Source organism: Pseudomonas sivasensis, from assembly GCF_013778505.1.
Lineage (GTDB): Bacteria > Pseudomonadota > Gammaproteobacteria > Pseudomonadales > Pseudomonadaceae > Aquipseudomonas > Aquipseudomonas sivasensis.
The window spans coordinates 1-93,869 of the sequence record NZ_JAAOWU010000021.1 but is presented as its reverse complement, the minus strand read 5'-3'; the positions used below and the strand labels follow the sequence as shown (position 1 = coordinate 93,869).

Annotated in this window: 86 protein-coding genes, 1 tRNA gene and 3 pseudogenes; 44 read left to right on the top strand and 46 right to left on the bottom strand. The window is 59.1% G+C overall.

From position 1 onward, the window contains the following. Positions 1 to 161 (top strand): annotated as a pseudogene (locus tag G9Q84_RS25580) (acetyl-CoA carboxylase biotin carboxylase subunit); the annotation flags it as partial. A 249-nt stretch (positions 162 to 410) separates the two neighbouring features. On the opposite strand, the gene G9Q84_RS25575 reads toward G9Q84_RS25580, so the two are convergent. The 5 genes from G9Q84_RS25575 to G9Q84_RS25555 form a co-directional block, all read right to left on the bottom strand. Further along, a tRNA-Gly gene (locus G9Q84_RS25575) sits at positions 411 to 486 on the bottom strand. A gap of 60 nt (positions 487 to 546) precedes the next feature. After that, positions 547 to 1,107: a CDP-diacylglycerol--glycerol-3-phosphate 3-phosphatidyltransferase gene (pgsA, locus tag G9Q84_RS25570; RefSeq protein ID WP_032886611.1), complete on the bottom strand. Its 561-nt coding sequence runs from the start codon at positions 1,105 to 1,107 to the stop codon at positions 547 to 549. Between the two features lie 32 nt (positions 1,108 to 1,139). Continuing rightward, positions 1,140 to 2,963 (bottom strand): excinuclease ABC subunit UvrC, encoded by a 1,824-nt coding sequence (gene uvrC / locus G9Q84_RS25565; RefSeq protein WP_095186526.1) that lies wholly within the window; start codon positions 2,961 to 2,963, stop codon positions 1,140 to 1,142. Position 2,964: 1 nt separating this feature from the next. Beyond that, entirely contained in the window at positions 2,965 to 3,606 is a 642-nt protein-coding gene (gacA, locus tag G9Q84_RS25560; protein WP_032886613.1) for a response regulator transcription factor GacA, read from the bottom strand. 151 nt (positions 3,607 to 3,757) lie between these two features. Further along, a complete protein-coding gene (locus G9Q84_RS25555) occupies positions 3,758 to 4,123 on the bottom strand; it encodes a helix-turn-helix domain-containing protein (RefSeq protein WP_032886614.1) in 366 nt (121 codons plus the stop codon). An 82-nt stretch (positions 4,124 to 4,205) separates the two neighbouring features. Here G9Q84_RS25555 and G9Q84_RS25550 point away from each other — a divergent pair, with 82 nt between their 5' ends. Beyond that, positions 4,206 to 4,445 (top strand): DNA-binding protein, encoded by a 240-nt coding sequence (locus G9Q84_RS25550; protein ID WP_032886615.1) that lies wholly within the window; start codon positions 4,206 to 4,208, stop codon positions 4,443 to 4,445. A 35-nt stretch (positions 4,446 to 4,480) separates the two neighbouring features. Here G9Q84_RS25550 and G9Q84_RS25545 read toward each other — a convergent pair whose 3' ends face one another. Beyond that, entirely contained in the window at positions 4,481 to 4,906 is a 426-nt protein-coding gene (locus G9Q84_RS25545) for a GNAT family N-acetyltransferase (RefSeq protein WP_122681482.1), read from the bottom strand. Beyond that, the gene (locus tag G9Q84_RS25540) at positions 4,907 to 5,656 is read right to left on the bottom strand and encodes a carbon-nitrogen hydrolase family protein (RefSeq protein ID WP_032886618.1); all 750 of its coding nucleotides are present in this window, start codon (positions 5,654 to 5,656) and stop codon (positions 4,907 to 4,909) included. Between the two features lie 146 nt (positions 5,657 to 5,802). Between G9Q84_RS25540 and G9Q84_RS29565 the strand changes: the two genes are divergently transcribed. From G9Q84_RS29565 to dkgB, 3 genes are all read left to right on the top strand, one after another. Next, positions 5,803 to 5,937, top strand: a complete 135-nt coding sequence (locus G9Q84_RS29565) for a hypothetical protein (protein WP_256585361.1) — start codon at positions 5,803 to 5,805, stop codon at positions 5,935 to 5,937. Between the two features lie 341 nt (positions 5,938 to 6,278). After that, positions 6,279 to 7,343, top strand: coding sequence for a 3-deoxy-7-phosphoheptulonate synthase (locus G9Q84_RS25535; RefSeq protein WP_181644286.1), 1,065 nt, complete (start codon positions 6,279 to 6,281; stop codon positions 7,341 to 7,343). 172 nt (positions 7,344 to 7,515) lie between these two features. Beyond that, positions 7,516 to 8,334 (top strand): 2,5-didehydrogluconate reductase DkgB, encoded by an 819-nt coding sequence (dkgB, locus tag G9Q84_RS25530; protein WP_181644285.1) that lies wholly within the window; start codon positions 7,516 to 7,518, stop codon positions 8,332 to 8,334. Here dkgB and G9Q84_RS25525 read toward each other — a convergent pair. The 7 genes from G9Q84_RS25525 to G9Q84_RS25495 all read right to left on the bottom strand — a co-directional run bounded on the left by G9Q84_RS25525 (position 8,331) and on the right by G9Q84_RS25495 (position 18,252). After that, positions 8,331 to 8,753: an ANTAR domain-containing protein gene (locus G9Q84_RS25525; RefSeq protein WP_032886621.1), complete on the bottom strand. Its 423-nt coding sequence runs from the start codon at positions 8,751 to 8,753 to the stop codon at positions 8,331 to 8,333. The genes dkgB and G9Q84_RS25525 overlap by 4 nt on opposite strands. 134 nt (positions 8,754 to 8,887) lie before the next feature. Then, a complete protein-coding gene (locus G9Q84_RS25520) occupies positions 8,888 to 12,505 on the bottom strand; it encodes a transporter substrate-binding domain-containing protein (protein ID WP_181644284.1) in 3,618 nt (1,205 codons plus the stop codon). A gap of 1 nt (position 12,506) precedes the next feature. Further along, complete coding sequence (locus G9Q84_RS25515) at positions 12,507 to 13,136, bottom strand: response regulator transcription factor (RefSeq protein ID WP_032886624.1); 630 nt, start codon at positions 13,134 to 13,136, stop codon at positions 12,507 to 12,509. 281 nt (positions 13,137 to 13,417) lie between these two features. Further along, on the bottom strand, positions 13,418 to 14,134 hold the full coding sequence (locus G9Q84_RS25510) for an MgtC/SapB family protein (protein ID WP_032886625.1): 717 nt from the start codon (positions 14,132 to 14,134) through the stop codon (positions 13,418 to 13,420). A gap of 16 nt (positions 14,135 to 14,150) precedes the next feature. Continuing rightward, positions 14,151 to 16,856, bottom strand: coding sequence for a magnesium-translocating P-type ATPase (gene mgtA, locus G9Q84_RS25505; RefSeq protein ID WP_095186521.1), 2,706 nt, complete (start codon positions 16,854 to 16,856; stop codon positions 14,151 to 14,153). A 442-nt stretch (positions 16,857 to 17,298) separates the two neighbouring features. Then, positions 17,299 to 17,892 (bottom strand): GNAT family N-acetyltransferase, encoded by a 594-nt coding sequence (locus G9Q84_RS25500; RefSeq protein ID WP_181644283.1) that lies wholly within the window; start codon positions 17,890 to 17,892, stop codon positions 17,299 to 17,301. A 15-nt stretch (positions 17,893 to 17,907) separates the two neighbouring features. After that, entirely contained in the window at positions 17,908 to 18,252 is a 345-nt protein-coding gene (locus tag G9Q84_RS25495; protein ID WP_181644282.1) for an FKBP-type peptidyl-prolyl cis-trans isomerase, read from the bottom strand. 644 nt (positions 18,253 to 18,896) lie between these two features. Between G9Q84_RS25495 and G9Q84_RS25490 the strand changes: the two genes are divergently transcribed. Then, on the top strand, positions 18,897 to 19,784 hold the full coding sequence (locus G9Q84_RS25490) for a nitrilase family protein (protein ID WP_099603168.1): 888 nt from the start codon (positions 18,897 to 18,899) through the stop codon (positions 19,782 to 19,784). A 14-nt stretch (positions 19,785 to 19,798) separates the two neighbouring features. After that, positions 19,799 to 20,968 (top strand): hypothetical protein, encoded by a 1,170-nt coding sequence (locus G9Q84_RS25485; RefSeq protein WP_181644281.1) that lies wholly within the window; start codon positions 19,799 to 19,801, stop codon positions 20,966 to 20,968. A gap of 364 nt (positions 20,969 to 21,332) precedes the next feature. On the opposite strand, the gene G9Q84_RS25480 is transcribed toward G9Q84_RS25485, so the two are convergent. Further along, positions 21,333 to 22,301: a hypothetical protein gene (locus G9Q84_RS25480; RefSeq protein ID WP_032886629.1), complete on the bottom strand. Its 969-nt coding sequence runs from the start codon at positions 22,299 to 22,301 to the stop codon at positions 21,333 to 21,335. A gap of 195 nt (positions 22,302 to 22,496) precedes the next feature. On the opposite strand from G9Q84_RS25480, the gene G9Q84_RS25475 reads away from it, so the two are divergent. Both G9Q84_RS25475 and G9Q84_RS25470 read left to right on the top strand, forming a co-directional pair. Beyond that, the gene (locus G9Q84_RS25475; protein ID WP_095186527.1) at positions 22,497 to 23,993 is read left to right on the top strand and encodes a PAS domain S-box protein; all 1,497 of its coding nucleotides are present in this window, start codon (positions 22,497 to 22,499) and stop codon (positions 23,991 to 23,993) included. A 103-nt stretch (positions 23,994 to 24,096) separates the two neighbouring features. Continuing rightward, on the top strand, positions 24,097 to 24,369 hold the full coding sequence (locus tag G9Q84_RS25470) for a DUF1652 domain-containing protein (RefSeq protein WP_032886630.1): 273 nt from the start codon (positions 24,097 to 24,099) through the stop codon (positions 24,367 to 24,369). Here G9Q84_RS25470 and G9Q84_RS25465 read toward each other — a convergent pair. Both G9Q84_RS25465 and G9Q84_RS25460 read right to left on the bottom strand, forming a co-directional pair. Continuing rightward, entirely contained in the window at positions 24,332 to 25,525 is a 1,194-nt protein-coding gene (locus tag G9Q84_RS25465; RefSeq protein WP_181644280.1) for an MFS transporter, read from the bottom strand. The genes G9Q84_RS25470 and G9Q84_RS25465 overlap by 38 nt on opposite strands. A 76-nt stretch (positions 25,526 to 25,601) precedes the next feature. Then, the gene (locus tag G9Q84_RS25460; RefSeq protein WP_032886633.1) at positions 25,602 to 25,910 is read right to left on the bottom strand and encodes an RcnB family protein; all 309 of its coding nucleotides are present in this window, start codon (positions 25,908 to 25,910) and stop codon (positions 25,602 to 25,604) included. 166 nt (positions 25,911 to 26,076) lie between these two features. Here G9Q84_RS25460 and G9Q84_RS25455 point away from each other — a divergent pair, with 166 nt between their 5' ends. The 3 genes from G9Q84_RS25455 to G9Q84_RS25445 are packed head-to-tail and all read left to right on the top strand — an operon-like array spanning position 26,077 to position 29,112. Then, positions 26,077 to 26,634: a helix-turn-helix domain-containing protein gene (locus tag G9Q84_RS25455; protein WP_032886635.1), complete on the top strand. Its 558-nt coding sequence runs from the start codon at positions 26,077 to 26,079 to the stop codon at positions 26,632 to 26,634. A gap of 11 nt (positions 26,635 to 26,645) precedes the next feature. After that, positions 26,646 to 27,992, top strand: coding sequence for a glutamine synthetase family protein (locus G9Q84_RS25450; RefSeq protein WP_122753696.1), 1,347 nt, complete (start codon positions 26,646 to 26,648; stop codon positions 27,990 to 27,992). Between the two features lie 22 nt (positions 27,993 to 28,014). Further along, positions 28,015 to 29,112: a DNA alkylation repair protein gene (locus G9Q84_RS25445; RefSeq protein ID WP_122756075.1), complete on the top strand. Its 1,098-nt coding sequence runs from the start codon at positions 28,015 to 28,017 to the stop codon at positions 29,110 to 29,112. Between the two features lie 136 nt (positions 29,113 to 29,248). Here G9Q84_RS25445 and G9Q84_RS25440 read toward each other — a convergent pair whose 3' ends face one another. Continuing rightward, positions 29,249 to 30,142 carry a LysR family transcriptional regulator gene (locus G9Q84_RS25440; protein ID WP_032886642.1) on the bottom strand — a complete coding sequence of 298 codons (894 nt, stop codon included), beginning with the start codon at positions 30,140 to 30,142 and terminating at the stop codon, positions 29,249 to 29,251. Between the two features lie 129 nt (positions 30,143 to 30,271). Here G9Q84_RS25440 and G9Q84_RS25435 point away from each other — a divergent pair, with 129 nt between their 5' ends. From G9Q84_RS25435 to G9Q84_RS25410, 6 genes are all read left to right on the top strand, one after another. After that, the gene (locus G9Q84_RS25435) at positions 30,272 to 31,918 is read left to right on the top strand and encodes a GMC family oxidoreductase (RefSeq protein WP_099603175.1); all 1,647 of its coding nucleotides are present in this window, start codon (positions 30,272 to 30,274) and stop codon (positions 31,916 to 31,918) included. Between the two features lie 65 nt (positions 31,919 to 31,983). Next, the gene (locus tag G9Q84_RS25430) at positions 31,984 to 33,606 is read left to right on the top strand and encodes an MFS transporter (RefSeq protein ID WP_032886646.1); all 1,623 of its coding nucleotides are present in this window, start codon (positions 31,984 to 31,986) and stop codon (positions 33,604 to 33,606) included. Between the two features lie 227 nt (positions 33,607 to 33,833). Then, positions 33,834 to 35,783, top strand: coding sequence for a DNA topoisomerase III (locus G9Q84_RS25425; protein WP_181644279.1), 1,950 nt, complete (start codon positions 33,834 to 33,836; stop codon positions 35,781 to 35,783). A gap of 130 nt (positions 35,784 to 35,913) precedes the next feature. Further along, positions 35,914 to 36,354, top strand: coding sequence for a CBS domain-containing protein (locus G9Q84_RS25420; RefSeq protein ID WP_181644278.1), 441 nt, complete (start codon positions 35,914 to 35,916; stop codon positions 36,352 to 36,354). A 9-nt stretch (positions 36,355 to 36,363) separates the two neighbouring features. Continuing rightward, positions 36,364 to 37,209, top strand: a complete 846-nt coding sequence (locus tag G9Q84_RS25415) for an NAD-dependent protein deacetylase (protein WP_095186512.1) — start codon at positions 36,364 to 36,366, stop codon at positions 37,207 to 37,209. Positions 37,210 to 37,722: 513 nt separating this feature from the next. Then, positions 37,723 to 38,052, top strand: coding sequence for a hypothetical protein (locus G9Q84_RS25410; RefSeq protein WP_032886651.1), 330 nt, complete (start codon positions 37,723 to 37,725; stop codon positions 38,050 to 38,052). A 61-nt stretch (positions 38,053 to 38,113) separates the two neighbouring features. Here G9Q84_RS25410 and G9Q84_RS25405 read toward each other — a convergent pair whose 3' ends face one another. Then, a complete protein-coding gene (locus G9Q84_RS25405) occupies positions 38,114 to 39,019 on the bottom strand; it encodes a LysR family transcriptional regulator (RefSeq protein ID WP_099603180.1) in 906 nt (301 codons plus the stop codon). Between the two features lie 132 nt (positions 39,020 to 39,151). On the opposite strand from G9Q84_RS25405, the gene G9Q84_RS25400 reads away from it, so the two are divergent. From G9Q84_RS25400 to G9Q84_RS25390, 3 genes are read left to right on the top strand one after another with little or no spacing between them, the layout of a single operon-like run. Continuing rightward, positions 39,152 to 39,850, top strand: coding sequence for a CoA transferase subunit A (locus G9Q84_RS25400; protein WP_181644277.1), 699 nt, complete (start codon positions 39,152 to 39,154; stop codon positions 39,848 to 39,850). Between the two features lie 36 nt (positions 39,851 to 39,886). After that, positions 39,887 to 40,546, top strand: coding sequence for a CoA transferase subunit B (locus tag G9Q84_RS25395; protein WP_032886654.1), 660 nt, complete (start codon positions 39,887 to 39,889; stop codon positions 40,544 to 40,546). An 11-nt stretch (positions 40,547 to 40,557) separates the two neighbouring features. Continuing rightward, the gene (locus tag G9Q84_RS25390; protein ID WP_095186510.1) at positions 40,558 to 41,739 is read left to right on the top strand and encodes an acetyl-CoA C-acetyltransferase; all 1,182 of its coding nucleotides are present in this window, start codon (positions 40,558 to 40,560) and stop codon (positions 41,737 to 41,739) included. A 40-nt stretch (positions 41,740 to 41,779) separates the two neighbouring features. Here the strand turns inward: G9Q84_RS25390 and G9Q84_RS25385 are convergent, their stop codons facing one another. Further along, positions 41,780 to 42,202, bottom strand: a complete 423-nt coding sequence (locus tag G9Q84_RS25385) for a PaaI family thioesterase (protein WP_032886656.1) — start codon at positions 42,200 to 42,202, stop codon at positions 41,780 to 41,782. A 155-nt stretch (positions 42,203 to 42,357) separates the two neighbouring features. Here G9Q84_RS25385 and G9Q84_RS25380 point away from each other — a divergent pair, with 155 nt between their 5' ends. After that, positions 42,358 to 43,197, top strand: coding sequence for a DUF4349 domain-containing protein (locus G9Q84_RS25380; protein WP_181644276.1), 840 nt, complete (start codon positions 42,358 to 42,360; stop codon positions 43,195 to 43,197). Here G9Q84_RS25380 and G9Q84_RS25375 read toward each other — a convergent pair whose 3' ends face one another. Next, positions 43,198 to 44,283, bottom strand: coding sequence for a DUF1615 domain-containing protein (locus G9Q84_RS25375; protein ID WP_095186508.1), 1,086 nt, complete (start codon positions 44,281 to 44,283; stop codon positions 43,198 to 43,200). It lies immediately after the preceding gene. Positions 44,284 to 44,528: 245 nt separating this feature from the next. On the opposite strand from G9Q84_RS25375, the gene G9Q84_RS25370 reads away from it, so the two are divergent. The 5 genes from G9Q84_RS25370 (at position 44,529) to G9Q84_RS25350 (ending at position 51,100) form a co-directional block, all read left to right on the top strand. Next, positions 44,529 to 49,355, top strand: coding sequence for an RHS repeat-associated core domain-containing protein (locus G9Q84_RS25370; protein WP_242461482.1), 4,827 nt, complete (start codon positions 44,529 to 44,531; stop codon positions 49,353 to 49,355). Positions 49,356 to 49,380: 25 nt separating this feature from the next. Continuing rightward, positions 49,381 to 49,779 (top strand): hypothetical protein, encoded by a 399-nt coding sequence (locus G9Q84_RS25365; protein WP_311736088.1) that lies wholly within the window; start codon positions 49,381 to 49,383, stop codon positions 49,777 to 49,779. A 289-nt stretch (positions 49,780 to 50,068) separates the two neighbouring features. Next, complete coding sequence (locus G9Q84_RS25360) at positions 50,069 to 50,488, top strand: hypothetical protein (protein WP_181644275.1); 420 nt, start codon at positions 50,069 to 50,071, stop codon at positions 50,486 to 50,488. Positions 50,489 to 50,504: 16 nt separating this feature from the next. Then, on the top strand, positions 50,505 to 50,795 hold the full coding sequence (locus tag G9Q84_RS29925) for an RNase A-like domain-containing protein (RefSeq protein ID WP_181644288.1): 291 nt from the start codon (positions 50,505 to 50,507) through the stop codon (positions 50,793 to 50,795). Beyond that, positions 50,792 to 51,100 (top strand): contact-dependent growth inhibition system immunity protein, encoded by a 309-nt coding sequence (locus tag G9Q84_RS25350; protein ID WP_181644274.1) that lies wholly within the window; start codon positions 50,792 to 50,794, stop codon positions 51,098 to 51,100. Before G9Q84_RS29925 ends, G9Q84_RS25350 begins: the two co-directional genes overlap by 4 nt. A 218-nt stretch (positions 51,101 to 51,318) precedes the next feature. Here G9Q84_RS25350 and hemB read toward each other — a convergent pair whose 3' ends face one another. The 3 genes from hemB to G9Q84_RS25335 form a co-directional block, all read right to left on the bottom strand. Then, positions 51,319 to 52,293, bottom strand: a complete 975-nt coding sequence (gene hemB, locus G9Q84_RS25345; RefSeq protein ID WP_095186450.1) for a porphobilinogen synthase — start codon at positions 52,291 to 52,293, stop codon at positions 51,319 to 51,321. A gap of 116 nt (positions 52,294 to 52,409) precedes the next feature. Beyond that, positions 52,410 to 53,252, bottom strand: coding sequence for a PhzF family phenazine biosynthesis protein (locus G9Q84_RS25340; protein ID WP_179179266.1), 843 nt, complete (start codon positions 53,250 to 53,252; stop codon positions 52,410 to 52,412). Between the two features lie 3 nt (positions 53,253 to 53,255). After that, positions 53,256 to 53,954 (bottom strand): glutathione S-transferase N-terminal domain-containing protein, encoded by a 699-nt coding sequence (locus tag G9Q84_RS25335; RefSeq protein ID WP_032886667.1) that lies wholly within the window; start codon positions 53,952 to 53,954, stop codon positions 53,256 to 53,258. Positions 53,955 to 54,210: 256 nt separating this feature from the next. On the opposite strand from G9Q84_RS25335, the gene G9Q84_RS25330 reads away from it, so the two are divergent. Together G9Q84_RS25330 and G9Q84_RS25325 are read left to right on the top strand one after the other, a co-directional pair. After that, positions 54,211 to 54,912 (top strand): hypothetical protein, encoded by a 702-nt coding sequence (locus tag G9Q84_RS25330; protein ID WP_032886668.1) that lies wholly within the window; start codon positions 54,211 to 54,213, stop codon positions 54,910 to 54,912. A 44-nt stretch (positions 54,913 to 54,956) separates the two neighbouring features. After that, positions 54,957 to 56,012: a permease gene (locus G9Q84_RS25325; protein WP_032886670.1), complete on the top strand. Its 1,056-nt coding sequence runs from the start codon at positions 54,957 to 54,959 to the stop codon at positions 56,010 to 56,012. On the opposite strand, the gene mnmH is transcribed toward G9Q84_RS25325, so the two are convergent. From mnmH to G9Q84_RS25305, 4 genes are all read right to left on the bottom strand, one after another. Continuing rightward, complete coding sequence (mnmH, locus tag G9Q84_RS25320; protein ID WP_095186452.1) at positions 56,002 to 57,135, bottom strand: tRNA 2-selenouridine(34) synthase MnmH; 1,134 nt, start codon at positions 57,133 to 57,135, stop codon at positions 56,002 to 56,004. The genes G9Q84_RS25325 and mnmH overlap by 11 nt on opposite strands. Further along, positions 57,135 to 58,169 (bottom strand): selenide, water dikinase SelD, encoded by a 1,035-nt coding sequence (gene selD, locus G9Q84_RS25315; RefSeq protein ID WP_181644273.1) that lies wholly within the window; start codon positions 58,167 to 58,169, stop codon positions 57,135 to 57,137. Before selD ends, mnmH begins: the two co-directional genes overlap by 1 nt. Before the next feature lie 94 nt (positions 58,170 to 58,263). Then, the gene (locus tag G9Q84_RS25310) at positions 58,264 to 59,013 is read right to left on the bottom strand and encodes a TerC family protein (RefSeq protein ID WP_032886672.1); all 750 of its coding nucleotides are present in this window, start codon (positions 59,011 to 59,013) and stop codon (positions 58,264 to 58,266) included. Between the two features lie 28 nt (positions 59,014 to 59,041). Further along, positions 59,042 to 59,293: a hypothetical protein gene (locus G9Q84_RS25305; RefSeq protein ID WP_032886673.1), complete on the bottom strand. Its 252-nt coding sequence runs from the start codon at positions 59,291 to 59,293 to the stop codon at positions 59,042 to 59,044. A gap of 134 nt (positions 59,294 to 59,427) precedes the next feature. Between G9Q84_RS25305 and nhaR the strand changes: the two genes are divergently transcribed. Then, positions 59,428 to 60,330 carry a transcriptional activator NhaR gene (gene nhaR, locus G9Q84_RS25300; protein ID WP_032886675.1) on the top strand — a complete coding sequence of 301 codons (903 nt, stop codon included), beginning with the start codon at positions 59,428 to 59,430 and terminating at the stop codon, positions 60,328 to 60,330. Between the two features lie 4 nt (positions 60,331 to 60,334). On the opposite strand, the gene G9Q84_RS25295 is transcribed toward nhaR, so the two are convergent. Continuing rightward, a complete protein-coding gene (locus G9Q84_RS25295; RefSeq protein ID WP_181644272.1) occupies positions 60,335 to 61,492 on the bottom strand; it encodes an MFS transporter in 1,158 nt (385 codons plus the stop codon). 241 nt (positions 61,493 to 61,733) lie between these two features. Between G9Q84_RS25295 and sstT the strand changes: the two genes are divergently transcribed. Then, a complete protein-coding gene (sstT, locus tag G9Q84_RS25290; RefSeq protein ID WP_032886678.1) occupies positions 61,734 to 62,954 on the top strand; it encodes a serine/threonine transporter SstT in 1,221 nt (406 codons plus the stop codon). 63 nt (positions 62,955 to 63,017) lie between these two features. Here sstT and G9Q84_RS25285 read toward each other — a convergent pair whose 3' ends face one another. Next, a complete protein-coding gene (locus G9Q84_RS25285) occupies positions 63,018 to 63,527 on the bottom strand; it encodes a DUF1993 domain-containing protein (RefSeq protein ID WP_181644271.1) in 510 nt (169 codons plus the stop codon). A 117-nt stretch (positions 63,528 to 63,644) separates the two neighbouring features. Between G9Q84_RS25285 and G9Q84_RS25280 the strand changes: the two genes are divergently transcribed. Next, complete coding sequence (locus G9Q84_RS25280) at positions 63,645 to 64,292, top strand: YceH family protein (protein WP_181644270.1); 648 nt, start codon at positions 63,645 to 63,647, stop codon at positions 64,290 to 64,292. 448 nt (positions 64,293 to 64,740) lie between these two features. On the opposite strand, the gene G9Q84_RS25275 is transcribed toward G9Q84_RS25280, so the two are convergent. Then, positions 64,741 to 65,559, bottom strand: coding sequence for a shikimate 5-dehydrogenase (locus tag G9Q84_RS25275; RefSeq protein ID WP_099601852.1), 819 nt, complete (start codon positions 65,557 to 65,559; stop codon positions 64,741 to 64,743). A 156-nt stretch (positions 65,560 to 65,715) separates the two neighbouring features. On the opposite strand from G9Q84_RS25275, the gene G9Q84_RS25270 reads away from it, so the two are divergent. The 3 genes from G9Q84_RS25270 (at position 65,716) to G9Q84_RS25260 (ending at position 66,772) form a co-directional block, all read left to right on the top strand. Then, the gene (locus tag G9Q84_RS25270) at positions 65,716 to 66,069 is read left to right on the top strand and encodes a hypothetical protein (RefSeq protein WP_032886686.1); all 354 of its coding nucleotides are present in this window, start codon (positions 65,716 to 65,718) and stop codon (positions 66,067 to 66,069) included. 233 nt (positions 66,070 to 66,302) lie between these two features. Continuing rightward, a complete protein-coding gene (locus tag G9Q84_RS25265; RefSeq protein WP_032886687.1) occupies positions 66,303 to 66,497 on the top strand; it encodes a hypothetical protein in 195 nt (64 codons plus the stop codon). Between the two features lie 92 nt (positions 66,498 to 66,589). After that, the gene (locus tag G9Q84_RS25260) at positions 66,590 to 66,772 is read left to right on the top strand and encodes a hypothetical protein (RefSeq protein WP_032886689.1); all 183 of its coding nucleotides are present in this window, start codon (positions 66,590 to 66,592) and stop codon (positions 66,770 to 66,772) included. A 3-nt stretch (positions 66,773 to 66,775) separates the two neighbouring features. Here the strand turns inward: G9Q84_RS25260 and G9Q84_RS25255 are convergent, their stop codons facing one another. After that, on the bottom strand, positions 66,776 to 67,843 hold the full coding sequence (locus tag G9Q84_RS25255) for an AI-2E family transporter (protein WP_032886690.1): 1,068 nt from the start codon (positions 67,841 to 67,843) through the stop codon (positions 66,776 to 66,778). Positions 67,844 to 68,003: 160 nt separating this feature from the next. On the opposite strand from G9Q84_RS25255, the gene trhP reads away from it, so the two are divergent. After that, a complete protein-coding gene (gene trhP, locus G9Q84_RS25250) occupies positions 68,004 to 69,317 on the top strand; it encodes a prephenate-dependent tRNA uridine(34) hydroxylase TrhP (protein ID WP_122754035.1) in 1,314 nt (437 codons plus the stop codon). On the opposite strand, the gene G9Q84_RS29920 is transcribed toward trhP, so the two are convergent. From G9Q84_RS29920 to G9Q84_RS25240, 3 genes and pseudogenes are all read right to left on the bottom strand, one after another. Further along, positions 69,314 to 70,069, bottom strand: a complete 756-nt coding sequence (locus tag G9Q84_RS29920) for a methyl-accepting chemotaxis protein (RefSeq protein ID WP_401380624.1) — start codon at positions 70,067 to 70,069, stop codon at positions 69,314 to 69,316. The genes trhP and G9Q84_RS29920 overlap by 4 nt on opposite strands. 102 nt (positions 70,070 to 70,171) lie before the next feature. Further along, positions 70,172 to 70,993 (bottom strand): annotated as a pseudogene (locus G9Q84_RS29915) (cache domain-containing protein); the annotation flags it as partial. 61 nt (positions 70,994 to 71,054) lie between these two features. Continuing rightward, the gene (locus G9Q84_RS25240) at positions 71,055 to 72,374 is read right to left on the bottom strand and encodes a Na+/H+ antiporter family protein (protein ID WP_181644287.1); all 1,320 of its coding nucleotides are present in this window, start codon (positions 72,372 to 72,374) and stop codon (positions 71,055 to 71,057) included. Positions 72,375 to 72,586: 212 nt separating this feature from the next. Here G9Q84_RS25240 and G9Q84_RS29910 point away from each other — a divergent pair. Then, positions 72,587 to 73,903 (top strand): annotated as a pseudogene (locus tag G9Q84_RS29910) (methyl-accepting chemotaxis protein); the annotation flags it as partial. A gap of 102 nt (positions 73,904 to 74,005) precedes the next feature. Further along, positions 74,006 to 74,761, top strand: a complete 756-nt coding sequence (locus G9Q84_RS29905; protein WP_401380621.1) for a methyl-accepting chemotaxis protein — start codon at positions 74,006 to 74,008, stop codon at positions 74,759 to 74,761. 13 nt (positions 74,762 to 74,774) lie between these two features. On the opposite strand, the gene G9Q84_RS25230 is transcribed toward G9Q84_RS29905, so the two are convergent. From G9Q84_RS25230 to G9Q84_RS25215, 4 genes are read right to left on the bottom strand one after another with little or no spacing between them, the layout of a single operon-like run. Beyond that, positions 74,775 to 76,127, bottom strand: a complete 1,353-nt coding sequence (locus G9Q84_RS25230; RefSeq protein WP_181644269.1) for a sensor histidine kinase — start codon at positions 76,125 to 76,127, stop codon at positions 74,775 to 74,777. Next, on the bottom strand, positions 76,124 to 76,792 hold the full coding sequence (locus G9Q84_RS25225; protein WP_032886699.1) for a response regulator transcription factor: 669 nt from the start codon (positions 76,790 to 76,792) through the stop codon (positions 76,124 to 76,126). The genes G9Q84_RS25230 and G9Q84_RS25225 overlap by 4 nt, the downstream gene beginning before the upstream one ends. Next, on the bottom strand, positions 76,792 to 77,103 hold the full coding sequence (locus G9Q84_RS25220) for a PepSY domain-containing protein (RefSeq protein ID WP_032886701.1): 312 nt from the start codon (positions 77,101 to 77,103) through the stop codon (positions 76,792 to 76,794). Before G9Q84_RS25220 ends, G9Q84_RS25225 begins: the two co-directional genes overlap by 1 nt. Beyond that, positions 77,103 to 77,405, bottom strand: coding sequence for a PepSY domain-containing protein (locus tag G9Q84_RS25215; RefSeq protein WP_032886703.1), 303 nt, complete (start codon positions 77,403 to 77,405; stop codon positions 77,103 to 77,105). The genes G9Q84_RS25220 and G9Q84_RS25215 overlap by 1 nt, the downstream gene beginning before the upstream one ends. Before the next feature lie 158 nt (positions 77,406 to 77,563). On the opposite strand from G9Q84_RS25215, the gene G9Q84_RS25210 reads away from it, so the two are divergent. The 5 genes from G9Q84_RS25210 (at position 77,564) to codA (ending at position 83,137) form a co-directional block, all read left to right on the top strand. Then, positions 77,564 to 78,643, top strand: coding sequence for a patatin-like phospholipase domain-containing protein (locus G9Q84_RS25210; RefSeq protein ID WP_099601855.1), 1,080 nt, complete (start codon positions 77,564 to 77,566; stop codon positions 78,641 to 78,643). A gap of 76 nt (positions 78,644 to 78,719) precedes the next feature. Beyond that, positions 78,720 to 79,076 carry a 6-carboxytetrahydropterin synthase QueD gene (gene queD, locus G9Q84_RS25205; RefSeq protein ID WP_181644268.1) on the top strand — a complete coding sequence of 119 codons (357 nt, stop codon included), beginning with the start codon at positions 78,720 to 78,722 and terminating at the stop codon, positions 79,074 to 79,076. A gap of 327 nt (positions 79,077 to 79,403) precedes the next feature. Then, entirely contained in the window at positions 79,404 to 80,672 is a 1,269-nt protein-coding gene (gene codB / locus G9Q84_RS25200) for a cytosine permease (protein WP_122681507.1), read from the top strand. Then, the gene (locus G9Q84_RS25195; protein WP_032886710.1) at positions 80,669 to 81,874 is read left to right on the top strand and encodes a PucR family transcriptional regulator; all 1,206 of its coding nucleotides are present in this window, start codon (positions 80,669 to 80,671) and stop codon (positions 81,872 to 81,874) included. The genes codB and G9Q84_RS25195 overlap by 4 nt, the downstream gene beginning before the upstream one ends. A 27-nt stretch (positions 81,875 to 81,901) precedes the next feature. After that, positions 81,902 to 83,137 carry a cytosine deaminase gene (gene codA / locus G9Q84_RS25190; protein WP_181644267.1) on the top strand — a complete coding sequence of 412 codons (1,236 nt, stop codon included), beginning with the start codon at positions 81,902 to 81,904 and terminating at the stop codon, positions 83,135 to 83,137. Positions 83,138 to 83,146: 9 nt separating this feature from the next. Here codA and G9Q84_RS25185 read toward each other — a convergent pair whose 3' ends face one another. The 5 genes from G9Q84_RS25185 to G9Q84_RS25165 form a co-directional block, all read right to left on the bottom strand. After that, positions 83,147 to 85,297, bottom strand: a complete 2,151-nt coding sequence (locus tag G9Q84_RS25185; protein ID WP_181644266.1) for a lipase family protein — start codon at positions 85,295 to 85,297, stop codon at positions 83,147 to 83,149. A gap of 14 nt (positions 85,298 to 85,311) precedes the next feature. After that, entirely contained in the window at positions 85,312 to 86,085 is a 774-nt protein-coding gene (locus tag G9Q84_RS25180; RefSeq protein WP_122765014.1) for a hypothetical protein, read from the bottom strand. Beyond that, positions 86,078 to 86,914, bottom strand: coding sequence for a DUF4123 domain-containing protein (locus G9Q84_RS25175; RefSeq protein WP_122681512.1), 837 nt, complete (start codon positions 86,912 to 86,914; stop codon positions 86,078 to 86,080). The genes G9Q84_RS25180 and G9Q84_RS25175 overlap by 8 nt, the downstream gene beginning before the upstream one ends. After that, positions 86,914 to 88,932 carry a type VI secretion system Vgr family protein gene (locus G9Q84_RS25170; RefSeq protein ID WP_181644265.1) on the bottom strand — a complete coding sequence of 673 codons (2,019 nt, stop codon included), beginning with the start codon at positions 88,930 to 88,932 and terminating at the stop codon, positions 86,914 to 86,916. The genes G9Q84_RS25175 and G9Q84_RS25170 overlap by 1 nt, the downstream gene beginning before the upstream one ends. A gap of 305 nt (positions 88,933 to 89,237) precedes the next feature. Continuing rightward, positions 89,238 to 90,224 carry a diaminopimelate epimerase gene (locus G9Q84_RS25165; protein ID WP_181644264.1) on the bottom strand — a complete coding sequence of 329 codons (987 nt, stop codon included), beginning with the start codon at positions 90,222 to 90,224 and terminating at the stop codon, positions 89,238 to 89,240. Between the two features lie 349 nt (positions 90,225 to 90,573). Between G9Q84_RS25165 and G9Q84_RS25160 the strand changes: the two genes are divergently transcribed. Continuing rightward, positions 90,574 to 91,725, top strand: a complete 1,152-nt coding sequence (locus G9Q84_RS25160) for an MFS transporter (protein WP_032886723.1) — start codon at positions 90,574 to 90,576, stop codon at positions 91,723 to 91,725. Between the two features lie 4 nt (positions 91,726 to 91,729). On the opposite strand, the gene G9Q84_RS25155 is transcribed toward G9Q84_RS25160, so the two are convergent. Together G9Q84_RS25155 and G9Q84_RS25150 are read right to left on the bottom strand one after the other, a co-directional pair. Beyond that, positions 91,730 to 92,647: a type III secretion protein gene (locus G9Q84_RS25155; RefSeq protein ID WP_181644263.1), complete on the bottom strand. Its 918-nt coding sequence runs from the start codon at positions 92,645 to 92,647 to the stop codon at positions 91,730 to 91,732. Between the two features lie 605 nt (positions 92,648 to 93,252). Continuing rightward, positions 93,253 to 93,869 (bottom strand): EF-hand domain-containing protein (locus G9Q84_RS25150; protein ID WP_477749765.1); only part of this gene is annotated, 617 nt, incomplete at its 5' end.

The window sequence follows — 93,869 nt, the reverse complement described above, 5'->3', positions numbered from 1 at the left end:
AGGCCATGGCCCGTATGCGTAACGCCCTGGACGAAATCGTGGTTGATGGCATCAAGACCAACATCCCGCTGCATCGGGACCTGGTTCGTGATGAAGGCTTCTGCGAAGGTGGTGTGAACATTCACTATCTGGAACACAAACTGGCGGATCAGCATGGGTGACAAGCCGTCAAAGTTGCTGAGTTCCTGTTAGAGAGTCAGCACCCAATGCTCCTCCGGTAACCTGAAGAGGCAAGCCAACATACGATTTCCAGGCGCCCCGTAAAAACGCCATAAGACACTACTCAAACGTACGGGATTACTCTGGTTTACAGTGGTTTTGCGCAGAAACGAAAAAAGACGCCGAAGCGTCCATTCCATAAATCACAGGCAAAAAAAAGCCACTCTATTGAGTGGCTTTTTCGTAATGCTTGGAGCGGGAAACGAGACTCGAACTCGCGACCCCGACCTTGGCAAGGTCGTGCTCTACCAACTGAGCTATTCCCGCTTGGTGATGCGCATTCTATAGAATCCTGAGCACCCGTCAACCTCTTGATTCAAAAAAGTTTTATTTCTTTTCAACAGTAGTGCGCAGATGTGGCCAGGCAGCGCGCAGATACTGGAGCATCGACCACAGGGTCAGACCGGCGGCGATAAGCAGCAAGGCGTAGCCCAGCAATACCCAAAAGGAGAAATCCGACGGGTTCGCCAGCAGGATGACCAGCGCGAGCATTTGCGCGGCAGTTTTCCATTTCCCCATGTTGGACACGGCTACGTGGGCGCGGGCGCCAATTTCGGCCATCCATTCGCGCAGAGCCGAAACGACGATCTCACGACCGATGATCACCGCGGCCGGCAGTGTCAGCCACAGATTACCGTGCTCTTGCACCAGCAGGACCAGAGCGACAGCCACCATCAGCTTGTCGGCCACGGGGTCCAGGAACGCGCCAAAAGGCGTGCTCTGCTCCAAGCGGCGGGCCAGGTAGCCGTCAAGCCAGTCGGTGGCAGCCGCAAAGGCGAACACCGAACTGGAGGCCAAGTAGCTCCATTCGTACGGCAGATAGAACAACAAAATGAAAATCGGGATAAGCAAGACGCGTAGAACGGTGATCAGATTAGGGATATTCATCGGCACAACTGGCTACGAGGTGGAAAGGCATTCTATTCGCTGTGCAGATTCGCATAAATCAGCTCAGCGAGCTTTTTACTGATACCGGGTGCTTTGGCTATCTCGTCAATGCTGGCACGGGACAGCTCCTGCAAGCCACCAAAATGTTTAAGCAAGTCGCGACGTCGCGTCGGGCCGACCCCGGCCACCCCTTCCAGAGTTGAGGTTCGCCGGGTTTTGCCACGGCGTGCGCGGTGGCCGGTAATGGCGAAACGGTGAGCTTCGTCGCGAATCTGTTGAATCAAATGCAGCGCGGGCGAATCGCCCTTCAAAGTGAACTCATGGGCGGCATCATTCAAGTACAACGTCTCGAAACCCGCTTTGCGTGTGGCCCCCTTGGCCACGCCGAGCAGGATCAGGTCAGGTACCGCCAGCTCGTTAAGCACGTCGCGGGCCATGGACAGTTGCCCCTTGCCGCCGTCGACCAGGAGGATATCCGGCAACTTGCCCTCCCCGTCCTTCAACTTACTGAAGCGGCGCGTGAGAGCCTGGTGCATGGCGGCGTAGTCATCGCCGGCGGTCACACCTTCGATGTTGTAGCGCCGGTAGTCGGACTTAATCGGCCCTTCCGGACCAAACACCACACAGGAGGCTACGGTGGCCTCGCCGCTGGAGTGGCTGATGTCGTAGCACTCCAGACGCTGTGGTGGCTCGTCCAGATTGAGGACTTCGGCCAGGGCGTCGAAACGTGCGGCCACATGCTGTCGGTTGGCCAGGCGCGCACTCAGGGCCTGCTCGGCATTGGTCACCGCCAATTGCTGCCAACGCGCGCGGGTGCCGCGTACGCGGTGGCTGATGTCCAGCTCGCGGCCACGCAGTTCGTGGATCGCCTCGATCAAGGTGGGGAAGTCTTCGTGCACTACGTTGACGATCAGCTCCGACGGCAGGTCGCGCTCAGGGCTGCTCACGTAGTACTGGCCCAGGAAGGCGGCCATGACTTCGGCTACTTCCTCGTCGATACCGGTCTGCGGGAAGAAGTTCTTGCTGCCGAGCACTCGCCCGCCGCGCACACTGATCAGGTGCACACAAGCGCCGCCCGGGTTGACGAAGGCCGCTATCACGTCAACGTCGCCGGTGCCACCTTCCATGCTTTGTTGGTCCTGGACACGGCGCAGCAAGGAGATCTGGTCGCGTAGCTCCGCAGCCCGCTCAAAATCCAAGGTACTCGCCGCCTGCTCCATGGCTGCCGATAGCTCATCGGTGAGCGCATTGCTGCGTCCTTCTAGGAACATCACCGAATGGCGCACATCCTCGGCGTACTCCGAGGGCTCCACCAGGCCCACACAGGGCGCCTTGCAGCGTTTGATCTGATATTGCAGGCAAGGCCGCGTGCGATTCTTGTAGAAACTGTCTTCACACTGGCGCACAAAAAAGGTTTTTTGCAGCAGGCTCAAGCTTTCACGAATTGCCCCAGCGCTGGGATAAGGCCCGAAGTATTTGCCCTTCGCCTTCTTCGCCCCGCGGTGAATGCTCAGGCGCGGGAAATTACCGTCCGATAAAAACACATAGGGGTAGGATTTATCGTCACGCAGCAGAATGTTGTAGGGCGGCCGCCATTCCTTGATCAGCGTCTGCTCAAGCAACAGCGCTTCGGTCTCATTGGCGGTGATGGTGGTTTCGACCTGGGCGATGCGCGCTACCAGGGCGGCAGTTTTCGGCGCGAGACCGCTCTTGCGAAAATAGCTCGCCAGACGATTTTTCAGGTTCTTGGCTTTGCCGACGTAAAGCAGGCGGGCCTCGCTGTCGAACATGCGGTACACGCCAGGGCGGCCACTGCAGGTTGAGAGAAAGGCACTCGGATCAAACGGTGTGGTCATGTCAGGCGCTGGCGTCCACCATGCCGTGGCGCACCGCGAGCAGGGTCAATTCAACATCACTGCTGATGGCGAGCTTCTCGAAAATGCGATAGCGGTAGGTATTAACGGTCTTGGGTGAGAGGCACAGTTTGTCGGAGATCGTCTGGACCTTCTGGCAACCGACGATCATCAAGGCGATCTGGATTTCCCGCTCCGACAGTGCATCAAACGGCGAGTCGCTGACAGGCTGGAAGGACTTGATGGCCAACTGCTGAGCAATCTGCGGGCTGATGTAGCGCTGGCCGGCAAACACCAGGCGAATGGCTTGGACCATTTCCGCCAAGCCTGCCCCTTTAGTGAGGTAACCCGCAGCACCAGCCTGCAGCAGACGTGTCGGGAACGGGTCTTCCTCGCACACAGTCACCACCACGACTTTGATGTCCGGATGGCTGCGCAGCAATTTGGTCGTTGCACCAAGACCGCCGATCCCAGGCATCTTGACGTCCATCAACACCACATCGGGTTTCAACTCCCGGGCCTTAATCAGGGATTCCTCCCCCGACTCGGCCTGGCCGACTACTTGCAGGCCATCGATGTCAGCCAGCATTCGTGTAATGCCTGTACGAACGAGATCATGGTCATCGACTACTAGCACCCTAATCAAGCAGACACCTCGCGAAATGGTCTTATAGGTTGCCGAACACCTTAGCAAAAAACCAAGGCGCAGACCTAGTTGCACGCGTCATATATATGGAGTTTGGTTAAGCGACGACCACCCGCCGGGAGGCGGATGGCTCAATTTGCTGGGCGAAGCGTCAGGAATCCTGGGGGTTTGGCTTGGCTTTTCCATTCATCGAGGATGAATGCTCGGCCAAAGTAGAGGTCAGGCGACGGATCGCAGCCTGGTCTTCCTTGAACATTGCGCGGTAATCCCCGAGTACCTTCTCTTCGATGTGGCTCAGGTTTTCCAATTGAATCGGCGTGGCTGCGCCAGTCAAAACGTACAGCACATCCACACCTCTCGCGGCGACGCGAGACAAGTAGTCCGCTTTAGGTGCACGTCCTCCACTTTCGTATTTACCTTGTGCGTTGGCTTCAACGCCTCCGATTTCACCAAATACTTTTTGCGACAGACCAAGTCGCTCCCTTTCTTGCCTCAAACGCAAACCGATTCCACTCATTTGGATGTATGATCCTGTTTGGCACACCCCAAGAGGTGACACTCTCATCCCTTATTTAAACAAACTTGAACGGTTTTGAACTATGCCCGGAATCCGTACCGCAGCACAAGCCAAGGCCTGGCTGGAACACCAAGGCAAGTCAGTTCAAGCGTTCGCTCGAGAACATGGCGTCGATCCGGCAACCACCTATCAAGTGCTCGCTGGGCGCAAAAAGGGACGGCGTGGGGAGGCCCACAAGGTAGCGGTCCTTTTGGGTATGAAAGAAGGGATTATCCTTTCTGAGGCTGATGGCCAAAACGCCGATCAGGAAGTCAACTCCTGAAGCCAGTATGCGCTTATTAGGATTGAACGCATGGTTTAGCTGCAGACACGCTCCATTCGCAAGAAGTAGTCTTCTTCGCCCACGATATTGAATCCCATACGCAGATAGAGTTTTTTGGCCGGATTCGTCTTGAACACGGTCAGGCGCAACAGGCCCAGCACCTGCGCCTTGAGCGTCATCTGCGCCAATACCCAACTCCCGGCGCCGATCCCGCGACAGTCTTCGAGCAGATGCAACTCCCGAATGTAGAGCGCCCGGCTATCACGGCTCAGACTGATAAACCCCAAAACGGTGTCGTCCCGGCAAATCAGCCAGTTTTCCCGACCTGCCCACGCGGTGTCGAAGCCATCGTTGGACCACCACAACCCGTACTGAACGTAATAGCGGGCCATGGCTTGTTGGGTCAGCGTTCGTGCAAAGGGCAGATCCTGGTCGGTCGCAGCGCGCAGGTGAAAGGCCATTTACAGAGCTATCACTTGGCTGGTCCAACGCTCGGCGTGGCGACTCGCGATCAGCAGCGCATTCCCTACCCCGGGCACAACAGCAAGCAAACTGCCATCGGCGGCCCAGATCGCACTGCGACCCGCGCAGGCCCAGCCACCCGAAGGCCCACCATGATTCGCCATCAACACCAGCAAGCCATATTCAGCGGCGTAGCCTTGGAGCAGCGCACTGTCAGTTGCGTAGCCGCCTTCACTGATCAGCACACCGGCGGCATAGACAGTGGCGCCCACTTGCGCCGCAGCACGCGGATGACTGGCGTGGGAAAAGTCTGCACACACCGCCAGTGAAATCCGGTCAGCCCCAAATTCAACAACAGCACCGCCCTGCCCTGGGACAAACGCGGCTTCTTCGCCGTCATGCAGATGTTGCTTGGTATAGACCGCCAGGGAGCCGTCCGCGCCCAGCACCAGAGCACCGATCAACACACCCGCCTCTGGCGCCAGTCGGATCGGCATACCCACCACCGCCGTCAGTCGCAGCTCCTGCGCCATTTCCCGCAAGGGCGCCAGCACCCGATCCTCTGGCGCAATCGCCAGTTCAGCAGCCAGCGACGGCTCATAGCCCGTCAACGACAGCTCGGGGAACACCAGCAATTGCACCCCCTGCTCCGCTGCAGCACGCATAAATGCCAGATGGCGTTCGATGTTGGCCGGCACATCGCCCGCAATGGAAATGGATTGAGCAGCAGCAAGGCTGAAGGCAGTCATGGTCGCGTCCAAGCAATCGGTATGTGAGTGTGACCAGCATATCGGCACTCACCCCATAGCCGTAAGTACCCCCACACAATAGAAATTACTGATTGAATCTCCCTGCTTGCCTCTAGTAAGCTCCGACCATCATTTGGAGACACACCATGTTGCAACTCACCCACACTCAGGTTTGCCCTGCTGCCAGCGCCCAGCGCTCGGTGTCGGCTACCCGTGTGAACGGTTCGAGCGCACTGGTCAGCTTTTATTTTGGGTATTGGTTTAGCCACTGGCGCGCCTGATACCTGAAATCGGCGCCCACTACTCAAGGGGTCGCCTACCAGAGAAATCTAACCCCCGGTCGGCTCCCCGACCGGGGGTTTTGTTTTTCAGGCCTCCATACACTTTTCAACTTGGTCAAGAACACTTAAAGGAATCACGACATGAACTACGCCACCTATTACCGCTACGACACTTGCACTGCATGGCGATTTAGCAAGCTCCGCTCGGGACAGCCTGCCGCCTCCGATCGGTCACCTATTGGTGGCAAGCCAACACACGTAGCCGATACGGCCAATTGTCGAACACCCCAGTAGGCCAAGCGCGCGGGAATAGCCCGCCGCTTGACCAGGAAGCAATGAATATGAACTCCTCCGTCGCCGCTCTACCCGTTGCCGCTCTGACTTGCGCCAATGAAACCCTGACCCAGCGTCTGCCCAGCTCCCTTGAGCTCAAGCACCAACTGCCCCTCAGCCCGTTCCTCACTGAACAGATCCACGCCCATCGCCAAGCCGTGCGCGCCATCCTCAATGGCGAAGATTCCCGCTTGCTGGTGATCGTCGGCCCATGCTCGATCCACGACCCGGAATCGGCCATGGAATACGCCCGCAACCTGAAGAAACTGGCCCTTGAGGTCAGTGACCAGATGTTGCTGGTGATCCGCGCCTACGTCGAAAAACCACGCACGACGATCGGCTGGAAAGGCCTGGCCTACGATCCTCGCCTGGATGGCAGTGATGACATGGCCACCGGTTTAACCCTGTCACGCGAACTGATGCGCGAGATGCTACGCCTGGGCCTGCCCGTCGCCACTGAACTGCTGCAACCCATGGCCGCCGGCTACTTCGATGACCTGCTCAGCTGGGTGGCGATTGGCGCGCGCACCACGGAATCGCAGATCCACCGCGAAATGGCCAGCGGCCTGGGCATGCCCGTGGGCTTCAAGAACGGCACCGACGGCGGCGTCGCGATTGCCTGTGACGCCATGCGTTCGGCGTCCCATCCGCACCGTCACTTCGGCGTCGACAGCCAGGGCCACCCGGCCATCATTCAGACCTCAGGTAACCCCGATACCCACCTGGTGCTGCGCGGTGGTCACCGTGGGCCGAACTACGATGCTCAGAGCGTGGCAGAGGTGAAGCACGGCCTGACCCAATCCAAGGTCATGCCACGGATCATGGTCGATTGCAGCCACGCTAACAGCGGCAAGGATCCACTGCGTCAGCCGGCCGTCTTCAATGACGTGCTGGAGCAACGCTTGCAGGGTGACACCTCGCTGATCGGCATGATGCTCGAAAGCCATTTGTTCGAAGGCTGCCAGCCGTTGAGCCCTTCGATGAAATACGGTGTGTCAGTGACAGACGGCTGCCTGGGCTGGACCTCCACCGAGCAGTTGTTGCGAGCGGCTGCCGAGCGCCTGCGCGCTTAAGATTGATCGTTCAAGGCGCTGCTACAGTGGGTACAGCGCCTCATGCCCCAGCCCCCACACACTTGCCATTCGTGACATTCAGTCAAGAGTCCTTTTCGGATTCGACTGTGTTTGCGAAGGAACGACGAGGGGATACTTGACTCCATTGCCTACAACCCTAATGGAGTTACTGATGTCTATCCTCACGCAAAAAGTCCCCGCCTTCGGCCTCGGCACCTTTCGCCTGCAAGGCCAAGTGGTGATCGACTCCGTCAGCACCGGCCTTGAACTGGGCTACCGCGCCATCGACACCGCGCAAATCTACGAGAACGAAGCAGACGTCGGCCAAGCTATCGCCGACAGTGGCATCCCAAGGGATGAGCTGTTTATCACCAGCAAGATCTGGATCGCCAATTTCGCCGAAGGCCAACTGATCCCAAGCCTCAAGGAAAGCCTGCGCAAGCTCAAGACCGATTACCTGGACCTGACCCTGATCCACTGGCCATCGCCGGAAGACCAAGTGCCCGTCGCCGAGTTCATGGGGCAGTTGCTGGAAGCCAAACGCATGGGCCTGACGCGCCAGATTGGTATTTCCAACTTCACCATCGACCTGATGAAGCAGGCCATCGCAGCCGTGGGCGCCGAGCACATCGCTACCAACCAAATCGAACTGCACCCCTACCTGCAAAACCAGCACGTCGTGGATTTTGCCACCGCCAACGGTATCCAGATCACCTCATACATGACTCTGGCTTACGGCGAAGTGCTCAAAGATCCCGTGATCCAGCAGATCGCGGAGCACCACGAAGCCACCCCGGCACAAGTCGCCCTGGCCTGGGCCATGCAGTTGGGTTACGCGGTCATCCCATCGTCAACCAACCACGCCAATCTGGAAAGCAACCTCAAGGCCATGCAGCTGACCTTGAGCCCTGCCGATATGGCGCAGATTGCCGGGCTGGAACGTGGCCACCGCTTGACCAGCCCCAAGGGCATCGCGCCGAAGTGGGACTAAACCCCCGCCACCGTTTTGCGCGATAATTCGCGCAGCCACGGCAACACCCGCAGGCCGACCGTGGCCTCGGGTGGGTCGATAATGTCCATGAAATGTTCGAGATTAACGTTGTCCGGCACACCGGGAAGCCGTACCACCACCGCCGATGTTGCGCCGCAGGGTGCCCCCAAATCCAGGTGATCGTAGACCAGTACATGGCGCACCTGGGGCTGGGGCCCGCAGCCATGGGTTATCAAACCCGCGCTGATAATCAGCACGTCAAAGGGTTCGGCTGGGATAGCCGTGAGTATCTGGACTTCTTCGAAGGTTTGTACCGGCACGATCCGGTGGTACCCCAACTGATTGAGCATTTTTTCGATGTACAACCGTTGCAGGTGTTGTTCATCAGCAATCAGGATGGTCAGTGCTTTGTTCGGCATGGCAAACACCTGGGCAGGCAGCGCTCGTCAGTGAGCGCCGCCTATTTTCCAGACATATCCCGAAGACAAAATCAGGCATATTCCCGCTTCGCGTAGGAGTTCTCCCAAATCAACCGAATGGCCCTCCTCCTCAGTCAAGCCTGATTGCCATAACGACTCAGGCTGTGCTGCAACTGTTCGATGGCCGCGTCTACGGACTCAACTGCAGCGTCCAACGCCCCCCTATCACGCCGCTCACATGCGCCCTCCAAGGTCTCGCAGCAGGAGGTCAGCACTTCAGCCTTGACCAAGCGCGCGCCTCCTTTGACACGATGAGCCAGGTCGTGAAGCTTGGCGAAAGCGCCTTGCCCTTTCAGCGTCGACAGCAAAGCACGGTCCTCTTCGAGGCTGTCCAGCAAAGGCGTCAGCAGCTCGCTGAGAGCATCGTCATCGCCCTGCGTCAGCGTGAGCAGCGGGCTTAAATCAAACGCTGCTCCGGCGTTATCCGTGGCGACTCCGGCGGTCCGTGATGCCAAGGCCAAGCGCAAGTCCTCAAGGCCGGTAGGTTTAAACAGGCAACCGTCCATGCCTGCTTGCCGGCAGCGTTCAGCCTCTTGCGGCAGTGCGTTGGCGGTGAACCCAAGTAACAGGCACGGCGTCAACCCAAGCTGGTGCTCTTGTGCACGAATGTCACGCGCCAACGCGTAACCGTCCTTGAAGGGCATATTGCAATCGGTGATCACGCCATCAAAATGTCCGGCCTGCCACAGTGCAAATCCTTGTGCACCGTCCTCTGCCGAAGTGATGCGATGCCCCAGAAAACTCAGTTGTCGAGCCAGTAACAAGCGGTTGGCTGGGTAATCATCCACCACCAGAATGTTTAACCCACGGGCAGGCGGTATATGCGGGACCGGTGCAGAGACCGGCAGGGCGGTGGTCATCGCAAGCGCCAATGTCACGTCCACTCGCGTGCCCTTGCCCAGCACGCTACTCAAATGCAGTTGACCGCCCATCATCTCGCACAGGTTACGGCTGATCACCAACCCCAGACCCGACCCACTTCGCCCTGGCTGCTCATTATTACTGCATTGGATAAAGGGGTTGAACAAGCGCTGCTGGTCTTCGGCGCTGATGCCAATGCCCGAATCCTCCACCCACAACCGCACGTTCAGTTGGTCACTGTCCAACACAGGTACGCCCTGGGCGCCCAGCGACACTTGACCGGAGGCGGTGAACTTGATCGCATTGCCCAATAAATTGGACACCACCTGCTTGAAGCGCAGCGGGTCGACGATCACGGGTCGATCTATCAAAGGGTCAAGTTCCACTCGCAGCAACAGGCCCTTGTCCCTCGCCAACCCCTCAAACACCCGCGCCACGGAGGCCAACAGTTCGTGCAGATTGGCTGGCTCCAGGCTAAGGGAAAGGTGGCCGGATTCGATCCGTGCAATGTCGAGAATATCGCCGATCAACTCCAGCATGCCCCGGGACGCCACCGACGCGACCTCCAGCGCATCCCGGTCAGCCCTGCCCTGTTCGGCATTCTTCAGCGCCAGCTCGATCATGCCGATCACTGCGTTCATGGGAGTGCGGATTTCATGACTCATGGTCGCCAGGAACGTAGTCTTGGCACGATTGGCCGCGTCAGCCTCCTCCTTCGCTTCCTGCAACTGGCGCAACAAGCGCTGGCGCTCGCTGACATCCACCCAGCCCGCAATCATGCCCACGACACTGCCATTGCTATCGCGGTACGGGAGCATCCACTGGTAAATGGTCAGAACGCCACCACCCGGCACCTTGAGCACGCGGTCATGGATCTGCGGCTCACCCAACTCCATCAAACGCAAATAATCGGCATGAAACGAACGAGCCTGGGGCGGGTTACCTGTATCGGTTTCCACCACTGTTTTACCGATGACGTCTTCCAACTTGAACCCGAATACATCGAGATAGGCGTTATTGCAGGCCATCAAGCGACCCAGGCGATCACGCACATAAATGGGGTGCGGCGTGCCATCAATCAGCACACTCATAAAACGCATCTGGTCGCTCAAAGCACGTTCGGCCTGGGCGCGTTTGCGAATCAGATTACGCAGGTAGAACACCCAGCCCAGCGTCACCAGCAACAGCAGCGCGGCTAAGCCGAACCCTTGGATAATCATATTGCGGTGACGCATCCAGTAGTTGTCTTCGATGATGATCTCGCTGCGCCAATGGTTGGTCAGCTCATCCATTTCTTCGGGTGAAATGCTCAACAATGCCTTGTCGAGGATCGAGTACAACTCCAGTTCGCTGCGGTTGACTCCAAACGTAATCCGCGCAGGCTCCCTCCCGACCGTACTGGTGATACGCAAACGTTTAAGGTAATGGCGCGCGATCATGTAGCGCGCGCTGATCAGCGAAACCGCCGTCGCATCGACGCTGCCATTCGCCACCCATTCCATTGCCTGCTCAGGGTTCTGCGCGTCGACAAACCCGATATTGGGATAGTCCTTGGCGATTTGTGCGACCAGGCTGTCGCCGCTAACGATTGCCAGGCGCTTGCCGGGCATATCTTCCAGGGTCACCAGTTGCTCGTCGTCGGCACGCACCACCAATACATAGGGGTTGGACAGGTAAGGTCGGGTAAAACGGATCTTTTCGGACCGCTCGGCACTCGGGGTGACGACCGCCAGCATGTCCACACGACCCGCGCTGGCCTGATCAATTTGCGCGGGCAGCGAACTGCCGCGCTCTACATCGAACTTCAAGCCTGTGCGCAAACTGATGCGCGACAGTACTTCGGCGCTCAAGCCTTCGAATTGCCCCTGCCCGTTGAAAAAAGACAGCGGCACAAACTTGTCGAGCACCGCGATTTTCACCCGAGGGTTCTTCTCCAGCCAGCGTTGCTCGCTTTCACTCAAGCGCAGCTGATCCGCCTCCAGAAACCCGCTGCCACCGGCACTCCAACGACGTAGGATTTCCAGCTGCTGGCTGGCCGGAACGTCGGCCAAAGCAGCGTTGATGATGCCCAACAGGCGTGTATTGTCCTTGGCGAATGCGAACCCGAAAGGGTTGACCTCCAGTGCGGAAAAATCCGCCATGCGCACGTTGTTGAGGTGGTTCTTGTTGATCAGATAACGAGTGCTAATAGCGTCCCCCAGGTACACATCGGCCTGGCCGAACGCGACAGCACCTATGGCTTCGAAGGCCGAGGCAAATAAGAGCAACTGTGCATTGGGATAAAACGTCTGAACGGCGTCGGGCTGCATGTAGTGGTAGAGCATCGCCACGCGCTTACCCGAAAGGTCAGCTTTCAGCGCCTGGCTTTCCCCTGCGCGCGTTACCAGCGCAGGTTGGTCATTGGCGTAAGAACGGGACAGTACCAACTCCGAGTCAGCCGCCTCATAGCCATTGGCCGACCCCACAAAATCTACCTCGCCGGCCTTGAGGGCATCGATCACCTCATCGCGGGTGTCGTACCGCTTCACGTCGATCGAGACATTCAGTGCCTGGGCGACCAGTGCCGCATAGTCTGCGGTAATGCCCTCCAATTCATCGTTGTTGCTGCTCAGGTCAAAGGGGGCGAAATCAGGGGCCGACACGCCCATCGACAGCGTGCGCCGCTCGCGCAGCCAGCGCCAGTCGGCCTCGTCCAACACTACAGAAGGGTTTGCAAAAGTGGAGTGACCCAGCAGTCTCAGGTCGCGGGGTGCTTCGATGGCCATCGCCGCCCAAGGCAACAGCCCCATCAGCAGGATGGCCGCGTGTTTCGCCAGCCGGGAGGTAATCATTTCAGATCAGATGATTGCGCTGGGCAAACTTGGACAGATGAACCACCGAGGACATGCGCAACTTCTCCTTGAGCCGCGTTTTGTAGGTACTGATGGTCTTATGGCTCAACAGCATGTCCTCGGCGATCTCCTTGTTACCCAGGCCCAGCGCCAGCTTTTGCAACACCGTCAATTCGCGGTCAGACAGCGCCGCCACCAACTCCTGCTCAGTGGACTGCAAATCGTCGCGACGCACCGAACTGGTGGGCAGGCTGGGGAAGCAACTGTAGCCAGACCTGATCGCCCTGATCGCCTTCTGCAGCTCATCAAGTTCACCTGTCTTGGCGACAAACCCCATCGCACCAGCGCGCATGCAACGAGTCGAAAAGAACACCGCCAGATAAGAGGTCAGCACCAGGATCCTGCAAGGCAGCTCCAGCGCCTTGATCCGGCTGATCACCTCCAACCCACCGAGCTTAGGCATCGCCAGGTCAAGAATGATTAGGTCAGGGCGGGTTTCGCGAGCAATCTGCATGGCGTCAGCGCCGTTACCCGCCTGGTAGATTTTGTCGAAGCCCTCCTGCTTCAGCAGATATTTGACGGTGGCGCGTATAAAAGGGTGGTCATCCACTATTAAAGCTTTGTTGCTCATAAGACTCCCCTGAGAAGATCAGTACGCTTACATATCACGCGAGACCCAACTACCTGTGAAAAGTAACAGTTCCGACAAACGGTGCTGATTACTCCCTACGACAACTCAGGCAGTAAAGGCCCCTCCTTTTGAAAAAAACAGTAAACACGTAAAGCCGCGCCTTGATTCCTGAGCAGGCGCAAGCGCGCAACCTTAACAACCGACTGTTTTTTCCAATGAAGGGATAATCTCGACTAAATGTAGGACTTTTCCTCGGCACAGCAAGGTTGAGTCATCGAACGTTACTCGGTGGTACTCGGGCTCCAGAAGGCCTGTACCACCAGCGTCGACCTGGAAATCCGCACCACCAGGGCGTCCAACTCGTCACCGTCGACCGACGTCACCGCCAGTGTGGCTTCGATTTCCACCTCCTCGGTGCCGAACGGACGCACGTCGACATCACTGGCAGGGTAGTTACAGCGCGCGAGTTCGGATTCCAGCAACGCCAATACCGCGGTTTGCTGGGTACGTCGGGCAATCACATACAGGATGTTGGTGACTTCCGCCGACACCACATCCAGCGGCTGGCGGTTGATGTTATTGACGATTGGCCGCAGCAAGGTATTGGCCGCCAGCACAAACAGCGTGCCCAGCAACGCTTCGAGCACCAGGTCGGCACCGGCACACGCCCCCACGGCCGCCGACGCCCACAGCGTGGCGGCGGTATTGAGGCCACGCACATTGCCTTCTTCGCGCATGATCACGCCGGCACCAAGAAAGCCGATGCCCGACACCACATACGCAACCACTCGCACCGCGCCTTCCGCGCCACCGAGTCGGTTGGCCATGTCGACAAAAATCGCTGCCCCCACCGCCACCAGCACATTGGTGCGCAGGCCCGCCGTGCGCTGCCGGTACTGGCGCTCGAAACCGATCAGGCCACCGAGGATAAACGCGGCGGTGAGGCTGACCAGGGTGTCAATCAGGGAGTTGAGGTTGATGTTGTTGATTGCTTGCATAGGAGAGCTTCCCTATTCATTGCCAGCCAAACTTACGGATGTAGTAGCCCTTCACCGCTTGGGTCAGCGCCATGTACGCCAGCAGGATCACCGGCAAAAACACAAAGTACAGCGACGGCAGCGCCTGTAATTTGAAGTAGTGCGCCAGCGGGCCCATTGGCAGGAAGATCCCCACGGCCATGATCACGCCCGTCATCACCATCAACGGCATCGCCGCACGGCTTTGCAGGAACGGGATTTTCGGGGTGCGAATCATGTGCACGATCAGCGTCTGGGTCAGCAGCCCCACCACAAACCAGCCCGACTGGAACAGCGTCTGATGGTCTGGTGTGTTGGCATCGAACACGTACCACATGAGTGCGAACGTGGTGATGTCAAAGATCGAACTGATAGGCCCGAAAAACAGCATGAAGCGCCCCACATCCCCCGGCTGCCAGCGTTGCGGCTTGGCCAGCATCTCGTCATCGACGTGGTCGAACGGGATCGCAATCTGGGAAATGTCATACAGCAGGTTTTGCACGAGCAGGTGCATCGGCAGCATCGGCAGAAACGGGATAAACGCACTCGCCACCAGCACCGAGAACACGTTGCCGAAGTTGGAGCTGGCGGTCATTTTGATGTACTTGAGCATGTTGGCAAAAGTGCGGCGGCCCTCCAGCACGCCCTCCTCCAGGACCATCAGGCTCTTTTCCAACAGGATGATGTCGGCCGCTTCCTTGGCGATGTCCACCGCGCTGTCCACCGAAATACCGATGTCCGCCGTGCGCAGCGCCGGTGCATCGTTGATGCCGTCGCCCATGAAACCCACCACATGCCCGTTGGCCTTGAGCAGGCGCACAATGCGCTCCTTATGGCTGGGCGTCAGCTTGGCGAACACATTGGTGGTTTCCACGGCCCTGGCCAACTCAGCGTCGGTCATGTCTTCGATGTCGTTGCCCATCAACAGACCTTGTTGCTCCAATCCCACTTCGCGGCAGATTTTTGCAGTGACCAGCTCGTTATCACCGGTCAGTACTTTGACCGCAACACCGTGGGCTTTCAGGGCTTTCAGCGCAGGCGCGGTGCTTTCCTTGGGCGGGTCGAGGAAGGCCACATAGCCGATCAATGTCAGGTTGTTCTCATCTGCCAAGCTGTAGGTGTCGCGCCCAGGTTCCATCGGTTGCGCAGCCACGGCCACCACACGCAGGCCTTCTTCGTTGAACGCTGCGGTCACTTGGCGAATGCGCGCCAACAGCTCATCGGTGAGTGCTTCATTGGTATCGCCATGGCGCACGCTGTTGCACACCGAGAGGATCTCTTCCACGGCGCCCTTGCAGATCAGCAGGTGCGGCAAGCCTTGCTCGGCGACGACCACCGACATACGGCGGCGGTTGAAGTCGAATGGGATCTCGTCGACCTTATGGAAGGCGGTGCCGACTTTAAGCTCGCGATGCACCTCCACATGTTCCAGCACCGCCACGTCCAGCAGGTTCTTCAGGCCAGTCTGGTAGTAGCTGTTGAGGTAGGCCATTTCCAATACGTCGTCGGATTCTTCACCCCACACATCCACATGGCGCGCCAGGAAAATCTTGTCCTGGGTCAGGGTGCCGGTCTTGTCAGTGCACAGCACGTCCATCGCGCCGAAGTTCTGGATCGCGTCCAGGCGCTTGACGATGACCTTCTTGCGCGACAAAAACACCGCGCCCTTGGCCAGGGTGGACGTGACGATCATCGGCAGCATTTCAGGGGTCAGCCCCACGGCAATCGACAGCGCGAACAGCAGCGCCTCGGTCCAGTCGCCCTTGGTGAAGCCGTTGATAAACAGCACCAACGGCGCCATCACAAACATAAAGCGGATCAGCAACCAACTGACTTTGTTCACCCCATGCTGGAACGAGGTGGTAGCGCGATCAGTGGCGGTCACGCGCTGGGCCAGGGCACCGAAGTAGGTGTTGTTGCCGGTGGTCAGGATCACCGCCGTCGCCGCACCGGACACCACGTTGGTGCCCATGAACAGGATGTTGTCCAGATCCAGAGGATTGCGGGTATTGGCGTCCTGATGCTGGGCGAACTTCTCCACCGGCATCGACTCACCGGTCATCGCCGCCTGGCTCACAAACAGGTCCTTGGCACTGAGCACGCGGCAATCGGCGGGAATCATGTCGCCGGCCGACAGCACGATCAGGTCGCCGGGCACCAACTGCTTGATCGGCAACTCGACGCGCTTGGCCTCATCACGACGCAGCACCGTGGCGGTGTTGCTGACCATGGCTTTCAAGGCATCGGCAGCCTTGTTCGACTTGGCCTCCTGCCAGAAACGCAGCAGCGTCGAGAGCACCACCATGGAGAAAATCACCGTGGCGGCCTTCATGTCTTCGGTCAGCCAGGAGATCACCGCCAGCAAGGTCAGCAACAGGTTGAAGGGGTTTTTGTAGCAGTGCCACAGATGCACCCACCACGGCAGCGGCTGCTCGTGCTCGACTTCATTGAGGCCGTGTTGCACACGCAGGGCATCGGCTTCCTGGGTGTTCAAGCCCTCGGCATGACTGCCCAACGTGCCGAGCAATTGCGTGGTGCTGCTGTTGGCTGCGGCCACCAGGGTTTGCGCCAGGGTCGGCGGCACTTCGCGGCTGACGCTGGCGTCGGTGACGGTTTCGAGCATGGCCAGGCGACGGAAGTGCCGGGCGATGTGCCGGGTCCGCAGGAAGCCGGCGAAGAACTCTTTCAACAGAGTGAGGTTCATGGTGTTACTCCTGCGCGAGGAAAAACCGTCGTGCAGGTACTGCCGCTGCGCACCACGCCTGTCAGACAGGCGCAGTCAGCTTGGCCCGCCCGCCGCAAAAGGCAGGCGCGTCCGTAGCATCCTGAGGTCACTCAGGTGCTGGTCAGCGTCGATGAAAGAGGATCGAGACAGCACCAGAACTGGCCGCTGTCGGGATGCCGCTTCTCGCTTTGATGGCGAGACAACGGCATCGGATAAATGCGCGTTACCTTGCCAAGCCTATGCCGGTTACCGAAACCGGCCGACTACTGTCACTCGAACAAGTACCCACTGAGGGTCTCCGCTATTGATGAAAACGCGCGAAGCTTACGCCCCGACTTCAGGAGAGTAAACCGTAGGAAAGTTTCCGCATGATGAATAAGAAGATTCTTCAGGATGGGTTCAGGTAGGCGTTTTCCTGAGCTCACTGAGGATCAAAATGTGGGAGGGCGCGATCCTGGGCAACCAATGCCAGATACCCATCAAGCTGCCCTTCGGCCAGAACCTTGACCTGGATCGACACATGGTTCACCTGGCGGCCCATCCTGATTCCCTCGCGGGTGCGCACCTCGACATAGCCGAGCTTCGGCCAGAAACGCTCGGCCTTGGAATTGCCAACAACCACTGTCAGCCGCAGCCACCGAGCGCCATTTTCGATCGCCCACGCTTGAAGATCCGCATGCACCTGCTGCGCCAGTCCAGTGCCATGAAAACGGGCATCCACCAGCAGCAGACCGATATGCCATACGCCATCTGCGAGCAAATCGGCCGCAATATTCACCACGGCGACCAGTTGCCCGTCCGCACCGCGATAACCCAACCAGTAGATCCGGCTGCAACGCCAGCCCGGGGGAAGCTGGTTCTGCAACGCTTCGTGCGCTTCGGTTGGCCTGGCAGGCTCGCCGTTAACCGCCATGAAGTAATCCGGCGCCCGCTCAAAAAAACGCTGGAGCTCAGCCTCATCGCCGGCCCCCAGTTCAACTATATAAACGTCCTTGATGGTGCAGTTGATATCCATATCGCTCGACTCTTCTCATTCATCCCGCGTCAGTACTTCCAACAACTCGATCTCAAAGCGCAGATTGCTGTTGGGCTTGATATGCGCGCCCATGGAGCGCTCGCCATAAGCCAGATGCGCCGGCACGTGCAACGTACGCACACCACCCACCTGCATGCCCATCAAGCCCTGGTCCCAACCTTTGATGACACGACCGGTACCGATCACACACTGGAACGGCTTGCCCCGCTCCCAAGACGAATCGAACACCGTGCCATCTTCCAAGGTGCCTGTGTATTGAGTGGTGATCAGCGCGCCCTTGACGACGGCTTTGCCGGTGCCAGGCCGGGTGTCGGTGATCTGGAGTTCGTTGTTGCTCATGGGGGTTCTCGTTGAAGGCGTAGAGGGTGGGTTTTTCCCAGAATTGGGTGGGATTGGCAAGTGCAAGAGAACCACTGAACGCCCGCATGTTCTGCGTGGGAACCATTTAGATCTGGGGTTAAACCCATGGACCAAATCGTCCTCGCCCGCCCCAGAACTGCAATTTTTCACCACCACCCCAGACCTCAGCTTCGAAAACGCCCTGACCCACGCCAGCAATGTGCTGCGTTGCGCCACCGTTGCAGCACAGAAGGCTGGTGATCAACTGGACGGTACTCACAAACGCTGATGCTTTCCGCCATGCACCCGGCGGACATGGCCAGTGTGATGGTGGATCGGTCACTGGAGTGTATGCAGCCGCGCTAAAGGCACAATCGGCCTCCGTGGAGAGGGAGTTTGCTCCCTCTCCACAAAAAGCCTTTGCGCCAACGTACTCCGCGTCGTGCGGATCAGTTGCTTGGCTACAACCGTTCTCCCTTCAAGGACTTATTCCTCGGAGTGGGGTTTCAGCACAGACCGCTAAATCAGAGTTAGAGAACTTAACTACAACGCAGCAGGAACCATCCGACTTTTCTCCAAACATCTCATCGCCTTTTATAAACATCCAACCAACGTTGGTTGCATAACAATAAGAGGTCACCTCCATGAGCGAACCAACAAGCCCTGCCCGCGTCGCCGTCATTCAGTTCGATCCTCAGGTGGGCGTGCGCAATCGAAGTGAAAACCTACGCCAGAGCCTCGTGCTGGCCACCGAAGCAGCAAACGGCGGTGCCAATCTGATAGTACTGCCCGAGCTTTCCAACTGCGGGTACTTCTTCAGCAGTCGCCAAGACGCCTTTGATCATGCGGAGACGGTACCCAGCGGGCAGAGCATGCGGGAGTGGATAGATTTTGCCCGTCAGCACAACGTGTATCTGGTGGCCGGTCTTAGCGAGATCGACGGGATGCAGCTGTTCAACACAGCGGTATTGATAGGTCCCGGTGGGTTTATAGGCAAGTACCGCAAGGCCCATTTGTGGAACCTGGAAAAACTCTGGTTCACCCCTGGAGATACAGGATTTCCGGTATTCGAAACGCCGATTGGTCGCATCGGCCTGCTGATTTGCTGGGACATCTGGTTCCCAGAGGTACCGCGCATTCTCAGTCAGCAAGGTGCCGATATCATTTGCAGTCTGAACAACTGGGTGTGGACGCCACCACCTCTTTTCGATGACGCCGGAAAGTGCATGGCGTCGTATTTGACGATGACAGCAGCCCATGTGAACAACGTGTTTATCGCTGCCGCCAGCCGCATCGGTGAAGAGCGGGATGCGCGCTACCTTGGATGCTCGCTGATCGCAGGAACCAATGGCTGGCCGATCGGCGCAGTAGCATCGGCAAATCGTCAGGAGATTTTGTTCGCCGATATCGACATCACCAGCGCCCGCAGCGCACCGATCTGGAACAGTCTCAACGATCTGCAAAGAGACCGACGCCATGATCTTTACGATCAGATGCTCGGATATTCCAAACACTCTGCCCTGCCTCGCTGAAAAGAGGGCATGCCATGGAAACCTTATTTGCCAAAAAAACCTTAACTGGCTCACGAGCCGATACTACGGTTCTCATCGTAGGCTTGATCGTCAGCTCGCTGGTGCTGTGGGTCGTATTCAGCCATCGAGGCTCCTGGCCGGGATACAGCGAGATGATTACAGGCTTCCCCCATCCGGCCGCCTGGTTGCGGTGGGTAGTGGGAGATATCAGCGAGGTTGCCTTCTATAAACATGAACTTGCATCACTTGGCCTGTTGAGCGGCGCTTACCTTGCATGGTGGGCGAGCAAGCGCGAAAAAGCCTGGCAGGGTTTTTCCATTTGCTATGGCAGCGGATTATGGCCTTGGCTGATAACAAGTTCTTTGATCGGGTTGCTGCTAAGCAACGTGCTGTGGGGTTGGAGCGTCACCGCCGAAACCTGGCAGCCAACATTTGCGGCGTTTGTTTCGTTGCCAGCCGCGATGGTGTTGATGTTTGGCGGGGGTTGGAAAGTCGCACTCAATGGTGCGGTGCTGGGCGCGTTGCTGGTTACACCGGCGTGCCTACTGATCGTCAATTTCGTGTGCATTCCATTGGGATTGCCGGCAGTTATCGGCAATGTGCTTGGAATGGCGTCTGGAAGCGTTATCGCGTTTGCACTGTGTCGCCGGGTGCCCTCGTTGGTGCGTTCAAACTACATAGCCCCAACCAGGCCATCGCCCGCTCCACCGCAATCGTATGGCGTAATCTGGAGCCTGCGCCGCGTGTTGGCGGACTTTTCCGAAGCACCGTTTTTCGGGAATGAGCTAGCCAGCCTCGGGCTGTTAGCCGGGGTATTGCTCGCCTATGCACTCAACCCCATGAGTCCGGCCTATGGTTCAGGCTTGCTTCTACACTTGCTAGGTGCGCAGGCACTGACTTCTGCCATCGGGGTCGTGATCTGGCGACGCCAATGGATCAAGCGGGGTTGGTATCCAACCTATGTTCCGTTGGTATCTGTGGTACCCGCAGCCGTACTTACCCATGGTGGCAGTTGGATGGTGATTGGCTCTAGTGCAATGCTCGGCGCACTGATCGCACCACCATTGGCCTGTGCCATCGCATCTAAGTTGCCTGCTCACTTTCATCCGTACATCGGCAATGTGATGTCGATGGCATTGAGTACGTTGATGATTGTGCCGGTAGTGGGATGGTTGGGAACTTGACGGACGTGGGGGTCGATCGGTTGCCGAAATGCATGCGGCCGCATTAAGCAAGTACGCTTCAAGCAATACCCTGTGGCGAGTGAGCGTACCCGCTTGCCATAGGGATAACAGCAACCCTTTAAAGCCATTGCCAACATCGACTCCTGAACCTCACCCCAAGCATCCTTGCACCTCGCATAGTGCCCCGCATACATCTGCGAACGCGCCTGCACAAAAGAGAAGTATCAGTCAGACGACTTCGCTTGCGCTCTAAAGTCACCTTTGCGTGATGCGCGTAAAAAGGTAGCCCGTTTACGCGCATCACCATCAGGTCGAGCGTAGCTTTAACCCGTAAAGCGGCGTCCCTGCCACCTTATCGCCGGCCTTAAGCCAACGGCACGCGACGGTTAGTCAATGCCATGCGCCCTACAAAGAAGCTCAACGCCGCACCCAGCAACAGCATCGCCAGCGTACTCCAGGCCGCGCGGGACAATTGCTTGGCCGCGACTTCACCTGCTTCACGGGCCTTCTGCTCAGCCTGCTGTTTCAGCTCGTCAACCTTCTGCATGGCTTGCTGATAAGCCTGGGCATAGTTGTCGACGATCTGTGTGGCTTCTTCCTTGCTCTTGCCGGTACGGGCAGCAACGATATTGACCAAGGCTTCTTTGTCAGCCGCGTTAAGCGCTGGCTCACCGGAGGCTTTGACGCGCTCAAACCACTGCTTCAGCGCATCGCCGGCCTGGGCAGGATCGGTCGCTGCGGTAGTCGCTGTCTGCTTGCCATCGGCGGCAGCCTGGTCGGTTTTCTGCTCAACATTGGCCGGGTCCAGCTCAGGCTTGCCGCTTTGCTTGAGCAAGGTGTCCAGTTCGCCTTGCAGGCTTTTCCAGTCCAGCTGGATGCCCTGCTCGTTCAGTTGCTGCTTGACGCTATCGCTGATGCCAGGCGCGGCGGCGGCAATCCCGCTACCGGCAGCAGACAAGCCTTTCCCAACCACGTTACCGGCGGTGCCAACCACACTGGCGGCCAAGCCTGCCAACAGCCAGGTGGTAAGCAAGGTGGTGACGGTCCAGGTCAGCACGCCGTGCAGGCCGCCACGATCCGGGGCCGTGCGGCCGGCAACGAAGGCACCCACACCGATGGCAAGTAATGTGGAGACAAACAGCCAGATCCCGGCCCCCGTGCCGAAACCGCTCAGCGGGTTACCGGCTTGCATCGGGTTAACCGCACTGGCACCGATGGCAGTGCCCAACACACTGAGGACCAGGTAGGTCACCAGGGCAATTGCACTACCGGCGAGCACCGAGCTCCAGGACACACGAAACAACGAGCGATTGGTTTCATAGACAGTGGTCATACAGAGGTCCTTCACATGTTGTTGAGGCAAGGCGAAATGCCTTGATGGATGGAGTCTGGCGAAACGACATACGTTCAGTCATGGCCCAAATGCACCAGTGCGCCTGGTGCATTCGCACTCCCCCGTACTCAGTTTCTTTGCACTATCGTGAAGGCAGGATGTCGTACGTCCATGCGCCCCTACACCGGAGAAATCATGACCCAGGATGTACTTGCCAAAGAAACCAACCGCCGCCAACTGCAGCAGATTATCTCCGGGCTCTCCGATGGGATTATCCTCGCGGAAGTCGACCAGACCATCCTGTGGGCCAATGAAGCCGCGCTGACCATGCACGGTGTGGATGACGTGGAGGCACTGGGTGCGAACGCCCAGGCCTACGCCGAGCGTTTTACCCTGCGTTATCGCAATAACCATCCCGTACAGCCGGATAGTTACCCATTGGCCCGCGCGGCGGCAGGCGATGAATTCAGCGACGTGGTGGTGGAAGTCACGCCCATCGCCGAGCCGGACAAAACCTGGGTCCACCGCCTGCGCAGCCTTGTGATCACTGACTCCCACGGCGAGCCGGAGTTACTGGTGTTGATCCTCAGCGACGCCACCGAATGGGCCAGCGCCGAGCAGCGCTTCGAAAAAACCTTCAACGCCAACCCCGCGCCCGCGGTGATTTGCCGCTTGAGCGACCTGCGCTACATCAAGGTCAACCAGGGCTTTTTGGAGATGACCGGCCACAACCGCGACCAGGTCATCGGCAAGTCCGTGTATGAACTGGATGTGCTGGAGCAGGCAGAGCGCAAAGACCTGGCCATCCAGCGCTTGGGCGAAGGCGCGACCATCCCGCAGATGCAGGCCGAACTGAAACTGCCCGAAGGCGGCAGCAAACTGGTGATCGTCGCCGGCCAGCCGCTGGACATGAACGAAGAAGACTGCATGCTGTTTTCGTTCACCGACCTTGAGCCTCGACGCAAGGCCGAAGTGGCCCTGCGCCAAAGTGAAGAACGTTTCGCCAAGTCGTTCCGCCTTACGCCGGTGCCCACGTTGGTGTGTAACGCCGCTAACCGCCAGGTGGTGGACGTCAACGAAGCCTTTATGAACATCACTGGCTATATCAGCGAAGAACTGATCGGTAAGTCCATCGAAGACATCGACTTTATCGACAGCCCCCAGGCAGGCACACAGTTGTTCACCACCCTGGAAAAAGCCGGCAACCTGGATGGCCAGGACCTCAAGGTGCGCAAAAAGGGCAACGAAGTGATCGACTGCGTGGTTTCCGCCGACACCGTGATCATCCAGGACGTGCCCTGCTACCTGCTGGTGCTGATGAACATCACCGAACGCAAGCGCTCGGAACTGGAGTTGGTGGCGGCCATCGAGGAAGTGATGCAGGACGCCTCTTGGTTCAGCCAGACCCTGATCGAAAAGCTGGCTAACGCCAAGAGCGTCAACAGCCCCAACCTGCCTAACGTCAACTTCACCGACCTCACCGCCCGCGAGCGCGATGTGCTGGGCTTGATCTGTGAAGGACTGGCCGACAAAGAGATCGCCTCACGCCTGAAACTGGCGCCCAACACCGTGCGCAACCACGTGGCCACGGTGTACTCCAAATTGGGGGTGCACAGCCGCAGCGCGGCCATCGTTTGGGCCCGCGAACGCGGGCTGTTCGCGAGTGAACTGCGCCTGAAAAACAAGCCCTGACAGTGCAAATGCACTAGTGCAGCTAGTGCGAATTCAACTTATGGCGGGGCGGCGTAAGCAATAACCTTCAAGGCATCGAACTGGATGCCCTGAAGGAACACGCATGTTTACCCTCGCCCAACTGCGAAATTGCATCGAAGAAGGCCTGTCGCCACTGACCTGCGAGTTCACCCTGTGCCGGGATGCGTCCTTGACCCTCAAGGTCTACGACGCCGATACCGGCCGGGTTGATCTGGTGGTTACCGGGATCAGCACCAACCGGCTGCAGACCCCGATAGAAGTGGAAAAAATGGTGGAAGAACTGCGCTACGAACTGCAGTGCAACACCATGGGCAAGCTCACGCTGAATGACTTCCCTTCAACGACGAACCAATGAAATAGAACACACCGCCGGCCACGATAAACATCCCCAGCATGTAGAACATCGTGTGGGCCGGCAGGTTGGCCAGTACCAGCCCACACAACACCGGCCCCAGGGCTGCGCCGAGGTTGGACAGGTTCTGCGCGCCGTAGTACATGCCCCTCAAATGGTCCGGGGCAATCCGGTCGATAAACATGTATTCGGCCGGGAACACGATAATCTCCCCCACCGTGAACACCGCCATTGCCAGGACCCACCACACCACGCTGGTGGACAGCGCAAAGCCGATCAGCCCCAACATGAACATGCTCAAGCCGAAGATGAGCCACTGGCTCAAATGACGGTGTGATATGCGCCGGCCGATCACATATTGCAAAGCGATCACCATTACCGCGTTGGTGGTGAGCACGGCGCTGATCACGGTGTAAGTGTGTTGCGCTGTGGTGGTGATCACCAGGTACTGCGACAGGTAGGCCGTGAACTGGCCGAACACGACTGCACTGAGCACACCGCCCATCGTGAAGCACACCAGCCGACGGTCCTGCAGCAATACACGGCCAACGGCAAGAAACGACACCGGCTTTTGCGCCACGTCCACTGTGGTTAACGTGCGATCGCCCCAGCGCCAATACAGCAGGAAAAACCCCGCCCCCAGCAGCGCCGATAACATAAACGGCAGGCTGATATCCATCTTCGCCACCATCGCACCGAAAAACGGCCCGACCGCGTAGCCAATGTTGGTAAGGGTGTACTTGATGGAAAACACTTCGCTGCGCGCGTCTTCCGGCAGCAGGCTCGCAAAGCCGGCCTTCACCGCAATATCGATGACCGCGTACGCAAGGTTGATCAGGATCAGGCAGCTATAAAACGTCCAGATGTTCTGCGCCACCAGCGTACCAATAAACCCCAGCACAAACAGCACGCTCATCCAGAGCAATAACCGATAGCTGTTGATGCGGTCGACCAGAAAACCGCCATACACGCTGAGCAGCGAGCCGACAATCAACGAGCTGCCGATCACCAGGCCAACTTGCGTGATGTCGAGGGTGAAATGATGGGTGAGGTAGATCACCAAGTAGGGAAACGTAATCGCCTTGGCCAGCGTCAGCAGCAACGTGGCGCTCAGCAACAGGTTAACGGTGCGGGGGTAGTTTCTTATTGTGGCAAGCATCCTGCTCTCATTCTTTGAAGGTAACGCGACCATTGCGGTCGGCTACCTTAACGCAAGAACAAGGCAAAAAGGAGGGTCACTTCTTGACGGGTGTGATCTCCAGAATGGTGCCGTTGGTGGTCTTGAGCAGTACGTATTTATCGCCCACCCGCGCCCATTGGCTTTCGTCCTCGGGCTGCTTGAGACCGCGCTTTTTCCAGTCGCTCACGGCCGACTCCTTGCGCATCAGAATATCCGGCGCGCGATCGCCTTCTTTCAGGTCACGGGTGTTGATGTTGGAAGGTTGCACAGTTTCCTGAGGCGTATCACCGGCCTGTACCACAAAGCTGGCGGTGGACAGGCTGGCGGCGACCAACAGGCAGGCAGCTAGGGTTTTAGACTTCATGGGTGCTCCTTCAATTAATGACACGTACCCAGGTTCGGACCGCGAGGGTTCGCAATCATTCAGCAAAGAACGCGGCTTAAAGACATCTACCGACGACTTCACCGCCCCCATTGCCTCCATGAAATAAAACCTGTAATTTTTCATGAAATTTCTCGATATAAATTTCATGAACCAGCAAGAAGAACTCGACGCCCTGGCGATCCTGATCCACGACCTGCGCAAGCACAAGAAGCTGACCCTCGCCCAACTCGCGCAAAAGATCGAGCGTTCGGTAGGCTTTCTGTCACAGGTGGAACGCGGCCTGTCACGTCCGACCGTGGCGGACCTCACTGCCATCAGCCACGCCCTCGACGTGCCCACCACGTACTTCTACAGCCAGCCCAAACCCAAGGCCATTGACTGGATCACGCGCCCCAACGAGCGGCGCACGGTGTATTACGCCAATGGCATCACCGACATCCTGGTCTCCCCCAGCATGAACGGCGCGTTTTCGATGCTCGACAGCCTGCTTGCTCCCGGTGCCAACAGTGGTGAGCAGACCATGAGCGACCGCGCCGAGCAGGCCGGTTTTGTGCTGGAGGGTGAATTAACACTGTGGGTCGAAGGCGAGGCCGATTCGGTCACCCTCGGCCCTGGCGACAGCTTCCACCTCGCCAGCTTTGCCCATTGCCGCTACGCCAACTTGACTGACCTGCCCGCCCGCGTGTTGTGGGTTTACAACTAGGAGCTGCACCCGTGAAAAGCCATGCCGCCACGTTACTGGCCGAAGTACGGACCTTTCGCCAGAACCACCCCGACGTGCGCTACGTCGACCTGATCGCCCTGGACATCCCCGGGCATTTCTACGGCAAGCGTTATCCCATAGAAATGCTGGAAAAGGTCGCCTCCGGCAGCCCGCTGAAGTTGCCACAGAACGCGGTGCTGCTGGGCGCCCAGGGCGGGTTGTTCAAGATCGGCGATTACTGCTTCAACGACGGCGACCCAGACGCCAACCGCCGCCTGGTGCCGGGCACGCTCAAGCCGGTGAACTGGGAATCGCAGCCCTTGGGCCAGATGTTGATCACCTCGGACGGTACCGACGCGCCGATCGAGTTCGAACCTCGCGAAGTCTTGGCCAAGGTGTTGGAACGCCTGCACCACAAAGGTATTCACCCGGTGGTGGCCTTCGAGCTGGAGTTCTATCTATTCGACAAGAAACTCGACAACGGCCTGCCGCAATTTGCCCGTGACCCACTGAGCGATGACGCCGACGACCAGCCCAACCTGCATATCGAACGGCTGTCACGCTTCAACGATGTACTCGACGATATGGCACAGACCGCCAAGGACCAGGGCATCGACATCACGGTGATCACCGCCGAACTCGGCCCCGGTCAGTTCGAGATCAACTTCGGCCACCTCGACGACGGCCTGCGCGCCGCCGACTGGGCCGCCCTGTTCTGTCGCAGCACCCGGGGCGTGGCACTCAAACACGGCTACCGCGCCAGTTTCATGGCCAAGCCCTACCTGCAATTTCCCGGCAGCGGCATGCACGTGCATGTCAGCCTCTACGACGGCGCGGGCAACAACCTGCTGGCGGCGCATCAGCAACAACCGCTGCGCCATGCGGTGGCCGGCTGCCTGGAATTACTGCCCCACTGCATGCCGATCTTCTCGCCCAACCACAACGCTTTCCGCCGCCTGGGCGGCACGGTCAACGCTGCCACCCGCGCCTGCTGGGGGTTTGAGGACCGCGACGCGTGCGTGCGCATCCCTGAGTCTGACCCACGCAACCTGCGCATCGAACATCGCCTGGCCAGCGCCGACGCCAACCCGTATTTGGTGCTGGCGGCGATCCTCGTCGGTTTGGAACATGGCCTGGAAGCCAAACAGGAGCCCATCGCGCCACTGAACGAGGACCGCGCCAGCGGCACCGACTTCCCAGTGGAAATGCTTGATGCCGTGCGCGCCATGCAGCATCAGCCAGTATTGCGCGATAAGCTGGGCGCCGAATTTGTCGACGTGTACTGCGAGAACAAACGCCAGGATCACCTGGCCTTCCAGCAAGAGATCCACGCGCGGGAATACCGCTGGTTTCTCTGACTCAACCGCCATGGAATCACCGATGACCGACCAAAGCGCCCCGGCCCTCAAGGAAATCTTCAACGTCGAACGCCTGCAACACATCGCCACTGAAATGACGGCGGTGTATCCCGCGTTCGACGCCAAAGGTTTCCTCAAACACGCCACCGCCGGGCTGGACGAGTTGTCGGTGATGCAGCGCATGGCACGGGTCAGCGAAAGCCTGCACACGGTGATCCCCCTGGATTACCCCAAAAGCCTCAAGCTGCTTTACGCCCTGGCGCCACGCCTGAACAGTGGATTTGTCAGCCTGTTTCTACCGCACTACGTGGCAAGTTACGGCCTGGCTGACTTCGAGCGCTCCATGGCGGCGCTCAAGTACTTCACCACCTTTGGCTCGGCCGAGTTCGCGATAAGACACTTCTTGCTGCACGACTTCGAACGCTCCCTGGCAGTGATGCAGGCGTGGTCCCTGGATGACAACGACCACGTACGCCGCCTGGCCAGCGAAGGCTCGCGGCCCCGTTTGCCATGGTCGTTTCGCCTGACCGAAGTGCAGGCCAACCCAGCGTTATGCGCCTCGATCCTCGACAACCTAAAGGCCGATCCGAGCCTCTACGTGCGCAAGTCCGTGGCCAATCACCTCAACGACATCACCAAGGACCATCCGGAATGGGTGCTCAGCCTGATCGAAGGCTGGAACCTGGATAACCCGCACACTGCCTGGATTGCACGTCATGCGCTGCGCAGCCTGATCAAACAGGGCAACACCCGTGCGCTGACCATCATGGGCGCCGGCGCCAGGGCCGAGGTGACGCTCCATAACTTGAGCGTGACGCCGGCGGTGATCAATCTGGGCGAGCGGATTAACCTGTCGTTCAGCCTGGAATCCACCGCGGCCAGTGCGCAAAAACTGGTGGTGGATTACGCCATCGACTATGTAAAAAGCGCCGGGCATAGCGCGAGCAAGGTGTTCAAGCTCAAGGCGTTTACGCTGGGCGCGGGAGAACGACACAGCCTGCGCCGCGAGCAACATATTCGTGAACTGACTACACGCAAGCACTATCCCGGTCGGCATAGGGTGCATGTCATGGTGAATGGAGAAAGGCTCGGCAGCGCTGAATTCGAATTGCGCGATTAACCCGATGTTTAGCCAACACCGCCGATCAATGTGGGAAGGGGCTTGCCCCCGATAGCGGTGTGTCAGCCAGCCCATCTGGCGACCGGCCCACCGCTACCGAGAGCAAGCCCACTCCCACAGTTTTGCTTCGGTTTCTTCAGGTCGACTCGCCGAGCAACAGTGGCTGCTCCCGCGCGCACAACTCCACCACGTAATCCCACAACACCCGCAGCCGCACCGACTTGTGCAGTTCCCTGCGCGAGCTGATCCAGTAGCTGCGCTGGATCCCCTCCCCCGGCAGCAACGCCACCAACTCCGGATCGCCGGCAGCCATGAAGCACGGCAACACCGCAATGCCCAATCCGGAGCGCGCAGCCTGGTGTTGTGCGATCACGCTGGTGCTGTGAAACACCACTTTGGGGTTACGGCAGAAGCTGCTGAGGAATTTCAGCTCCTGGCTGAACAACAGGTCGTCGACGTAATCGATCCAGGAATGGGCAGCGAGGTCTTCGCGTTTTTCGATGGCAGGGTTGCGGTCCAGGTAAGCGCGGCTGGCGTAAAGGGCCAGGCGGTAATCGGTGAGTTTGCGGGTGACCAGTTGGTCGACGCTGGGGCGTTCGAGGTGGATGCTGATTTCCGCTTCGCGATTGAGGATGCTGACAAAGCGCGGCACCGCCACCAGTTCCACTTCCAATCCCGGATAACGTTCAAACAGCCCGCCCATGCGACTGGCGAGAAACATCACGCCCAGGCCTTCAGCCACGCCGAGGCGGATCTTGCCCAGCGGCGCGGCGGAATGCGTGAGTTCGTCTTCGGCCAGCAGCGCAACGTTTTCCATGGCTTCAGCGTGTTTGAGCAGGGCCTCGCCGGAAGGCGTCAGTTCGTAGCCCTGGGCGTGCTGCACGAACAGCGCGGTGCCGAGGCTTTTTTCGATGGCCTCGATATGCCTGGCCACGGTGGCGTGGGTGGTTTTCAGGCGCTGCGCGGCAGTAAGCAGACGACCACTGCGTTGGAGCTCAAGAAAGAACCGTAGGTCGTTCCAGTCGAACATATCGCCTCCATTCAATCAGCCAGGGCAACGCTGTTTAAAAACGCACAGCAGCTGGGTAAAAACTAACATTTTTAAGACGAAAACTAACAACTAGGATGGAACCAATAAGAAAAACAAGCGAGGCCTCAGATGCCCATTGCAGCTGCACAATACGATTACGTGGTAGTAGGTGCCGGCCCCGCAGGCTGCCTGCTGGCCAATCGACTGTCCGCCAACCCTGCCCACCGCGTGCTCCTGCTCGAAGCCGGTGGCCGCGACAATTACCCCTGGATCCACATCCCCGTCGGCTACCTCTTCTGCATCGGCAACCCACGCACCGACTGGTGCTTCAAGACCGAAGCCCAGGAAGGCCTGCAAGGCCGTGCCCTGAGTTACCCGCGCGGCAAGGTGCTGGGCGGCTGCTCGTCCATCAACGGCATGATCTACATGCGCGGCCAGGCCCAGGATTACGACGGCTGGGCGGCGCAAGGTAACCCGGGCTGGGCCTGGAAAGATGTGCTGCCACTGTTCAAGCAGAGCGAAAACCACTTTGCCGGTGGCTCGGAATTCCACAGCGACGGCGGTGAATGGCGGGTCGAGCAGCAGCGCCTGTCGTGGCCGATCCTGGATGCATTTCGTGAGGCGGCAGCGCAAAGCGGCATCGCCGCTATCAATGACTTCAACCAGGGCGATAACGAAGGCTGCGGTTACTTCCAGGTCAACCAGAAAGCCGGCGTGCGCTGGAACGCGGCCAAGGCGTTTCTCAAGCCTATCCGCCAACGTCCCAACCTCACCGTGCTGACAGAAGTCGAAGTCGACCGCGTGGTCCTGGAAAACGGTCGCGCCTCAGCGGTGGTCGGGCGTCAAAACGGTCAGCAGATGAGTTGGAAAGCGTGCAAGGAGATCGTGCTGTGCGCCGGTTCCGTGGGCTCGCCAGGCATTCTGCAACGTTCAGGCATCGGCCCATCCAGCGTACTCAAGCCTCTGGGCATTGATGTGCTGCATGAACTGCCTGGCGTTGGCGGCAACTTGCAGGATCACCTGCAACTGCGGCTGATCTACAAGCTGGAAAAAGCCCGCACCCTGAACCAGATCGCCGGCACCGTGTGGGGCAAAATGGGCATGGGACTGCGCTACCTGTACGACCGCAGCGGCCCGCTGTCAATGGCGCCCAGTCAGCTCGGCGCGTTTGCCCGCTCCGGCCCGGAACAAACCTCGGCCAACCTCGAATACCACGTGCAGCCGCTATCCCTGGAGCGCTTCGGCGAGCCGCTGCACGCGTTCCCGGCATTCACCGCCTCGGTGTGTGATCTGCGCCCGCAAAGCCGTGGCCGTATTGATATCCGCTCGGCCAACCCGGCGGATGCGCCGCTGATACAACCCAACTACCTCAGCCATCCGCAAGACTTGCGCGTGGCCGCCGACGCGATTCGCCTGACCCGACGCATCGTCGCTGCCCCCGCCCTGAGCCAGTTCAAGCCGGTGGAGTATCTGCCCGGTGACTCGCTGCAAACCGAAGAGGAACTGCACGAAGCCGCCGCCCGTATCGGCACCACGATTTTCCACCCGGTGGGCACTTGCCGCATGGGCAGCGACAAAGACGCCGTGGTCGATGCGCAACTGCGGGTGCATGGCGTGCCCGGCCTGCGCATCGCCGATGCCTCGATCATGCCGCGCATTACGTCCGGCAATACCTGTTCACCGACGCTGATGATCGCGGAAAAGGCCGCGCAGCTGATCCTTTCGCCGAACACAAGGAGTCTCGCCCCGGAGAAAGAACTGGTTCATGCAATCTGAATAGCGGCGCCAAACCTGGCGCCGACAGTGGAACAACAATAAATAATCACTGTGAGGGCTACCCGATGTCAGAACACGCTCAAACCCTGGGCTCGACGAGAGACGCGAGCGCCAGCAACGACTCCAAAAAGGTCATCTTCGCCTCGTCCCTTGGGACGGTGTTCGAGTGGTATGACTTTTTCCTCTACGGCGCGCTGGCGGCCGTGATCAGCAAGCAGTTCTTTGCCGGGGTCAACGACACCACGGCATTTATCTTTGCCTTGATGGCCTTTGCAGCCGGCTTTGTGGTGCGCCCGTTCGGCGCGCTGGTGTTCGGCCGTCTGGGCGATATGATTGGGCGCAAGTACACGTTCCTGGTGACTATCATCCTGATGGGTGTCGCCACCTTCTGCGTCGGTTTGCTGCCGACCTACGCCAGCATCGGCATTGCGGCGCCGATCATTCTCATCGTGCTGCGCATGCTGCAAGGCCTGGCGTTGGGCGGTGAATACGGCGGCGCGGCGACCTATGTGGCCGAGCATGCACCCGCCGGCAAACGTGGCTTCCATACCAGTTGGATTCAGTCCACCGCTACCCTCGGCCTGCTGCTGTCGCTGCTGGTGGTGCTGGCCTGCCGCTACTTCACCGGCGACCAGTTCGAAGTGTGGGGCTGGCGCATTCCGTTCCTGTTTTCCATCGTACTGCTGGGCATTTCCACCTGGATCCGCATGAGCCTGCACGAGTCGCCGGCCTTCCTGAAGATGAAAGAGGAAGGCAAGGCCAGCAAGGCGCCGATCCGCGAGTCCTTCGGCAAATGGGAAAACCTCAAGGTCGTGCTGATTGCGCTGTTCAGCATTAACGGCGGGCAAGCGGTGACCTTCTACGCGGCGCAGTTTTACGTGCTGTTCTTCCTCACCCAATTCCTGAAGATGGACCCTGCATTGGCCAACATGCTGCTGATCATCAGCGTGGTGATCGGCGCGCCGTTCTTTATCTTCTTTGGCTGGCTGTCGGACAAAGTCGGGCGCAAGCCGGTGCTGATGCTCGGCCTGCTGCTGGCTACCTTGCTGTACTTCCCGATCTTCAAGAGCCTGGCGCACTACACCAACCCGGCGATGGACCAGGCCAGCACCCAGGCCCCGATCACCGTACTGGCCGACCCAGCCACCTGTACCTTCCAGTTCGACCCCGTGGGCAAGGCAAAATTTGACAGCCCGTGCGACAAGGTCAAGACCTTCCTGGTCAAGCAAGGCCTGCCCTACAGCAGCGCCGCCGCCCCCGCCGGCAGCCCGGTGCAGGTGAGCGTGGGCGACGTGCGTATCGACGGTTTTGACGAAAAAGCCCTGCGTGGCGCCGTGACCCTGGCCGGTTACCCGACTTCGGCGGATGTGGCTCAGGTCAACAAAGTCATGGTGGTGGTACTGATCGTTGCGCTGATCCTGATCGCGGCCATGTGCTACGGCCCGCTGGCGGCCCTGATGGTGGAACTGTTCCCGACGCGTATCCGCTACACCTCGATGTCACTGCCATACCACATCGGTAACGGCTGGTTTGGCGGGTTCCTGCCGACCGTGTCGTTTGCGCTGGTGGTGTACACAGGGGATATTTTCTACGGCTTGTGGTACCCGGTGGTGATTACCGGGGTGAGCCTGATTGTCGGGCTGTTCTTCCTCAAAGAAACGCGGCATGTGGATATCGATAACAACTGATCTACAGAACGGCGACAGTCCCCTGTGGGAGGGGGACTTGCTCCCGATAGCAGTGGTTCCGTCACCGTTGCAGTGACTGATAGACCACAATCGGGAGCAACCCCCCTCGCACATTGGCTTCGCAGTGCTCACATAATTTGCTGTATATCCATCCAGATAAAGGTTGATCAAATCCCTTCTTTTGCCCATTCTGCTCCCCATTCATCTGTGTAACGAATGGGCTGACCATGCGGCTGTACCTCTGTGAAAAACCCTCCCAGGCCAAGGACATCGCGGCCGTGCTCGGCGCCAGTCGCCGGGGCGACGGCTGCTGGCTGGGCAATGGGGTTACCGTCACCTGGTGCATCGGCCATCTGCTGGAAACCGCTCCGCCCGATGCCTATGACGCCAAGTACAAGCGCTGGGTACTGGCCGACCTGCCAATCGTCCCGGAAAAATGGAAAATGCTGGTCAAGCCCAAGACCGCCAGCCAGTTCAAGGCGGTCAAGCGCCTGCTGGGGGAAGCGCAGGAGTTGGTGATTGCCACCGACGCCGACCGCGAGGGCGAGATGATCGCCCGGGAGCTGGTGGAACACTGTCGTTATCGCGGGCCGATCCAGCGTTTGTGGCTGTCGGCACTGGATGACGCCTCCATTCGCAAAGCCCTGGCGGCGCTCAAGCCGGGTGCAGAGACGTTCAGCCTGTATCACTCGGCCCTGGGCCGCTCCCGCGCCGACTGGCTGATCGGTATGAACATGAGTCGCCTGTTTACGCTCCTTGGGCGTCAGTCCGGTTATCAAGGTGTGCTGCCGGTGGGTCGGGTGCAAACCCCGACTTTGCGTCTGGTGGTGGACCGCGATCGCAGCATCGCCGATTTCGTCCCCGTGGCTTATTGGGCCATCGATGTGGACCTGCGCCACGAACGCATGACCTTCACCGCCCAATGGCGGGCTGCCGAAGATGCCTGCGACGACCAAGGCCGCTGCCTGAACCCGCAACTTGCCCGAGAAGCCGCCGATGCCATGACCCGCGCCTCCAGCGCACGCCTGGTAAAACTGCGAACCGAACGCATGCGCGAAGTGGCGCCCCTGCCCTTCGACCTGGGCACCTTGCAGGAGATCTGCTCCAAGAAGCTCGGCCTCGGCGCCCAGGAAACCCTGGACATCGCCCAATCCCTCTACGAAACCCACAAAGTCATCACCTACCCGCGCAGTGATTGCGGCTACCTGCCGCTGAGCCAACACAGCGACGCACCAAAGATTCTCGCCGCACTGGGCCGTGCCGATACGGCAGTCAACGAGCTGATGCCCCATATCGACCCCCAACGCCGCTCGCGGGCCTGGAACGACGCCAAGGTCAGCGCTCACCACGGCATCATCCCCACGGGCGCTGGCAAGGACGTCGGGCAACTCACCGGTAAACATCGCGCGGTGTACACGCTGATTCGTGCGCGCTACCTGGCGCAGTTCCTGCCCAACCACGAATACGATCGCACCCAGGCGGATTTCGACTGCGCAGGTTTTGCATTGCGCGCGGTCGGCAAAGTCGTGATAGAGCCTGGCTGGAAGCGCGCCCTGCCCGAAGCGTTGGCGCCGACCAGAGGCCGTGAGACACCTGCGCCACAGGCCTTACCGACGCTGACACAGGGCCAGGACTACGCAGTGGACAAGGTCAACCTCAAGGATTTGTGGACTCAGCCGCCCAAACCCTTTACCGAAGGCGACCTGATCAAGGCAATGAAAAACGTCGCCAAACTGGTGGAAGACCCGCTCCTCAAGCAAAAACTCAAGGACACCACTGGTATCGGCACTGAAGCGACCCGCGCCGGGATTATCCAGGGTTTGCTTGATCGAGGTTACCTGGTGAAGAACGGCAAGGCGCTGTCGGCTACCCCGGCGGCGTTCAGCCTGATCGACGCAGTGCCCCGCGCCATCGCCGACCCCGGCACCACCGCAATCTGGGAACAAGCGCTGGACATGGTGCAAAGCGGCGAAATGAGCCTGGAAGAGTTCGTCGCCAAGCAGGCGGCCTGGATGAGCAAACAAGTGGCGCGATGCAATGGTATGCGCATGACCATCACTGGTCCGGCGAGCCCCGCAGGTCGAGGCACAGCCCCGTGGAAAAAGAAACGCAAGAGCGCCCCCCGCAAGACCGCTACCGGACCAAAGCGCGCCAAAAAGCCGACAACTGCGGGGTAAACCGCAAAAAAATCCGGCGAATGACGTTTTTCGACGGGTTTAACGCCGCTTTTGACCTTGCTCCCGCGCAGGCCGTCTAGGATTCTTTAGGGCACCTTGACTACCTGATAACAACACCGGAGTGGCCGCCATGAAAACTGTCGCAGAAGTACTCAAAGCCAAGGATCTTAAAAACCAGGACGTCCACACCATCCAATGGGACCACACCGTGTTTGAAGCGCTGGTGCGGATGTCGGAGAAAAACGTCGGGGCCTTGCCGGTCGTCAAGGAAGGTGTGGTGGTGGGGATCATCAGCGAGCGCGATTACGCACGTAAGCTCATTCTCAAAGGTCTATCGTCGGTAACGACGCGGGTCGATGAAGTTATGAGTTCGCCGGTGATATGCGTCGGCCCTCACAAAAAGGTCGATGAGTGCATGAATATCATGACCGACAGTCACCTTCGCCACCTACCTGTGGTCGAAGAAGGTCAGCTGTTGGGCCTGTTGTCCATCGGCGATCTGGTGAAGGAAGCCATTGCCGACCAGGCAGACCTGATTAAACAGCTGGAGCAGTACATCCGCGGCGAATAGGGAGACCCCATGCTCGACAGCCAGGAACACCAGGAAGACCACCTCGACATCCTGCACCGGGCCATGGCCGAACGGCGCTTTCTGGTGCTGACCGGTGCAGGGATCAGTACGTCGTCGGGAATTCCCGATTACCGCGACAGCGAGGGCGTGCGCCGAGGCAAGGCACCGATGATGTACCAGGAATTCCTGGCCACGCCACAGGCTCGTCGCCGTTACTGGGCACGCGCGATGTTGGGGTGGCCAAGGGTACGCATTGCCACGCCGAACAAAGCGCACATGGCGCTGGCGACGCTGCAGCAACGCCAGCGCATCAGCGGGCTGATCACGCAAAACGTCGACACGCTGCATGACCAAGCCGGTAGTCACGACGTGATCGAACTGCATGGCAGCCTGCACAGGGTGCTATGCCTTGACTGTCAGCAGCGCAGTGATCGCAACGTCATCCAACGGTTGATGGAAGCCGAGAACCCCTATCTGGCGGGCGTTGATGCCGTTCAAGCGCCGGATGGCGATACCCTCCTCGACCCTGCGTTTGAAGAGCGCTTCCAAGTTCCCCGATGCCCCTATTGCCACGGTCAACGACTGAAGCCGGACGTAGTGTTTTTCGGTGAAAACGTCGCCACGGCGACGGCCGCCGCAGCGATGGCTGCGGTGGAACATGCCGAGGGGTTGCTGGTAGTGGGATCGTCGCTGATGGCCTATTCGGCATTTCGTCTGTGCAAGGCAATGGTCGAGCAAGGCAAACCGGTGATCGCCATCAACCTGGGCAAGACCCGTGGGGATGAGTTGTTGCAGATGAAGGTCCAAGCATCGTGCGAGGTATTACTGCCCTTGCTGGCGGAACGGCTTATCTGAAGTGTGGAACGCTCACCCCTGGATGCTCGCCACTAAAGCCTTCGAAGACCGAACCAAACCTCCAAAAAGTGACGCCCAAGTCACGTTATCCCGCATTTCCCCGTCCCCACAACGATTTATGTAGTGAATAAAAATAATCACTACATAACCGTTGACGTAACCTTTTTGTCCTTGCATTATCGAGACGTCTCCCGGATCGGGAGCGTTGGTAACAAGCGTTTTGAAAGAGCTCGTCTGACCGCCGAGCTGTTTTTTCCGGATGTGCACTGCCCACAAGGCAGATTGATGAAGCTGACCCACCCCGGAGGGATGGGTACAAGGAGCTCAAACGCTGCTTGTCTTCGTTATGAAACCATTGCGTAGCAGTTCATCAGCAAGACTACATGCATCAGGTTCAAGACCCTGCCCGTACTCGGCAGACAGTCACTGACGCCCGGTTTTCAGAACCGGAGACAACTAAGCAGTTTTAACGGAATTAACTGATAGATCGCCAACTGGTCAAGGGGCTTACACATGAATCTGAACAACCAACCAACTATCGATGAATTGGCTGAGATGTTCGCAGCGCAGAAAGACACACTCGACGACCATATCTTGTGGATTGGTAAATCGGGCGAAGTGCAACTTGACTGCCTGGAGCCCAATACCGAAGAAGCCGAGTTTGACCGCAATAACCGTGAACTGGCAGCGCGCCTGAAGGTGTACCGCCGTGGCCAGGGTTATGTCGGCAAGAAGGCCGCGGCTGATCGCAACTTTATCGAGCAGGTCTTTCATACACTCAATACCGAATGGCAGAACCTTAAAGGCCAATCGCAAGTAAAAGTGATTGATAGATACTGCTGATCACTCAGCATTAAATATTAAAGCCCGCTCGTTAGTTCGAGCGGGCTTTTTAATTACTGCCTTATAACAACGCCGGAAACCGCCCCTTCCCCGCTTCATCCCGAAAAATATCAAACAATACTTGCGCCGCCGCCGACAGCTCATGCCCAGGCTTGGTCAGCACACCAATCGGCCGCTCAATCACCGGGCTGTTTAAGGTGATGCAATGAGCGCCAGCCTCTTCCATCTGCTGGGCACACAACGCAGGCACGGCGCTGACGCCGAGGCCATTGGCAACCATCTTGCCAACCGTTGCCAGTTGATGGCTTTCCAGCGCCACGGGCAGTTTCATCCGCAAGGCGCCCAAGTGCTCTTCCAGCATCACTCGTACCGTGGACGGTCGCTGCAACGTGATGAACGGCTGCTCCAGCAACGTCGCCCAATCGATCTCGGCACAGTGCGCCAAAGGCGAATCACCCGGCACTACGGCAATAAAGCGATCCAAGTACAACGGTGTGAATGCCAAAGACGAGCCTTCCGACGGCTCAAATGCGACGCCCAGCTCCACCTGACGGTCGCGAACCATCTCCAGCACTTGCTCATTGATCAAGTCATGCACTGTCACATTCACTTGGGGGTAACGTGCACGGAATATCTTCAGGATCGGCGGCAGCAAATTGCCTGCAAACGATGGCATCGCCGCCACCGTGACCCGACCGCGTTGCAGCGTGAACCGTTGGCGCAGTTCATCTTCCGCATTATCCCAATCCGCAATCAGCCGGCGCGCCAGGGGCAACAGGGATTCACCTTCCGGGGTCAGTGCAACGTTGCGGGTGTTACGGCTGAACAAGCGGCCACCCAATCCTTCTTCCAAGCCCTTGATCGTCAGGCTCAGCGCCGATTGAGAGAGATGCAAACGCTCGCAGGCGGCGGCAAAACTCAGGCTCTGGGCCACGGCGAGAAACGCCCGCATCTGCTTAACGGTCATGACGCTGCTCCGAGGGGGAATGAACTATGCTGTTTTTTAAATCAATCAACCTTAAAAAACAACTTAACAAATCAATCCGTCAGCGCAACACTCGGTTCACTGGCTGGACCACACACAATAAAAGAGGTGCATATGGCAGGTTTCGATAAACGCGTAGCGTCCTATGAAGAAGCGCTGGCAGGCCTGGAAGACGGCATGACCGTACTCTCCGGCGGTTTTGGCCTGTGCGGCATTCCAGAAAACCTCATCAACGAGATCAAGCGCAAAGGCACCCGCGACCTGACCGTCGTTTCCAACAACTGCGGTGTCGACGGTTTCGGCTTGGGCGTGCTGCTGGAAGAAAAGCAGATCAGCAAAGTGATCGCCTCCTATGTGGGTGAAAACGCTCTGTTCGAGAAACAACTGCTCAGCGGCGAAATTGAAGTGGTCCTCACCCCCCAGGGCACCCTCGCAGAGAAAATGCGCGCAGGCGGTGCCGGTATCCCGGCCTTCTTCACCGCCACCGGTGTTGGCACCCCCGTCGCCGAGGGCAAGGAAATCCGCGAATTCAATGGTCGTCCGTACCTGATGGAAGAATCCATCACCGGCGACTTCGCCATCGTCAAAGGCTGGAAAGCCGACCACTTCGGCAACGTCATCTATCGCCACACCGCCCAGAACTTCAACCCGCTGGCCGCCACTGCCGGCAAGATCACCGTGGTCGAAGTCGAGGAAATCGTCGAACCGGGCGAGCTGGACCCGGCGCAGATCCACACCCCTGGCATCTACGTCGACCGGATCATCTGCGGCACGTTCGAGAAGCGCATCGAACAGCGCACCGTGCGCAAATAATCTGCCTCCAGCCCTAAGAATAAGAGGAACACAACCATGGCTCTGACCCGCGAACAAATGGCCCAACGCGTCGCCCGCGAAATGCAGGACGGTTTCTACGTGAACCTCGGCATCGGCATTCCGACCCTGGTGGCCAACTACATTCCCGAAGGCATGGAAGTCATGCTGCAATCGGAAAACGGCCTGCTGGGCATGGGGCCGTTTCCTACCGAAGAAACCATCGATGCCGACATGATCAACGCCGGCAAGCAAACCGTGACCGCGCGTATCGGCGCGTCGATTTTCTCCTCTGCCGAGTCTTTCGCGATGATTCGCGGCGGCCACGTCGACCTCACCGTGCTTGGCGCGTTTGAAGTCGACGTACACGGCAACATCGCCTCGTGGATGATCCCTGGCAAATTGGTCAAAGGCATGGGCGGCGCCATGGACCTGGTGGCAGGCGCGGAAAACATCATCGTGATCATGACTCACGCGTCCAAGGACGGCGAATCCAAGTTGCTCAGCCAGTGCAGCCTGCCGCTGACCGGCGCCAACTGCATCAAGCGTGTCCTGACCGACCTGGCGTACCTGGAAATCGAAAATGGCGCTTTTGTCCTCAAGGAACGCGCACCAGGCGTCAGCGTTGAAGAGATTGTGAGCAAGACCGCCGGTAAACTGATCGTCCCGGACCACGTTCCAGAAATGCACTTCCAGTGAGGACAGATTCCATGCAAGACGTCGTGATTGTTGCTGCCACCCGCACCGCCGTGGGCAGCTTTCAAGGTTCCCTGGCCAGCATCCCGGCGCCGGAACTGGGCGCCGCCGTGATCCGTCGCCTGCTGGAGCAGACCGGCCTGGACCCGGCTCAAGTGGATGAAGTGATCCTTGGCCAGGTACTTACCGCAGGCTCAGGCCAGAACCCGGCGCGCCAGGCGTCGATCCTCGCCGGCCTGCCCCACGCCGTGCCCGCCCTGACCCTGAACAAGGTCTGCGGCTCAGGCCTCAAGGCTCTTCACCTCGGCGCCCAAGCCATCCGTTGCGGCGACGCGGACGTGATCATCGCCGGCGGCATGGAGAACATGAGCCTTGCCCCGTACGTATTGCCCGCGGCACGTACCGGTTTGCGCATGGGCCACGCCAAAATGGTCGACAGCATGATCACCGATGGCCTGTGGGATGCGTTCAACGACTACCACATGGGCATCACCGCCGAAAACCTGGTGGACAAGTACAACATCAGCCGTGAAGCCCAGGACGCTTTCGCTGCCGCATCCCAGCAAAAAGCCAGCGCGGCCATCGAAGCCGGGCGCTTTGCGGACGAAATCACACCGATCCTGATCCCCCAGCGCAAGGGCGACCCCGTGTCCTTCGCCGTGGATGAACAGCCGCGCGCCGGCACCACCGCCGAATCCCTGGCCAAGCTTAAACCAGCGTTCAAGAAAGACGGCAGCGTCACGGCCGGCAACGCCTCAAGCCTCAATGACGGCGCCGCAGCGGTGCTGCTGATGAGTGCCGACAAAGCCAAGGCCCTCGGCCTGCCGGTATTGGCGCGAATTGCCAGCTACGCCAACGCCGGCGTCGACCCGGCGATCATGGGCATCGGCCCGGTCTCGGCCACCCGTCGATGCCTGGATAAAGCTGGCTGGAAACTGAGTGACCTGGACCTGATCGAAGCCAACGAAGCCTTCGCCGCTCAAGCGTTGGCAGTGGGCAAAGAGCTGGAATGGGATGCCGAAAAGGTCAACGTCAACGGCGGCGCCATTGCCATCGGACACCCCATCGGCGCTTCAGGCTGCCGCGTGCTGGTGACCCTGCTGCATGAAATGATCAAGCGCGACGCCAAGAAAGGCCTCGCAACGCTGTGCATCGGTGGCGGCCAAGGCGTAGCCCTCGCCCTCGAACGCGGCTGATAATGCAGGAGGGGGCTTGCCCCCCTCCCACATCAGATCTTCATTGGGTGTCAGACTGAGGCACCGCAAACACCGCATTCGCCCGCGCCACAACCTTCTCCCCCACCTGCAAACTCACCGTCCCAAACGCCATCTGCCGCCCACGCTTGTGATGCTCCAAGCGCACGGTAATCCACTCGCCCACCTGCACCGCTCCCAGGTAATCCACGGTCATGCTCGCAGTAATCAGCGGCAACGGCGGCTCACTGGAAAACGCCATCGCGTAGCCCATGCCGATATCCGCCAGGGTTGCCAAGACCCCGCCATGCACCGTGCCGCGCCCATTGGCGTGGCGATTGTCGGCGCGCAGGCCGACTTCCAGTTGCAATCCCTCCCCCCGGCAATACGCAGGGCCAAGCAGGTCGAGCAATGGGCTGCTACGAGGCAGAGGGGCAAAACCTTCAGGCACGGCGCGAGCAATCATGGCAGTTCTTCCTTGGCGTCAGGTTTGACATGTACGCCACGCTCCAAACGGTAGCCATCACCATCAGTTGCGCAAATCTTGCGCGATGCTTTGCGTTAATCCGCCAGACCCGCTTTAATCGCCGCCAATTTCCCCGCACACCTCAAGGAACTGCAATGCGCCATCCGGACGGCAACCTTAAATCGCTTCGCGTGCCACTGTTGATCTTGCTGACCGGCCTGGCCCTGGCCGGCTGCTCGCCCAAGGATCACTCTCGCGCCACGGTGATCAACGGTGAACAAGGCAAAGCCGGTGCCCAATTGGCCTATGAGCATGAATTGACCCTGGCCCTGCCCGGCGCCCTGCTCGCGCCGAGGATGCAGGCCACCCGTGAGGCGTGTGAAACAGCGAGGTTTGGCGCGTGCAATATCCTGGGTATCACCGAAGACGGTAGCGGTGGCGAGATCATCTTGCGCATCGCACCAACGGGTGTGGAACCGATAGCCGCCATGGCGGCTGAAGGCGGCACACTTGGCCAGCGCATCACCACCGCCGAAGACCTGGCCGACGCAGTTGCCGATGTAAACCGCCGCCAAGCCCGCCTGCAGGCCCAGCAACAACGTCTCGACGAACTGGCCAAGCGCAAGGACATCACCGTTAGCGACCTGATCGCCTTGAGCAAGGAACAGGCCGGCATTGAAAACGACCTGCAGGAACTTGCCCAGATTGCCGCCGGCCAGCAACGTCGTCTCGACACCAACCGCGTCACCTTGAACTTCCGCTCATCCGATGGCGCGAACCAAGCTTCACGCTTCAGCCGGATGTTCAGCAACCTGGGGACTAATCTGGTAGAGGGCACCGCAGATGCCTTGGAACGCGCCAGCTATGTGCTGCCGTTCGTGATCCTGGCGTTCCCGGTGGTGTGGTTGTGGGTTTGGCTGTGGCGTAAGTTTGTCGTGAGGGGCAGGCGTCCTGTGGCCAGTGAGCGTCCTCTGGCCCCCTCGCCACAAAGGTGATCAGCGCTTCATACAGCGCTGAAACCGCTCATCCACCCGCTTGGCAAACCATGCCGTGGTCAGGTTGCGAGTGATCTTTGGACTCTTGAGCACGATGCCCGGCAGGATCGCCCGAGGCATCGGTTTACCAGCAGCCTTGTCAGCCAACGCAAATACACGCTTGTAAAGGGTGGTGTCCTCAAAATCCAACTGCTCGCCCTGCTCCAGTTGGCTGCGGATGCTGGGGTTACGCATGTCCAGCTTGGCGCCCAGGGAGCGCACCGCCAGTTCGGTGGTGCCCGGCAGCAGTGATCCATAGCGGATCAAGTCCCCATCCAGCGCCAACTCAGCCCCTGAAGCACGGCTGACCGCTGCCTGGAACGCCGCATTGCGGCTCGCATACCAGCCCGCGTTGAAGTCGGCAAAACGGTACAGCGGCTGGTCGTAATTCACCGGATAACCGAGCAAGTGGGCGATGCCAAAGTACATGCCGCCACGCCGAGTGAAGACCTCCCGACGAATCGTGCCGTCCACCGTGTAGGGATAACCCCGCGCCTGTTTCTGCGCAAAATCGATGCTGACCTGCATGGGGCCAGCGGTGTGCACAGGGTTGAAGCCACCAAACAACGTATTGCCCAAGGGCACCATGCTGATGAAGTCGTCGAAGATGGCGCTGAGGTCTTTCTCCGTACGTGCCGCACTCAACCGGTCGGCGTAGGACTTTCCGGTGGGCGACTTCAATTGCAGCGCGCTGCGCACCACGAAGGCCGGCACATGCACTTTGCCGGCGCGGCGCAGGATTTCGTCCTGGGCGATCTTGCCCATATTGGGCACGGGTGGGTCCACCTGATAAGTGGACTCCTGCTCAGTCACCGCCAGCACAGCGCAAATATTCTCGGTGCTGGGGTAGATCTTTTGGGTGTCGAAAGCGGTGTAGATGTCTTGGGCCCAACCATTGCGATCCGCCACCTTGGCTGGAAGCAGACGCACGATCTGCGCCTTCACCTCGGCCTCGCTGCGCTCCGGTTGCTGCGGACCGCGTGAAGTGGAGCAACCGGCCAGCACCAGCAAGGGGATGAGGCACAGGATCAGGCGGCGTGGGGACATGGGGCTTCCTTGAGGACGATGGGCCAAGCGTTGCGGATATTGACCGGTAAGTCTAACGCGGGTTCGCGTCCCTGCCTGCTGTATGACCGAAGGGGGGGAAACGCCGCGGAAACTTCCCACGCAAGCGCCGGATAAGCGCTACTCCCCGCTGCGGAAAACGCCTGCAAAGTCCCTCGCCTGAATACACAGTGCGAGGGATTGCAGATGGTTTTTTTCGTTAAGGCCCCAACTGATGGGGCTGTCTTTTGATTCCCGTCATTGCCAGCTTTGTCCTGGCACCCATGGATCCCGAGGCGCCGGATGTTGAGCGCGTCTTTGGGGACTTCCGTCATTGCCTGAACACCTTTGATACCTGGGCCGAAAGCTTCTGGAGCGGTTCGGCATTGGACGTCGAGCAGGTCTTCAAGGTGGGGGGCGAGGTGGCGCTGGTCGCGCCGGTTTCTTCCAAAGCCCCGAGCAAAACAGTTGCGATGTGCAGTGCCCAAGGCTCGTTGACCTTGGTGCATATGTTCGAAAGCACGCGCTTCGTGCCTATCGGCAATACGCCGGTGATGCTGCAAGCCATCGCGGCGGACGGCAGCCCGATGGGTCTGCCGCTGTATCGAACCATCGGCCCCAGCGGCATCCTCGAAATCACCGAGTGTGATCGCAACCAGCTCTACCAAATCACCTTCTATCCCAACGTTTCCAAGGATCACGTCAAGGCGCTGTATGCGTCTTATCAGACGGTGATTGCGGGGTTGGAGGGTCGTCTGCGGGATGAGTGGACGGAGACGTTCCAACTCCAATGGCAAGACTTTGCCAACGCCACACCCTTGGAACGCAGCGCGATGCAGGGCGTGGCGTTTTCAACCGGGATGGCCAATGCGCTCTACAACCTGTGGGACAACATCACCCAGCTCTATGACCTGCTCGCCGATCTCAAAGCGAATAGCGAGAAGCTGCTGCACTACCTCTCCCAGGCCGAGCTTGATGAGCTGCTGAAACAGGGTGCAGACGCGATTGCCAAGGGCTTGCTGGTGCTGAGCGATGAGCCACTGCTGTTCATCTATGTCTCGGCGATCGTCAGTTGGATACGTCTGCTACCGCCGCCAGACATGTATGAATTACTGGGCGAGATCACCGGTGAAGTGCTGATCAACCTGCTGCTGATGTGGGCGACGGCGGGCACAGGTGTGGCGGTACGCGTGGGTGCGCAGACGCTGAGTTCGATCAAATCCGGCCGCGCGCGGGCGTTATTGGAGTTGCTGGCCAAGCAGCTTGTGGGGCCGAAGCTGGATGCCCATGCCGAGGCGCTCAAGCCGTTGTTGTTGAGCAGTGCGGCGACGCCGATCAAGGCGGTGCCGGTTGCACCGTTGAAGGCTGGGGATCAGTTGATTTCCAACCCGGTGCCGGCGGTTCGTAACAGGAGACAGAAGACGGCGTTGGTCAGGCAGGAGCCTGTCGATGACGTGCCTGCTGTATCGACGAATCCGAAGGGCGATGCGGCGGCTTCTTCGAATAAGACGGTAACCAACGGCTGCCCCGTGTCGATGGTTACCGGGGAGGAATTGCTCACGCTCACCGATGGCACGTTGGACGGGATTTTGCCGTTCGAGTGGACGCGGTTGTATCGCACCAGTGCGGTGGAAGTGGATTGTGGGCTGGGGTTTGGATGGAGTCATTCGCTGGCGCATCGGCTTGTTGTGTCAGGCGATTCCGTGACGTGGACGGACCATGAAAACCGTTCGACCACCCTGCCCTTGCCAACGGTGGCTCGCCCCTCGATCACCAACAGCCTGGCCGAAGCAGCGATCTATTTAGGCGCGTCGCCGGATGAGTTGGTGTTGGCCCAGGCGTCGCGGTTTTATCACTTTCGCAACGGGGCGTTGGTCTCGATCAGTGATGCGTACGACAACCGGCTGCGGATTTCCCGAGACTTTTCAGGGCGCATTGAACGGCTGGATAACGGTGCGGGTTCTTCGCTGTTCTTGCGTTACGAGTCGGGCCGCATCATGGCGGTGGACTACCAGGTTCAGCGGGCCAAGGGACTTGAGCCTTACGCCTGGATCACTGAACAGAGTGTTGTTTCCTACGCCTATGACGACATTGGCCGATTGGTCTCGGCGACCAATGCGGTAGGCGAAAGCGAGGTTTACCGCTACGACGATCAGCACGTGATTCTTGAGCGCGGTCTGGCCGGTGGGGCGAGTTTCTTTTGGGCGTGGGAACGGTCCGGCAAAGCGGCGCGATGTGTCCGGCATTGGGCCAGTTTTTCGCAGATGGATACGCGGTATGTCTGGGGGGACGACGGCAGTGTTGTCGTTCACAACGCCGATGATAGCCAGGAAATTTACGTCCACGACGACCGCGCACGGCTGGTGCAGCGCATCGATCCGGACGGCGCTAAGCATTTCAAATCCTACGATGCCCAGGGTCGACTGACGGTCGAGCAGGATCCGCTCGGTGCAGTAACGGCGTATCAGTACGACGATGCCGGACGTTTGGTGGCGCTCTTTCCTGGAGACGATGAGCCAACGTCCTACGAGCATGACAATGGCTTCGTACGGGTTGTAAGGCGTGGCTCAGCGGTCTGGAAGTACGAGCGTAACGACCAGGGCGACGTTACCCGTAGGACCGATCCCGACGGCCATATCACCGACTACAGCTACAACAAATACGGGCAACTGATTGGCGTTTGGCATCCCGATCACAGTTGTCAGCGGTTGGTGTGGAATGAACGCGGCCAACGAGTTGAAGAGCAACTGCCCAATGGTGGGATCAAGCGTTATCGCTACGACGACCTGGGCCGGCAGATTGCCCGCGAGGATGAACATGGCGCGCTGACCCAGTATCAGTGGGATGCAGTCGGTCGATTGGTTCGTATTGTCCTGCCCGGCGGCGCAACGCGGGAATACAGCTACAACCCCTACGGAAAAATCACCGCCGAACGCGATGAATTGGGGCGCATTACCCGTTACGAATACGCCGACGGCCTGCACCTGATCAGCCGTCGCATCAACGCCGATGGCACTCAGGTCAACTATCGCTACGACAACGTCCGTCTACTGCTGACCGAAATTGAAAACGAAGTCGGCGAAACCTACCGGCTGGATTACCACCCCAACGGCCTGATCCAGCAGGAAGTCGGGTTTGATGGGCAACGTACCGCCTACGTCTACGACCTCAACGGCAACCTGCAGGAAAAAACCGAACACGGCGACGACGGCAGTCAGCTCGTCACGCGTTATGAACGCGATTACGCCGGACGCCTCGTAAGAAAAACGCTACCCGACGGCAGCAAGACCGATTACGCCTACGACCGCCAAGGCAATCTCCTCAGCGTCGACGACGGCCACTGGGCGCTGGCCTACGAGTACGACCAGCAAAACCGCCTCACCGCCGAGCATCAAGGCTGGGGCACCTTGCGTTATGGCTACGACGCCTGCGGCCAACTTCAACACCTGCGCCTGCCGGACAACAACCGCCTCACCTTCAACCACAGCAAAGGCGGCCACCTCGCCACCGTCGAACTCAACGGCAAAACCCTCACTTCGCACCTGTTCAAAGCCGGCCAGGAACACCAACGCCAACAAGGCCAACTGCTCAGCCACTACCACTACGACGACCAACACCGCCTGCACGCCCATGCCGTAACGCAGCAAGAACACCACCTGCTCCAACGCCAATACGACTACGACAGATCCGGCAACCTCACCCGCCTGCTCGACACCCGCAAAGGCGAACACCACTACCACTACGACCCACTAGGCCGCCTCACCCGCGCCGATCACTCCCAAGACCTACAGGAACGCTTCGGCCACAACCCGGCCGGCAACCTGCTCATGCACGACCGCCCCGGCCCCGACATCGTTGCCGGCAACCGCCTGATGATCCAAGGCGACCGGCATTACGACTACGACGCCTTCGGCAACCTCATCCGCGAACGGCGCGGCCGTGGGCACGCGCTGGTCACCGAATACCGCTACGACTGCCAACACCGGTTGATTGGCATTACCCAGCCTAACGGCCAAACCGCCAGCTACCGCTATGACCCGTTCGGGCGGCGTATCAGCAAAACCGTCGACGGTTTAACCACGGAGTTTTTCTGGCAAGGCGACAAGCTGATTGCCGAGCATCGTGCGGATAGCCACCGCAGCTATGTCTACGAACCCGACAGCTTCCGCCCGTTGGCACTGCTGGAAGGCTTGGGTCCTGAGGAAACCAAGCCCTACCACTACCAACTCGACCACCTCGGCACACCGCAGGAACTGACCGATCCGAACGGCGAAATCGTCTGGTCCGCGCACTACCGCGCCTACGGCCAGATCAGCCGTCTCGACAGAGGCAAAATCGACAATCCGCTGCGCTTTCAGGGTCAATACTTTGATCAGGAAAGCGGGCTGCATTACAACCGGCATCGCTACTACAATCCGGATGTTGGTCGTTACCTGACGCCGGATCCGGTGAAGTTGGCGGGGGGGATCAACGCGTACCAGTACGTGCCTAATCCTACGGGGTGGGTGGATCCGCTGGGATTGAGTACTTGTCCTAACGACAGATGTGAACCTAATGCGACTTCTGCCCATCCGAAGCCGAGCGCCAATGAGGGTACCCCCGCCCTGCCCCAACTCGCTCGGACTGAACGACAGGCAAAAATAGACGAACTGACACAAGCAAATGCGAAACGAAAAGTGCTGAATTGGGAGCAAGAGTACAACATGCACGCTGCTGAAAAGCATGGTCCAGAGATACCAGACCATGCTTTGAAGCAACGATCCATCGACGGCACAAATCCAACCACTGGGAAGAGAGCACAAATTAACTCCAGTTCCCAATTTAAATCTTGGAAAATGCAGCTTCACGCTATAAATAAAGCGCTAGGCAGGATGCAGGGCAACTCGCCATCGCCTACAGGAATTGACATGAAGGGCAACCCAGTGGTGGTGGTTGAGTTACCCGACGCTGGACGAGGCTACAAACCCAACAGCAGGGACAAAAATAATCCTAGGTACATTGAGAGCATGGACAAAGCGGAGATCAGATTTGATAGAAAAAATCCAACTCGACCATTTACCGCATTTCCTAAGTGAGTAAGCAATGCTTAAATGCCCATTTATGAACACCCCTTACGTCCCAAATATCTCTCATATATTAGGAGCGCTATCGATATACGACCTCGAGGACACTATTGGAAAAGAATTACGGAAATACGATCCCAATAATAAAACAGACAGAGAAACAATCATAAGCTCCTATATTCTCAAAGAACTTATATATCTATCATATAGACATCGCTTCATATTGATATCTGCATTAAAAGAGGCACTCGAAAAACCCGACTTTGACTTCGCTAAAGAATTCGAAAGCGATCATGAAGAACATATAACTATGGCTTGGGATGAAACGGAAATAGAAAACCCCCGAGGCTTCTTCGCAGACATCTATCGTCTAGCTAATGAAATCTGGAAAGACGACCTCCAAAAAGCCAGCCTCGAAGACCCATCAACTTGGTAACAACACCGCCACTCCCACTGACAAATCGCAGTCGCTGTGGTGAGCAGGCTTGCCCTGCGCCGGGCTGCGAAGCGCCCCCTAAGGACGATGCGGCGCTCAGGTGGAACGGCGTCGCCAAGTTAGGGGCTGCTCGCAGCCCAGCGCAGGGCAAGCCTGCTCACTACAAAGGCCCATCCGCCGAGTTCGCCCCGTGTGACGTCAAATCCACGCTTTGCCAACGCCATAATCATCCGACTCAACAAGTAAAATCGGTACGCCTTTTACACTATATCCTATCAAGGAGGAACAAATGCTATTTCACCCTTCTTCAGACCAAATACCTTTCGACGCCAGCTTGTACTATTTCGTGGGGATTTTTGATATTTACGACCAAGAAGAAACTAAGGGAAAAGAGCTCGCCCCCTACGACCCCAACAATATTGAAGACAGGGAAAACCTCATACTGAAATACTGCCTAGATCCGTACAACAAACTCTCTTATCGCCACAGATACAAATTAGTGGAAACTTTATCGCTCGCTTTAAATACCAAAAACTACAATTTCCACTCATACTTTGAGGATAACCCAGAGGACCATTCAACAATGGCTTGGGATGAAAACCAGATAGATAACCCCCGAGTTTTTTTCTCAGAAATCTACCGTTTAGCCATCGACATATGGAAAAAAGACTTGCAAAAGGCAAACTTCGAAGACCAATCGACTTGGTGATACGCCAGCGAGCGCAATAGATTTAGAGCCAAATATACCAGCAGCATCGACATTCAGAACTTTAGAAGAAGCAGAAAGCCTTGTTTCTAAAACCTTGATTGCTCGCCACGAGGAAATATCAAAATTTTTGAAAGGAAATAAAGAAAAACACATTATTAGAGAACACTCGACCCAGACGGTAGGACTCAGTTTAATAAAAGGCACAACAGAGTCAGTATCCGTCTATAAATTCATATTAGTTCTGAAGCGCAAATCTAAAATGCCGGATGGTTACCTCCTCCTAACTGGATATCCAATAGAAAAATGAACAACCAATTAACTGAGCTTCAGCAATTTTTCGGTGGCTATTTCAATCAAGACTGGCCGGAAGATCATGCTTCGGCAGACGAGGTAATCGACACGTTTCTGCTCGAATCGTCTAAAGATTTAATATTTACGGTGCGAAATGAAATCTTAGACCTTATCGCTTCTTATACGAATGAATCAGAATTCCAGGAAAATCTATTGCACGAACAATATTGCTTCTATTACTACCCCTATCAATGGGCAACCGGGCCACTATGGCTGGAGCATGTGATCCGAAAGTTTGATAATTACTTACTCGAAAAATAATTCGACCTAAATATCAATTTATGAAGTAGTGAAAGCCTTAAACAACCTGATTAATTAGAAAGATCTGCTAATACGGGCCGCGAAGCGGCCCGGGTTATGACACTGCAGTTCTTCAGGTAGATCGGTAGTGTCGGTATGGGGGGCTGCTACGCAGCCCAACGCGAGCAAGTTCGCTCGCCACATCAAGAGGTTGCTTCGCACAGTGTTAAACGCCGCCCTCAGATCCCAGCCAACGCCAAGTCCATCGCAAAGTAAGTAAAGATCAAATCCGCACCCGCGCGCTTGATCGAACCCAACGTCTCACGCACCACCCGATCCTCATCGATCGCACCCGCCTGGGCACCAAACTTGATCATCGCGTACTCACCGCTCACCTGGTAAGCCGCCACCGGCAGACGTGAGGCTTCGCGGATGTCGCGGATGATGTCGAGGTAGGCACCGGCCGGTTTGACCATCAGAGCGTCAGCGCCTTCCTGTTCGTCGAGCAGCGATTCGCGCACGGCTTCGCGGCGGTTCATGGGGTTCATCTGGTAACTCTTTCGGTCGCCTTTGAGGGCGCTGCCGCCGGCTTCGCGGAATGGGCCGTAGAGGGCCGAGGCGAATTTGGTGGAGTAGGCCATGATCGGAATATGGATGAAACCGGCGTCATCCAGCGCGCGGCGGATGGCCTGGACCTGGCCGTCCATGGCGGCCGACGGGGCGATCACGTCGGCGCCGGCGCGGGCGGCGGCTACGGCTTGTTTGCCGAGATTGACCAGGGTCGCGTCATTATCGACATGGGCGCCGTGCATCACGCCGCAGTGGCCGTGGTCGGTGTATTCGCAGAAGCAGGTGTCGGACATTACGATCATTTCCGGCACGGCGTCCTTGATGATCGAGGACATGCGCGAGACCAGACCACGTTCTTTCCAGGTATCACTGCCGTTGGCGTCCAGGTGGTGAGACACGCCAAAGGTCATCACCGACTTGATACCGGCACGGGCATAGCGCTCGATCTCGGCAGCGAGCTTTTTCTCAGGGATGCGCTGCACACCCGGCATGCTGGTGATCGGTACGAAGTCGTCGATTTCTTCTTCAACGAAAATCGGCAGCACCAGGTCGTTGAGGGTGAACTCGGTTTCCTGGAACAAACCACGCAGCTCCGGAGAGCGGCGCAGGCGGCGTGGGCGGGCTTGGGGGAACTGGCTGGTCATGGTTTTCCTGACATAAAGGCTAAAACTTTGGGGCGAAAGCTTATGCCCCCAGGCCCCGGCAGCACAAATACCAAGGGGCCAACAGTGTATTGCGACGCTCGTAATAATGTATTGATCTAGAGCTGTAGACGCCCTTCGATACACACCGCAACAGCGCCGCCGATCCAGATTTCATCGCCCTGGCGTTCGACGCTTATACGCCCCGCGCGCCCCATGGCTGTGCCTTGACTGACCACGTAGCGCTCCGGCGCCAGGCCTTCACCCAGCAACCATTGGGCAACGCCTGCATTCAGGCTGCCCGTGGCCGGATCCTCCGGCGCGCCGTCGCCTGCGACAAAGCCACGCACTTCAAATTGGGTATCCACGTCGTCTTGTTCGGGGTTACAGGGGGCAATCACGCCTACGGCCAGCCCTTTCAGCTGTGAATAATCCGGCTGCAAAGCCAGGACTTGATCACGGTCCGCCAACATCACGGCAAGCCACCCCGCCCCATTGTCGACCCACTGGCTGCGTAGGATGCAGCCCGGCTCCAGGCCCAACCCCAGGCGAATACGCTCCAGCAGGTCTTCCTCCAACGGCCCTGAACGCAGCAACGGCGGCGCGATAAACGCCAGTTCATCACCTTGACGACGGATTCGCACCAGGCCGATTTCACACTCCTGGATAATCTCTTTACCTTTGGGCACCCCGCCCGCCGTCAACCACGCGTGGCAACTGCCCAGCGTCGGATGCCCGGCAAACGGCAGCTCATGCACAGTGGTGAAAATTCTCACTCGGTAGTCAGCACGAGGATCGCGCGGCGTGAGTAAAAACGTGGTTTCACTGAGGTTGGTCCATTTAGCGAAGTCCGCCATCTGTTGATCGCTGAGGCTGTCGGCCCCCAAAACCACCGCCAGCGGGTTGCCCTTGAGCGACACGCGGCTGAACACATCCAGTTGTTTGAAATCGAAAGTCGGCATGCTTCAGCTCGGAATATTTAGGCCACGGATCACTGCCGGGCGGGCAACAAAACCGTCCAGCGCGCGCAGTACGTTAGGGAAGTCGGCGATGCCTACGATATCGCCCGATTCATAAAAGCCGATCAGATTGCGAATCCATGGGAAGGTAGCAATGTCGGCGATGCTGTAGTCATCGCCCATGATCCAGGTGCGACCGAGCAGGCGTTTTTCCAGGACTTCGAGCAGGCGGCGGGATTCGGCGGCGTAGCGGTCGCGGGGTCGCTTGTCTTCGTAGGCCTTGCCGGCGAATTTGTTGAAAAAACCCAACTGGCCGAACATCGGGCCGATGCCGCCCATCTGGAACATCAGCCATTGAATCGTTTCATAGCGTGTCGCAGGATCTTCGGAGAGCAACTGGCTGGTTTTTTCTGCCAGGTAAATCAATATCGCGCCGGATTCAAACAGCGCCAACGGCTGGCCAGCCGGGCCGTCGGGGTCGATGATCGCGGGGATTTTGTTATTGGGGTTCAGGGACAGGAACTCGGGGGACAACTGGTCCTGGGTCTCGAAACTGACCTTGTGCGCCTCGTAAGGCAGGCCCAGTTCTTCGAGCATGATCGAGACTTTTACCCCGTTGGGCGTGGGCAACGAGTACAGTTGCAAGCGCTCGGGGTGCTGGGCAGGCCATTTGCTATTGATTGGGAATGCGGCAAGTGGGTTCATCAGGAAATCCCTGGCTAGGCAGAAAGTCCCCATGATAGACATCTCCCCGGTGTCCTGCATGGGTCATCAATGCGCAACATTAGCGGTCTATTATCCCGCGCAGGCGAACCAATACGCCTGCCGGCACTCATAAGTGCGCTTAAACGGTGAATGGAGGCGCCTCGCTATAACGACACGGAATACCGCAGGACGCCACCGGCGTCATTGGGGCCAGGCTTGTCCGCCTTAACGTGACGCACGAAGACTCGAACCTATAATGAAGATCAAGCCTCTGCGCCTTGTGCAACGACTCAAACACTATTCGTATGTCATGTTGCCGCTGCTGCTGGTCAGCGGCGCCATGGTTGCAGCCCTCGATGCCCGTGAAAGCCGCGCCCAACCGGTGGACGGTGTGCAAACCCTGGTGTTCCTGCGCCACGGCGAAAAACCCGCCGGCGGACTCGGCCAGCTCAATTGCCAGGGCCTGAACCGCGCGATGAACCTGGCCACCCTGCTGCCGGAAAAATTCGGCAAGGCCAACTTTGTGTTTGCTGCCAACCCGACGCGCAATGTCGAGGAAGGTGAGCTGGACAATTCCTACAGCTACATCCGCCCACTCATGACCATCAGCCCCAGCGCCATCAAGTTGGGCCTGCCGGTGAATATCAAATTCTCGGCGAATGACACCAGCGACCTCGCCGATGAGCTGGTCGAAGACAAATACCACAACGCCACCATCTACACCGCCTGGTCCCACGGTTACCTGCCGGAGTTGATCAATAAGGTGGCGAGTGAAGCGTCCGGCGAAAAACACACAATTACCGACGATTGGTCGGGCAGCGACTACGACACGCTGTATGTACTGACGCTGACCTGGCACAACGGCAAGGCCTCGCTGCTGAGCCGCAACTACAAGCAGGGCTTGAACGACGGCGATGAAACCTGCCCGGAACCGACACAGGTGAGTGCCGATAGCTGACAGCGTATGATGCGTCGCTATTGACTCACCGGCGGATCATCAGCATGTCTAAACTCTCCTCCACCCAGCCCGTACGGGGCTGGTCGTTCTGGTGGAAACCAGCGCTGTTCCTCTTGGTGGCCTGCATAGGCCTCTATTACGTGAAGTGGTCGCCCTACTACTTCAAGGCATTTGTAGCGGCCGACAATCACAGCATCGGCGCCTCGATTCTCAACGATCAACAAAGCTCGCCCCTGGCGGCAGCGCTGGCCTATGCCCAGGTGTATTTCCTGGCGATCTGGAAAGCCGCGGTGCTGGCGGTGATCCTTGGTTCGCTGCTGCAAGTGCTGATCCCCCGTGACTGGCTGCTGCGCCTGTTCGGCCGTGCAGGCCTCGGTTCGACCGTGCGCGGCGGGTTATTCGCCTTGCCGGGGATGATGTGCAGTTGCTGCGCGGCGCCGGTGGCGGCGGGCATGCGGCGCCAGCAGGTGTCGGTGGGCGCGGCGCTCGCTTTCTGGATTGCTAACCCGGTGCTCAATCCTGCCACCCTGGTGTTCATGGGCTTTGTGCTCGGCTGGGGATTTACCGCGTTGCGGTTGGTGGCGGGAATTGTGCTGGTGGTGGGCGTGTCGTTGGTGGCGCAGCGCATTGCTCGCCCGGACCAGATGCCTGAAGCGGCGTTGGACGCTGTCGCCGACGTCAGCACCATCGAGGCGCAACCTTTCCTGAGCCGCTGGTTGCGCACCCTGTGGCAGCTGTTCTGGAACACAATCCCCATCTACATCCTGGCGGTGCTGATCCTGGGTGCTGCGCGGGTATGGCTGTTCCCCCATGTGGACGGCGCCATGGCCAACAGCCTGGTATGGCTGGTGCCGCTGGCGATTGTCGGCACGTTGTTTGTGATTCCTACAGCGGCTGAAATCCCCATCGTACAAACCATGATGGCCCTGGGCATGGGCACCGGCCCGGCCGTGGCCTTGCTGATGACCCTGCCGAGCGTAAGCCTCCCGTCGCTGTTGATGCTGCGTAAGGATTTCGATGCGCGGGTGCTGGTGACGGTGGCCGGATTGACCATGCTGGTGGGGGTGGTGTGTGGGTTGATCGGGGCGGTCATTCTTTAGTTATGTGGTTAGGCTGATGGCGATTGCGCGAGCGAGCCCCACGCTCGCGCAAGTATTCCACCACCGCTGCCTGCTCCCCGGCAAACTCGATCCGTGCACCTTTCTTCTCACGTTGAAACGCGTACATAGGATCGTAGTACTCACGCAACCCCACGATCCAACCCCGATGCAAGTCCACACTACCGCTGCGGGCCTGTTCAGCCAGGGCCGCTTGCATCAGCGCGTGCAAACGCTGATAGCGCTCGCCCCCCAGACGCTTGTGGATATTGGCCAGGCTCTGGGTCAGCCGCTCGGCAAACCGCTCGAAACCCGCTTCGCCAAACGCTACGGCGAACTGCGCACACAGATCGGTCACGTACTCGCGTAATACCCGCTCTACACGGTTTTCCAGGCTTTCTTCCAGCCACACCATTGGATACACCTGCATGCCCCGGTGCAGGTTCAGCGGCAAGGCGCAGCTGCCGATCATGCGGCTTTCGTCCTCAAGCACAAACTGTTCGATGCCACGTGCGCGTTTTTTCAGAACGTCCACTGCCAGGCGGTTTTCGAAGTCGATGTTGGACGGCTGGCCGGTGGCGCGCTTGCCGAAGCTGGAACCACGGTGATTGGCGTGGCCTTCCAGGTCCAGGCCATTGTTCAACTGATTGATGACCTCGGTCTTTCCGCTGCCGGTCAGGCCGCCCAACAGCACGAAATCACACTGTTCGACCGCCTGGTCCACGGTCTCCAACAGAAACGTGCGCATGGCCTTGTAGCCACCGCCGATCCGCGGATAGTCGATACCCGACTCGTCCTTGAGCACCTGTTTCACCAATTGCGAACGCAGGCCGCCACGAAAGCAATACAGGTAACCGTCCGGGTTGGCCTGGGCAAACTCGGTCCAACGTGCCAGGCGCTCTTCAAGCACCTTGCCGCTGACCAACTGGTGCCCAAGGACGATTGCCGCCTGCTGGCCTTGCTGCTTATAGCAAGTGCCGACGCGCTGGCGCTCGTCATCGTTCATCAGCGGCAGGTTGACCACGCCGGGGAACGCGCCCTTGATGAACTCCACCGGCGCGCGGGTATCCATCATCGGCCGGTCGTTGAGGAAAATGTCGCGGTAATCGGTGATGTCAGTTGCCATCAAAACACCTCTACCGCGTTGGTCTGTCGCTCTACCAGTGCGCCGATCGGCTCCAGGCTCAGGCCCAGTTCCTTCGCCACGGCATGGAACTCGGCATCACCTTCGGGGGTAACGGCGATCAGCAGCCCGCCACTGGTCTGCGGGTCGCATAGCACGCGCTTGTGCAACTCCTGCACGCGCCCGATTTTACTGGCGTAGCTGTCAAAGTTGCGCAAGGTGCCGCCGGGTACGCAACCCTGGTCCAGGTAGTACTCGACGCCGGGCAGGCGTGGGACTTTTTCATATTCGATGCGTGCAGTCAGGCCACTGCCGTCAGCCATTTCCACCAGATGGCCCAACAGGCCGAAACCGGTGACGTCGGTCATGGCTGTAACGCCGGCCAGCTTGCCGAAACGGCTACCGGGCTTGTTGAGGGTGCACATCCAATCGCGGGCCAGGCCGATGTCAGCCTCGCGCAGCTTGCCCTTCTTTTCGGCAGTGGTGAGGATGCCGATGCCTAACGGCTTGGTCAGGTACAGCTGGCAGCCAGCAGTGGCGGTGTCGTTGCGCTTCATATGGCGCTTTTGCACGATGCCGGTCACGGCCAGGCCGAAGATCGGCTCCGGCGCGTCGATGGAGTGGCCGCCTGCCAGAGGGATACCGGCGGCGTCGCACACCGAACGGCCACCGCGAATCACTTCCCGGGCAATCTCCGGCGCCAGCACGTTAACCGGCCAGCCGAGAATGGCGATGGCCATCAACGGGTCGCCGCCCATGGCGTAGATGTCGCTAATAGCATTGGTAGCGGCTATGCGGCCGAAGTCGAAGGGATCATCGACAATCGGCATGAAAAAGTCCGTGGTGGAGACCACACCGCGCTCGTCGTCGATGGCATACACCGCCGCATCGTCCCGCGAGGCATTGCCGACCCACAGGTTGGGGTCGAGGTTCTGTGCGCCGCTGCCGGCAAGGATAACTTCCAATACCTGGGGCGAGATCTTGCAACCGCAACCCGCGCCGTGACTGTACTGGGTAAGGCGAATCGGCTGGTTCATGGTGGACCTCAAAGTAACAAGTGGGGGGAGTCTACCAGACAGCAAAAAGCCGGCTGGGCGCTTGCGAGCACAGCCGGCTTTCAGGTTTCAGCGATTACTGGCGGGCAGCGAGCAAACGCTTGTGACGGTTGCGTCGTGCGATGTTCAAGCATTCGATGGCCGCCGAGAAGGCCATGGCTGCGTACACGTAGCCTTTAGGCACATGGGCGCCGAAGCCTTCGGCGATCAGCGTCATGCCGATCATGATCAGGAAGCCCAGGGCCAGCATCACCACGGTCGGGTTGTCGTTGATGAATTTGGCCAACGGCTCAGCCGCCACCAGCATCACGATCACCGAGGTCACCACGGCAATGATCATGATCGGCAAGTGCTCGGTCATGCCCACGGCGGTAATGATGCTGTCGATGGAGAACACCAGGTCGAGCAGCAGGATCTGCCCGATCGCCGCGGCGAAGCCAATGGCCACGGTGTTGCCAACCGACGCTTTCTCTTCAGGCTCCGGGTCCATGCTGTGATGGATTTCGGTGGTGGCCTTCCACACCAGGAACAGACCACCGGCGATCAGGATCATGTCCTTCCACGAAAACGCCTGGCCGAGTACTTCAAACACCGGTGCCGTCAACTGCACGATAAACGCGATAGTGCTCAACAGGCCCAGGCGCAATATCAGCGCCATGCTGATACCGATGCGCCGTGCCTTGGCCCGGTGCTGCTCGGGTAATTTGTTGGTGAGGATCGAAATAAAGATCAGGTTATCGATGCCCAGCACGATTTCCATGACGATCAGGGTGGCCAGTGCAACCCAGGCGGTGGGGCTGGCGGCCAGTTGTAAAAGGTAATCCATAGGTCAGTCCTGAGGTTGTGCCGGGAAATTAAGCTTCTTTACTGTTCGAGTCAGACTCGTTTTCTTCCTGATCGTCCTTTTTTTGCGGACTGATAAGGCCTTGTGTCGCTTCACTCAATGCCTGCTCGGCAGCCTTGTGGGTGTCATCGATGGCTTGCTTGGCCGACTCGGTGGCCTTGCCCAAGACCTGCTGAGCACTTTTCTCGACCTGATCGCAACCACTGATCATTACCAAGGTAAGCGCAAGCAACGATGCCGCGCCCAGGGAATTGAGCTTCATCATGTATTCCTCGTTAGAACCATTGGGTCCAAATAGTGGCCCCGCGATAGCGAGGCATTCTATGCACGCGAACACTTCAGTAAAATTCGTATTTTTCTAGCATATACTTCGGTTTTTACGAAGTGATGGCTGCCATGCTCAATTACCGACAATTGCACTACTTCTGGGTCGTGGCCAAAACCGGCAGCATTGTGCGCGCCTGTGAGCAACTGAACCTCACGCCCCAGACCATCAGCGGGCAGATCAGCCTGCTGGAGCAAACCTTCGGTATCGCGCTGTTTCAACGAGTCGGCCGCCAGTTGGAGCTGACCGAAGCCGGACGCCAGGCTCTGCCCTATGCCGAGCACATGTTCCAGACCGGCAATGAATTGGAAGCAATGCTGCGCGCGCAACCCGATCAACAGCAGATTGTGTTCCGGGTCGGTGTGGCGGATGTGGTGCCCAAGTCCATCGTCTACCGTCTGATCGCGCCGACCATGGAGCTGAGCGAGCCGCTGCGCATCACCTGCCGCGAAGACAAACTCGAACGCCTGTTGGCCGACCTGGCGATCCAGCGCCTGGACCTGGTGATCTCCGACAGCCCGATGCCGTCGCACCTCGACATCAAGGGCTACAGCCAGAAATTGGGGGAATGTGGCATCAGCTTTTTTGCCACTCAGGCATTGGCCGACCAACATGGCGGCGATTTCCCACAGTGCTTGCACGGCGCGCCGCTATTGATTCCAGGCGCGGAGACGGTAGTGCGCAGCCGCTTGCAACGCTGGTTCGCCGAGCAGCAGATCCAGCCGAAGATCATCGGCGAGTTCGATGACAGCGCCCTGATGCAGGCGTTTGGCCAATCCGGCAGCGGGATTTTTATCGCTCCCAGCGTGATTGCCGAGGAGGTGGTGCGCCAGTACGGCGTGGCGCTGATCGGTCAGACCGATGCGGTCACCGAGTCGTTCTACGCGATCTCGGTGGAACGCAAGGTCAAGCACCCCGGCATCGTGGCGATTACCGAAGGGGCAAGGCGCGAGCTGTTCACCGCCCTGCCCTGAAGGCTCAGGCCCCGGACGCGACCGGCTGTTTGGCGGTCATCAGCCACAGCGCCAGCAGGATCGACACCAGGATAAACCCGGACGCCGCAAAGCCCAGACTGCCCAGGCCAAAGGTGTCGATGACGTGCCCGCCGACCAACGCCCCCAAGCCAATCCCCAGGTTGGCCCCGGCAATGTTGAGCGACGCGGCGAACGCCGGCGCATGGGGCGCGGCCTTCATCAGTCGCACGTGGCTGACCAGGAACATCGCCGCTTGGGTCACGCCCCACACCGCCATCGCTGCCGCCAGGCCGACGGTGGAGTGAATCGCCGGCACCAATGCAACCATGCCGGCGATCATGAAACCGCAGAACACCATGGACGCGATCAACGGGTGGCGATCCACAGCGCGGCCGCCCAAAGAGTTGCCAATCAGCCCGACAGCACCAAAGCCCATCAGACACCAGCCCACCAGTGTCCCGTCGAAACCGGCCAGGCGTTCAAGGATGTCCGCCAGGTAGGTATAAGCCGTGAACATGCCGCTGAACACCAGGATCGACAGCAGGATATGACCCTGCATCAAGGGGTTGCGCAGGATCTTGAACTGCGAGCGCAGTGTCACTTCGTCGTTTTTCGGTTTCGTCACTGGCAAGTAGATAAACAGCAGCAAAGCCTTGGCCAACGCCACCACAGCCAGGATGGCGAACGCGGTACGCCAGCCGAACATATCGGAAATCAGCGTGCCCACCGGGATGCCAAATACCGTGGCGCAGACAATGCCGAAGCCGATCTTTTCAATGGCACGCCCGGCGTATTCCGGGCCGACGATGTCCACCGCCGTTTCGCTGGCCAAGGCCCAGAACACCGGCAAGCCCAGGGCCGGAATCAGACGCGCCAAGGCCATTACCCAGATATTCGGCGCCAGCGCGGCCACGGTGTTGGCTGCCGCGAACATGATCAGGATGGTGATAAACAGGCGCTTGCGCGGGAAACGAGCGCAGTACGCCGTTAGGAAAGGCCCGAACGCCGCTACGGTAAACGCGAACAGCGTCACCAGCAGCCCCGCCTGGGACACGCTGACATTCAGGTCCCGGGCAATCGACGGCAGCAGACCGACGATGATGAATTCTGTGGTCAGCACGGTAAAGCCGGCGGCCGACAGCAGCAGGATGGGAAACAGCATGAAAACTCCAGAAACAACGACATCAACGACAGCCCGGAGGGCCCGCTGACGGATAGGAAAGTTGAGAGGGGGCGAATCTTAACAGAGTATGTCCGGAGTTGAACAAGGCTCGCCGCCGTGGGTGACGGAATGCCGCACTAAACGGGACATGTCCTACAGCATGCTAGACTCGCCGCCTGCTTCCTACAGCGCTTTCGCCTGCAATGCTGCGCCCTACTAAAAAAACTAGAGACAACTGTTTATGACTCCTGCCCCTTCCCTCCTCCAACGGCTGACACGCGTCAGCCTGGTCACGCAAATCGTCATCGGTTTGATCGCCGGCATTCTGCTGGCATTGCTGTTGCCTGAAGCCGCCAGAGCCACCGGATTTATCGGCAAAGTGTTTGTCGCCGCGCTCAAGGCAGTCGCGCCGATATTGGTGTTTGTGCTGGTGATGGCCTCGATAGCCAACCATAAACACGGCCAGGAAACCCATATCAAACCGATTCTGTTCCTGTATTTGCTGGGCACATTCGCCGCCGCCGTGGTGGCGGTGATTGCAAGCATGTGGTTTCCCTCGCCGTTGGTGCTCGTCACCCATGACGCCGCCGTCAGCGCTCCCGGCGGTATCGACGAGGTGCTGCAAAGCCTGCTGCTCAGCGTCGTGGACAACCCGATCAGCGCGCTGATGAACGCCAACTTCATCGGCATCCTGGCCTGGGCGATCGGCATGGGCATCGCCATTCGCCATGCGGGCGAAACCACCCGCACCGTGCTCGACGACCTCTCCAACGGCGTGACCCTGATCGTGCGCGTAGTTATCCGCTTCGCCCCCCTGGGTATTTTCGGCCTGGTCGCCTCGACCCTTGCCACTTCCGGTTTCGGCGCCCTGCTCGGCTACGCGCACCTGCTGCTGGTGTTGATCGGCTGCATGCTGTTCGTGGCCTTGGTGGTCAACCCGGCTATCGTGTTCTGGAAGCTGCGCCGCAACCCCTATCCGCTGGTGTTGATGTGCCTGCGCGAGAGCGGCATCACCGCGTTCTTCACCCGCAGCTCCGCAGCGAACATTCCGGTAAACCTGGCGTTGAGCAAACGCCTGGGCTTGCATGAAGACACCTATTCAGTGTCGATCCCGCTGGGTGCCACCATCAACATGGCCGGCGCCGCGATCACCATCACCGTGCTGACCCTGGCCGCCGTGCATACCCTGGGCATCAACGTCGACCTGCCGACCGCCGTGCTGCTTAGCGTGGTCGCAGCCGTGTGTGCGTGCGGCGCATCAGGCGTGGCCGGGGGTTCGCTGTTGCTGATCCCGCTGGCGTGCAGCCTGTTCGGTATTCCGAGTGAAATCGCCATGCAGGTGGTGGCCGTCGGCTTCATCATCGGTGTGCTGCAGGATTCGGCGGAAACTGCGCTCAACTCCTCCACCGATGTGCTGTTCACCGCCGCTGCGTGCCTGGGCAAGGAAGAGCAACCAGCTTAACGTTCGCGCACAAAAAAACCGGGGCGATTCCAGAGGGAACTGCCCCGGTTTTTTTATGGAAGCTTAGAACGCGCCCATGTAGTCACGCTTGCCCACTTCAACGCCGTTATGGCGCAGCAAGGCGTAAGCGGTGGTGACGTGGAAGAAGAACTGCGGCAGGCCGTAGGTCAGCAGGTAGGACTGGCCGCTGAAGCGCTTCTCTTTCGGGGTGCCTGGGCGGGTGATGATCTCGATACCTTCTTTGCCGTCGACTTGCTCAGGATTGATGGTGTCGACAAACGCCAGGACCTTGGCGATCAGCGCTTGCAGGTCGGCGAAGGTCACTTCGCTGTCTTCGTATTTAGGCACTTCGATCTCGGCCAGGCGCGCAGAAACGCCTTTGGCGAAGTCGACGGCGATCTGCACCTGGCGCACCAGTGCGAACATGTCCGGGAACAGACGCGCTTGCAACAGAGCGTTGGGTTCGATGTTCTTGGCAGTAGCGTGGGCTTCGGCCTTGTTCAGCACATCGCTGAGGGCGTTAAGCATTTGCTTGAAGACTGGGATGGAGGCGGCGTACAGGGAAATAGTCATGACAGTCTCATCGGTAATGGCAGGGTTGGAACCAGCAGCGATTATAGCCATGCCCGGCGCTTGTCTTTTATTTTTTCAGGATTACGCTAGTGGCCTTCACTGCATAGGGAACGCGCGATGACCGCCGAGCACGACACCGACACCCCTGAGCCGCGCCTGAACAGCACGGAAATCCGCATTCTGGGCTGCCTGATCGAAAAACAGGCAACCAACCCGGAAACCTACCCCCTGACCCTCAACGCCCTGGTGCTGGCCTGCAATCAGAAGACCAGCCGTGAACCAGTGACAAACCTCAGCCAGGGCCAGGTCGGGCAAAGCCTGCGCGTACTGGAAGGCCAAGGCTTCACCCGCCTGGTGATGGGCAGCCGCGCAGACCGTTGGGAACACCGTGTGGACAAGGCACTGGAGCTAGTACCGGCGCAGGTGATCCTGATCGGGCTGCTGTTTTTACGTGGCCCGCAGACCGTCAATGAACTACTGACCCGCAGCGGACGCATGCATGATTTCGAAGATGCCGAGCAGGTGGTGCACCAACTGGAACGCCTGATTGCACGCGGGTTGGCGCTGCTGGTGCCGCGTCAGTCGGGGCAGCGGGAAGATCGGTATACCCATGCGCTTGGGAATCCGGCGGATATCGAGGTAATCATCGCGGCGCGAGGGAATCCTGTGGAGCGCGGGGCTGGAGTGTCTGTGGAGCGTATTGAAGAGCTGGAAGCGCGGATCGCAGCGCTGGAAGAGCGCCTCGCACAGCTGGAACAGGCATAACTCGGTAAAAACTGTGGGAGGGGGCGGTTCAGTTGGATCAGATTTGACTGACACACTGCTATCGGGAGCAAGCCCCCTCCCACAGTTGGTTGGATTCCAGTCCGGCAATGTGTTGATCGTGAATGCGTAAAGTTAAAGCTAAGTAACTGCTCCCCTGAAGATCAACATGTGGGAGGGGGCTTGCTCCCGATGGCGGTGGCTCAGTTGGAACAGCTTGTACTGACTGAGCGCTATCGGGAGCAAACCCCCTCCCACAGTTGAGTGGATTCCAGTCCGGCAATGTGTTGATCGTGAATGCGTAAAGTTAAAGCTGAGGAACTGACCCCCCCTGGAGATCAATATGTGGGAGGGGGCTTGCTCCCGATGGCGGTGCTTCAGTTGGAACAGCTTGTACTGACTCAGCGCTATCGGGAGCAAGCCCCCTCCCACAGTTGATTATCAGCGATCTTCAGCTCCGGGCAAAAGCCACGGCTTTTTCGAACTGTTCCGGGGTCGGCCGCACGCCCGTGTAGAGCACAAACTGCTCCAGCGCCTGGATTGCAATCACTTCCAGCCCAGTAATGACGCGCTTACCTTGGGCCCGTCCACGCACGATCAAAGGCGTTTCGGCGGGAATCGCCACCACGTCGAACACCGTCTCGGCGTTATCAACCGCATCCGCTTCAAACGCCAACGCATCTGCCTCGGCGCCGCCGGTCATGCCAATCGGTGTCACGTTGACCAGCATCTGCGGGCGCAGGTCGCCCAGTTCAGCCAGCCACTCATACCCCAGGCTCTGCGCCAGCGCCTTGCCCGCTGCTTCATTGCGCGCCACGATTACGCCATTGGCATAACCGCCGTCACGCAAGGCGCTGGCCACGGCCTTGGCCATACCGCCGCTGCCGCGCAGGGCGAACGTGGAGTCTTTGGGCACATCGTGCTTTTTCAGCAATTGCTCGATGGCGATGTAATCCGTGTTGTAAGCCTTCAGATGCCCGCCGGTATTGACGATGGTGTTGAGGGAGGCGATGGCCTGAACCGAATCGTCGAGTTCGTCCACCAAGGCAATAGCGGCCTCCTTGAACGGCATCGACACCCCGCAACCACGAATGCCCAACGCCCGGATACCGCCTATCGCTCCCGGTAAATCTTGGCTGCTGAACGCCTTATAGTAGAAATTCAGACCCAACTGTTCGTACAGGTGGTTATGAAAACGCAGGCCAAAATTCCCGGGGCGGGCCGACAATGACATGCACAGCTGGGTGTCCTTGTTGGGGTGCATCTGCATGGATAACTCCTTTGAGTAAGCAAATCGGTACAGACCTTACACAACCTTTACCTAGCGGCCGTGCTGTTTTTCAGAAATACGTTGTCTTAAAAGTATCCCCGCGACATTACTTGAGTCTATTGACTGCAGACCACAAGCGCAGGGGCCAACCGAGGAATGACCATGATTCGTAAACTCCCCAAGATCGCCTTGCTGGTAGGTGCACTCGCTATGGCCGGCCAAGCCTCCGCCCACGGTGGTGGATGGGGTGGCCCGGCCGTCTTGGGTGCACTGGTCGGCGCCGCCGTGGTGGGCTCCGTGGTTGCCAGCCAACCCCGTGAGGTCTATGTGCAGCAGCCGGTGTACGTGCAACCGCAGCCGGTGTATGCCGCGCCGCCACCGGTCTACTACGCACCGCCTCCACCTGTGTATGTGCAGCAAGAGGTGTATTACCGCCCGGCCCCCGTCTATTACGGCCCACCGCGTGGTTATTACGGCCCTCCCCACGGCTACTACCGTCACGGCTGGTAAGCCCTTATCTTCATGTTCGAAACAGGCCTCGCCCAACAAGCGAGGCCTTTTTTGTACACAACGACCGGATTTATCGTGCCAAGGTCGCTCTGAGGACAATGGCCAAGCGACAATCGCGCACTATTCAGTTCGAAAGTCTACTTGCCCGACCGGGGCTCACGCTGTCATGTTTGTGTCACGACACACTCCCACTATCCATGCAGTCCACCCAATAACAACAAGGACGACAGACCATGCCCACACAAAACCCGCACCGCACCGCTGGCCTCTGTACGTCCAGCAAGGTCTACAGCGCCCTCACGGAACTCAAGCACCTGGAAGGCCACCGCACTGCAAAATTCCTGGCGTTGCTGGCGGAAAACCTCGTGCGCAAAGGTCTGCTCAATGAGCAGGAAGTGGTGAGCATGCTCGATCAGGTAGTCGACTGACGTCTCTTGTTGATGTCGACTATTGAGCCAGGTGATTTTTCTTAAGCCGCTAGGCCCCTTAAGGTGACCCCCATAGCGATTGGAGGCCCCTTATGCCAACTGTTCAAATCATGTCTGTCATCGGCAGCGCCGTCCCCGCCCCTCTTCGGGAGCTGGGTTTGCTTGCCTGCTGGTACCTGGTACGCGACGGCGAAACCATCAGCGGCCCACTCACGTCCCTGTCCGCCGCCGAAAAACAACTGCAAAACGCCTCGAATTTCCGGCTCCACGCCTGAGACTTATGGCAATGGCAGCTTGACCCGAGGCTTACTTTCGACAAACAGCGCCCAACTGGACATGAACAGCGCCGCCACCAGCGGCCCGATCACAAACCCGTTGAGGCCAAACACCGATAAGCCGCCCAGCGTCGAGATCAGGATCAGGTAGTCCGGCATCCTGGTGTCTTTGCCCACCAGGATCGGGCGCAGCACGTTGTCCACCAGCCCAATCACAAACACGCCAAACAAGCTCAACACGATGCCCTGCCAAATCGAACCGCTCAGCAGGAAGTAGGCGGCCACAGGCCCCCACACAATCCCCGCGCCCACCGCTGGCAGCAACGACAGAAACGCCATCAATACCGCCCAGAGCAACGCACTGGGAATGTCCAGGAACCAGAAAATCAAACCACCCAGTGCCCCTTGAGTCACGGCCACCAACACGTTGCCCTTGACCGTGGCACGCACCACCCGATTGAACTTCAGTTGCAACCGGCGCTTCTGCGGCTCGGCCAGCGGCACTGCCGTGCGCACTTTGCGCACCAGTTCCGGACCGTCGCGCAGCAGGAAAAACAGCAGATACAGCATGATGAAAAAACTCACCAGGAAATCAAACGTTCCCTGCCCAAAGCTGAACGCCTGGGAAGCGAAGAACTGGCTGCCCTGCATCGCGCTCTTGACGATATTCTCACGCAGCCCCTCAAGGTTACCCATGCCAAAGCGGTCCAGCAGGTGCTGGAAGTAAGGCGGCAGGAAGTGCTTGAACTGCTCGATATAACCGGCCACGTCGAGCTTGCCACTCTCGATGTTTTTGTAGAGCGTCGCGCCCTCTTGCACGAGCAAGGCGCTGGTGATGATCACCGGTAGGATCGCGATCACCAGGCACACCATCAAGGTACTCAGGGATGTAAGGTTGCGGTTCCAGCCGAACCGCTGCTGCAGGCGGCGCTGCATGGGGGCAAAGATGATGCCGAGGATCACGGCCCAAAACACCGCACCGTAGAACGGCAGCAATATCCAGATAAAGGCGATGGTCACCAGGACCAGCAGCAGCAACAGGGTTTTGAATTGCAGGTTGGTTTGATTCATGTTCGATCCATGTCAAAAAAGCAGGGCGCGCGTTTGCGTCCCGGTGCTTAGTCCCCCGCAACTCCTGGGAGTGCCATCTTTGTTGAGGTAAGCGTAGACCCAGATCAATAAAGCCTTGCGCCGCTTCAACTACCCTCGCGCCTTTTTGCGACCCAAGCCCATGCCTCCTATCATCGCCCCCGAACTGCTCGCCCCCGCCGGCACCCTGAAAAACATGCGCTACGCCTTCGCCTACGGCGCCGATGCGGTGTACGCCGGCCAGCCGCGCTACAGCCTGCGCGTGCGCAACAACGAATTCGACCACGCCAACCTGGCCCTCGGCATTGACGAGGCTCATGCACAGGGCAAGCGCTTTTACGTGGTGGTCAACATCGCGCCGCACAACGCCAAACTCAAAACCTTCCTCAAGGACTTGGCCCCGGTCATCGCCATGGGCCCGGACGCACTGATCATGTCTGACCCTGGCCTGATCATGCTGGTGCGTCGGCACTTTCCGATGATGCCGATTCACTTGTCAGTGCAGGCCAATACGGTGAACTGGGCCAGCGTGGAGTTCTGGCAGCAGCAAGGGATTTGCCGAGTGATCCTGTCGCGGGAACTGTCACTGGAAGAGATTGAAGAAATCCGCCAGCAGGTGCCGGCCATGGAGCTGGAGGTGTTTGTGCACGGCGCCCTGTGCATGGCCTATTCCGGGCGCTGTCTGCTCTCGGGCTACATGAACAAGCGCGACGCCAATCAAGGCAGTTGCACCAATGCCTGTCGCTGGAAATACCAGGCCACACCGGCGGTGGAGAACGCCACGGGGGATATCGTCCAGGAGTATCAGCCGACCCTCGGGATGGGCGCACCGACTGATCAGGTGTTCCTGTTGCAGGAGGCCAACCGTCCCGATGAGCAGATGCCCGCCTTCGAAGACGAACACGGCACCTACATCATGAACGCCAAGGACCTGCGCGCGGTGCAGCACGTAGAACGCCTGACTCACATGGGTGTGCATTCGCTGAAAATCGAAGGCCGCACCAAGTCCCACTTCTACTGCGCACGCACCACCCAGGTGTATCGCCAGGCCATTGATGATGCAGTGGCCGGTCGCGCGTTTGATCGCGGCTTGATGATTAATCTGGAGTCCCTGGCCCAACGCGGCTACACCGAGGGTTTTCTGCGCCGCCATGTGCACGATGAATACCAGAACTACCAGAACGGCAGCTCAGTATCCGAGCGCCAGCAGTTTGTGGGCGAGTTGACCGGCGAGCGCCGGGGCGACCTGGCCGAGGTCAAGGTTAAAAACCGCTTTGCCGTGGGTAATCACCTGGAGCTGATGACCCCCGCCGGCAATTTCCACTTTGACCTGGCCGACTTGCGCAACGCCAAGGGCGAAGCCATCGAGGTCGCGCCGGGGGACGGACACACAGTGTATGTGCCGCTCCCGGCCCAGATGGACTTGCGCTTCGGCTTGCTGATGCGCGACGTTTAAATCCGGAACTGCCCGACCAATTGCCCCAAACGATGCCCCAGATCCGCCAGGCTGCGAGAGGTCTGGGCGCCCAATTGGGTTTCGTCTGCCACGCTGTCCACCGCCACGGCAATCTGGTGCACGCTGCGGTTGATCTCTTCGGCCACAGCGGTCTGTTCTTCGGCGGCGCTGGCGATTTGTGCGTTCATTGAATTAATGGTGCCGATCAACTGGGCCATGGTGTCCAGGGATGCGCCAGCCTGATTGGCCTGGGCCGAAGTGCCGTCACCGGCATCGCTGGAGCGGCGCATCGCGTCCACGGCGGCGACCGTGCCTTTTTGCAGGCGGTCGATCATGCCCTGGATTTCCTGGGTGCTGGTCTGGGTGCGACTGGCGAGGGCACGTACTTCGTCGGCGACCACCGCAAAACCACGGCCGGCCTCCCCTGCCCGCGCGGCTTCAATCGCCGCGTTCAGGGCCAACAGGTTGGTCTGCTCGGCAATCGAACGGATTACGCTCAATACGCTGACAATCGACGCCACATCCTGCTGCAGGCTGTCGAGGGATACGCCGCTGCTGCGGATATCGCTCACCAGTGCATGGATCTGCGCGATGCTGCCATCCACCACCCGCTTGGCGGCCTGGCCTTCGGCGTCGGTTTGTTGCGCCGCCACGGAGGCGCCCTGGGCACTGCGCGCCACTTCTTGCGCAGCCGAGGACATCTGGTTGATCGCGGTGGCCACCTGGTCGGTCTCGTGGCGCTGGCGTTCCATGGCCTGCTCCGAGCGCTGGGCCTGGTCGGACACCTGGCTCACCAGCCCGGTCAGTTGCGCGGTCATTTCGGTGATCTGGCGCACCAGGCCGTGGATCTTGTCGACAAACCGGTTAAACGCGCCGGCCAGCTCGCCCAACTCATCCTGACTGGTGATGGCCAGGCGGCGGGTCAAGTCGCCTTCACCGGCCGCGATGTCATCAAGGTTGGCTTTCATCAGGTGCAGCGGACGCAGGATGGTATTGGCCAGCAGCATGCCCACGGCGGCAATCACCAACAGCACCACCGCGGCCACGCCAAGGATGCTCAGCAACACGCCTTCCATGCGCTTTTCTACCTTGGCCTCGACCACTGCCACCTGGGCTTCGATGCCGTCCAGGTTCACCGAGGTACCGATGACCATGTCCCACTTGGGCAGGTATTCGGTGTAGCCGAGCTTGGGCACCAGTTCGGTCTGGCCGGGTTGGGTGGAGCTGTATTGCAGGTAGTGGCTGCCGTCCTTACCGACCTTGACCAAGTCGCGGTTGACGTAGACGCCGTTGGGGTCACGGTTGTCCTTGAAACTCTTGCCCACGCCGTCGGGGCTGTTGCCCTTGAACAGGCGGATGGTCTCGGAGTCGTAGCCGAAGAAGTAACCGTCCTTGCCGTAGCGGGTGTTGGACAGCAGCTTGACCACCTCGGCGCGCGCCGCTGTGTCGCCAGGTGCGGCAGCGTCGTAAAGCGGCTTGATGGTGGTCATGGCCACTTCTACATAACTTTGCAGAGTGGCCTTCGCGTCGTTGAGCAGGCGCTGGCGGGTTTCATCCACCTCGTTGCGCGCCTGCCCCTGGAGGATCCATACGGTGGTCAGGCTGATCACCACGGCAAACAGCAGCACCGGCACGATCGCGAGGGACAGTACTTTGGCCTTCAAATTCAGACGCATGGCTTTTCTCTCTTATTAGGCGACTTGAGAGGTTATCGACCAACGTCAATGAATCTGTAGATCAGAGCGTCATCGCCGCAAACCAGCCAAATGCCAGCAACGGGATGTTGTAGTGCAGGAACGTCGGCACCACGGTGTCCCAGATATGGTGATGCTGGCCATCGATATTCAGGCCGGAGGTCGGGCCGAGTGTCGAGTCCGACGCCGGTGAACCGGCGTCGCCCAGCGCCCCCGCCGTACCGACGATGCACACGATGGCCATCGGGCTGAAGCCCAACTGCACACACAGCGGCACAAAAATCGCGGCAAGGATCGGCACCGTGGAAAACGACGAGCCGATGCCCATGGTCACCAACAGGCCCACCAGCAACATCAACAACGCACCAACCCCACGGCTGTGGCCGATGAACACCGCCGAGGTTTCCACCAGCGAGCGCACGTCGCCGGTGGCCTTGAGCACCTCGGCAAAGCCTGAGGACGCAATCATGATGAAGCCGATCATGGCCATCATCTTCATGCCTTCCGTGAACAGGTCGTCGGAGTCGCGCCAGCGCACAATCCCCGACACCGAGAAGATGAGGAAGCCAGCCAAAGCGCCGATGATCATCGAGTCCAGCCACAGTTGAATGATGAACGCCGAGGCAATCGCCACGCCGGCCACCATCAGGGTCAGCGGGTTGTACTGAACGGCCACCTGCTCGACCCGCTCGATTTTTTCCAGGTCATACACGCGCTTTTTGCGGTAGCTGATAAAGACCGCCACCAACAAGCCAACCACCATGCCCAGGGCGGGCAGGCTCATGGCGTGGGTCACGTTGACCTGACTGATGTCCACCCCACTGTTGGCCACATTGGCCAGCAGGATCTGGTTAAGGAAGATGTTGCCGAAGCCCACCGGCAGAAACATGTAGGGGGTGATCAGGCCGAAGGTCATTACGCAGGCAACAAGGCGGCGGTCCAGTTGCAGCTTGGTCAGCACGTACAACAGTGGCGGCACCAGCAGCGGGATAAACGCAATGTGGATCGGCAGGATGTTCTGCGACGCAATCGCGACTGCCCACAGCAGGCCGATCAACAGCCATTTGACGTGGCTGCCGCCGCTGGCTTCCTGGCGGTCGACCAGCAACAGCGCCTTGTCCGCCAGGGCGTGGGCCAGGCCTGACTTGGCAATCGCCACCGCGAAAGCGCCGAGCAATGCGTAGGACAACGCCACGGTCGCACCGCCGCCCAAACCGCCGTTGAAGGCTTTGAGCGTGGCTTCGATGCCCAGGCCACCGGTCAACCCGCCCACCAGGGCGCCGACAATGATGGCGATGACCACATGCACGCGGGACAGGCTGAGCACCAGCATGGTGCCGACCGCGGCGATGACTGCGTTAATCATGGTTACCTCAAGCAGAAACATAAAAAACAGGCATGCCCGCGCCCAGGTGGCCATTGGCTGGCGACCCGCGTGCAGGCTTTAAGGAGGTCTTATTAGAGGGCGCGCACTTTGCAGCAGGTAGGGCTACATGTCAAAAAACGACACCGATTTCAGATTTAAATTGATTGTTTGAATAAAGAAGCCTTCACAGCGGCCGATAAACTGACTCTATGTGCTTTCAGGTTAAGGATGTCCCGATGTCGCTCAGGCAGCTCTCCATTCAATGGAAAATCACCCTGCTCGCCGGTCTTTGCCTGCTAGGGATCGTGACCCTACTGGTGGGTTTGTCGCTGTATCGCATGGCGCAAAGCTCGGAGCAGGTCCAGGCGTCCAGCATGCAGATGCTCAACACCTCCGCCCAGGCACGCATCGAAGCCCAGGGCGAAGCGCAGGCGCTGGGTATTCGTCGCCAGTTCATGGATGCCTACCAATACGGCCACGGTTTTTCCCGTCAGGTCCTGTTCCTGCGCGAACAGGCCGAAAAGCGCTTCCTCGATGCCTTCGACACCCGCGAAGACCTGACCCGCCAGGTCAAGGCCGCGCTGCAGGCCAACCCGGACTTGCTGGGTTTGTCCCTGGTGTTTGAAGCCAACGCGCTGGACGGCAAGGACGAGTTGTTCGCCGATCAGGCGGAGCTGGGCAGTAACAACAAGGGCCGCTTCGCCCTGTACTGGTCTCAGCCGACTCCGGGCACACTCACCTCGATGGCGCTGCCTGAAAGCGACATGGCCGACACCAGCATCGGCCCCAGCGGTGAACCGGCAAACGCCTGGTTCACCTGCCCACGCACCACCCTCAAGCCATGCGTGATCGAACCCTACTTTTATATGATCAACGGCCAGAACGTGCTGATGACCAGCATCGTGTTCCCGCTGATGGTCAACGGCAAAGTCATCGCGTCGCTGTCGGTGGACATCAACCTCAACAGCCTCCAGGCCGTGAGCCAACAGGCCAGCAAAAAACTGTACGACGGCCAGACCCAGGTGAGCATCCTCAGCTCCACCGGTTTGCTCGCCGGCTACAGTGCGGATGCCACTCAATTAAGCAAACGCCTGGATCAAGTCGACACCGTCAGCGGCCCTAAAGTGCTCAGTGCATTGGCCAGCGGCCCACAGATCCGCAGCCTGCGCACCGACCTTCAGCTCAAGGTGCTGGCGCCGTTCGCGCCGATCCCCGACGGCAAGCTGTGGGGCGTATTGCTGGATGTGCCGGAAAAAGTCTTGGTCGGCCCAGCCGAAGCACTGAAGGCGCAATTGGATGCCGACAACGCGCGTGGCACGTTGCTGGAACTGGGCCTGGGCCTGCTGGCCGCGGTGATCGGTCTGATCCTGGTATGGCTGATGGCCCGCAGCGTGACGCGACCGATCCTCGGCGTGGCACACATGCTCGAAGACATCGCCAGCGGCGAAGGCGACCTGACACGTCGCCTGGCCTACGACAAGAAGGATGAATTGGGGCAGCTCGCGGGCTGGTTCAACCGTTTCCTCGACAAGCTGCAGCCGATCATTGCCGAAGTGAAACGCTCGGTGCAGGACGCTCGTGGCACCGCCGACCAATCCGCCGCGATTGCCACGCAGACCAGCGCCGGCATGGAACAGCAGTACCGCCAGGTCGACCAGGTGGCCACCGCCTCCCACGAAATGAGTGCTACCGCCCAGGACGTCGCCCGCAGCGCGGCCCAGGCCGCGCAAGCCGCACGCGATGCCGACCAGGCCACCCGCGACGGCCTGACCGTGATCGACCAAACCACCACCAACATCGGCCACCTGGCGGCGGATATGAGCACGGCCATGGCACAGGTCGAAGGCCTGGCCGCCAATAGCGAGAAAATCGGCTCGGTACTTGAAGTGATTCGCGGCATTGCCGAGCAGACCAACCTGCTGGCGCTCAACGCAGCCATCGAAGCCGCCCGCGCCGGTGAGGCCGGTCGTGGCTTTGCGGTGGTGGCGGATGAAGTGCGCAACCTTGCGCGGCGCACCCAGGAATCGGTGGAAGAAACCCGCCTGGTGATTGAGCAACTGCAAAGCGGCACCGAGGATGTAGTTGGTTCCATGGGCAACAGTTATCGCCAGGCGCAGGGCAGTGTCGAACAGGTCGGCCAAGCCGTGACGGCCCTGCGCCAGATTGGCGATGCGGTCACAGTGATCAGCGACATGAACCTGCAGATCGCCAGCGCCGCCGAAGAGCAAAGCGCGGTGGCCGAGGAGATCAACAACAACGTGGCAACCATTCGCGATGTGACCGAGTCGTTGTCGGAACAAGCCAATGAATCGGCGCGGGTGAGCCAGGCGTTGAACAGCCTGGCGAATCAGCAGCAGGGGTTGATGGACCAGTTCCGCGTCTGAGGGTTGAGGGGGGTCAAATGTGGGAGGGAGCCGGTCGAATCGTCGCACCGCCCCTTCCACAGGGCAATTCGATCAGCACCTTGAGCCCGCCCAGCTCGCTTTCCTGCAACTGCAACACCCCGCCCCACACCTCGACGATATCCCGCACGATCCCCAGCCCCAAACCATGGCCATCAATCTGCTCATCCAGGCGTGTGCCACGGCTGAATACCTGATCGCGCTGGGTTTCGGGGATACCGGGGCCGTCATCCTCAACCGCCAGCAGGTAGCTGTTGGCGGTTTCACTGATATTCAGCCGCACATCGGCATCCGCCCATTTGCAGGCGTTGTCCAGCAGATTGCCGAGCAGTTCCAGTAGGTCTTCCCGGTCCCAAGGCAATTGCAAGCCTGGGGCCGCCTGGTAACTGAGGTCCAGGTGCTCGCCATGGACCATGTTCAGGGTGGCCAGCAAACCGGGCAGTTCTTTTTCACAGTCGAACAAGGCGCCCGGCAAGGTTTCGCCGGCCAGGCGTGCGCGGTTGAGCTCACGGTTGAGGCGCTGTTGAACCTGCTCCAACTGCTCGCGCAAGAGTTTGCTCAGTTTAGGGTGATCCTTGAGCGCCTCGCTCGACGCAGCGCTCAACAGCACCGCCAGCGGGGTTTTGAGGGCATGGCCCAGGTTGCCGAGGGCATTACGCGAGCGCTTGAGGCTGTCTTCGGTGTGGGCCAGCAGGTGGTTGATCTGCGCCACCAGCGGCTCCAGCTCCAACGGCACTTGGGTGTCGAGTTGCGAGCGCTGGCCCTGCTGCAATTGGGCGATCTGGTTGCGGGCGGTTTCCAGCGGGCGCAAGGCGCGACGTACGGTGACCCGCTGCAGGATCAATACCAGCAGCAACGCCGCCAACCCCAGCACCAGACCGATCTGACGCATCAGCCGGAAGCTTTCCCGCACCGGTGTGTAGTCCTGAGCCACGCTGATGGAAATTGATTGGCCAAAGCGTTTGTAGTCCGAGCGCAATACCAGCAACTGCTGGCCTTCCGGGCCCAGTTGCAGGTTGCCCTTGAGCCCCACTTCGGGCAGTCGGGGCAACTCCTGATCCCACAGCGAACGGGAACGCCAATGGGTGTCAGCAAAATCGATACGGAAGTAATGCCCGGAAAACGGCCGCTGATAGGCCGGCGAGAGGCGCTGCTCATCCAACTGTACGCCGTTGGGCCCGCGCACCAGCGCCACCAACAGGTTTTCAGCGTCGTTGCGCAACCCCGCTTCCAGGTAGCGCTGCAAACCGGCTTCGAACAACCACAGACTGGTTTGCGCCAACACCAGGCCGACGATCACCATCACACTGATCAACCCCAGGCTGAGGCGGCGTTGAATCGACTTCATGCAGGGCTGGCGCCAAAGCGGTAACCCTGGCCGCGCCGGGTTTCGATCACGCTGCGCCCCAATTTGCGACGCAGGTGATTGACGTGGACTTCCAGCACGTTGGAATCGCGCTCTGTCTCGCCGTCATACAAGTGCTCAGCCAGGTGGCTTTTCGACAGGATCTGTTCGGGGTGCAGCATGAAGTAGCGCAACAGGCGGAATTCGGCGGCGGTCAGTTGGATCTCGTCACCGTCGCGCAGTACGCATTGGCGACCTTCGTCCAGGTGCAGCCCGGCGGCCTGCAAGGTGGGCTGGTTGGCCTGGCCGTGGGAACGGCGCAACAGCGCCTGGATGCGCAGGTGCAGTTCTTCGGGGTGAAAGGGTTTACTCAGGTAGTCGTCGGCACCGGCCTTGAGCCCTTCGATCCGTTCTGCCCACGAATCGCGGGCGGTAAGAACGAGCACCGGAGTGGCCAACGCGGCTGCACGCCATTGCGCCAGCACCTCAAGGCCGGGCAAACCGGGCAGGCCGAGGTCGAGGATGATCAGGTCGTAGGGTTCGCTGCGGCCCTGGTAAGCAGCGTCGCGGCCGTCGGCCAGCCAGTCGACGGCATAGCCCTGGCGCTGCAGGCCTGCCAACAATTCATCGGCCAGGGGTACGTTGTCTTCCACCAGGAGCAGGCGCATCAGTCTTCCTCGTCTTTGATCAGTACACCGTTGGTGGCGTCGAGTTTAATCTCACGTACCACACCTTCGGTGGTCACCAACTCCACTTCGTAGGCATATTGGCCGTGTTTTTTCTCAAGCTCGGCTTCCAGCAAACGGGAGCCGGGATACCGCGCCATGGCCTGCTGCAACAGTTGCTCCAGCGGCAGGATCACCCCCTGCTGGCGCAGCGCGAGGGCTTCGTCCTGGTTGAGATCGCGGGCCTGCAAACCTGAGCAGAACACCACCAGCACCAACGCCACTCGACTGCCGGCGCGTAAATTTACCTTCATTACGTATCCTGATGATTCTTGAGAACCTGCCCGGTGAGCGCGTCCAATTCAACATCCCATTCAATGCCGTGGCGATCTTCCAACTCAACCTCGTAGACGTACTTGCCATACGCCTCGTCCAGATCGGTGTCCAGCAGCGTCGAACCGGGGTGCAGGGCCAGGGCCGTGGCTTCCAGTTGGTCAAAGGCGACAATTGTAACAGTGGCGGGCACGGTCAGTGGCTTGTCGGGGTCCACGGCTCCGGCCTGGGACGCCGCGGAGGCGATGATAGCGGCGGCGACCAGAGCAGTGAGGCGTTTCATGATAAGTCTCCATAACACGAAGTTAGTCCTACGCCAGCCACGGTATATGCCGCAACTTAACTGAAACTGAATTGCCACCATGGCAATTTCGGGAAAGGCCTTTTCCCACAACCCGCGAGATTTCCTATACTGCCCCGCTCGCTTCAACAGAGACCGGTATGACAGCCATTCACATCAAGTTTCCCGCCCTGACCCTCAAGGCCGGCACGCGCGCCCTCGCCCGCATCCGCGAACAAGGCCTTAAGCCTGCCGACGTAGGCATCCTCCCCGGTGCGGCTGGCGGCCCCAAGGCTTTGGGCATCCAGGGCCTGGACTTGGCGCTGTTCGGCGACTGGCTGCCCCGCGCACCACGGGAGCGGGCGCTGATAGGCGCATCCATCGGTTCCTGGCGCTTTGCCAGCGCCTGCCTGCCCGACCCGGTGCAAGGCCTGCTGGACCTCGGCCGCTTGTACAACGAGCAGCGTTTTGCCAAAGGCGTGACCATGGCCGAGGTCACCCAGAGCTGCCAGCGCATGCTCGACGACCTGCTGGCAGGCCGCGATGCACGCGTACTGGACAATCCCGACTATCGCCTGAATATCATGGTGGTCAAAAGCCACGGCCTGCTTGCCGACGACCATCGCGGGCGCCTGGGTCTGGGCCTGTCAACGGTGATCGCCGACAACCTGCGCGGCCGCGCGCGGCTGTCGCGGCATTTCGAACGGTTGATCATCCATGACCCGCGCCAACTGCCACCGGTGCATCCACTGAAGGATTTCCCATCGCGGTTTCTTGAACTGGATGCAGGCAACCTGCGCCAGGCACTTCTGGCGTCGGGCTCGATCCCGATGGTGATGCAAGGCGTGCGCGACCTGCCCGGCGCAGGCGCTGGCACCTACCGCGATGGCGGCCTGCTGGACTACCACCTTGATCTTCCCTACCACGGCGATGACATCGTGCTGTACCCGCACTTTACCGATCGGGTGATCCCCGGCTGGTTCGACAAAGGGCTGCCATGGCGGCGCAGCAATCAGCAGGGATTGCAGGACGTGTTGCTGCTGGCGCCGTCCAAGGACTACCTGGCCCGCCTGCCCCACGGCAAACTGCCGGACCGCAGCGATTTCAAACGCTTTTTGGGCGACGACAAAAGCCGCAATAAGTACTGGCAAACCGCGATGAGCGAGAGCCAGCGGTTGGGGGATGAGTTTCTGCAACTGGCGGATAACGGAGGCCTGGGCGAGCGCTTGCAGGCGCTTTGACCCAGCGGTATGCGCGGCGCGTGATCAAGCTGTTAAACTCGCCGCCTGCCAGATACCTGACCGAGCTGAAAATACTGTGGAAATCTTCAAAGAGTTTACCTTCGAATCCGCCCACTGCCTGCCGCACGTGCCGGATGGCCACAAATGCGGGCGCCTGCATGGGCATTCGTTCAAGGTGGCGATTCACCTGAGCGGCGACCTGGATCCCCACACCGGCTGGATTCGCGACTTCTCGGAGATCAAGGCGATTTTCAAGCCACTCTATGAACGCCTCGACCACAACTACCTTAATGACATCCCAGGCCTGGAAAACCCAACCAGCGAAGTGCTGGCCAAGTGGATCTGGAATGAACTGAAACCACTGCTGCCAGAACTCAGCGCAATTCGCATCCATGAGACCTGCACCAGCGGCTGTATCTATCGCGGCGAGTAAGCCAGCGATGTGAAAAAACCACCCATGCGGTGGTTTTTTTGTGGCTGCCTCACTTACAGCCATGCGTCCCGACGGTAAGGAGCACTTGCGCCGACGGCCGGACTCAAGCCCAGCGATCACACACGCTGTCCGACTGATCCATTTTGTATCACCCCTGCACTGCTTTCGTGCCCGACTGGGCACAGCGAACATTCTTTTCTGCGCGTCTCCCCTGTTTGGCTATAAATACTGTGCACCGTGCACAGCCGCCGCCGTGCGCCCGTCACTGCTGCGGATTTGGCACGCGCGGTGCAATAGGCCTCGTCACTCATTCAGGGAGCAAGGCACATGACGCAGCAAGAAACGGGCAACGATTACCCTTTAAGCGAAGTCCCCATGCATGCGCGCAAGGGCCTGGCGTCAACCGCCATGGTGCTGTTGGGCTTTACGTTTTTTACCGCGACCATGTTTGCCGGCGGCAAGCTGGGAGTAGCGTTCAGCTTCACCGACATGCTCGGCGTGGTGGCCCTGGGTAACCTGCTGCTGGGTATTTACGCCGCAGGCCTGGGCTACATTGCCTTCAAGAGTGGTTTGAACTCGGTGCTGATGGGGCGATTCTGCTTCGGCGAAGTGGGCAGCAAACTCAGCGACTTGATCCTCGGTTTCACCCAAATCGGCTGGTACGCCTGGGGCACCGCCACTGCTGCCGTGGTGCTGGGTAAATATTTCGAGCTGAGCCAGGGCAGTGTGCTGGCCTTGATGGTGCTGTTCGGCCTGGTGTTCTGCGCGACAGCCTACGTGGGCTATCGCGGGTTGGAGATTTTGTCCTACATCGCGGTGCCGGCCATGGGCCTGTTGCTGTTTTTGTCGATGTGGGTCGCCACGATGAAAATCGGCGGGCTGGACGGGTTGCTGGCGGTGGTGCCGACCGCTGAACTGGACTTGTCGACGGCAATCACCCTGGTGTTCGGCACCTTTGTCAGCGGCGCGACCCAGGCCACCAACTGGACGCGGTTTTCACGCTCAGCCAGGGTGGCGGTGCTGGCCAGCCTGATCGGTTTCTTTATCGGCAATGGCCTGATGGTGTTGATCGGGGCCTATGGCGCCATCGTCTATCAGCAACCGGACGTGGTGGAAGTATTGCTGCTGCAAGGCTTTGCCATGGCGGCGATGGCCATGTTGCTGCTCAACATTTGGAGCACCCAAGACAACACCATTTATAACTTCGCCGTGGCCGGCTGCAATCTGCTGCGCACCAAACGCCGGAAAACCGTGACCCTGGCTGGTGCGGTGATCGGCACGTTGCTGGCGCTGCTCGGCATGTACGACATGCTGGTGCCCTACCTGATCCTGCTGGGCACGGTGATCCCACCCATTGGTGGCGTCATCATGGCGGACTTCTTCTACCGCTATCGCGGCCAATACCCGCGCCTGGCTGAAGCGCGTCTGCCGGCGTTCAACTGGCCGGGGCTGGTGGCGTATGCGGTGGGCACCGTGCTGGCATTCAACTCACCCTGGGTCGCGCCGTTGGTGGGGATCGCTGCCGCGTCGCTGACCTACATCGCGCTGACCGCCGTACTACGCGTGCGTGTACCGCTGGCTGACGCCCAGGCATGAGCCTGACCCTCGCCGACGTACTGGCCCTGCCCGGGCTGGAATCCATGCGCCTGCGGGCCGGTGAAGCCAGCCTGGATAACCGCGTTCGCTGGCCGTACGTGGCGGAAAACAGCGGGATCGCCGAGTGGGTACTGGGCGGCGAACTGGTGTTCGTCACCGGCATCAACCACCCACGGGATGAAGCCAACCTGCTGCAACTGCTGGACGAAGCGTGTCAGCGCCAGGTCGCCGGATTGGTGATTCTTACCGGGCCGGCATATATCCAGGCGATCCCCCAGCGTTTACTCGACGCCGCCGAAGCCGCCGGCATGCCACTGATCGAACAGCCTTATTCGTTGAAAATGGTACTGGTGACCCAGGCTATCGGCTCCGCACTGATTCAGTCCGAACAGCTGGGGCGCTCACGCCATGATGTGCTGGAACGCTTGCTGACCGGTGACTATCAATCCCTGGATCTGCTGCTGCACCGCGCCGTGCAATTGGGCATGTCCCTGGCGGGGCATTGGCAAATTGTGCAATTGCAACTTGAAGGCAGTGAATTGCTGTTCGCCCAAGACGACGCGACGTGGGTGGAGGCGCAACTGGCCCGACAGCACGATGCAATCAGTCGCCGCTTGCGTCAGTTGTCGACCGCGCTGCCGATACTCGGGCGGGCCGGACAATGGACCCTGTTGCTACCGGCGCCGGATGCTGGCGCGGCCTCGGCCAACCGTCAGCAATTGGCCCAGTGGCTGAAGCCCCTGAACCTGCGCCTGGCACCCCTCAAGCTATTTATCGGCTTGAGCGCAGCGCGCCATCCGGCCGAGCGCCTGGCTCAAGCACAGGATGAAGCGCGCCAGGCCCTGGCCGCCGCACGACGGTTCAGCGAGCGGGCCGGATTGTGCGTGTATGACGAATTGGGCGTGCTCAAGTTGCTCAGCGGCGTGCGTGATCGCGCCCTGCTCGACCAATTTCTCAATGAGCGCCTCGGCCCGTTGCTGCGCCACGACCTGCACCATGGCCCCAGCCTGATGCCGACCCTGGAAGCCTGGTTTCACGAGAATGGTAACCTGATGGCTGCCGCCCAGCGCCTGGCCGTACACCGCAATACCCTGACCCACCGCATCCAGCGCATCGAAGCCCTGTGCGGGCTGACGCTGGATAATTCATATGACCGCCTGGACATCGGCATTGCCCTGATGATCTGGCGGCTGTCTGCCTGATTGTTTTTAGCCAAGAGGAACTTGCCCATGCACATCATCAACGCCCGCCTGCGCAACCGTGAAGGCCTGCATGATCTGCACCTGGAAAACGGCCGGATCGCCAGCATCACCCCACAAGCGACGCCACCCGTCATGAAGGCTGGCGACCTGGATGCCGCTGGCAATCTGGTAATCCCGCCCTTCGTCGAACCCCATATCCACCTTGACGCCACTCTTACCGCTGGCGAACCACGTTGGAACATGAGCGGCACCCTGTTCGAAGGCATCGAGTGCTGGGGAGAACGCAAAGCCACCATCACCGAGGAAGACACCAGGACCCGTGCCAAGCAAACTATCCAGTCCCTTGCCGCCCACGGCATCCAGCACGTACGCACGCATGTCGACGTGACCGACCCCGACCTCACAGCACTCAAGGCCATGCTGCAAGTGCGCGAAGAAAGCACGCACCTGATCGACCTGCAAATCGTCGCCTTCCCTCAAGAAGGCATCGAGTCGTACCGCAACGGCCGCGAGCTCATGGAAGAAGCCATCCGCCTGGGCGCCGACGTGATCGGCGGCATCCCCCACTTTGAATACACTCGCGACCAAGGCGTGCGTTCTGTGAAATTCCTGATGGACCTGGCAGAGCGCACCGGTTGCCTGGTGGACGTGCATTGCGACGAAACCGACGACCCCCATTCGCGCTTCCTCGAAGTGCTGGCCGAAGAAGCTCGCAGCCGCGGCATGGGCGCCCGCGTCACGGCCAGCCACACAACGGCCATGGGTTCCTACGACAATGCCTACTGCGCCAAGTTGTTCCGCCTGCTGGGCCACTCCGGTATCAGCTTCGTCTCGTGCCCGACCGAAAGCATCCACCTGCAAGGCCGCTTCGACAGTTTCCCGAAACGGCGAGGTGTCACGCGGGTCAACGAACTGCTCGAAGCGGGCATGAACGTGTGCTTCGGACAGGACTCCATCGTCGATCCCTGGTACCCGCTCGGCAACGGCAACATCCTGCGGGTGCTCGAAGCCGGTTTGCACATCTGCCACATGCTCGGCTACCGCAACCTGCAAAGCGCACTCGACCTGGTGACCGACAACAGCGCCAAGGCCATGGCCCTGGGGGATCGCTACGGCCTTGAGCCTGGACGCCCAGCCAATTTGTTGATCCTCTCGGCGGACAGCGACTACGAGGTGATTCGCAGCCAAGGACTACCGCTGTACTCGATTCGCAACGGCAAGGTGTTGATGAAGCGCCAGCCCGCGCAGGTGGAGTTTGTGTAAGCACGGGGATCATACGACTGAGTCGATATCCAGCGGTTGCGCCCTCCCCAGCTCGCTTGGCGTGGCGGGAGGGATACTGGCGACCTGAGGCAGGGCCTGGTTTTCACGATGACGGAACCAGCGCTTCAGGCTCGGCGGCAGCGCTGCAGAGTGGGCGTGGCTCCCGTAGATATCACGGGCATCGAGGCGACGCCAACGCAGGGTTTGCAGGCGTTCGCGACTGGTGTGCAGGCGGTCGATTTCGGCATTCAAGGGCTCGTGATATTCATAGGACCGTGCGTTGGTCGGGCGATGTCGGGTGAGTTCACGCCGCTTGTCTTGCAGTTGTTTGCGCATGGTCGCCAGGGCATGGTCGAGCAGTTCAAACTCGCGCTGGGTCACCAGAGGGCCGTTGCTATCCAAAGCTTGTTGCCAGCGCCGCAACGTCGCCCAGGCAGCAGGGATGTAGCTGGCGGTCATGAAGTGCTGTTTGTATTGCACCAGTTGCCTGATCAAACCTTCGCGGTCGGGCATGTCACCTCGCACTTGCAACGCTCGACTGTGACCAGCCTCTTCGATGGACTCACAACCAGGCTTCCACAATACCGACGAGTGCGTACCATCCGGGAGCATGATCGGCATAAAGTGCTGCTGCTCGCCATGATGTTGGTAAGGGTTGCCGCCAATACGTACCAAGCCTGCTGCGAACAGCAGACCACCTGCGGTGGGCGCGCTGAATAGCGTGACGGCGCCAGGTATCCAGAGCTTGGCGGTGGTATTCATCCAGGGCGCAGGGACGCTGGGAACGGGGTCGTTGTGGTTGACGATGCGATGGTGAACCAACGTGGATGCGCCGCGAGTGAACTCGGAGTCGGCGGCGCGGGGAGCGCCGTAGGTGTAGAGGAGAACGTTGTAATTGGCATCGGGAATTCGACGTAACCCTTCAGCCAGGAGCAACGCAATCGCGCCACCCAGGCTGTGGCCACAAATCACAATGCGCTGGCCGGTGTGAAACTGATCAAGGTAGCGTAGTACGAAATCACGCACCGCTTGGTATGCCAGATAAAACCCTTCATGCGCCTTGCCAACACCCTCCGCGAAAAGCACCTGGTGGGCGTTGGCATCTCGCAACCCATCAGCTGAACTGGCAGTGCCTCGCACCGCTATCAGAATTACCTCATCGTGGTGAGTGATGAACGCCTGGGTATCAGTGCCGCCTTTTTCGTCATCGAAGAAATGCAAGCGCGCGGGGTGTTCCTGTTCATCCCCCAGTTCCGGGCGATTCTGTGGGTATAACGCAGGATCAAAGGGCAGGATTTCGAAGCGCCTGGAGTACGGGACTTCCTCATAGAGTGGATAGAAACGCTGTGTTTGCTCCGGATCAACTCTCCACGCTTCCTGATGCCCTGAAAGCTGCTCGGCAAATAGATTTCCGACACTTGGGTCTAGCGGAAAATGCACTTCATCCTGGGGTTTCTCCGGCGGCACCTGACCGAAGTTGCAATAACTCAGTGATGCAAACAATGCCAACTGGTACAGGTTCAAGGCACAGAAATCGTCTTGAGTGGAAAGCATTGGGCGCAGGGCTCGAAGCGGGCGTACTTCGAGAACGGTGTGGTTGTTGGGGAAGAGCACGACCCCGAACAAGGCTGGCTGGGGTGGGCCGAAGCCGAGGTCTGCCATCATTTTTAGGGCGTGGCGTTGGGGGCGATGAGTACGAGGAGCTATCGGAGGTAAGTGGGCGACATGGCGAACGAGATCGCGCACCTCGACTTGATAAAACCTATTGGCATGCTGTTTCGCGGGATTGTTTTCGATACGGCGACCGTCAGCCGCAGCAAATCGGGTTTGTTCTGCACGAAATTGGAGCTCGGTGATGGGAAGCTTATAGGTAGGACGTATCATTAGCCGCTGATACGGTAGATCTACTCCAGAATACAAATCGTCAAAAACAAGAACCACAGGGCCGCAATACACATCTCCTAGTTTGGCGAAACCTTCCCCATTCAGCCGGCCTTTGTATTGCTGTCCAGTACTGTCGTGGACAGTGTAGGACAGACCGCCATACGTCACTCCAACCCCAAGTTCATCTACTAGACAGAAACTTACCCAATGCCCTCGCAATGAGCAGGCGGGCTTATTGTCACTAAAAAAAGGTTGCTTCCTTGCGTCCAAACTCATGAGCTTTCTCCTTGCTACTTGCACGATGGATAAACATCACAGATGCGGCCATCCGGCATTTTAATCGGCTTAAAGTTGGTCGTATCACCATTGCAAAAGGCGTCCAGATCTTCGAAGCTTTTCCCCCTACACCGCTTCCAGCCACCAGGAACGGCAACCCAGCTATCGTCAAAAGCCGGCTGTTCCTCCTCCGTTAAAGTCAGCACCACCCTAAGCGTTTTACCCGGTAGCTCATCGCGCTGTGCAACACCCCCTGCGGGCGTTTTTTGCAGTTGACCTGCCGCGTCCAGTGAACGGCATTGCAGAATCTTCCTGATCCCATGAAGGGGGCCTACCGTTCGAAACCACCACTGACATTGACCCGGCAGCTCCTGAACACCGGACTCAGGCATCCGGGGCGAATCCAGGCGATCGATAATGGAAATACCCGCAATATCCCCCCCAACATCCCCATCCCGTTTCCCCCATTTCGCATAAAAATCAAATTCCACGCCACGCAACACCAGCGGGCATCCCTCCACCGTTTCAGTTAGCGGCAATTGATAACTCACCCGACTGGCCGCAGGTTTGTATTCGGTAAAAAAGACCTTCCGCTCTGGCCGCTTGCCTCGACGCCTTGGCAAGGTGCAGGTCTCACCCGTGGCGGGCCTGTAGTTGGCGGCTGTTTTAAGTTTAAATTCCGGTGGTAGATCCACCTGCAGCGTAAAGCTTTCGACCGGCTTTACCGCACACCCCGAAAGCCCCGCCATCCCCAGCGCCAGCAGCACACCCAAGATCCGCCTACTCATCGGTTTTCTCCATCGAGCACCACAGCTGCAACGTCCGCTGGAAATGATCTTCAGGGGTTTCTCCGACGGTTGGCTGCCATCGAATCACACTGGCGCGACTGGCCTCTTCCAACCGTCGCACTACCAGAAATTCCAACTGCTCCGGCCGGTTCCATTGCCAGGCCCGAGCCTGTTCGAGTACCTGGGTCAGCCATACCCTGGGGTCTTGGAATTCGACCAGCGCTGCCAGACTTTCACTGTGCTCCGCCAGCAGGTAACGCAGGATATTGGCGTGCAAAATGGCGTGGGCATTTGGGTTAGGTATGTTCAGCCAAGGGGCTGGATCGGGCACCGGATAATCACCGGGAGCAGGGTTACTGCCATAGTGCCAACGGTCTTCATGCCAGTAACACACGCTGATCAGCGGACCAAGGAATGCTGGCCATTGCTCAACCTTCAGGCAGTTGAGTGCACGCGCCAGCGTACGATTGTCGTGAAATCGGTACAGCGCCTGGTGCCCCTCGGGCCCGACCAGCAGCCGGTCGCGCCAATGCCGCGTCACGTCCGTGAGGTCCACGTTTGGCAAACTGCCCAACCACCCCCAATTCATCTCCGGCTTTTGTAGAAGATCGAGCAGCGCGGGCTCGCCAACCTGATCCAGCAACAGGATCAAGGGGCCAGCCGTGGCGATTTCCGCCAGCGGGGTTTGTGCGTAGAGGCTGCAATAGTCTGGAAAGCCTCGCGCTGCCAACATCGGCTGGCGGGCTGCGTTACTGCCTTCAAGTATCAAGCACAGCCTGCGCCCTGCCTGCAGCTGCTGGCTCATCCATTGGTTTGGAAGGTTGTCCATCAGGCAGCCCTCTCACTGATATCGCACAGGCCTTCGCGGCAGCGTTCGCACACTGGACAGAAGTCCGCGCCCAGTTGCTTGGCCAAGTGCATGATGACGCCCTGGACAACGGAGACTTCAGGGGCTGTAGCAATCGACACAGAACTCGCCGACCCGGTCGCGGACGGTGTGCCACCGAGGGTAATGGGCCGACTACTGAAAATACCTCCCGCCTGGATCACCAGGTGCTCTCCGCCCGCCTTGAAGCTCAGGTGTGCGCCGGCGTCGATCACCAAGCTGGCACCGGCCTTGAGATGCACCTCTTGGCCGGCTTCGATCACGAGGGTCTGCCGGACATACGTCTGGCTATCGCCCTGCACGTCAAGGTGGTCGCTGGCTTTGAGAACAACCTTACGATCACCCGTGACATGACGATGCTCCTCACTTTCCAGGTGAGCCGTGCTTAACCCCCGGATGATTTCCCGTCGCTCCCCATCCACTTCCAAGCGAGCGTCATGGCCCACCTGTTGCTCAAAATCCCGTTGAGCCCGAACGTAGATGAGCTCCTCGCCACGACGATCTTCGAGGTGCAACTCGTTGGAACCTTCACCGCCCAGGGTGCTGCGAGTGCGCAAGACACTGCGGGTCTTGTGTTGCGGCAAAGGATAGGTAGGCATGTGCAACGCATTCGGCAGGCAACCGTGGATCAACGGCTGGTCCGGGTCTCCTTCAAGGAAGGTCACCAGCACTTCCATGCCCACCCGTGGGAGCATCGTTGCGCCAAACCCATCACCGGCCCATCCTGACGCCACTCGCACCCAACAACTGCTTTTGTCATCGGTCTTGTCCAACCGGTCCCAATGAAATCGCACTTTCACCCGGCCGTATGCATCGCAATGCACCTCCTCACCGGAAGGCCCGGTGACCGTTGCGGTCTGGGTCCCGTTGATGGTCGGCTTGGGGTGTTTGAGGGGCGGTCGATGCGTCGCACTCCAGGGTGTCGCCGTGAAGCGATTGCGATACCCCTGAAATGTACCCACTTCCTCAGCCGCTTCCTCCAGCACCTGGGGTTGATAACCCTCGTGCCGGACCGAAGTGATTAACCAAAGGTCATTGCAGAGCGGATCTGGATATTCCTGCAATTCAAGGAAATGCCCACTGCGCAATACCGGCTGGTCGCTCTTGCCCAGCGCGCGAAAACGGTCGCGTTGATGGCGCTCCAAGCCTCTGCGTGCCAGGCGCGAACCCCGTGCATGACCGCTAAAACCTGCTGGATAGCAGTAGTCTTCAAGGGTTTGCGCTGCGGTCGAGCCTGCGGTGGTCTGTAAGCGCAAGGAGGGATGTTCAAAGTCATGATCGCGGCGCACCGTTTGCCCACTGCGGGTGCCCAGGCGCACATCGAAACGCTGGATAACCCGCGTATCAGACTGCGGCCCGCCGACAGGTGAATAACGTTGCACGGGCAAGCGGCGGAATACGGTCTGGTCATCGCCAAATACCAACACATGCGCGCCCTCGCTGTGACGGAAGTGGTAATGAATGCCCTCCTCTTCACACAGCCGCTGGATGAAATGCAGGTCGGTTTCCGCGTATTGCACACAGAACGTACGAGGCGGATACACCACCGGCCCCAGCTCAAAGGCATAGCTGTCGGCCAGAATGCCGTGGTGCTCAAGGACTGTCGCGATGATCTGGGGAACGCTGCGCTGCTGGAAAATCCGCTGGTCGCGCCGATGACCAAGGTAGGCGAGGCGCGGCGCCAACGTCAGGTGATAGCGGGTGAGCCGCCGGCCAGGATCATCGCGGCCAATTGCGTAAATCTGCCCATGCAATCCTGTATCCGTGTCGCAGAACGCCAGGTATGCAGGCTGGTGAAGCAAAGCCTCCAGATCCAGTGAAGGATTTTCGCTGACCACCTGCACCTGAATAAAAAATGGTTGATCAACGACCTCCTGGCCTTTGAACGCCAACACTTGAAAGTCACTTTTAATACCTGGAAGGATTAAATTGAAACGTGACGAAAAAAACGCACTAACCATCCGTTGTTACCCGCCAAATCTATTTATTACCGTACTGAAATACTTCCCCCGTCAAACGTAGAAAAGTTAACGAGAGAAAGCGCCTGAACGCCATGAAGCTTAGCGATTTCAGGAAAAAATCGACCTCGAAAAAATAAAAGAGAAGTTTCGTACAACGAAGATTGAAGGGTCTTTTACAAGATATTAATTCTATTCAACCAAACACTTCTTAAAGACAAGAAATGCCCTACACCAACTTTCGTCTAATCAATTAATTGATCGTGAAACAGCTGACACCCCCTTGGGCATCAGCGATTCAAAAAGCTTTACGCCTGAGGCCGCGCGGTCCCGAACAGACTGACGCTCTGCAGTGTGTCGTTCTGCGTATGCAGGCGGACCGGCGCAGTGCCACCAGGCATCACCACGGCGACTTCACCGCCCTCAACCCAACCCGCTCGCCAAGCCGCACAGGCCACGGCACTGGCGCTGGTTCCGGAGGACGCCGTAGGGCCTTCTCCCCGTTCGAACACCCGGGCAATAACTCGGTTGCGAGAGTGCCTGGCGACCCATTGCAAATTGATCCCGGCCAAACAGGGGTGACCGCTGCCAGCCGGAGGGGCGAAGGCTATCGCCTGCAAGGGTTCATACAACGCGGGTTGCTGCATCTGTAGGTTTTCCGGCAAAGCTGAAACCTGATCGACCAAGGTCACACAATGAGGGTTACCTACACGCACAAACTGACTGTGTGTCCACCGCGGATCGATCGCCGCCAACGCCCTCACGTAACTCAGTTCAGTGCCGGCCAGAATTGTCTGCTCCACCTCTTGCGCACCAACGGCTGACGGCCCAAATCCAGGCAAACCCAAGGCCAGCCAAAATCCCGAGAGGTGCTCGTAGACGGCAGGCTCGACACGAGTCACCACCGGCGACACTGCATCAGGCTTGTCATGATGCACTCGCAATTCACACGCCTCAGTCATCAAGCCCTGGTCAGTGAGGGCCTGGGCGAAAATCGTCAACCCATTGCCACTGCGCTCAGCCAGGGAGCCGTCGGTGTTCACGATCAATAGGTCAAACGGCGGCTCGGTCTGGAACGGGCCAACCAACAAACCATCACAGCGGTGGGGCTTGGCATTGATGGGACGCGGCGTCGAATCCCAATCGCATTCAGACGTTATGGCTCGGGTTGCCCAACGCTCGCGAGCACGCACGGCTTGCGCGGCGCTGTCGGGCACCTCAATGCCCTGGTTTCGTAAAAAAGCCGGGCTGGTCACGCCATAAATATTGCCTCGTGCGTCATAGAACAGGGTCATGGTGCTAGTCGCCTTCCAATTTTCATCGGTTCGTCCGCTCACTTGCCTACAGGCTGGGCAAGCAGCGTATTACACAACATAGCGTTTGTGGGAGGCGGCCTGGAAGGTGGTAATCCACCACGAGAAACCCGGGGTTCACCGGTTCCCACAGGGATTACGCACCTTCCAGGCCGCCTCCTACGAGCTCAACACCTCCTGTTGTGGCTACCGACATCCATAGGGTTCCTGGTTTTTAAAAATTAACCTGAGTACAGGTCATCTCCGGGGAACCCGGCTCGCCCCCCAAGGCCCGATGTGCAAGGATGTCGCGTCGGACACCGTTCGTTGAACGCAAAACCAAGGATTTTTCATGACTGCCATTCCCACCTCCGCGCCCGTGATCCCCGGGCGGTTGGAGCAGATGTCGACACGTATTGCATTTTTTATCGCCGGCTTCGGCATTGCTGCGTGGGCGCCGCTGGTGCCGTACGCCAAGGCTCGTGCAGAACTGAGTGAGGGCACCTTGGGCCTGCTGCTGTTGTGCCTGGGGGTGGGGTCTATCATCGCCATGCCGGCCGCCGGCGCATTGGCATCGCGCTATGGTTGCCGACGCGTGCTGAGCGCCGGCACGATCATGATCTGCCTGGCCCTGCCCATGCTGGCCACGGTCAGCTCGATACCGTTACTGATCGCCGCGTTGTTCCTGTTTGGCGCGGGCTTGGGCACTGTGGACTCCACGGTGAACCTGCAAGCCGTGATTGTTGAGCGGGCCAGTGGCAAAACAATGATGTCGGGCTTCCATGGTTTGTTCAGCCTGGGAGGTATTGTCGGCGCGGCGGGGGTTGCCGGGTTATTGGGACTGGGGCTGTCGCCTCTCCAAGCGACCCTGGTGGTGATCGTCATCATGGCGGTGGCGCTGCTCAAGGCCGGTCCGCATTTGCTGCCCTACGGCAGTGAAAGTTCGGGCCCGGCATTTGCTGTTCCCCACGGCGTGGTGCTGTTTATCGGCTGTCTGTGCTTTATCGTGTTTTTGGCCGAAGGCGCCGTGCTTGACTGGAGCGCGGTGTTCCTCAGTGCCGAACGCGGACTTGACGAAGCCTACGCTGGCCTGGGTTACGCAGCGTTCGCCCTGACCATGACCGCCGGCCGTTTGACGGGTGATGCCATCGTACGGCGCCTGGGCGCTACGCGGGTGATCGTGATCGGGGGCGCACTGGCCACCGCCGGCATGTTGCTGGCGACGTTGCTTCCAGCCTGGGAAACCGCTCTGCTGGGCTACGCATTGGTAGGCGCCGGGTGTTCGAATATCGTACCGGTGCTGTATACCGCCGTCGGTAAACAGACAGTGATGCCAGAGCACATCGCCGTGCCCGCCATCACTACCCTGGGGTATGCCGGGATTCTTGCCGGTCCCGCCGTGATCGGTTTCATCGCGCATGGCAGCAGCCTGAGCAGCGCCTTCGTGCTGATCGCATTGTTGCTTGCGGGTGTGTCCCTCAGCGGCAAAATTCTCAAGGTGTAAACCATCAGCGCGCCTTGCGAGCTTCGTCTTGTTCCAGCCAACGATCGAGACTTTTGTTGCTGAGCCAGCCTTCCTTTTGAGGAGGTCCAAATAGTCGCGTTCCGTTCGCGCGCTCCAGTGAAGGCAGTAACCCTGGCCGCTCAAGAATGTTCTTTGCGGTGTAGACGCAAAGCTCGCTGTACTTGGGCCTGGGCATGCCGGTGGACGGATCCAGCACTGGGATACCCTGCGGGTCAACGGCATACGGGTCCTGCATGACCGCTTTGAGTGTGGCGATTTCGACGTACTGGTGCTGCTCAAACAGAAACGTCCGGTCCTGGGATTTGTCTCTCAGTTGCTCGAAGTGGCCCTGCAGGGCCTGCACCACCTGGGTGTTACTCTGGGCATGGAACGGATCCTGGCTGAACACGCTCGGAGAACTATTGCCCTGCAATGTTTGGGCGGCGGCCCTGAGACTGTCACGAGTAATATCACCGTCGCGGCTCAAGATCGCGTCATTCAATCGCGGTCGCTTCAGAATTTCACTGACCACCTGAATCGTTCGGTCCAACTCCTCGTGTTGACCCGTACGTTCAGCGGCAACGCGCCGCAATGACGACCAGGTCAAACGTCCTTCGTTCAGGAATGGGTGCAGCCTGCCAAAATCTTTTTCCAGGGCCGTCGCTAATTGGCTGTCCGTGGACGCCACCCCGGGAGGCGAAAGATTGGCGCGCGTCACTGACAGGTTCTGCAGCGCTCGGTGATGCAGCACCGACAATGTACCGCGCAACGGCAATCGCCCGCGCGACGCGTTTTCCGGGTGCGCTGGGCGAGCGTCATTCCAGGTTTCAGCGTGGGTGAGCGACGCTGGCGCTGTGGGTCTCGAAACCATCCCGTCCAGTGCCAGAGGCCCACCATGAGGTAGTACACCCTCGATTTTCATGGGTTTTCTCCAACTTTTTTCCGATCCCTGCCTGTACGGTGATCGCCCCCTTGGCGGCCGAAATCATTGAATGGATTCCACTCAGGCAAGCACCTCATGTGTGGCTGGACGAATACGACAGTTCCTTACGACCAATGAATTCCAATGACAGCATGTAAAAACCCACGAACGCGCCTTTACCGACTCCACCAGGCCGTCAGGTAATTCATCAGCCTGGAGTGTTTAAGTGGCTTGGCGTTATCACTAGAGGCGTGGTTGGACTTGAGCAGTCCCCTGCAAAAATCTTCCTCTACGGGCGCCTGGAATTTGTGCTGACCTGCGAATGTCCTCATGCGCCTGGCTTCGACAGCATGCGCAGTCTGCAGGGCCAGGGACTCTTGCGTCGCTATGTCGCCTTTGGACAGAGTTGAGTCGCCATCATGGGGATCACGAAACAACTCATGACAGCTGGGTTGAGATGAGTGAAACGAGGTTGACGTCATTTGCTAGCCCTCCACTTGGAATTTGAAAGACGGTGCATATGACCTATGTGGTAAATCGGCGTAAACAGTTCCTGACACAATTGAAGCAGACGCCGTCATTCAATAACGGCGTCTGAGTTTCGGTTAACGGGAAAGCTGGTAGAGCGCTTGCCAACTGATGCGACCGTCGTTATCACGGCCCGCGAGATTGTCCATTTTCTTCAACACGTCACTGCGTCTGAGAATTTCCTGGGCAAGCTGGACAAGGTGATCCTTGGAAGAATCGCCCGTCTGAGACTGTGACGCCAACCGCCTGAGGTCATGGAAGCTCAGTTCCCCGGCCCTGGGATTACTTTTCAACTCGTTGAAGTGCTTAAGCATTTCCCCGGCCAACTCCTTGTCGCTCTTGTATTTGAAGTAATTTTCTCCCTTGATTACAGCATTCACATTTTGCCGATTGATCAGGCCATCCAACGCACCGGTGGAGGTGTTCCGGTCAAGGGCGCTCATCAGTTCTGGACGACGTAGCAACTCATTGGCCAGGCGAATGTTCGCGTTCATGACGGGATCGGGAGACCAGCCTTTTTTGGCCATCGCATGGATACTATCAACGCTTATATACCCAGGGTTATTGCGGTCCCTGAAGGCGTTGAAGTTGTCGCTCAACTGCTGCGCCAACTGTTCGTTGTTTTTCAACGAGTACTGCGGATCAGGCCTGCATGGAGGCATCGGATAGGGTCTGCAGGGGGTGGGGTTGGGTC

Coding starts and splice junctions, on each gene's coding strand:
- G9Q84_RS25365 (WP_311736088.1), top strand. CDS start 49,381: ATGAACACCCCTTACGTCCCAAATATCTCTCATATATTAGGAGCGCTA.
- G9Q84_RS25260 (WP_032886689.1), top strand. CDS start 66,590: ATGCCAACTGTTCAAATCATGTCTGTCATCGGCAGCGCCGTCCCCGCC.
- G9Q84_RS25215 (WP_032886703.1), bottom strand. CDS start 77,405: ATGAAACGCCTCACTGCTCTGGTCGCCGCCGCTATCATCGCCTCCGCG.
- G9Q84_RS25525 (WP_032886621.1), bottom strand. CDS start 8,753: ATGCCGAACAAAGCACTGACCATCCTGATTGCTGATGAACAACACCTG.
- G9Q84_RS25465 (WP_181644280.1), bottom strand. CDS start 25,525: ATGCTTGCCACAATAAGAAACTACCCCCGCACCGTTAACCTGTTGCTG.
- G9Q84_RS25165 (WP_181644264.1), bottom strand. CDS start 90,224: ATGACCCTGTTCTATGACGCACGAGGCAATATTTATGGCGTGACCAGC.
- G9Q84_RS25490 (WP_099603168.1), top strand. CDS start 18,897: ATGAGCGAACCAACAAGCCCTGCCCGCGTCGCCGTCATTCAGTTCGAT.
- G9Q84_RS25500 (WP_181644283.1), bottom strand. CDS start 17,892: ATGGATATCAACTGCACCATCAAGGACGTTTATATAGTTGAACTGGGG.
- G9Q84_RS25360 (WP_181644275.1), top strand. CDS start 50,069: ATGCTATTTCACCCTTCTTCAGACCAAATACCTTTCGACGCCAGCTTG.
- G9Q84_RS25425 (WP_181644279.1), top strand. CDS start 33,834: ATGCGGCTGTACCTCTGTGAAAAACCCTCCCAGGCCAAGGACATCGCG.
- G9Q84_RS25385 (WP_032886656.1), bottom strand. CDS start 42,202: ATGATTGCTCGCGCCGTGCCTGAAGGTTTTGCCCCTCTGCCTCGTAGC.
- G9Q84_RS25395 (WP_032886654.1), top strand. CDS start 39,887: ATGGCTCTGACCCGCGAACAAATGGCCCAACGCGTCGCCCGCGAAATG.
- G9Q84_RS25380 (WP_181644276.1), top strand. CDS start 42,358: ATGCGCCATCCGGACGGCAACCTTAAATCGCTTCGCGTGCCACTGTTG.
- G9Q84_RS25405 (WP_099603180.1), bottom strand. CDS start 39,019: ATGACCGTTAAGCAGATGCGGGCGTTTCTCGCCGTGGCCCAGAGCCTG.
- G9Q84_RS25445 (WP_122756075.1), top strand. CDS start 28,015: ATGACCGACCAAAGCGCCCCGGCCCTCAAGGAAATCTTCAACGTCGAA.
- G9Q84_RS25285 (WP_181644271.1), bottom strand. CDS start 63,527: ATGACTATTTCCCTGTACGCCGCCTCCATCCCAGTCTTCAAGCAAATG.
- G9Q84_RS25555 (WP_032886614.1), bottom strand. CDS start 4,123: ATGAGTGGAATCGGTTTGCGTTTGAGGCAAGAAAGGGAGCGACTTGGT.
- G9Q84_RS25415 (WP_095186512.1), top strand. CDS start 36,364: ATGCTCGACAGCCAGGAACACCAGGAAGACCACCTCGACATCCTGCAC.
- G9Q84_RS25160 (WP_032886723.1), top strand. CDS start 90,574: ATGACTGCCATTCCCACCTCCGCGCCCGTGATCCCCGGGCGGTTGGAG.
- pgsA (WP_032886611.1), bottom strand. CDS start 1,107: ATGAATATCCCTAATCTGATCACCGTTCTACGCGTCTTGCTTATCCCG.
- G9Q84_RS25535 (WP_181644286.1), top strand. CDS start 6,279: ATGAACTCCTCCGTCGCCGCTCTACCCGTTGCCGCTCTGACTTGCGCC.
- G9Q84_RS25310 (WP_032886672.1), bottom strand. CDS start 59,013: ATGGATTACCTTTTACAACTGGCCGCCAGCCCCACCGCCTGGGTTGCA.
- G9Q84_RS25455 (WP_032886635.1), top strand. CDS start 26,077: ATGAACCAGCAAGAAGAACTCGACGCCCTGGCGATCCTGATCCACGAC.
- G9Q84_RS25255 (WP_032886690.1), bottom strand. CDS start 67,843: ATGAATCAAACCAACCTGCAATTCAAAACCCTGTTGCTGCTGCTGGTC.
- G9Q84_RS25155 (WP_181644263.1), bottom strand. CDS start 92,647: ATGAAAATCGAGGGTGTACTACCTCATGGTGGGCCTCTGGCACTGGAC.
- G9Q84_RS29565 (WP_256585361.1), top strand. CDS start 5,803: ATGTTGCAACTCACCCACACTCAGGTTTGCCCTGCTGCCAGCGCCCAG.
- G9Q84_RS25510 (WP_032886625.1), bottom strand. CDS start 14,134: ATGCAAGCAATCAACAACATCAACCTCAACTCCCTGATTGACACCCTG.
- selD (WP_181644273.1), bottom strand. CDS start 58,169: ATGAACCAGCCGATTCGCCTTACCCAGTACAGTCACGGCGCGGGTTGC.
- G9Q84_RS25225 (WP_032886699.1), bottom strand. CDS start 76,792: ATGCGCCTGCTCCTGGTGGAAGACAACGTACCCCTGGCCGATGAATTG.
- G9Q84_RS25170 (WP_181644265.1), bottom strand. CDS start 88,932: ATGGTTAGTGCGTTTTTTTCGTCACGTTTCAATTTAATCCTTCCAGGT.
- G9Q84_RS25340 (WP_179179266.1), bottom strand. CDS start 53,252: ATGCCGACTTTCGATTTCAAACAACTGGATGTGTTCAGCCGCGTGTCG.
- G9Q84_RS25400 (WP_181644277.1), top strand. CDS start 39,152: ATGGCAGGTTTCGATAAACGCGTAGCGTCCTATGAAGAAGCGCTGGCA.
- G9Q84_RS25325 (WP_032886670.1), top strand. CDS start 54,957: ATGTCTAAACTCTCCTCCACCCAGCCCGTACGGGGCTGGTCGTTCTGG.
- G9Q84_RS29920 (WP_401380624.1), bottom strand. CDS start 70,069: ATGGAACGCCAGCGCCACGAGACCGACCAGGTGGCCACCGCGATCAAC.
- G9Q84_RS25540 (WP_032886618.1), bottom strand. CDS start 5,656: ATGACTGCCTTCAGCCTTGCTGCTGCTCAATCCATTTCCATTGCGGGC.
- G9Q84_RS25480 (WP_032886629.1), bottom strand. CDS start 22,301: ATGACCACTGTCTATGAAACCAATCGCTCGTTGTTTCGTGTGTCCTGG.
- G9Q84_RS25220 (WP_032886701.1), bottom strand. CDS start 77,103: ATGAAGGTAAATTTACGCGCCGGCAGTCGAGTGGCGTTGGTGCTGGTG.
- G9Q84_RS25375 (WP_095186508.1), bottom strand. CDS start 44,283: ATGTCCCCACGCCGCCTGATCCTGTGCCTCATCCCCTTGCTGGTGCTG.
- G9Q84_RS25275 (WP_099601852.1), bottom strand. CDS start 65,559: ATGCAGATGCACCCCAACAAGGACACCCAGCTGTGCATGTCATTGTCG.
- G9Q84_RS25265 (WP_032886687.1), top strand. CDS start 66,303: ATGCCCACACAAAACCCGCACCGCACCGCTGGCCTCTGTACGTCCAGC.
- G9Q84_RS25440 (WP_032886642.1), bottom strand. CDS start 30,142: ATGTTCGACTGGAACGACCTACGGTTCTTTCTTGAGCTCCAACGCAGT.
- G9Q84_RS25460 (WP_032886633.1), bottom strand. CDS start 25,910: ATGAAGTCTAAAACCCTAGCTGCCTGCCTGTTGGTCGCCGCCAGCCTG.
- G9Q84_RS25295 (WP_181644272.1), bottom strand. CDS start 61,492: ATGCTGTTTCCCATCCTGCTGCTGTCGGCCGCCGGCTTTACCGTGCTG.
- G9Q84_RS25545 (WP_122681482.1), bottom strand. CDS start 4,906: ATGGCCTTTCACCTGCGCGCTGCGACCGACCAGGATCTGCCCTTTGCA.
- G9Q84_RS25485 (WP_181644281.1), top strand. CDS start 19,799: ATGGAAACCTTATTTGCCAAAAAAACCTTAACTGGCTCACGAGCCGAT.
- G9Q84_RS25470 (WP_032886630.1), top strand. CDS start 24,097: ATGTTTACCCTCGCCCAACTGCGAAATTGCATCGAAGAAGGCCTGTCG.
- sstT (WP_032886678.1), top strand. CDS start 61,734: ATGACTCCTGCCCCTTCCCTCCTCCAACGGCTGACACGCGTCAGCCTG.
- G9Q84_RS25550 (WP_032886615.1), top strand. CDS start 4,206: ATGCCCGGAATCCGTACCGCAGCACAAGCCAAGGCCTGGCTGGAACAC.
- G9Q84_RS25180 (WP_122765014.1), bottom strand. CDS start 86,085: ATGAGTAGGCGGATCTTGGGTGTGCTGCTGGCGCTGGGGATGGCGGGG.
- G9Q84_RS25435 (WP_099603175.1), top strand. CDS start 30,272: ATGCCCATTGCAGCTGCACAATACGATTACGTGGTAGTAGGTGCCGGC.
- G9Q84_RS25230 (WP_181644269.1), bottom strand. CDS start 76,127: ATGAAGTCGATTCAACGCCGCCTCAGCCTGGGGTTGATCAGTGTGATG.
- dkgB (WP_181644285.1), top strand. CDS start 7,516: ATGTCTATCCTCACGCAAAAAGTCCCCGCCTTCGGCCTCGGCACCTTT.
- G9Q84_RS25495 (WP_181644282.1), bottom strand. CDS start 18,252: ATGAGCAACAACGAACTCCAGATCACCGACACCCGGCCTGGCACCGGC.
- G9Q84_RS25475 (WP_095186527.1), top strand. CDS start 22,497: ATGACCCAGGATGTACTTGCCAAAGAAACCAACCGCCGCCAACTGCAG.
- G9Q84_RS25520 (WP_181644284.1), bottom strand. CDS start 12,505: ATGATTACCTCCCGGCTGGCGAAACACGCGGCCATCCTGCTGATGGGG.
- G9Q84_RS25270 (WP_032886686.1), top strand. CDS start 65,716: ATGACCATGATTCGTAAACTCCCCAAGATCGCCTTGCTGGTAGGTGCA.
- G9Q84_RS29905 (WP_401380621.1), top strand. CDS start 74,006: ATGGAACAGCAGTACCGCCAGGTCGACCAGGTGGCCACCGCCTCCCAC.
- G9Q84_RS25430 (WP_032886646.1), top strand. CDS start 31,984: ATGTCAGAACACGCTCAAACCCTGGGCTCGACGAGAGACGCGAGCGCC.
- G9Q84_RS25305 (WP_032886673.1), bottom strand. CDS start 59,293: ATGAAGCTCAATTCCCTGGGCGCGGCATCGTTGCTTGCGCTTACCTTG.
- mnmH (WP_095186452.1), bottom strand. CDS start 57,135: ATGGCAACTGACATCACCGATTACCGCGACATTTTCCTCAACGACCGG.
- nhaR (WP_032886675.1), top strand. CDS start 59,428: ATGCTCAATTACCGACAATTGCACTACTTCTGGGTCGTGGCCAAAACC.
- G9Q84_RS25335 (WP_032886667.1), bottom strand. CDS start 53,954: ATGAACCCACTTGCCGCATTCCCAATCAATAGCAAATGGCCTGCCCAG.
- G9Q84_RS25210 (WP_099601855.1), top strand. CDS start 77,564: ATGACAGCCATTCACATCAAGTTTCCCGCCCTGACCCTCAAGGCCGGC.
- hemB (WP_095186450.1), bottom strand. CDS start 52,293: ATGACCAGCCAGTTCCCCCAAGCCCGCCCACGCCGCCTGCGCCGCTCT.
- G9Q84_RS25280 (WP_181644270.1), top strand. CDS start 63,645: ATGACCGCCGAGCACGACACCGACACCCCTGAGCCGCGCCTGAACAGC.
- G9Q84_RS25515 (WP_032886624.1), bottom strand. CDS start 13,136: ATGAGCAACAAAGCTTTAATAGTGGATGACCACCCTTTTATACGCGCC.
- uvrC (WP_095186526.1), bottom strand. CDS start 2,963: ATGACCACACCGTTTGATCCGAGTGCCTTTCTCTCAACCTGCAGTGGC.
- G9Q84_RS25410 (WP_032886651.1), top strand. CDS start 37,723: ATGAATCTGAACAACCAACCAACTATCGATGAATTGGCTGAGATGTTC.
- G9Q84_RS25175 (WP_122681512.1), bottom strand. CDS start 86,914: ATGGACAACCTTCCAAACCAATGGATGAGCCAGCAGCTGCAGGCAGGG.
- G9Q84_RS25185 (WP_181644266.1), bottom strand. CDS start 85,297: ATGAGTTTGGACGCAAGGAAGCAACCTTTTTTTAGTGACAATAAGCCC.
- G9Q84_RS25195 (WP_032886710.1), top strand. CDS start 80,669: ATGAGCCTGACCCTCGCCGACGTACTGGCCCTGCCCGGGCTGGAATCC.
- trhP (WP_122754035.1), top strand. CDS start 68,004: ATGCCTCCTATCATCGCCCCCGAACTGCTCGCCCCCGCCGGCACCCTG.
- mgtA (WP_095186521.1), bottom strand. CDS start 16,856: ATGAACCTCACTCTGTTGAAAGAGTTCTTCGCCGGCTTCCTGCGGACC.
- G9Q84_RS25420 (WP_181644278.1), top strand. CDS start 35,914: ATGAAAACTGTCGCAGAAGTACTCAAAGCCAAGGATCTTAAAAACCAG.
- codA (WP_181644267.1), top strand. CDS start 81,902: ATGCACATCATCAACGCCCGCCTGCGCAACCGTGAAGGCCTGCATGAT.
- codB (WP_122681507.1), top strand. CDS start 79,404: ATGACGCAGCAAGAAACGGGCAACGATTACCCTTTAAGCGAAGTCCCC.
- G9Q84_RS25350 (WP_181644274.1), top strand. CDS start 50,792: ATGAACAACCAATTAACTGAGCTTCAGCAATTTTTCGGTGGCTATTTC.
- G9Q84_RS25390 (WP_095186510.1), top strand. CDS start 40,558: ATGCAAGACGTCGTGATTGTTGCTGCCACCCGCACCGCCGTGGGCAGC.
- G9Q84_RS25330 (WP_032886668.1), top strand. CDS start 54,211: ATGAAGATCAAGCCTCTGCGCCTTGTGCAACGACTCAAACACTATTCG.